Annotated in this window: 100 protein-coding genes, 2 tRNA genes, 1 pseudogene and 1 riboswitch (2 of these 104 only partly in view); of the genes and pseudogenes, 81 read left to right on the top strand and 22 right to left on the bottom strand. The window is 40.9% G+C overall.

Going from position 1 to position 115,343, the window contains the following annotated elements:
- From LPB220_RS10705 to LPB220_RS10695, 3 genes are all read left to right on the top strand, one after another.
- Positions 1 to 463 carry the 3' portion of a response regulator transcription factor gene (locus LPB220_RS10705; protein WP_003009229.1) on the top strand. It extends 296 nt beyond the left edge of the window, so 463 of the gene's 759 nt are visible here — the last part of the coding sequence; the start codon falls outside the window, past its left edge; the stop codon is at positions 461 to 463.
- A 50-nt stretch (positions 464 to 513) separates the two neighbouring features.
- Positions 514 to 585, top strand: a tRNA-Glu gene (locus LPB220_RS10700).
- An 8-nt stretch (positions 586 to 593) separates the two neighbouring features.
- A tRNA-Asn gene (locus tag LPB220_RS10695) sits at positions 594 to 667 on the top strand.
- Positions 668 to 766: 99 nt separating this feature from the next.
- Here the strand turns inward: LPB220_RS10695 and LPB220_RS10690 are convergent.
- Positions 767 to 3,334 carry a YfhO family protein gene (locus tag LPB220_RS10690; RefSeq protein ID WP_150906766.1) on the bottom strand — a complete coding sequence of 856 codons (2,568 nt, stop codon included), beginning with the start codon at positions 3,332 to 3,334 and terminating at the stop codon, positions 767 to 769.
- Between the two features lie 49 nt (positions 3,335 to 3,383).
- Positions 3,384 to 5,009 (bottom strand): ABC-F family ATP-binding cassette domain-containing protein, encoded by a 1,626-nt coding sequence (locus LPB220_RS10685; protein WP_021154160.1) that lies wholly within the window; start codon positions 5,007 to 5,009, stop codon positions 3,384 to 3,386.
- 205 nt (positions 5,010 to 5,214) lie between these two features.
- On the opposite strand from LPB220_RS10685, the gene trpS reads away from it, so the two are divergent.
- Together trpS and guaB are read left to right on the top strand one after the other, a co-directional pair.
- Positions 5,215 to 6,243 carry a tryptophan--tRNA ligase gene (gene trpS, locus LPB220_RS10680; RefSeq protein WP_003002236.1) on the top strand — a complete coding sequence of 343 codons (1,029 nt, stop codon included), beginning with the start codon at positions 5,215 to 5,217 and terminating at the stop codon, positions 6,241 to 6,243.
- 141 nt (positions 6,244 to 6,384) lie between these two features.
- On the top strand, positions 6,385 to 7,866 hold the full coding sequence (gene guaB / locus LPB220_RS10675; RefSeq protein ID WP_150906764.1) for an IMP dehydrogenase: 1,482 nt from the start codon (positions 6,385 to 6,387) through the stop codon (positions 7,864 to 7,866).
- Positions 7,867 to 7,911: 45 nt separating this feature from the next.
- Here the strand turns inward: guaB and recF are convergent, their stop codons facing one another.
- Together recF and yaaA are read right to left on the bottom strand one after the other, a co-directional pair.
- Complete coding sequence (gene recF, locus LPB220_RS10670) at positions 7,912 to 9,006, bottom strand: DNA replication/repair protein RecF (protein ID WP_049471767.1); 1,095 nt, start codon at positions 9,004 to 9,006, stop codon at positions 7,912 to 7,914.
- Positions 9,006 to 9,368, bottom strand: coding sequence for a S4 domain-containing protein YaaA (gene yaaA, locus LPB220_RS10665; protein ID WP_024054765.1), 363 nt, complete (start codon positions 9,366 to 9,368; stop codon positions 9,006 to 9,008). Before yaaA ends, recF begins: the two co-directional genes overlap by 1 nt.
- Before the next feature lie 155 nt (positions 9,369 to 9,523).
- Here yaaA and yfmF point away from each other — a divergent pair, with 155 nt between their 5' ends.
- The 8 genes from yfmF (at position 9,524) to LPB220_RS10625 (ending at position 16,303) form a co-directional block, all read left to right on the top strand.
- Positions 9,524 to 10,771, top strand: coding sequence for an EF-P 5-aminopentanol modification-associated protein YfmF (yfmF, locus tag LPB220_RS10660; protein WP_150906762.1), 1,248 nt, complete (start codon positions 9,524 to 9,526; stop codon positions 10,769 to 10,771).
- 8 nt (positions 10,772 to 10,779) lie between these two features.
- Entirely contained in the window at positions 10,780 to 12,054 is a 1,275-nt protein-coding gene (gene yfmH / locus LPB220_RS10655; RefSeq protein ID WP_150906761.1) for an EF-P 5-aminopentanol modification-associated protein YfmH, read from the top strand.
- A gap of 26 nt (positions 12,055 to 12,080) precedes the next feature.
- The gene (locus tag LPB220_RS10650; RefSeq protein ID WP_003002050.1) at positions 12,081 to 12,488 is read left to right on the top strand and encodes a helix-turn-helix domain-containing protein; all 408 of its coding nucleotides are present in this window, start codon (positions 12,081 to 12,083) and stop codon (positions 12,486 to 12,488) included.
- Between the two features lie 31 nt (positions 12,489 to 12,519).
- The gene (gene pgsA, locus LPB220_RS10645) at positions 12,520 to 13,059 is read left to right on the top strand and encodes a CDP-diacylglycerol--glycerol-3-phosphate 3-phosphatidyltransferase (protein WP_003009208.1); all 540 of its coding nucleotides are present in this window, start codon (positions 12,520 to 12,522) and stop codon (positions 13,057 to 13,059) included.
- Entirely contained in the window at positions 13,060 to 13,884 is an 825-nt protein-coding gene (locus LPB220_RS10640; protein ID WP_150906760.1) for an energy-coupling factor ABC transporter ATP-binding protein, read from the top strand.
- Entirely contained in the window at positions 13,869 to 14,711 is an 843-nt protein-coding gene (locus LPB220_RS10635; RefSeq protein WP_021154152.1) for an energy-coupling factor transporter ATPase, read from the top strand. The genes LPB220_RS10640 and LPB220_RS10635 overlap by 16 nt, the downstream gene beginning before the upstream one ends.
- The gene (locus LPB220_RS10630) at positions 14,704 to 15,501 is read left to right on the top strand and encodes an energy-coupling factor transporter transmembrane component T family protein (protein WP_024054768.1); all 798 of its coding nucleotides are present in this window, start codon (positions 14,704 to 14,706) and stop codon (positions 15,499 to 15,501) included. Before LPB220_RS10635 ends, LPB220_RS10630 begins: the two co-directional genes overlap by 8 nt.
- Positions 15,502 to 15,658: 157 nt before the next feature.
- Complete coding sequence (locus tag LPB220_RS10625; RefSeq protein WP_150906758.1) at positions 15,659 to 16,303, top strand: LysM peptidoglycan-binding domain-containing protein; 645 nt, start codon at positions 15,659 to 15,661, stop codon at positions 16,301 to 16,303.
- Between the two features lie 25 nt (positions 16,304 to 16,328).
- Here LPB220_RS10625 and LPB220_RS10620 read toward each other — a convergent pair whose 3' ends face one another.
- From LPB220_RS10620 to sdaAB, 3 genes are read right to left on the bottom strand one after another with little or no spacing between them, the layout of a single operon-like run.
- The gene (locus LPB220_RS10620) at positions 16,329 to 16,958 is read right to left on the bottom strand and encodes an HAD hydrolase-like protein (protein ID WP_049522615.1); all 630 of its coding nucleotides are present in this window, start codon (positions 16,956 to 16,958) and stop codon (positions 16,329 to 16,331) included.
- Position 16,959: 1 nt separating this feature from the next.
- Positions 16,960 to 17,832: an L-serine ammonia-lyase, iron-sulfur-dependent, subunit alpha gene (gene sdaAA, locus LPB220_RS10615; protein ID WP_003002222.1), complete on the bottom strand. Its 873-nt coding sequence runs from the start codon at positions 17,830 to 17,832 to the stop codon at positions 16,960 to 16,962.
- Positions 17,833 to 17,841: 9 nt separating this feature from the next.
- Entirely contained in the window at positions 17,842 to 18,513 is a 672-nt protein-coding gene (sdaAB, locus tag LPB220_RS10610) for an L-serine ammonia-lyase, iron-sulfur-dependent subunit beta (protein ID WP_023919982.1), read from the bottom strand.
- 228 nt (positions 18,514 to 18,741) lie between these two features.
- On the opposite strand from sdaAB, the gene LPB220_RS10605 reads away from it, so the two are divergent.
- The 12 genes and pseudogenes from LPB220_RS10605 to rpsD all read left to right on the top strand — a co-directional run bounded on the left by LPB220_RS10605 (position 18,742) and on the right by rpsD (position 30,969).
- On the top strand, positions 18,742 to 19,284 hold the full coding sequence (locus tag LPB220_RS10605) for a LysM peptidoglycan-binding domain-containing protein (protein ID WP_023919981.1): 543 nt from the start codon (positions 18,742 to 18,744) through the stop codon (positions 19,282 to 19,284).
- Positions 19,285 to 19,487: 203 nt separating this feature from the next.
- Positions 19,488 to 20,609, top strand: coding sequence for a tRNA 2-thiouridine(34) synthase MnmA (gene mnmA / locus LPB220_RS10600; RefSeq protein ID WP_023919979.1), 1,122 nt, complete (start codon positions 19,488 to 19,490; stop codon positions 20,607 to 20,609).
- A 136-nt stretch (positions 20,610 to 20,745) separates the two neighbouring features.
- Entirely contained in the window at positions 20,746 to 21,201 is a 456-nt protein-coding gene (locus LPB220_RS10595) for an NUDIX hydrolase (protein ID WP_070675875.1), read from the top strand.
- A 10-nt stretch (positions 21,202 to 21,211) separates the two neighbouring features.
- Entirely contained in the window at positions 21,212 to 23,122 is a 1,911-nt protein-coding gene (gene mnmG, locus LPB220_RS10590; RefSeq protein ID WP_118096206.1) for a tRNA uridine-5-carboxymethylaminomethyl(34) synthesis enzyme MnmG, read from the top strand.
- Between the two features lie 196 nt (positions 23,123 to 23,318).
- Positions 23,319 to 25,298, top strand: a pseudogene (locus tag LPB220_RS10585) (DHH family phosphoesterase).
- Positions 25,295 to 25,747 carry a 50S ribosomal protein L9 gene (gene rplI, locus LPB220_RS10580; RefSeq protein WP_003002156.1) on the top strand — a complete coding sequence of 151 codons (453 nt, stop codon included), beginning with the start codon at positions 25,295 to 25,297 and terminating at the stop codon, positions 25,745 to 25,747. Before LPB220_RS10585 ends, rplI begins: the two are co-directional and overlap by 4 nt.
- 25 nt (positions 25,748 to 25,772) lie before the next feature.
- On the top strand, positions 25,773 to 27,131 hold the full coding sequence (gene dnaB, locus LPB220_RS10575) for a replicative DNA helicase (protein ID WP_014714093.1): 1,359 nt from the start codon (positions 25,773 to 25,775) through the stop codon (positions 27,129 to 27,131).
- 1 nt (position 27,132) lies between these two features.
- Positions 27,133 to 27,405 (top strand): Veg family protein, encoded by a 273-nt coding sequence (locus LPB220_RS10570; RefSeq protein WP_003009183.1) that lies wholly within the window; start codon positions 27,133 to 27,135, stop codon positions 27,403 to 27,405.
- 34 nt (positions 27,406 to 27,439) lie between these two features.
- Positions 27,440 to 27,541: riboswitch (TPP riboswitch) on the top strand.
- A gap of 74 nt (positions 27,542 to 27,615) precedes the next feature.
- Positions 27,616 to 28,374, top strand: coding sequence for an ABC transporter permease (locus LPB220_RS10565; RefSeq protein ID WP_003009181.1), 759 nt, complete (start codon positions 27,616 to 27,618; stop codon positions 28,372 to 28,374).
- A 57-nt stretch (positions 28,375 to 28,431) separates the two neighbouring features.
- The gene (locus tag LPB220_RS10560; RefSeq protein WP_049475071.1) at positions 28,432 to 29,427 is read left to right on the top strand and encodes an ABC transporter substrate-binding protein; all 996 of its coding nucleotides are present in this window, start codon (positions 28,432 to 28,434) and stop codon (positions 29,425 to 29,427) included.
- Positions 29,420 to 30,151 carry an ABC transporter ATP-binding protein gene (locus tag LPB220_RS10555; RefSeq protein WP_150906756.1) on the top strand — a complete coding sequence of 244 codons (732 nt, stop codon included), beginning with the start codon at positions 29,420 to 29,422 and terminating at the stop codon, positions 30,149 to 30,151. The genes LPB220_RS10560 and LPB220_RS10555 overlap by 8 nt, the downstream gene beginning before the upstream one ends.
- Before the next feature lie 206 nt (positions 30,152 to 30,357).
- Positions 30,358 to 30,969: a 30S ribosomal protein S4 gene (gene rpsD, locus LPB220_RS10550; RefSeq protein ID WP_003002210.1), complete on the top strand. Its 612-nt coding sequence runs from the start codon at positions 30,358 to 30,360 to the stop codon at positions 30,967 to 30,969.
- 151 nt (positions 30,970 to 31,120) lie between these two features.
- Here the strand turns inward: rpsD and LPB220_RS10545 are convergent, their stop codons facing one another.
- Positions 31,121 to 31,654 carry a TetR/AcrR family transcriptional regulator gene (locus LPB220_RS10545; protein ID WP_150906754.1) on the bottom strand — a complete coding sequence of 178 codons (534 nt, stop codon included), beginning with the start codon at positions 31,652 to 31,654 and terminating at the stop codon, positions 31,121 to 31,123.
- A gap of 134 nt (positions 31,655 to 31,788) precedes the next feature.
- Between LPB220_RS10545 and LPB220_RS10540 the strand changes: the two genes are divergently transcribed.
- Positions 31,789 to 34,584 (top strand): YhgE/Pip domain-containing protein, encoded by a 2,796-nt coding sequence (locus tag LPB220_RS10540; RefSeq protein ID WP_150906752.1) that lies wholly within the window; start codon positions 31,789 to 31,791, stop codon positions 34,582 to 34,584.
- Positions 34,585 to 34,672: 88 nt separating this feature from the next.
- On the opposite strand, the gene LPB220_RS10535 is transcribed toward LPB220_RS10540, so the two are convergent.
- Positions 34,673 to 35,338, bottom strand: coding sequence for a DUF4947 domain-containing protein (locus LPB220_RS10535; RefSeq protein ID WP_182448459.1), 666 nt, complete (start codon positions 35,336 to 35,338; stop codon positions 34,673 to 34,675).
- 89 nt (positions 35,339 to 35,427) lie between these two features.
- The gene (locus tag LPB220_RS10530) at positions 35,428 to 36,675 is read right to left on the bottom strand and encodes a carbohydrate-binding domain-containing protein (protein WP_118396232.1); all 1,248 of its coding nucleotides are present in this window, start codon (positions 36,673 to 36,675) and stop codon (positions 35,428 to 35,430) included.
- Between the two features lie 216 nt (positions 36,676 to 36,891).
- Between LPB220_RS10530 and LPB220_RS10525 the strand changes: the two genes are divergently transcribed.
- The 11 genes from LPB220_RS10525 to LPB220_RS10475 all read left to right on the top strand — a co-directional run bounded on the left by LPB220_RS10525 (position 36,892) and on the right by LPB220_RS10475 (position 47,678).
- Positions 36,892 to 37,671 carry a polyphosphate polymerase domain-containing protein gene (locus tag LPB220_RS10525; RefSeq protein WP_150906750.1) on the top strand — a complete coding sequence of 260 codons (780 nt, stop codon included), beginning with the start codon at positions 36,892 to 36,894 and terminating at the stop codon, positions 37,669 to 37,671.
- On the top strand, positions 37,664 to 38,347 hold the full coding sequence (locus LPB220_RS10520) for a DUF4956 domain-containing protein (RefSeq protein WP_150906748.1): 684 nt from the start codon (positions 37,664 to 37,666) through the stop codon (positions 38,345 to 38,347). Before LPB220_RS10525 ends, LPB220_RS10520 begins: the two co-directional genes overlap by 8 nt.
- Before the next feature lie 92 nt (positions 38,348 to 38,439).
- Positions 38,440 to 39,699 (top strand): S41 family peptidase, encoded by a 1,260-nt coding sequence (locus LPB220_RS10515; RefSeq protein ID WP_150906747.1) that lies wholly within the window; start codon positions 38,440 to 38,442, stop codon positions 39,697 to 39,699.
- 170 nt (positions 39,700 to 39,869) lie between these two features.
- Entirely contained in the window at positions 39,870 to 39,998 is a 129-nt protein-coding gene (locus tag LPB220_RS10510) for a teichoic acid D-Ala incorporation-associated protein DltX (protein WP_006595368.1), read from the top strand.
- Between the two features lie 18 nt (positions 39,999 to 40,016).
- Positions 40,017 to 41,567: a D-alanine--poly(phosphoribitol) ligase subunit DltA gene (gene dltA / locus LPB220_RS10505; protein WP_070464739.1), complete on the top strand. Its 1,551-nt coding sequence runs from the start codon at positions 40,017 to 40,019 to the stop codon at positions 41,565 to 41,567.
- Entirely contained in the window at positions 41,564 to 42,817 is a 1,254-nt protein-coding gene (dltB, locus tag LPB220_RS10500; RefSeq protein ID WP_150906745.1) for a D-alanyl-lipoteichoic acid biosynthesis protein DltB, read from the top strand. Before dltA ends, dltB begins: the two co-directional genes overlap by 4 nt.
- A gap of 15 nt (positions 42,818 to 42,832) precedes the next feature.
- Positions 42,833 to 43,072 (top strand): D-alanine--poly(phosphoribitol) ligase subunit DltC, encoded by a 240-nt coding sequence (gene dltC / locus LPB220_RS10495; protein ID WP_003002265.1) that lies wholly within the window; start codon positions 42,833 to 42,835, stop codon positions 43,070 to 43,072.
- Positions 43,065 to 44,333, top strand: coding sequence for a D-alanyl-lipoteichoic acid biosynthesis protein DltD (dltD, locus tag LPB220_RS10490; RefSeq protein ID WP_003009158.1), 1,269 nt, complete (start codon positions 43,065 to 43,067; stop codon positions 44,331 to 44,333). The genes dltC and dltD overlap by 8 nt, the downstream gene beginning before the upstream one ends.
- A 251-nt stretch (positions 44,334 to 44,584) precedes the next feature.
- A complete protein-coding gene (locus LPB220_RS10485) occupies positions 44,585 to 44,809 on the top strand; it encodes a hypothetical protein (protein ID WP_021154124.1) in 225 nt (74 codons plus the stop codon).
- Positions 44,810 to 44,906: 97 nt separating this feature from the next.
- Positions 44,907 to 46,661, top strand: coding sequence for an aspartate--tRNA ligase (gene aspS, locus LPB220_RS10480; protein ID WP_150906743.1), 1,755 nt, complete (start codon positions 44,907 to 44,909; stop codon positions 46,659 to 46,661).
- Positions 46,662 to 46,736: 75 nt separating this feature from the next.
- Complete coding sequence (locus LPB220_RS10475) at positions 46,737 to 47,678, top strand: YitT family protein (protein WP_150906741.1); 942 nt, start codon at positions 46,737 to 46,739, stop codon at positions 47,676 to 47,678.
- Between the two features lie 29 nt (positions 47,679 to 47,707).
- Here the strand turns inward: LPB220_RS10475 and pulA are convergent, their stop codons facing one another.
- The 6 genes from pulA to LPB220_RS10445 all read right to left on the bottom strand — a co-directional run bounded on the left by pulA (position 47,708) and on the right by LPB220_RS10445 (position 55,267).
- Entirely contained in the window at positions 47,708 to 49,783 is a 2,076-nt protein-coding gene (pulA, locus tag LPB220_RS10470) for a type I pullulanase (protein WP_150906739.1), read from the bottom strand.
- Positions 49,784 to 49,791: 8 nt separating this feature from the next.
- Positions 49,792 to 50,775, bottom strand: a complete 984-nt coding sequence (locus tag LPB220_RS10465; RefSeq protein WP_013904333.1) for a LacI family DNA-binding transcriptional regulator — start codon at positions 50,773 to 50,775, stop codon at positions 49,792 to 49,794.
- Between the two features lie 11 nt (positions 50,776 to 50,786).
- Positions 50,787 to 51,599 carry a DUF1189 family protein gene (locus LPB220_RS10460; protein WP_045760038.1) on the bottom strand — a complete coding sequence of 271 codons (813 nt, stop codon included), beginning with the start codon at positions 51,597 to 51,599 and terminating at the stop codon, positions 50,787 to 50,789.
- Between the two features lie 144 nt (positions 51,600 to 51,743).
- Positions 51,744 to 52,586, bottom strand: coding sequence for a sugar ABC transporter permease (locus LPB220_RS10455; protein ID WP_021154117.1), 843 nt, complete (start codon positions 52,584 to 52,586; stop codon positions 51,744 to 51,746).
- A gap of 1 nt (position 52,587) precedes the next feature.
- On the bottom strand, positions 52,588 to 53,883 hold the full coding sequence (locus LPB220_RS10450) for a sugar ABC transporter permease (RefSeq protein WP_023919930.1): 1,296 nt from the start codon (positions 53,881 to 53,883) through the stop codon (positions 52,588 to 52,590).
- Between the two features lie 127 nt (positions 53,884 to 54,010).
- Entirely contained in the window at positions 54,011 to 55,267 is a 1,257-nt protein-coding gene (locus LPB220_RS10445) for an extracellular solute-binding protein (protein ID WP_023919928.1), read from the bottom strand.
- A gap of 448 nt (positions 55,268 to 55,715) precedes the next feature.
- Here LPB220_RS10445 and malQ point away from each other — a divergent pair, with 448 nt between their 5' ends.
- The 5 genes from malQ (at position 55,716) to nrdI (ending at position 64,328) form a co-directional block, all read left to right on the top strand.
- Complete coding sequence (gene malQ, locus LPB220_RS10440) at positions 55,716 to 57,245, top strand: 4-alpha-glucanotransferase (protein ID WP_049516109.1); 1,530 nt, start codon at positions 55,716 to 55,718, stop codon at positions 57,243 to 57,245.
- A 44-nt stretch (positions 57,246 to 57,289) separates the two neighbouring features.
- Positions 57,290 to 59,548 (top strand): glycogen/starch/alpha-glucan family phosphorylase, encoded by a 2,259-nt coding sequence (glgP, locus tag LPB220_RS10435; RefSeq protein ID WP_023919924.1) that lies wholly within the window; start codon positions 57,290 to 57,292, stop codon positions 59,546 to 59,548.
- A 491-nt stretch (positions 59,549 to 60,039) separates the two neighbouring features.
- Entirely contained in the window at positions 60,040 to 62,868 is a 2,829-nt protein-coding gene (locus LPB220_RS10430) for a GbpC/Spa domain-containing protein (RefSeq protein ID WP_118396254.1), read from the top strand.
- Positions 62,869 to 63,295: 427 nt separating this feature from the next.
- Positions 63,296 to 63,811, top strand: coding sequence for a hypothetical protein (locus LPB220_RS10425; protein ID WP_021154108.1), 516 nt, complete (start codon positions 63,296 to 63,298; stop codon positions 63,809 to 63,811).
- Between the two features lie 61 nt (positions 63,812 to 63,872).
- Positions 63,873 to 64,328 carry a class Ib ribonucleoside-diphosphate reductase assembly flavoprotein NrdI gene (nrdI, locus tag LPB220_RS10420; RefSeq protein WP_049516115.1) on the top strand — a complete coding sequence of 152 codons (456 nt, stop codon included), beginning with the start codon at positions 63,873 to 63,875 and terminating at the stop codon, positions 64,326 to 64,328.
- A gap of 240 nt (positions 64,329 to 64,568) precedes the next feature.
- On the opposite strand, the gene LPB220_RS10410 is transcribed toward nrdI, so the two are convergent.
- Entirely contained in the window at positions 64,569 to 64,814 is a 246-nt protein-coding gene (locus LPB220_RS10410) for a hypothetical protein (protein WP_049515223.1), read from the bottom strand.
- A 152-nt stretch (positions 64,815 to 64,966) separates the two neighbouring features.
- A complete protein-coding gene (gene argS / locus LPB220_RS10405) occupies positions 64,967 to 66,655 on the bottom strand; it encodes an arginine--tRNA ligase (RefSeq protein ID WP_049515225.1) in 1,689 nt (562 codons plus the stop codon).
- Between the two features lie 104 nt (positions 66,656 to 66,759).
- On the opposite strand from argS, the gene argR reads away from it, so the two are divergent.
- Both argR and mutS read left to right on the top strand, forming a co-directional pair.
- Entirely contained in the window at positions 66,760 to 67,200 is a 441-nt protein-coding gene (gene argR / locus LPB220_RS10400) for an arginine repressor (protein ID WP_023919910.1), read from the top strand.
- 109 nt (positions 67,201 to 67,309) lie between these two features.
- Positions 67,310 to 69,859 carry a DNA mismatch repair protein MutS gene (mutS, locus tag LPB220_RS10395; protein WP_070594643.1) on the top strand — a complete coding sequence of 850 codons (2,550 nt, stop codon included), beginning with the start codon at positions 67,310 to 67,312 and terminating at the stop codon, positions 69,857 to 69,859.
- Between the two features lie 304 nt (positions 69,860 to 70,163).
- On the opposite strand, the gene LPB220_RS10390 is transcribed toward mutS, so the two are convergent.
- Both LPB220_RS10390 and LPB220_RS10385 read right to left on the bottom strand, forming a co-directional pair.
- Positions 70,164 to 70,619, bottom strand: coding sequence for a DUF3021 domain-containing protein (locus tag LPB220_RS10390; protein WP_024054970.1), 456 nt, complete (start codon positions 70,617 to 70,619; stop codon positions 70,164 to 70,166).
- Positions 70,613 to 71,053 carry a LytTR family DNA-binding domain-containing protein gene (locus LPB220_RS10385; protein WP_070594642.1) on the bottom strand — a complete coding sequence of 147 codons (441 nt, stop codon included), beginning with the start codon at positions 71,051 to 71,053 and terminating at the stop codon, positions 70,613 to 70,615. Before LPB220_RS10385 ends, LPB220_RS10390 begins: the two co-directional genes overlap by 7 nt.
- A 248-nt stretch (positions 71,054 to 71,301) precedes the next feature.
- Here LPB220_RS10385 and mutL point away from each other — a divergent pair, with 248 nt between their 5' ends.
- Genes mutL through LPB220_RS10370 form a run of 3 tightly spaced genes read left to right on the top strand, consistent with a single transcriptional unit; the run spans position 71,302 to position 74,435 of the window.
- The gene (gene mutL / locus LPB220_RS10380) at positions 71,302 to 73,245 is read left to right on the top strand and encodes a DNA mismatch repair endonuclease MutL (protein ID WP_070594641.1); all 1,944 of its coding nucleotides are present in this window, start codon (positions 71,302 to 71,304) and stop codon (positions 73,243 to 73,245) included.
- Between the two features lie 20 nt (positions 73,246 to 73,265).
- Positions 73,266 to 73,859 (top strand): Holliday junction branch migration protein RuvA, encoded by a 594-nt coding sequence (gene ruvA / locus LPB220_RS10375; protein WP_150906737.1) that lies wholly within the window; start codon positions 73,266 to 73,268, stop codon positions 73,857 to 73,859.
- A gap of 9 nt (positions 73,860 to 73,868) precedes the next feature.
- Positions 73,869 to 74,435, top strand: coding sequence for a DNA-3-methyladenine glycosylase I (locus tag LPB220_RS10370; protein WP_150906735.1), 567 nt, complete (start codon positions 73,869 to 73,871; stop codon positions 74,433 to 74,435).
- Positions 74,436 to 74,487: 52 nt separating this feature from the next.
- Here LPB220_RS10370 and LPB220_RS10365 read toward each other — a convergent pair whose 3' ends face one another.
- Positions 74,488 to 75,525, bottom strand: a complete 1,038-nt coding sequence (locus LPB220_RS10365; protein ID WP_150906733.1) for a S66 peptidase family protein — start codon at positions 75,523 to 75,525, stop codon at positions 74,488 to 74,490.
- 531 nt (positions 75,526 to 76,056) lie between these two features.
- Between LPB220_RS10365 and LPB220_RS10355 the strand changes: the two genes are divergently transcribed.
- The 33 genes from LPB220_RS10355 (at position 76,057) to LPB220_RS10185 (ending at position 113,496) form a co-directional block, all read left to right on the top strand.
- Positions 76,057 to 77,325, top strand: a complete 1,269-nt coding sequence (locus LPB220_RS10355; RefSeq protein WP_150906731.1) for a competence/damage-inducible protein A — start codon at positions 76,057 to 76,059, stop codon at positions 77,323 to 77,325.
- Between the two features lie 120 nt (positions 77,326 to 77,445).
- Entirely contained in the window at positions 77,446 to 78,591 is a 1,146-nt protein-coding gene (gene recA / locus LPB220_RS10350) for a recombinase RecA (RefSeq protein ID WP_003002082.1), read from the top strand.
- 87 nt (positions 78,592 to 78,678) lie between these two features.
- On the top strand, positions 78,679 to 79,077 hold the full coding sequence (gene spx, locus LPB220_RS10345; RefSeq protein WP_150906729.1) for a transcriptional regulator Spx: 399 nt from the start codon (positions 78,679 to 78,681) through the stop codon (positions 79,075 to 79,077).
- A 136-nt stretch (positions 79,078 to 79,213) separates the two neighbouring features.
- Positions 79,214 to 79,810: an SP0191 family lipoprotein gene (locus LPB220_RS10340; protein WP_150906727.1), complete on the top strand. Its 597-nt coding sequence runs from the start codon at positions 79,214 to 79,216 to the stop codon at positions 79,808 to 79,810.
- A 124-nt stretch (positions 79,811 to 79,934) separates the two neighbouring features.
- Positions 79,935 to 80,201, top strand: coding sequence for an IreB family regulatory phosphoprotein (locus LPB220_RS10335; protein WP_003002070.1), 267 nt, complete (start codon positions 79,935 to 79,937; stop codon positions 80,199 to 80,201).
- Complete coding sequence (gene ruvX / locus LPB220_RS10330; RefSeq protein ID WP_023919889.1) at positions 80,201 to 80,620, top strand: Holliday junction resolvase RuvX; 420 nt, start codon at positions 80,201 to 80,203, stop codon at positions 80,618 to 80,620. Before LPB220_RS10335 ends, ruvX begins: the two co-directional genes overlap by 1 nt.
- A gap of 22 nt (positions 80,621 to 80,642) precedes the next feature.
- On the top strand, positions 80,643 to 80,948 hold the full coding sequence (locus tag LPB220_RS10325; protein WP_003001941.1) for a DUF1292 domain-containing protein: 306 nt from the start codon (positions 80,643 to 80,645) through the stop codon (positions 80,946 to 80,948).
- Positions 80,949 to 81,254: 306 nt separating this feature from the next.
- The gene (locus LPB220_RS10315; protein WP_150906725.1) at positions 81,255 to 82,487 is read left to right on the top strand and encodes a bifunctional folylpolyglutamate synthase/dihydrofolate synthase; all 1,233 of its coding nucleotides are present in this window, start codon (positions 81,255 to 81,257) and stop codon (positions 82,485 to 82,487) included.
- A gap of 76 nt (positions 82,488 to 82,563) precedes the next feature.
- Positions 82,564 to 82,974: an SP_0198 family lipoprotein gene (locus LPB220_RS10310; RefSeq protein ID WP_070589807.1), complete on the top strand. Its 411-nt coding sequence runs from the start codon at positions 82,564 to 82,566 to the stop codon at positions 82,972 to 82,974.
- 275 nt (positions 82,975 to 83,249) lie between these two features.
- Complete coding sequence (gene cls / locus LPB220_RS10300) at positions 83,250 to 84,785, top strand: cardiolipin synthase (RefSeq protein ID WP_150906723.1); 1,536 nt, start codon at positions 83,250 to 83,252, stop codon at positions 84,783 to 84,785.
- Between the two features lie 167 nt (positions 84,786 to 84,952).
- On the top strand, positions 84,953 to 86,791 hold the full coding sequence (locus LPB220_RS10295) for an MFS transporter (protein ID WP_191904610.1): 1,839 nt from the start codon (positions 84,953 to 84,955) through the stop codon (positions 86,789 to 86,791).
- Positions 86,792 to 86,913: 122 nt separating this feature from the next.
- The gene (gene nrdD / locus LPB220_RS10290) at positions 86,914 to 89,124 is read left to right on the top strand and encodes an anaerobic ribonucleoside-triphosphate reductase (protein WP_150906860.1); all 2,211 of its coding nucleotides are present in this window, start codon (positions 86,914 to 86,916) and stop codon (positions 89,122 to 89,124) included.
- Between the two features lie 11 nt (positions 89,125 to 89,135).
- Positions 89,136 to 89,276: a hypothetical protein gene (locus LPB220_RS10285; RefSeq protein WP_150906720.1), complete on the top strand. Its 141-nt coding sequence runs from the start codon at positions 89,136 to 89,138 to the stop codon at positions 89,274 to 89,276.
- A 43-nt stretch (positions 89,277 to 89,319) separates the two neighbouring features.
- Positions 89,320 to 89,820: a GNAT family N-acetyltransferase gene (locus LPB220_RS10280; RefSeq protein ID WP_150906718.1), complete on the top strand. Its 501-nt coding sequence runs from the start codon at positions 89,320 to 89,322 to the stop codon at positions 89,818 to 89,820.
- A 9-nt stretch (positions 89,821 to 89,829) separates the two neighbouring features.
- On the top strand, positions 89,830 to 90,348 hold the full coding sequence (locus tag LPB220_RS10275) for a GNAT family N-acetyltransferase (protein WP_049472731.1): 519 nt from the start codon (positions 89,830 to 89,832) through the stop codon (positions 90,346 to 90,348).
- The gene (gene nrdG, locus LPB220_RS10270; RefSeq protein ID WP_150906716.1) at positions 90,345 to 90,944 is read left to right on the top strand and encodes an anaerobic ribonucleoside-triphosphate reductase activating protein; all 600 of its coding nucleotides are present in this window, start codon (positions 90,345 to 90,347) and stop codon (positions 90,942 to 90,944) included. The genes LPB220_RS10275 and nrdG overlap by 4 nt, the downstream gene beginning before the upstream one ends.
- A gap of 187 nt (positions 90,945 to 91,131) precedes the next feature.
- A complete protein-coding gene (locus LPB220_RS10265) occupies positions 91,132 to 92,601 on the top strand; it encodes an LCP family protein (protein WP_150906714.1) in 1,470 nt (489 codons plus the stop codon).
- Complete coding sequence (gene cps4B / locus LPB220_RS10260) at positions 92,598 to 93,329, top strand: capsular polysaccharide biosynthesis protein Cps4B (RefSeq protein WP_150906712.1); 732 nt, start codon at positions 92,598 to 92,600, stop codon at positions 93,327 to 93,329. The genes LPB220_RS10265 and cps4B overlap by 4 nt, the downstream gene beginning before the upstream one ends.
- A gap of 44 nt (positions 93,330 to 93,373) precedes the next feature.
- Entirely contained in the window at positions 93,374 to 94,069 is a 696-nt protein-coding gene (locus tag LPB220_RS10255; protein WP_150906710.1) for a Wzz/FepE/Etk N-terminal domain-containing protein, read from the top strand.
- Positions 94,070 to 94,081: 12 nt separating this feature from the next.
- The gene (locus LPB220_RS10250; protein WP_150906708.1) at positions 94,082 to 94,774 is read left to right on the top strand and encodes a tyrosine-protein kinase; all 693 of its coding nucleotides are present in this window, start codon (positions 94,082 to 94,084) and stop codon (positions 94,772 to 94,774) included.
- 19 nt (positions 94,775 to 94,793) lie between these two features.
- Positions 94,794 to 96,170 (top strand): sugar transferase, encoded by a 1,377-nt coding sequence (locus LPB220_RS10245; RefSeq protein WP_150906706.1) that lies wholly within the window; start codon positions 94,794 to 94,796, stop codon positions 96,168 to 96,170.
- A gap of 38 nt (positions 96,171 to 96,208) precedes the next feature.
- Positions 96,209 to 97,381 (top strand): beta 1-4 rhamnosyltransferase Cps2T, encoded by a 1,173-nt coding sequence (gene cps2T, locus LPB220_RS10240; protein ID WP_150906704.1) that lies wholly within the window; start codon positions 96,209 to 96,211, stop codon positions 97,379 to 97,381.
- 2 nt (positions 97,382 to 97,383) lie between these two features.
- Complete coding sequence (locus LPB220_RS10235; RefSeq protein ID WP_150906702.1) at positions 97,384 to 98,532, top strand: glycosyltransferase family 4 protein; 1,149 nt, start codon at positions 97,384 to 97,386, stop codon at positions 98,530 to 98,532.
- A gap of 1 nt (position 98,533) precedes the next feature.
- Entirely contained in the window at positions 98,534 to 99,175 is a 642-nt protein-coding gene (locus tag LPB220_RS10230; RefSeq protein WP_150906700.1) for a DUF1919 domain-containing protein, read from the top strand.
- A complete protein-coding gene (locus tag LPB220_RS10225) occupies positions 99,172 to 100,143 on the top strand; it encodes a DUF6625 family protein (RefSeq protein ID WP_070587749.1) in 972 nt (323 codons plus the stop codon). The genes LPB220_RS10230 and LPB220_RS10225 overlap by 4 nt, the downstream gene beginning before the upstream one ends.
- Complete coding sequence (locus LPB220_RS10220) at positions 100,136 to 101,206, top strand: glycosyltransferase family 2 protein (RefSeq protein WP_070587753.1); 1,071 nt, start codon at positions 100,136 to 100,138, stop codon at positions 101,204 to 101,206. Before LPB220_RS10225 ends, LPB220_RS10220 begins: the two co-directional genes overlap by 8 nt.
- Positions 101,207 to 101,239: 33 nt before the next feature.
- Positions 101,240 to 102,388, top strand: coding sequence for a polysaccharide polymerase (locus tag LPB220_RS10215; RefSeq protein ID WP_150906698.1), 1,149 nt, complete (start codon positions 101,240 to 101,242; stop codon positions 102,386 to 102,388).
- 2 nt (positions 102,389 to 102,390) lie between these two features.
- Complete coding sequence (locus tag LPB220_RS10210; protein WP_150906696.1) at positions 102,391 to 103,803, top strand: flippase; 1,413 nt, start codon at positions 102,391 to 102,393, stop codon at positions 103,801 to 103,803.
- An 11-nt stretch (positions 103,804 to 103,814) separates the two neighbouring features.
- Positions 103,815 to 104,915, top strand: a complete 1,101-nt coding sequence (gene glf / locus LPB220_RS10205) for a UDP-galactopyranose mutase (RefSeq protein ID WP_150906694.1) — start codon at positions 103,815 to 103,817, stop codon at positions 104,913 to 104,915.
- On the top strand, positions 104,912 to 105,904 hold the full coding sequence (locus LPB220_RS10200; RefSeq protein ID WP_150906692.1) for a stealth family protein: 993 nt from the start codon (positions 104,912 to 104,914) through the stop codon (positions 105,902 to 105,904). The genes glf and LPB220_RS10200 overlap by 4 nt, the downstream gene beginning before the upstream one ends.
- A gap of 10 nt (positions 105,905 to 105,914) precedes the next feature.
- Positions 105,915 to 106,967 (top strand): sugar transferase, encoded by a 1,053-nt coding sequence (locus LPB220_RS10195; protein ID WP_150906690.1) that lies wholly within the window; start codon positions 105,915 to 105,917, stop codon positions 106,965 to 106,967.
- Between the two features lie 145 nt (positions 106,968 to 107,112).
- On the top strand, positions 107,113 to 110,583 hold the full coding sequence (locus tag LPB220_RS10190) for a GBS Bsp-like repeat-containing protein (protein WP_150906688.1): 3,471 nt from the start codon (positions 107,113 to 107,115) through the stop codon (positions 110,581 to 110,583).
- Between the two features lie 144 nt (positions 110,584 to 110,727).
- Positions 110,728 to 113,496, top strand: a complete 2,769-nt coding sequence (locus LPB220_RS10185) for a GBS Bsp-like repeat-containing protein (protein WP_150906686.1) — start codon at positions 110,728 to 110,730, stop codon at positions 113,494 to 113,496.
- A 25-nt stretch (positions 113,497 to 113,521) separates the two neighbouring features.
- Here the strand turns inward: LPB220_RS10185 and LPB220_RS10180 are convergent, their stop codons facing one another.
- Entirely contained in the window at positions 113,522 to 114,385 is an 864-nt protein-coding gene (locus LPB220_RS10180; protein WP_150906684.1) for an RluA family pseudouridine synthase, read from the bottom strand.
- 103 nt (positions 114,386 to 114,488) lie between these two features.
- Between LPB220_RS10180 and pbp2a the strand changes: the two genes are divergently transcribed.
- Positions 114,489 to 115,343: the 5' end (the start) of a penicillin-binding protein PBP2A gene (gene pbp2a / locus LPB220_RS10175; protein WP_150906682.1), read on the top strand. The gene runs 1,380 nt beyond the window's last position; 855 of the gene's 2,235 nt are visible here — the first part of the coding sequence; the start codon lies at positions 114,489 to 114,491; its stop codon lies off the right edge, out of view.

Here is a 115,343-nt window from a genome sequence, read left to right as displayed (position 1 = left end):
TTATAAAGTATCTGCCTTAGATTTTATTGATAAAAATTTGAATGAAGATTTATTTAGATTAAAAATTAAGGAGTGTATTGAGTACCTAACGACTATTCAAATTGGAAATGATGATTTGACAGATTATTTTGAGTATGACTTTAAGGATAAAAAGATAAAAATTCCATTTAAGGATATTCTTTATATTGAAACTGTTGGTTCGGCTTATAAATTAAACTTAGTTGGGAAAAATTTTCAAAAAGAAATTGCGGGAAGTTTATCAGATGTCTTGGAGAAAGATGTGGAGGAGAGATATTTCAGTCCCCATCAATCTTTTATCGTGAATAGAAGTATGATCATTGGAATGGATAAGAAAAAGAAACAGCTACTGTTGAAAGAAGGCTATTCTTGTCCAATCTCAAGAAGCAATATCAAACGTGCCAAAAAATTAATTGAAGAGCAAAATTTAGAATTTAGTGCTTGACAATTAGTTAAATTTTGATATAATGGGATATGTTCTGTTAATGAATATATGGTCCGTTGGTCAAGGGGTTAAGACACCGCCTTTTCACGGCGGTAACACGGGTTCGAATCCCGTACGGACTATATCTCATTCCGCCATAGCTCAGTTGGTAGTAGCGCATGACTGTTAATCATGATGTCGTAGGTTCGAGTCCTACTGGCGGAGCTAGTATAGCACCCATTTGGGTGTTTTTTTGTTTTGAAAAAGGCTAGGATAATGACTATCCTAGCCTTTTATTTATAAGTGAACCGATGGTTAGATTCCTTAACTTTTTCGTCTTTTTATTTGTCTCCATTCGTAGAGGAAAAAGAGAATGATTCCAACGAAAAAGGCAATGAGTCCTTCAATGAAGCCTTGGGGAACAAATGTTAAGGTGACTGTTCCGGATCCTTTTGAAACACGAACTCCCATTAATCCTTTCTGGATGCGATGAATTTTGATAGGTTTTCCATTTTGTTTAGCTGACCAGCCTTTATCATAAGGGAGTGTAAAAATAAGGGTAGTGTCTCTATTTGCGTTATAGGCTGCTACCAATTTGTTTTTCTTTTTGTGAATAGCAACTTCTTGCTGACGAATGCTAGCGATAGCTTGTGTGTATTGGTCAAGATCCAGAGCAAAAAATTCTGGTGTATCAAAAGAGACTGTCGAATTTTCTGGAAAACTCATACGAATAGTAACTGTTTCCTCTGTGTCAAAATGGCCAATCGAAAAGAATGGAAAGGCATTATCAATGGTATAGCGTTGGGTCTGTCCATTGTAGCTGATTTCAATATCTTTTCGATCATCGTTTGAAAATTGTAAATTTGGAACATTGACATATAGTTGGCTATGGGCAGGAACCGTTACTTCATATTGAATACTTGCGTAGGAAAGATGACTATCTTCTTCAATTTTTGCAGTTTGCAACGAAGATGTAGTATTTTGTGAAGTAGGCGAGAGAATATTTAATTTCTTATAAAATTTATATTTTTCATCCGTGATTTGATGGATGAATCGTGTCTGATTATCCAGTGTCAAATTCGTAAAGGAAGTATTTTTATAAGGTTTTGCTGACAGAAAGGCGATTGGTAAGGCATATTCGTTTTCTGAAAGTGAGACTCCATTTTTGATTGCAATCTCTTTAAATCCAAATTTTTGAACAGGTTGTTGGCTTAAATTATAGCGAACACCAAATAGACTATCCATTAAAATAGAATTGTTTTGGTATCGAAGATTGAGGTTGGTTCCTTCAGATTTAAATCCAAGTTTGTCCAATGTCGAGCTAGCATCCGTATTTCGTACAGATGAAAATTGAGAAATTCCATTATAACCATACTTCATGCTATCATTGCCCGTTTGCGGCTGTAGAATCTCAGTCCGATAATTAGAGTCTGTCTTCTCTCTTATTAAGGATTGGATGGCTTTTAAGTCTCGTTCGTAGGATGATCGAGAAGCAAATACCCATTCATTCGCTATTCCTTCCATTTGATAATAACTATTCACCGATAATTCAAAAATGGAGAAAAACAGGATCGAAAGATAGAAAAGTCTAGGCGGTATCTTTTTTAGGATAAATCCTAAACAGACCAAATAGAAAGCAATTAAAAATTCAAAAGTAACAATGAAATTGACTGCATCTAAAAATTTATAGTGACTGCTGTAAAGGACAGTTGCTCCAAATCCTAGAATAAGGAGGAAATTAGCAAGACTAAAACGAATCCAAGTGATCTCCTCTATTCGATTTAGTACTTCTCCTGCCATCAGAATAATCGTCAAAGAAAAGATCCAAGAGTATCGATGAAGAAACATATTTGGCGCGTGCATACCTTGCCAAAGGAGATCTAATAATTGAAAACGAAAACTCAAAATAAGAATGGTCAAGAGTATAAAGTAAGAAAGTTTCACGTGAAACTTGATCGACTTTACAAAGAAAAAGGTAATCGCTAAAAGAAGTGGAAATAATCCCACGTAGATCATTGGAATTGATCCATATTTAGTAGTGTCAAAACTTCCAATGAAATTTTTTGCAAATACGTCAAGATACCAACTTTTTTCTGTAAAGATACTGTCAACCTTTGAAAAACTTTCTCCATGAGTGCGTAAATCTAAGAAGGTTGGATATAACATCACAAGGCTTGTTATAACTGATAAAAGAGATACAATCACAAAATGAAAGAATCGTTTTCCAATTCCTTTGATGTCCCATGACAGTTGTGTCAAGTACCATAAAATAAGAAAAATAGACATCATAAACCCAAAATAATAATTTTGGATAAACAAGCTGGTTAAGCTGATAAAGTAGAGAATCTCTCCCTCATTGTAAATGAGTTTTTTGAATCCATAGAGAATTAATGGTGCTAGGATAAAAACATCTAGCCAAGTTTTGATTTCAATTTGGCTGATAGCAAAGCTCATAAGAGCAAATGAGGTTGAAAGGGTAAGAACCAGGGATCTAGGAATTTTAGAAAACATTCCATGTAAACTAATATAAGTGCTTAACCCAATAGCTCCAAATTTAAGAAGAGTGATGAGGTAAACAGCATCCGGCATGGATTGTGCATTAAAGAAGTAGACAAGAGGAGAAAAGAAACTTCCTAGATAATAGCTACTGAGTGCATAGAAATTAATACCTAATCCACTTTGAAAACTGTAAAATAGGCTATCTGTCCCATGTAAAATATTTCGAAGTGTGGTATCAAAAATGACATACTGATGATAACCATCTCCTAATAAGGGGGATGTATCACTGTTCCAGTAGATTCCTTGTGAGAGGTAAATAAAGAACATCATGATAGCTGGAATCAGGAAAGAAGATACTATAAAAAGGGATGTTTTTAGCTTTGTTTTATTCATATATTTCTACTGAAAGAGCCTGAAATAATGATTTCAGGGCTCTTTATTTTTATGATTGACTCCAAAGTTCTTTCACTTTTGCTTGAACTTCTTCATTTTCAAGAAACTCATCATAGGTTTCATCAATACGATCGATTACGCCGTTTTTTGAAAGAACGATAATATGGTTGGCGAGTGTTTGAATGAATTCGTGGTCATGGCTAGCAAAGATAATCGATTCTTTAAAATTCTTCAATCCATCATTCAAACTTGAGATAGACTCCAAATCCAAGTGATTGGTTGGATCATCAAGTACAAGAACATTTGACTTGAGGAGCATCAATTTAGACAACATGACACGAACTTTTTCTCCCCCTGACAAGACGTTGACAGACTTGTTAACTTCGTCACCCGAAAAGAGCATACGTCCTAAGAAACCACGAAGGAAAGTATTGTCATCTTCTTCTTTACTTGCAAATTGACGAAGCCAATCGAGAATACTTTCACCACCTGCAAAATCACGACTGTTGTCTTTTGGTAGATATGATCGACTAGTTGTAACTCCCCACTTGACAGTTCCTTCATATTCAATATCATCCATCAATGCACGGATCAAAGCGGTTGTTTGAATATCGTTCTGTCCGATAAGGGCGGTTTTGTCACCAGGACGTAAGATAAAGCTGATATTGTCAAGGATGGTTTCTCCATCAATCTTGACAGAAAGATTTTCAACTGTCAAGAGATCGTTACCAATTTCTCGTTCTGCCTTAAAGTTGATGAATGGGTACTTCCGACTAGATGGAACAATTTCTTCAAGTTCAATCTTGTCAAGCATTTTTTTACGCGAAGTTGCTTGTTTTGATTTTGAAGCGTTGGCTGAGAAACGTGCGACAAACTCTTGTAATTGTTTAATTTTTTCTTCAGCTTTTGCATTTCTATCTGCTTGTAATTTTGCTGCAAGTTCAGAAGATTCTTTCCAGAAATCATAGTTCCCGACGTAAAGTTTGATTTTTCCAAAGTCGAGATCCGCCATATGGGTGCAGACTTTATTCAAAAAGTGGCGGTCATGGGATACAACGATAACCGTATTTTCAAAATCAATCAGAAAATCTTCTAACCAGGTAATGGATTGAATATCCAATCCATTGGTCGGCTCGTCCAAAAGAAGGACATCTGGTTTACCAAAAAGGGCTTTAGCTAAGAGAACTTTCACTTTATCCCCATTGGCTAACTCGCTCATAGTTTGATAATGAAGGTCTTCTGAAATATTTAGATTTTGAAGCAATTGAGATGCTTCACTTTCTGCTTCCCATCCACCAAGTTCGGCAAATTCACCTTCAAGTTCAGCTGCACGGACACCATCTTCATCAGAGAAATCTTCTTTCATGTAGATAGCATTTTTTTCTTTCATAATGTTGTAGAGCTTTTCATTTCCCATAATGACAACATCGATGACCCGCTCGTCTTCGTAGTCAAAGTGATTTTGACGCAAAACAGACAAACGTTCATCAGGGCCAAGAGAAATATGACCAGTTGTTGGTTCAATATCTCCAGCTAAAATTTTTAAAAAGGTTGACTTTCCAGCACCGTTGGCACCGATGAGACCGTATGTATTTCCTTCTGTAAAGTTGATATTGACATCGTCAAACAATTTTCGATCACTAAAACGTAGTGAGACGTCTGATACTGTAAGCAATGATTTTCTCCTCTTTCTATAATGTCTTCATTTTACTAGAAAATAGGGGAAAATTCAACTTTTTTACTGTCAATTTGTTTTTACAATGATGTAAACGAAATTGACAGTTTAGTAAAGTGTTAATTCCTTACAAACATAGAGGATAGACTAACATTTTCAACTAGAAAGTGCTATAATGATAGGGATAACGATTAAGGAGAAGAGTATGACAAAACCCATCATTCTGACAGGAGATAGACCGACAGGAAAACTCCATATTGGCCACTATGTTGGTTCTTTAAAAAATCGCGTCTTGTTGCAAAATAAAGATGAGTATAATATGTTTGTTTTCCTAGCAGACCAGCAAGCTTTGACAGACCATGCAAAAGATCCAAAAACGATTGTAGAATCTATTGGTAATGTTGCTTTGGATTATCTGGCAGCTGGACTAGATCCTGAAAAAGTTACGATTTTCATTCAAAGTCAGATTCCTGAATTAGCGGAATTGACCATGTATTACATGAATCTAGTATCTTTGGCGCGACTTGAAAGGAATCCAACTGTAAAAACCGAGATTTCTCAAAAAGGTTTTGGTGAGAGTATTCCAACAGGATTTTTGGTATACCCTATTTCACAAGCAGCCGATATCACAGCATTTAAAGCGAATTTTGTTCCAGTAGGAAATGATCAAAAGCCTATGATTGAGCAAACTCGTGAGATTGTTCGTTCCTTTAATCATGCATACAACACAGATACTTTGGTGGAACCGGAAGGAATTTATCCTGAAAATGAAGCAGCGGGGCGCTTACCTGGTTTAGATGGAAATGCTAAAATGTCTAAATCATTGAATAATGGAATTTACCTAGCTGATGATGCGGATACTTTAAAGAAAAAAGTGATGAGTATGTATACCGATCCGGATCATATTAAAGTAGAGGATCCAGGAAAAATCGAAGGCAATATGGTGTTTCATTACCTGGATGTATTTGGCCGTCCAGAAGATGCAGCTGAAATTGCAGAAATGAAAGAACATTATCAACGTGGTGGACTTGGTGATGTAAAGACCAAACGATATCTTTTAGAAATTTTAGATCGTGAATTAAGACCAATTCGTGAAAGACGCCTTGAATTTGCAAAGGATATGGGTGAAGTCTACTCTATTCTTGAAAAAGGAAGTGAACGTGCTCGAAATGTAGCAGCTCAAACATTGGATGAAGTCAAATCTGCGATGGGAATTACCTATTTTAAAAAATAAAACGACTTCATTAATAGCGAACATTTTATACCGTTCATTGATAGTTACCAATAAATGATTGACAAATTGCCATAGAATGGTATGATATTAACAATAAAAATTCGAGCCTTGCTCAAATAAAAAGAAAAGAGGATCCAGCTAATGTCTAATTGGGACACAAAGTTTTTGAAAAAAGGGTTTACATTCGATGACGTGCTTTTGATTCCAGCAGAAAGTCACGTATTGCCTAATGATGCAGATTTAAGTACACAATTAGCAAGTAATTTACGCTTGAATATCCCAATCATTACTGCTGCTATGGATACGGTGACTGAAAGTCAAATGGCAATTGCTATGGCACGTGCGGGTGGACTTGGTGTGATCCATAAAAACATGTCAATTGAGCAACAGGCAGATGAAGTACGCAAAGTAAAACGTTCTGAAAATGGGGTTATCATTGATCCGTTCTATTTGACTCCGTCTCATACAATTGCAGAAGCAGATGAGTTGATGGGACGATACCGAATCAGTGGTGTTCCTGTTGTTGAAACACTTGAAAATCGTAAATTAGTTGGTATCCTTACAAACCGGGATTTGCGTTTTATTTCTGATTACAATCAACCCATTTCAAATCATATGACGAGTGAAAATTTGGTGACTGCACCGGTTGGAACTGATTTGGAAACAGCTGAACACATTCTACAAGAGCACCGTATTGAAAAATTACCATTGGTAGATGAAAATGGTCGTCTTTCTGGCTTGATTACAATCAAAGATATTGAAAAAGTTATTGAGTTCCCAAATGCGGCTAAGGATGAATTTGGTCGTTTGCTTGTAGCTGGTGCCGTAGGGGTTACTTCAGATACTTTTGAACGTGCAGAAGCTCTTTTTGAAGCTGGTGCAGACGCAATTGTCATCGATACTGCTCATGGACATTCTGCGGGTGTTCTTCGTAAGATTGCAGAAATTCGTGCCCACTTCCCAGATCGTACCTTGATTGCAGGAAATATTGCAACCGCTGAAGGTGCTCGTGCATTATTTGATGCAGGGGTAGACGTAGTTAAGGTCGGAATTGGTCCAGGATCAATCTGTACAACTCGTGTTGTTGCAGGGGTTGGTGTTCCTCAAGTGACTGCTATTTATGACGCAGCCGCTGTAGCTCGTGAATATGGAAAAACGATCATTGCTGATGGTGGTATCAAGTATTCAGGAGATATTGTCAAAGCACTAGCAGCTGGTGGAAACGCGGTTATGCTTGGCTCAATGCTTGCAGGTACAGATGAAGCACCAGGTGAAACAGAAATCTTCCAAGGTCGTAAATTTAAAACATACCGTGGTATGGGATCTATTGCAGCAATGAAGAAAGGTTCTAGCGACCGTTACTTCCAAGGATCTGTCAATGAAGCCAATAAATTGGTCCCTGAAGGAATTGAAGGACGCGTTGCTTATAAAGGTTCTGTAGCAGATATGGTCTTCCAAATGATCGGTGGTATCCGTTCAGGTATGGGTTATGTTGGTGCAGCAACCATTCAAGATTTACATGATCATGCACAATTTGTCGAAATGAGCGGTGCCGGATTGAAAGAAAGCCATCCTCATGATGTGCAAATTACAAACGAGGCTCCTAACTACTCGGCACAATAAATTTACACATTTGTAAACAAAAATAACAGCATCTTGACAGTATTGTCAAGATGCTGTTTTGATATGACCGGCTTGAACAGTGAAAATTTTCAACTCTTCAGGTAGTTCTTTTAAATGATCGAGAGTGGTCGTTGTAATAAATGTTTGAATATTATTAGAGATGGTTTCAAGTAGTTGAAGTTGACGATAATTGTCAAGTTCGCTCATGACATCGTCAAGTAGTAAAATCGGCTTTTCTCTTGTGATTTCTTCCATTAATTCAATTTCTGCTAATTTTAGAGAGAGAACAACACTTCGATGCTGGCCTTGACTACCAAAGGTAGCATTCATATTATTGATAAAAAATGCCAAATCATCCCTGTGAGGCCCAATGCTTGTTGTTTTCCTAAAAATATCCTTCTGACGGTTTTTTTCCAACATAGAGAGAAACTGCTCTTCTATATCATTTCCTTCTTCAGAAAAAACAGTTGACTGATATTGAATTGATAGGTCTTCTTTGTTGTCAGAAAGTCGAGTATGTTTTTCTTTTGCTTTAGCTTCTAATTTTTTAATAAACTCAAGCCGATGATGGATGACGCGACTTCCAAAACTAGCTAGTTGTGAATCTAAGACCTCCAAAAATGTAGCATCAATTTTTTCCGAATTTTTTAGATAACTATTTCTTTGTTTCAGTACATGGTTGTATTGAGATAAGTCAGATAAGTAGAGAGGTTTCATCTGACCTAATTCAATGTCAATAAACTTTCGACGCCCTGCAGGTGATCCTTTGATCAGTTGCAAATCTTCGGGTGCGAAAAGGACAACATTCATATGGCCAATATAGTTCGATAATTTGGCTTGTTTCAAATGATTTACCTTAGTTATCCGACCTTTTGGTGTCAAGGAAATTTCTAATGGAAGGGGACCAGTTTCTCTTTGCAATTGACCAGAAACTTTAAAATCGGTGGATTCAAAATAGATGAGATCTCTATCATTTCGTGTTCGATGACTTCTGGTTAAAGCTAGAAAATAAATTGATTCGAGAATATTGGTCTTTCCTTGAGCATTTTGACCTAGGAAAATATTTAATCCAGGATGAAACTCGACTTCTAGTTCTTGATAATTACGAAAATGTTGAATGGATAACTGTTTTAACCACATTACGAGATACCAGGAAAGCGAATTGCTTTTTCTTTTTTGTTAGTCTTTGTCGGTTGTTTCTTTTGTTGTTGATTGAGTTGCTTGACAAGTTTAGCAACACGTTCCTTTTCTTCCTTCTCTTTAAGATGTTCTTCTATTTCTTCTTGAGAAGGTTCAAGAATGGTGATAGTCATGCTCAGTTCAGGAATGTCAATTTGATCATTGACACGAAGTTTACGGCCTCTCCGTTGTTCTAATTCACCATTAACAAAGACTTCTTTTTCTTGAAGAAAAGCTTTGATTGCACCACCACTCTGTATAATACCGAGTTCTTTTAAGATTGCTTGTAATGTAATAAAGTCATCAAATAATTTGTAATTCATAGTTCACCTCTTTGCGTGTTATTATACCATATTTTTAGTTTTTCTAGGGTAGAGAATGTTGAGTGATTTGAGGAGCTTTTTCACAGTTTGAATTAGGATTTTAGTGTGATTTCGTGTTATAATGAAAGTTACTATTGAGTAGAACGAGGATGAAAATGGAATTAGTAAAGGGCGTGAATCTTCACTTTCTTCAATCAAAAAAATTTAAAACCAATAAAATTAAGGTCCTTTTTTCATCGCCATTAGATGAAAATACCGTGGCTGCGCGTGTTTTAGTAGCCTGTATGATGGAAACTGCAAATCAAAAATATCCAACTTCACAATTATTCCGTGAAAAATTAGCGAGTCTATACGGGGTAGAATTGTCAACCTCAGTCTCTAAGAGGGGACGTGTTCATTATGTTGATTTGAATATTTCCTTTGTGCGCGATGACTTTTTGAGCAAGAAAAATGTTCTTACTGATGAAGTTTTGGACATTATAGAAACTATCTTCTTTTCACCTTTGGTAGTAGAAGATCACTTTGACAGTGATACATTTGACGTTGAAAAGAAAAATACGATTTCCGATTTGGAGTCAGAAATTGAAGAGCCTTATTATTATGCACATGGGCAATTGAATCAACTATTTTTTGAAGACGAAACAATCGGGATGTCAAGATTGGGGAAAGTTGATTTAGCGAGACAAGAGACAGCTCAAAGTTCTCTTGAACAGTTTCATCAGATGCTCCAATTAGATAACATTGACTTCTTTTTCATAGGCGATTTTAATGAGGTCGCTATTGTGGATCGAGTGAACCAGTTTGAATTCAAGCCACGTGATAACAATTTGTCTGTCACCTATCAACAACCTTTTACAAATGTTGTTAGAGAAAAGTTAGAGCAAAAACAAAACCAACAATCTATTTTAGAATTAGGTTATCATTTTTCTACCCAGTATGGAGAATCTCTCCATATCCCCCTAGTTGTATTAAATGGGATGCTGGGAGCTTTCTCGCATTCGAGACTTTTTCAAATAATTCGTGAGAAAGAAGGTCTTGCTTATACCATCTCTAGCCATTTTGATATTTTTACAGGCTTTATGAGAGTTTTTGCAGGCATTGATAAGGAATCTCGTACCAAAGTAATGACCTTGATTATGAGACAGTTGAATGATTTAAAACGAGGCAAGTTTACAGAGTCAGAGTTTCAATTGACAAAAGAAATGTTGGTGAATACGACCTTATTAGCACAGGATCGGCAAAATACCTTGATTGAAAGGGAATATTTGAAAACGATCCTAGGAAAGAAAGTCCTTTCTTTAGAAGAGTGGTTAGAGTCCATCGATAAGGTTAGTAGAGAAGAAATTATTGAAGTGGCAAAAACAATTAATTTACAGTCTGTTTATTTTATGGAAGGAAAGTAGTGTAAAGATTGAAAATTAAAGAAAAATATTATGAATCAGTTGGTGAGCAAGTTTACTTTACACGCTTGTCAAATGGGTTGACTATTCATTTAATTCCCAAAGAAGATTATTATGAAACCTATGGAATAATCACAACTAAGTTTGGCTCAGTGGATACACGAATTCTAGTGAATGGTGATGAAAGGCAATATCCTGCAGGAATTGCTCATTTCCTAGAACACAAAGTATTTGAAGATGAAAATGGTCAAGATTATTTAAAAAAATTCGTTCATTTAGGATCGGAAAGTAATGCCTTCACAAGCTTTACAAAGACAAGTTATCTTTTCTCAACAACTTCAAAGGTCCCTGAAAATATTCAATTGTTATTGGAGATGGTTTCAAAGGTTTCCTTTACAGAAAAATCTGTATCTAAGGAAAGAGAAATCATTCAACAAGAAATTGGAATGTACCAAGATAGTCCAGACTATCGATTATTTTTTGGTGCTTTAGAAAATTTATATCCTGGAACACCGTTAGCAGATGATATTGCTGGAACTAGGGAGTCTATTTCTGACATTACAATAGATAATCTCCGTGAAAACTTTGATCTATTCTATCATCCCTCTCAAATGCACTTATTAGTGATCGGAAACTTTGATGTTGATGAAGTATTGCAAGTAGTAAAGGAATATGATCTAGTTCCTCTTCATCCATCTGTGGAGTTAGAACGTTTTCCTGTAGAAAAAAATGAAGTAAGATTGAATCAATCTTGTAGAATGGAAGTTGCTACTCCTAAGTTGGCAATTGGAATTCGAGGAAATGATATCATTAAGGAAGAGGAAAAATTTCGTTATAAATTGATGTTGAAATTACTGTTTTCGATGATGTTTGGTTGGACTTCGCAACGGTTTCAAAGTTTATATGAAGCTGGGAAGATTGACAACTCATTGACACTTGAAGTCGAGGTTGAGGAATTATTTCATTTCGTTATTTTGACAATGGATACTCAAGAACCGGTGTCCCTATCTCATCAATTTAGGTCAGCAATCAAACAATTTGAGAAGGATCCAGATGTCAATCAGGAACATTTGGATACGATTAAAAGCGAAATGTTTGGTGATTTCTTACAAGGTTTAAATTCGCTTGAGTATAGTGCCACTCAGTTTGAATATTTTTCAGACGGTAGCACTTCTTATGATCTTCCAAAGATTTTACAAGGTATTAGTTTACAAGATATCATCAAATTAGGGCGTCAGTTCATCGACCAGGCTGAGATGGTTGACTATATGATTTTTCAAAAGTAGTAAACAATGTATCAAGAAGGGAAAACATGAAGAAGAGAACGATTGGTCAAGTGTTAAGACTGTCAAGAGTAAATTTACACTTAAGTTTACAGGATGTGTCAAATAAAACAGCCATTGGAATTCCTTATATAGAAGCGTTGGAAAACGATGAGTTTGATCTATTACCGAGTCCCTTTTACGCTCAGATCTATCTTAAAAAGTTAGCATGGGCTTTGGGATTAGATGAGTCCATCCTATTGACAGCTTTTCGTGAAGGAAAAGAATTGTTATTTGATGAAGAAATACTTGTAGATGACGAAGAGCTTCATTCAAGAAAATTAAGACAGAAAGCGAGCTGGTTACCAATCCTGTATTATCTACTAGTGAGTTTTGCCATCCTTGGCTTTGTGATTTATATCGTATATTTTTATGAGTTTACAGCATCTGTAAAATAGATGTAAAGATAGTTTATTTTTTGGAGGAAGTATGAAAAAAGAAAATATTCCTAATGCATTGACATTAATTCGGGTTGTAATGATTCCTATTTTTATTGCTATTTTAAGTTTAAGTCACTCTTACTTAGGACATATTGTAGCGGCAGTTATTTTTGCAATTGCTAGTATTACAGATTATTTAGATGGCTTTCTTGCACGTAAATGGAATGTAGTGAGTAATTTTGGTAAATTTGCCGATCCAATGGCAGATAAATTATTGGTCATGTCAGCCTTTATCATGATGATTGAATTAAAAATGGTTCCTGCTTGGATTGCAGCCGTTATCATTTGTCGTGAGTTAGCTGTTACTGGTTTGCGTCTTCTACTTGTTGAGACAGGTGGTACAGTTCTTGCTGCAGCCATGCCAGGAAAAATTAAAACCTTTAGCCAAATGTTTGCCATTATCTTTTTGCTTTGCCATTGGACACTTCCAGGGCAAGTGTTGCTTTATATTGCATTGATTTTCACAATTTATTCTGGTTACGACTACTTTAAGGGAAGTAGCTATCTCTTTAAAGACACATTTAAATAAATGAAACAGATGATTGAGCTAAAAAATGTATCCTTTCGATACGATAAAACAGTAGAAGAGTATCAAATTGACACGGTTTCGTTTCACGTGAAACAAGGAGAGTGGCTTTCGATTGTTGGACACAATGGTAGTGGGAAATCTACAGTTGTACGCCTGATTGATGGCCTTTTGGAAGCTGAGTCTGGTGAGATTTACGTTGATGGAAAACAACTGACTCGTGAAACCATATGGGATATCCGTAGTAAAATTGGGATTGTATTTCAGAACCCTGACAACCAATTTGTTGGTGCGACAGTAGAAGATGATGTTGCCTTTGGTTTAGAAAATCAAGGAATTCCACGGGAAGAAATGCTTCAACGTGTGGAGAAGGCTATTGAGCAAGTTGGTATGCTGGAGTTTAAAGATCGCGAACCATCTCGTTTGTCAGGTGGTCAAAAGCAACGGGTGGCTATAGCAGGTATTATCGCCTTGAGACCAACTATTATTATCCTTGATGAAGCAACTAGTATGTTAGATCCAGAAGGTAGAGAGGATCTAATGGCGGTAATGAGAGAACTTCAAAAAAAATTTCAATTAACAATTATCTCCATTACCCATGATTTAACCGAAATTGCCTTAAGTGATCGAACACTCGTGTTTCAAAAGGGAAAACTAGAGTCTTCTATGACGCCGCGGGAATTGTTTTCAAGAAATGACCTCAATGAGATTGGATTAGATAAGCCTTTTAGTAAGCAGGTCCAAGAATCTCTCAGCTCGCATTTTCCGCTAAAGCAGGACTATCTAACAGAAAGTGAGTTATTAGACCAACTATGGGAATCTCTTTAAAGAATGTCTATTATACTTATCAAGAGGGAAGTCCTTTTGAAGGGCAGGCGCTTTCTGATATTAGTTTGGAAATAAAAGATGGATCTTATACAGCCATCATCGGGCATACTGGTAGTGGCAAGTCTACTTTGTTGCAATTACTAAATGGTTTACTGCGTCCGACTAAAGGAACGATTCAATTTGAAGATTTTGTTTTAGATAATCATTCTGAGCCAAAAGAAATGAAGTACCTGAGAAAAAAAGTCGGTTTGGTTTTTCAATTTCCAGAAAGTCAGCTGTTTGCAGAAACCGTTCTAGCTGATGTAGCCTTTGGACCACAAAATTTTGGAGTACCTAAGGATAAAGCGGAGGAAATAGCCAAAGAAAAATTAGCGATCGTTGGTTTAGAAGAGTCTATCTATGATAAAAGTCCATTTGAACTATCTGGTGGACAGATGAGACGGGTTGCGATCGCGGGTATTTTAGCTATCGAACCAGAGATTTTAGTATTGGACGAGCCAACAGCAGGGCTAGATCCTGCTGGAAGAAAGGAATTGATGGCGCTGTTTGAGACATTACATAAAAATGGGATGACCCTAGTTCTGGTAACTCATACGATGGATGATGTAGCAAATTTTGCTGATACCGTATTTGCTTTAGAAGCGGGAAAACTTGTCCTAAACGGATCCCCAAGGGAAGTGTTTCAACAGGTTGAGTATTTACAAAAACTTCAATTAGGAGTCCCACAAATTACGAATTTTGCTCTTCAATTGAAACGAAGAGGACTTCCTCTGGACAGACTACCAATCAAAATTGAGGAACTAAAGGAGCTGTTACTTCATGAATAATATGATTTTAGGAAGGTATATTCCTGGAAACTCCATTATCCACCAACTAGATCCTCGTGGGAAGTTGCTCTCAATGTTTTTATTCATATTTCTTCTGTTTTGGGCAAATAATATCCAGACAAATGTTCTTCTCTTTGGTTTTATTTTTGTTTTAATGTATCTAACGAGGATTTCGGTTAGTTTTTATATTAAAGGTTTAAAATCAATGATTTTTATCATTGCTTTTACAACCATTTTTCAATTATTTGCGACCTCTCAAGGAACTATTTTGTATCAATGGTGGTTTTTTAAATTAACCGACCAAGGATTGATGCAAGCCGCCATCATATTTTGTAGATTTATTTTAATCATTTTTTATTCGACGATTTTAACCGTGACGACGACACCATTGAGTTTAGCAGATGCTGTTGAAAAGATCCTCACACCACTAAAAATTATTAAAGTTCCAGCACATGAGATTGGGTTAATGCTATCTATGAGTTTGCGCTTTGTTCCAACTTTAGTGGATGATACGAATCGAATCATGAATGCGCAAAGGGCGCGTGGTGTTGATTTTGGTGAAGGAAATCTATTAAAAAGGATCCGTTCCTTCATTCCGATTCTCATTCCTTTGTTTGCCTCAAGTTTTAAACGCGCAGATGCATTAGCAATTGCGATGGAAGCGAGAGGGTACAAAGGCGGTGAAGGACGAACACGCTATCGGACTCTGCAGTGGGGAGTAAAAGATACCCTGGCATTGCTCGTTATTCTGTGCCTCATGTTGATAGTTTTTTATCTAAAAAATGGATAGAGCTAGTTGTATTGGTTCAAAAATAAGGAAAAAGCGCTATACAAAGCGCTTTTTACATTAAATTCACATATTCTTGTAACATTTGTAATATATTCTACAATAAACTGTAACATTTTGTGTGTATGATAGAATTATGTTCGAAAGGAGAATAGAATTCATGAACAGTAAAAAGTTCCAATGGACAGTCACTTCCCTACTTTCAGCAGCATCACTTTTCATTTCTGGTATTGCTACAGTGAATGCTGAAACTTACGAAGTGAAGTCTGGAGATACTCTATCAAAAATTGCACTAGAAAATAACACTTCAGTAGAAAATATTATTGCATCTAACAATCTGACCAATGAAGATTTGATCTATGCAGGACAAATTATTGAGTTAGGTGAGCGTTCAAAATCTATGATTGATAAAGTTGCTCCACAAGAGCAAGCAAAACCTGCTGAAAGTGCAACTACAGCAACTGCACAAACTGCTCAAAAACAAACAACTTATGCAGCAAATGCTGCAGTGACTTCTGCACAATCAACAAATGGTGGAATTGTTCTATCAAATGGGAATACTGCTGGAGAACAAGGATCTTATGCAGCTGCTCGTATGGCTGAAATGACTGGTGTACCTGCTTCTACTTGGGAAGCAATTATTGCCCGTGAATCAAATGGTCAAGTAAATGCAGCAAATGCTTCTGGTGCCAGTGGTTTGTTCCAAACAATGCCAGATTGGGGTTCAACTGCAACAGTTGATGATCAAATCCAGGCTGCATACAATGCATATAGCTCACAAGGTTTATCAGCTTGGGGTTATTAAAAAAATAGGTTTACAACTTGTAAACCTATTTTTTTAATGTCTCAAGAATGTCAAGTGGAGAGTGACAAATAAAATCTGGTGAGTAAAGAAGTAGCTCTTCAAGATCTCCAAATCCCCAAGTGACGGCCATGGTTTTTATGCCAACTGTTTGACCTCCAATGAGGTCAAATTTTGTGTCTCCAATAATCACTGTCTCCTCTTTTGGAAGGTCATTGCTTGACAAGGCGTATCGAATGACATCGGCTTTGTGGATACGATCTGAATTTGATCCATAAATTCCTTTAAAGTATTTATCGATACCTAAATCTTGACACATCTGTAAAGCAACTGGTTCATGTTTTGAAGTAGTTACATAAAGAGGAATGTTTTCGTCTTGTAATGCTTTCAAAGCTTCTACTATCTGAGGAAACAGAGTTGATTTGTATTGACCTTTTTCATGATAATACTGGCGATAGATCATCACTGCTTGATCTACCAAAGTTTCAGGAAGGGTAGCTTCAAAACTAGAAATCAAAGGTGGTCCCATAAAACTACGGATAGTTTTGAGATCGGGTTGAGGAACCTTCAAAGTATCGAATGTATGTTGAAAGCTCTCTGTAATTCCCTTGGAACTGTCAACTAATGTTCCATCTAAATCAAAAAATAAGGCTTGCATGTTATTCTCCAAATATCTCTTTTTGTAATCTACGTCCGGTTGGTGTTGCTGCCAATCCTCCTTCAGCTGTTTCTCTAAAGGCAGTCGGAAGACTAGATCCAACTTGGTACATGGCGTCAATCACTTCATCAACAGGTATTTTTGATTCAATACCTGCTAAGGCCATATCAGCAGCAATGAAGGCATAGCTAGCTCCCATTGCGTTCCGTTTAACACATGGAACTTCCACGAGTCCTGCTACTGGATCACAAATGAGCCCAAGCATGTTTTTGATGACAAAACAGACTGCTTGACTCGCTTGATAAGGAGTTCCCCCAGCAGCTAGTGTCAATGCTGCTGCACTCATAGCTGAAGCAGAACCAACTTCTGCTTGACAACCACCTTCTGCACCTGAAATAGAAGCATTATTTGCGATCACTAAACCAAAAGCTCCAGCTGTCAGTAGAAAATCTAATTGTTGCTGACGGTTTAACCCTAATTTTTGAGTTGCTGCAGTGAGAACTGCGGGGAGGCAGCCAGCAGATCCTGCAGTGGGTGTTGCGCAGACCAGTCCCATCTTAGCATTGTGTTCGTTGACAGCAATAGCATTCTTCGCTGCGGTTAGGACGGTCAAGTCAGATAACGTTTTTCCTGATTTGATATAGCGATCTAATTTTGCGGCATCCCCACCGGTTAACCCACTACGAGAGTGGTTTTCATTTAACCCTAACTTTACAGAATCAATCATCACTTCTAAATTACGGGTCATTAATCGTAGGACTTCTTCTCGTTCACGACCGGTTAGTTCAAATTCAGTTGCAATCATTAACTCTGCGACGTTTCCTTCGTATTGCGTGCTTGCTTGTTCTACGAGGTCTACAATTGAATAAAACATATGAACTCCTTATTTGAAAAAGTTGACATTATGAAGATGAGGAATTTTACGGATATCATCGATAGCTGCTTCACAACTCCTTGAGTCAACTTCTATAATCATAATCGCTTTTTCTCCAGCTTTTTCCCGCGTCACATTCATTTGTGCAATGTTAATATCATAGCGAGAAAGAGCTTCTGTCACATGGGCGATCATTCCAGGGACGTCCTGGTGAACAATGATAATGGTTGGAGTATTCATATTTAGCGAGATAGCAAAGCCATTTAACTCAGTAACTTGTATGTTCCCACCACCAATTGAGATTCCGGTGACAGAAATCGTTTTATGATCATTTTTAACAGTAATAGTCGTTGTGTTTGGGTGAGGAGCATTGCTTTCTTTTTGAATAGACCAAACAATCCGAATGCCTCGTTCATGTGCAATTTTTAGACTATCTGGGATTCTAGGATCATCTGTGTCCATTCCTAAGATGCCCGCTACTAAGGCTAAATCTGTTCCATGACCACGATAGGTTTTGGCGAAGGAATTAAATAATTGGAACTCAACTTCTTTTGGCTCCTCTCCAAAGATAGAAGAAACAATTTTACCAATTCGAACAGCACCTGCAGTGTGACTACTGGATGGGCCGATCATTACAGGTCCAATAATATCAAAAACTGATTGGAATTTTAAAGAGTTCATGCTCTGCTCCTTTGTGATCACTTTACTTCATTATATCAGATATGGCTGATGATTTCTTATATTTTTCCCGAAATATCTGAGAAATCTTAAAGGGGGCTTAAAGCATTTATATTATCCTGGATTTTTAGTATTTCTAACATCTGACTGAAATATTTGACACATTATTTCAATAAATATGAAATATTTCTTGTGTAGTATAGAGGTATACCAATAAAGGAGTACATAATAATGAATAAAAAACAAATGATGAAACGAATGATTGGACTTAGTTTACTTGCAGGACTTTTCCTTCCAATTGTAGCGAATGCAGATTCTTATACTGTAAAATCAGGTGATACTTTATCAGCTATTGCTAAAGAGAAGAACACAACGGTTGATGCAATTGCTAAGAAAAATAAGATTAGTAACGTGAATCTCATCTCAGTTGGTCAAGTTCTTGAGATTGAAGATGCAAATACAACGCAGAAAACCACGGAGCAAGCTCCTGCTAGTAAAACTGATACTACACAAGCAACAACTACTGTCTCTGCTTCAGATGGCTTGAGTGCGGAGGATGCAGCTGCTAAGGAATGGATTGCCCAAAAAGAGTCAAGTGGTAGTTATACAGCACAAAATGGCCAATATTATGGCCGTTACCAATTGACTATCACTTATTTGAATGGTGATTTATCACCTGCAAACCAAGAAAAAGTGGCCAATCAATATGTTGTCAGCCGTTATGGATCATGGTCAGCAGCTAAAAATTTCTGGTTGGCAAATGGCTGGTATTAAATTCGTATGAAAAGAGTTCTTGAATAGGACTCTTTTTATATTTACAGGCCTGTAAACCCATCGATCCTGATCAACAAAAGAATAGTAAGATGCTTGTTTTCTAATATAAAGCGTGTTAAAATGGTAACTGCTCAAAACGACCTTCAATCGTTGAAGCAAACCACGACCTTCAATCGTGAGAAACGAAAAGATGGGAGAAATCTATGAGTGATAACTCGAAAACACGTGTTGTTGTTGGTATGAGTGGTGGTGTGGATTCATCTGTAACAGCTTTATTATTAAAGCAACAGGGTTACGATGTCATCGGTATCTTCATGAAAAACTGGGACGACACAGACGAAAATGGCGTATGTACAGCTACAGAAGATTACAAAGATGTAGCAGCGGTTGCAGACCAAATTGGCATTCCTTACTATTCTGTCAACTTTGAGAAAGAATACTGGGATCGTGTCTTTGAATATTTCCTTGCCGAATACCGAGCTGGTCGAACACCAAATCCGGATGTCATGTGTAATAAGGAAATCAAATTTAAGGCCTTTTTAGATTATGCTATGACACTCGGTGCAGATTATGTAGCGACAGGGCACTATGCGCGTGTGGCGCGTGATGAAGATGGCATTGTTCATATGTTACGCGGCGTTGACAACGGGAAGGACCAAACTTATTTCTTAAGCCAGCTGTCACAAGAACAACTTCAAAAAACCATGTTCCCATTGGGACATTTGGAAAAGCCAGAGGTTCGTCGTCTAGCTGAAGAAGCTGGATTAGCAACAGCTAAAAAGAAAGACTCAACTGGGATTTGCTTTATCGGAGAAAAGAATTTCAAAGAATTTCTAGGGAACTACCTTCCTGCCCAACCAGGTCGAATGATGACCATCGATGGACGAGATATGGGTGAACATGCTGGTTTGATGTATTACACAATCGGTCAACGGGGTGGACTTGGAATTGGTGGTCAACAAGGTGGAGACAATGCTCCATGGTTTGTAGTTGGGAAAGACCTCAGTCAAAATATTCTTTATGTCGGTCAAGGTTTCTATCATGAAGCATTGATGTCAACAAGTTTACAGGCTAGTCAAGTTCACTTTACACGAGATATGCCAGAAGAGTTTACATTAGAGTGTACAGCTAAGTTCCGCTATCGTCAGCCTGACTCAAAGGTGACTGTACACGTTAAAGGTGACAAGGCAGAAGTGATTTTCGCAGAACCTCAACGAGCCATTACACCAGGACAAGCTGTTGTCTTTTACGACGGTGAAGAGTGTCTAGGCGGTGGCTTGATTGACAATGCTTATCGGGATGGAAAAGTTTGTCAGTATATTTAATTGACAAATTTTCTCAATTTGCTACAATAATAAAAGCAATAGAAATGATGGTCAAAGCTCATGGATGTTGCAGGCTTTTTTGTCCTGCACTTCTCAGAGTTTTGACTATTTTTTTGTGATTTTGAAAGGAAGTAAAATGAGGCGACAGGATTTTCGAACGAAAATAGGTTCTACTGTTTTTGGTGTGAGGGCGACTGCTTTGATTGTAAAAGATAATCGCTTGTTCGTCATAGAAGATGAGGACGGCTGTTATACAATCGGAGGTGCTATTCAAGTCAATGAAACTACAGAAGATGCTGTAGTTCGGGAAGTCAAAGAGGAACTTGGTGTCACATCTACAGCAGGTCCGTTAGCTTTCGTGGTTGAAAATCACTTTGAACAAGCTGGAATCCACTACCATAACATTGAATTTCATTATTTGGTGGACTTACTGGAAGATGCACCTTTGGTCATGCAGGAAGATACAAAGCAATTACCTTGCCGTTGGATTGCTTTAGATGATTTACACACTGTTGACCTGAAACCGGCTTTTTTAAAATCAGCCCTACCAGACTGGGACGGAAAATTACGACACATCCATCTTGAGAAATAGGAGAAATAGAATGAATTATAACTTTATAGAAGAATACGATATCATTGTAATCGGTGCGGGGCATGCGGGAGTAGAAGCCTCTCTAGCTGCTAGCCGTATGGGTTGTAAGGTCTTACTTGCGACTATTAACATTGAAATGCTGGCTTTTATGCCTTGTAATCCCTCTATTGGTGGTTCTGCTAAGGGGATTGTCGTGCGTGAAGTCGATGCCCTCGGTGGAGAAATGGCGAAGAATATCGACAAGACCTACATCCAAATGAAAATGCTCAATACTGGTAAAGGTCCTGCGGTTCGTGCACTTCGGGCTCAAGCAGACAAAGAACTTTACTCAAAAGAAATGCGGAAAACGGTTGAAAACCAAGAAAATTTAACCCTTCGCCAAACCATGATTGATGAGATTTTGGTGGAGAATGGTAAGGTTGTTGGTGTAAGGACTGCGACTCACCAAGAATATGGCGCAAAGGCTGTTATTGTCACTACTGGGACAGCTTTACGCGGAGAAATTATCATTGGAGACCTCAAGTATTCGTCAGGACCTAATCATAGTCTAGCTTCTATCAATTTGGCCGATAATCTCAAACAGCTAGGATTAGAAATTGGACGTTTCAAAACAGGCACGCCACCTCGTGTAAAGGCATCGTCAATTAATTATGACGAAACGGAAATTCAACCTGGAGATGAAGCTCCAAATCATTTTTCTTATACATCGCGTGATGAAGATTATGTAAAGGATCAAGTTCCTTGTTGGTTGACTTATACGAATGGTCATAGTCATGAAATTATCCAGAATAATTTACACCGGGCACCTATGTTTACAGGAGTTGTAAAGGGAGTAGGTCCTCGCTATTGTCCGTCTATTGAGGATAAAATTGTCCGTTTTGCTGACAAAGAACGTCATCAACTATTCTTAGAACCAGAGGGACGAAACACAGAAGAAGTCTATGTTCAAGGGTTGTCAACGAGTTTACCAGAGGATGTTCAGCGGGATCTCGTCCATTCTATTAAGGGACTTGAGAAGGCTGAAATGATGCGTACGGGTTATGCAATTGAGTATGATATGGTCTTGCCTCATCAATTGCGCGCAACTTTGGAAACCAAGAAAATTTCAGGTCTCTTTACAGCTGGCCAAACCAATGGAACGTCTGGCTATGAGGAGGCCGCTGGTCAAGGGATTATTGCAGGGATCAATGCGGCTCTAAAAATCCAAGGAAAACCAGAACTCATTTTGAAACGCAGTGATGGTTATATTGGGGTCATGATCGATGATTTGGTAACAAAGGGAACGATCGAACCGTATCGTTTGTTAACAAGCCGTGCAGAATACCGTTTGATTTTGCGTCATGATAATGCCGATATGCGCTTGACAGAAATGGGACGAGAAATTGGATTGGTAGATGATGAACGTTGGCAACGTTTCGAAACCAAGAAGTATCAGTTTGAAAAAGAGATGAAGCGTTTGGATAGCATTAAGCTAAAGCCTGTAAAGGAAACCAATGAGAAGGTTGCTGCAATGGGCTTTAAACCATTGACAGATGCTGTCACTGCTAAAGAATTCTTAAGACGACCAGAAGTGTCTTACCAAGATGTGGTGGAATTTATCGGTCCTGCAGCTGAAGAACTGGATGATAAAATCATTGAATTGATTGAAACTGAAATTAAATACGAAGGTTATATTTCAAAAGCAATGGACCAAGTCGAAAAAATGAAGCGTATGGAAGAAAAACGAATTCCAGCAAATATTGACTGGGATGATATTGACTCCATTGCAACCGAAGCTCGTCAAAAATTTAAATTAATTAATCCAGAAACGATTGGTCAAGCAAGTCGTATCTCAGGTGTCAATCCAGCAGATATCTCTATTTTAATGGTTTACTTGGAAGGTAAATCTCGGAGTATCTCCAAAAACAAAGCAAACCACTAATCAAATGAGGCTGAGATGATGTTTCAGCCTCAATTTTATAGATTGAAATTTGTTGCTGTTGTTTACACGATTGTAAACTTTTGTTTACAAGGTAGTGAAGTGGAGAAAGAGTTTTTGACTGGTCAATCTTCTCTGTAATATAGAGAGAAACCTCGCTTTTTACCTCTAATTATGGTATAATTCCGAGAAGAGGTTTATGATGAAAAAATTTCGTTTATCGTTCATCCATTATGTGTTAATTGGTTTTATTTCATTTGCAATTTTAGCAATTTTTTTAAGAATCTTTGGCAAAGGCTATGTAACTCTCATTGCAATTTTTTTAGTCTTAGCTGGATTGATTGCTTTATTTGAATACCAGTTACAAATTTCAGAGTTAGATGAATTAGAACAAATACAATATGTTAATCATCAGGCAGAAAGCGGATTAGCATCCCTCCTTGATAAAATGCCTGTTGGAGTTATCAAAATTAATGAAGAGTCAAATGAAGTAGAGTGGTTCAACCCTTATGCTGAATTGATTTTTTCAACAGATGATGGAGACTTTGATGTTGAATCCTTGAAAAAGTTACTCAATACTCTGTTTGAGGATAAAGGTCATTATGTCACTGTAGCCGATAAGAAATATTCTGTTTACTTTGATCAGACGTCTAGTGTTGTTTACTTTTTTGATGTTTCAAGTGAGTATGAAGCAACTGTGGGATTGGTGACAACTCGTCCCGTTATCGGTATTATTTCTGTTGATAACTATGATGATCTAGAAGATGTCATTTCAGACTCTGATATTAGCAATATCAATAGTTTTATTGCCAACTTTGTAGAAGAGTTTACAGCTCGTTACCATATGTTTTACAGACGTGTGGGGATGGATCGTTTCTATTTGTTTACAGACTACACGGTCTTAGAACAGTTGATGGAATCAAAATTTTCAGTCATCGATCAATTCCGTGAAGAAGCCAAAAATCGTGAGCTACCTATTACCTTAAGTATGGGATTCTCGTACGGTGACGGGGAGCATGATGAGATTGGTAAAGTGGCCCTCTTGAACCTAAACCTTGCGGAAGTTCGTGGTGGGGATCAAGCAGTTGTCAAAGAAAATGATGAACAGAAAAACCCTATTTTCTTTGGTGGTGGAACAGCTTCGGCTGTTAAGCGGACTCGGACACGCACACGCGCTATGATGACAGCTATTTCGGATAAGATTAAATCCGTTGATCAAGTCTTCATTGTTGGACATAGAAACTTGGATATGGATGCTTTAGGAGCGTCTGTGGGAATGCAGTTTTTCTCTAGCAATATTTTGGCTTCCTCTTATGTGGTCTATGACCCGCATGCAATGGCTAGTGATATTTCAAGAGCGATTGCGAAACTAGAAGAAGAGCAGGTAACGAAAATCCTTCCCCTAGAGGAAGCCATGCAAATGGTGACGGATCGCTCTTTGTTAATTATGGTGGACCATTCTAAGACAGCCTTGACCCTTTCTAAAGAGTTTTATTAGGAATTTCAACAGATTATTGTCATTGACCATCACCGTCGGGATGATGATTTCCCTGAAAATGTTCTGATCACCTATATTGAAAGTGGAGCAAGTAGTGCGAGCGAATTGGTTAGTGAACTTATTCAGTTCCAGAAGTCGAAGAAAAATCGGTTAACGAAGATTCAAGCTAGTGTCTTGATGGCTGGGATTATGCTGGATACTAAGAACTTCTCAGCACGTGTTACGAGTCGGACCTTTGATGTGGCGAGTTACCTTCGTTCAAGAGGTAGTGATAGTGTAACCATCCAGGAGATCTCTGCGATTCAGTTTGATGAGTACCGCGAAGTGAACGAACTGATCTTGACTGGTGAAAAGATTTTGCCGCATATCATCGTAGCTTGTGCCAATACGACTAAAGCCTATGATTCAGTAACTATTAGTAAAGCAGCTGATAGTATGCTAGCCATGTCTGAGGTGGAAGCAACCTTTGTCATTGCTTGTAATCAAAGTGGGACTGTCTCGATTTCTGCACGAAGTCGAAGCAAAGTCAATGTACAGCGTATCATGGAACAGCTTGGCGGAGGAGGCCATTTCAATTCGGCAGCCTCTCAAATTGAGGGTCAAGATTTGATGAGTATTCGTCAACAACTGATTGAGACTATTGAAAACGAAGTAACTATTGAAAAGGAGAATGTAGAATGAAAGTTATTTTCTTAGCGGATGTAAAAGGTAAAGGTAAAAAAGGCGAAATTAAAGAAGTGCCTACTGGTTATGCACAAAACTTTTTGATCAAGAAAAATCTTGCGAAAGAAGCCAATGCCCAAGCAATCGGTGAACTTCGTGGAAAGCAAAAGTCAGAAGAAAAAGCGCATGCTGAATTGTTAGCGGAAGCGCAAAAGATTAAAGCGAAATTAGAAGAAGAAGCAACTGTTGTTCAATTCACTGAAAAAATTGGGCCAGATGGCCGTACCTTCGGCTCTATTACCAATAAAAAGATTGCAGAAGAGCTTGAGAAACAATTTGGCATTAAAATTGATAAACGTCATATCCAAGTTTCCTCTCCAATTCGTTCAACAGGATTGATTGACGTCCCTGTAAAAATTTATCAAGATGTTACAGGTGTGATTAATATTCGTGTAAACGAAGGATAAACACGATCGATAGAAAGGTTTTTTTATGGCTGAGATAGAGGAATTACGAACACAACCTCAGGATATCCAAGCGGAGCAATCAGTGTTGGGAGCCATCTTTATTGATGAGGGGAAATTGGTCTTTGTTCGTGAATATATCGAGCCTGGCGATTTCTTTAAGTACTCGCACCGTTTGATTTTTAAAGCCATGATCGATCTAGCTGACCGCGGGGATGCGATTGATGCGACGACTGTTCGAAATATTTTAGATAGTCAGGGGGATCTCCAAAATATTGGCGGTCTCTCCTATTTGGTAGAAGTCATTAATTCGGTACCAACTTCAGCTAACGCAGAGTATTACGCGAAGATTGTTGCCGAAAAAGCTGTTTTACGTCGATTGATCTCTCGATTAACGGAAAGTATTAATCAAGCTTATGATGGTGCAAGTCCTTCAGATGAAATCATTGCGGGTGCTGAAAAAGCTCTGATTGATGTTAGTGAAAACGCAAATCGTAGTGGATTTAAAAATATTCGAGACATCTTGAATATAAATTTTGGTAGCTTGGAAGCCCGCTCTCTTCAAACCTCTGATATTACGGGTATTGCGACAGGCTATCGCGATTTGGACCATATGACGACAGGGCTACATGAGGAAGAGTTGATTATTTTAGCGGCTCGTCCTGCAGTAGGGAAAACAGCCTTTGCTCTAAATATTGCTCAAAATATCGGGACAAAGTTGGATAAGACAGTGGCTATTTTCTCATTAGAAATGGGTGCTGAGAGTTTGGTTGACCGGATGTTAGCAGCTGAAGGTTTGATTGAATCCCATTCGATTCGTACAGGTCAATTGACGGATGAAGAGTGGCGGAAATATGCCATTGCTCAAGGAAATTTGGCCAATGCGAGTATTTACATCGATGATACCCCAGGAATTCGGATCACTGAGATTCGTTCGAGAGCAAGAAAATTAGCGCAGGAAACAGGGAATCTCGGTCTTATTCTGATTGACTACCTGCAGCTGATTACAGGGACTGGAAGAGAAAACCGTCAACAGGAAGTTTCAGAAATTTCTCGTCAGTTAAAGATTTTGGCTAAGGAACTAAAAGTTCCCGTTATTGCTTTGAGTCAGCTATCACGTGGTGTGGAACAGCGCCAAGACAAACGTCCTGTTCTTTCTGATATTCGTGAATCTGGATCGATTGAGCAGGATGCGGATATTGTTGCTTTCTTGTACCGTGATGATTATTATGATCGAGCTGGTGAAGAGGAAGAAGATGGAATGCCTAATAATACGGTTGAAGTGATTATCGAGAAAAACCGTTCAGGTGCGCGTGGGACAGTCGAATTAATATTCCAAAAGGAATACAATAAATTCTCAAGTATTTCAAAGAGAGAGGATCAATAAGATGAGTGATGCATTTACAGATGTTGCAAAAATGAAAAAAATTAAAGAAGAGATCAAGGCTCATGAAGGACAAGTGGTTGAAATGACGCTTGAAAATGGACGGAAACGTCAAAAAAATAAATTTGGACGCTTGATTGAGGTCTATCCTTCTTTATTTATTATCGAGTATACGAACGACAACAGCTTACCAGGTGAACCAGCCAATACATACGTGGAGTCTTACACCTATTCAGATATTTTAACAGAGAAGAATTTAATTCGTTATTTGGATTAATTTCTTGCTTTTATCGTCTAAATCAGTTATTATAATAAATACATATGGGAGTCTGTGTACAGTCTGAGAGGAAGTGTAAGCTTCGACCGCACCTGATCTGGGTAATGCCAGCGTAGGAAACAAATGAAATGTATTTTTCGTTATGAGTGACCTTGTGCAATCCGTCTCCTATTTTGGAGGCGTTTTTTATTTATGAGAAAGGAGGTTACGATGTCTCTTGTAAAAAGATATTCAAAACAATTGATAGGATTTGCAGGTTTTAGCAGTCTTCTTGTCTTATGGCAGTTAGCAGGATTTTTAAATATCCTCCCCAAATTTGTATTACCAACGCCACTTGAAATTGGGAATGCCTTTGTACGAGATCGAGCTCTCCTGATTCATCACAGTTTGTCTACCCTTCAAGTGGCCTTGATTGGACTTGTTATAGGGGTTCTTCTTGCTGCTGGCTTTGCGATTCTCATGGATAGTTTTCAATGGGTGAATGATCTGGTCTATCCTTTTATGGTTGTTATTCAAACCATTCCGACGATTGCCTTGGCCCCTATCCTGGTTCTTTGGTTTGGTTATGGTATGCTTCCAAAACTGGTTTTGATCATTATTACGGTTGTATTTCCCATCGTAGTCAGTCTGTTAGATGGTTTTCGGCATTGCGATCAAGATATTCTGAGATTGTTTCAGATTATGCAAGCCAATCGCTTTCAGACTTTAGTCCATTATAAAATTCCTGCAGCGCTTCCTTATTTTTTCGCAGGTTTACGTGTGAGCGTTTCCTATGCTTTTATCAGTACGGTAGTTTCAGAATGGTTAGGAGGTTTTGATGGATTGGGGGTCTATATGATCCAATCGAAGAAGTTATTTCAGTATGATACGATGTTTGCGATCATTGTATTGATTTCTGCTATTAGTTTACTCGGTATGTTTCTCGTTGACCAATTAGAACGAACCATTCTAAAATGGAAAAAGGATTGACAAACTTGTAAATGGTGTAAAAATTAAATTGACAAAAATGTAAAAGAGGTATAGCTAATGAAAAAGTCAATAGGTTTATTTTTCTCAATAATATTGGGATTTGTTTTCTTGAGTGCTTGTCAAAATTCTGTCAAGCAATCGTCAAGTGGTTTGAAAAAGATTGATTTTATTCTAGATTGGACCCCGAATACCAATCACACGGGTCTCTATGTAGCAAAGGAAAAAGGGTACTTTAAAGATGCAGGACTGGATGTAGATATAAAACTTCCTCCGGAAGACAGTAGTTCTGATTTGATTATCAATGGGAAAGCTCCATTTGGTATTTATTTCCAAGATTCTATGGCCAAGAAATTGGATAAAGGTGCGGGTATTACCGCTATTGCAGCTATTGTCGAACACAATACGTCAGGGATTATTTCAAGAAAAGATGCAGCGATCACAAGTCCAAAAGATTTGGTTGGTAAGAAGTATGGTACCTGGAATGATCCGATTGAGTTGGAAATGATCAAATCGATGATGAAAAAAGAAGGGGCTGATTTTAATCAAGTAAAATTGGTTCCAAATAGTGATTCAAATTCCATTACTCCGATTGAAAATAAGGTCTTTGATGCTGCTTGGATTTATCACGGTTGGGATGGAATTTTGGCTGAGCAAAAGGGAATGAAAACCAATTTCTTCTATATGAAAGATTTTGTTCCTGCATTTGACTACTATTCGCCTGTTATTATTGCTAACAATGACTATTTGAAATCTCATAAAGAGGAAGCAAAAAAATTCATTCAAGCGGTGAAAAAAGGCTACCAATATGCTATAGAGCATCCAGAAGAAGCAGCAGATATCTTGATTAAACAGGCCCCTGCTTTGGCTAACCAGCGTGATTTTGTACTAGCTTCTCAAAAATATCTTTCCAGTCAATATGCTTCAGACAAGGATAAATGGGGACAGTTTGACTCCAAACGTTGGAATGCTTTTTATGCTTGGGCAAAAGAGCAAGGATTGGTTTCAAATGACTTAGAAGACAAAGGTTTCACAAATGAATTGGTAGGTGACTGATATTTTAACCGTAAAAGATGTAAGTTTCTCTTTTGGAGATAAAGCAGTTTTAAACAATGTATCACTAGAAGTGCAAAAAGGAGAAATCGTCTCTATTCTAGGTCCAAGTGGGGTAGGGAAATCAACCTTGTTTAATTTAATTGCTGGGATCTTTCCCTTACAAAAGGGCGCTATAGAAGTAGATGATGCCCCGATCTCCTTTGGAAAAGTCAGCTATATGCTACAAAAGGATCTTTTGTTAGAACATAAGACAGTATTGGGAAATATTATTCTTCCCCTTCAATTAAAAAAGATTCCTAAGGAAGAGGCAACATCTACAGCTCTAAAATTGTTAGATGAATTTAAATTGGGAAGTATTGCCAACCTTTATCCCAATGCCCTGAGTGGGGGGATGCGGCAACGGGTGGCGCTATTGAGAACCTATCTTCTGGGTCATACTGTCTTCCTATTAGATGAAGCTTTTAGTGCCTTAGATGAATTGACAAGGCAGGATCTTTATCAATGGTATCTGGAAAGCAAGGAACGTCTTGGTCTCACTACTCTTTTGATCACTCATAGTATCGAAGAAGCTTTGACGTTGAGTGACCGGGTCTATATCTTGAATCATAATCCTGGAGAAATTGTTGCAGATCTTCCTTTAAAATGGGATCCAGCAACGGATAGAGACTGGCAACAATTGCAATATAAAAAACGAATCATAGAATTATTGTCTGAATTTCATTGAAATTGTTTTGAAGGACTTTACAAAGTCTCTATTCCGTGATAAAATAGAATTTGTGCGAAATGACAGCAGGACAAAATGAAGCTCGTCAACAGGAAGTCAGCTAGAAAAGTAACCTTTGCTGTTTGGGCGAAGGCTTTCTGAACGAATCAGGTTTGTCTAAAACGTTATTTCCTACAAAAAATTATTTTTATAGGAGGACATTTTAAATGTCACGTTATACAGGACCATCTTGGAAACAATCTCGCCGTCTTGGCTTGTCACTTACAGGTACAGGTAAAGAATTGGCACGTCGTAACTACGTACCAGGTCAACACGGACCAAACAACCGTTCAAAATTGTCAGAATACGGTTTGCAATTAGCTGAAAAACAAAAACTTCGTTTCTCTTACGGACTTGGTGAAAAACAATTCCGTAACTTGTTCGTACAAGCTACTAAAGTTAAAGAAGGAACTGTCGGTTTCAACTTCATGCTTCTTTTGGAACGTCGTTTGGATAACGTTGTTTACCGTCTTGGACTTGCGACTACTCGTCGTCAAGCTCGTCAATTCGTTAACCACGGTCACATCCTTGTTGACGGAAAACGCGTTGATATCCCTTCATACCGCGTAACTCCAGGTCAAGTGATCTCAGTTCGCGAAAAATCAGCTAAGGTTCCAGCTATCCTTGAAGCTGTTGAAGCTACAGTTGGACGTCCAGCATTCGTATCATTCGATGCTGACAAACTTGAAGGTTCATTGACTCGCCTTCCAGAACGCGATGAAATCAACCCAGAAATCAACGAAGCACTTGTCGTTGAATTCTACAACAAAATGCTTTAATTTTAAGATATACTTTGCAGAAAGCCTACTACAGTGGGCTTTTTATTTTGTCTTAAAGGGTTGATTTCTGGCTTTGCTCCCCTTTTTGTTTTCTTAAAACCTAAACCTGCTAATAAAAAAACTCCTGATCTAGATCGATCAGGAGAGACTGTTACCGTAACATTTTCAATAAAAATTCAGCCATTTGTTGAGGACTTTCTTTTTTTCCGCGCGAAACCCACATCTGACAGACTCCGAAGAAGGCATTGGTCAGATAGACAGAACTGTAGACTCTTTCAATATCTGTTAATGATTTATGACTATAGCGCTCTTGCAAACTATCAACCAGAAGAATCTGTAATTTATGTCGTAAGAAGGTTTGGATCTCTTTGGTTCCATTCTCTGTCAGAAGAACTGCAAAGAGGGGCTCCTTGGTTAGGAATTCGAACACTTCTGTAATCGCTTGGCGCTTGTCGTCTTGGTGTTTGTCAAAGATATATTCAAGCTTGTGAAAGAGTGCTTGTTGGTAGCGCTCGATCATATCGTACTTGTCTCGATAGTGGGTATAAAAGCTAGAGCGACTAATGCCGGATTCTTGTGCTAACTCAACCGTTGTGATTTGGTCGAATGATTCCTTTTCTAGTAGTCGAACCATCGCCTCCTCGATATTTCGTTTTGTTTTTAATCGTTTATTGCTCTCAGTCATCTGTTAATCCTTTTTGCACAAAATTATACACAGTGTCTAAAAATAAAGATTTGCTACTTGTGAAAATTTCTAGAAACTGTATAATCTATTATATCAGAAATTTAGACAATGTGTATAAAAAGGAGACAAAAAATATGATGAAAGAATGGAAGGCTATTCTTAAAAAGCCAACATTTATCATTGTCATGATTGGAGTTGCTTTGATTCCAGCTCTTTATAATATTATTTTTCTATCTTCCATGTGGGATCCATATGGCCAAGTTTCGGATCTTCCTGTAGCGGTTGTCAATAAGGATCAATCTGCTACATATAATGGACAAAAGATGGAAATAGGAAAAGACATGGTGTCCAATTTGAAGGACAATGACTCACTTGATTTTCATTTTGTAGATGAGAAAGCTGCGAAAGATGGTCTTAAAAATGGCGATTATTATATGATTGTAACCCTGCCTGAGGATCTTTCAAAGAAAGCTAGCTCCATCTTAACCAATCATCCGGAACAGATGACCATTGATTACCAAACATCCAGTGGTCATAGTTTTATCGCAGGGAAAATGAGCGACACTGCGATGACAAAGATGAAGCAGTCAGTGGCCGAAAAAGTGACCAATACGTATACAACAGCTTTATTTTCCAAAATGGGATCGCTTAAATCTGGTATGGGGACAGCGGCAGATGGAAGTGCTAAATTAGCAGATGGTGCAAGTAAATTGGAAGATGGTGGTCAAACACTGTCTACTAATTTGAATACATTGGCTCGTTCAAGCTTAGCATTTTCAGATGGTGCGACTACTCTTCGTACGGGTCTAGCAGCCTATACAGATGGTGTTGGTCAATTAGGAAATGGTCTCAATCAAATGGCTGGTCAACTTCCAAACTTGGTATCTGGCGTCAATCAATTAAATAATGGGTTTGGTACTTTTAATACAGGCTTGATGGCTTACGCTACCGGAGTGGATCGATTAGGAAATGGTCTCAATCAAATGGCGAGTCAAACCCCTCAGTTAGCTTCAGGAGTTGGTCAATTAACCAGTGGTATGGGGACCCTCAATGATGGTCTTGGGAATTATACCAATGGCGTGCGTCAATTGAATTCAGGCCTATCTAACTTTTCAAATGGTTTAGCAACCTATACAAATGGAGTCGCTACTTTATCAGAAGGAGCGGGTCAATTAAGTAGTCAATCTGCTACCCTTCGAAATGGGGTTTCACAATTAGAATCAGGTATTCAAACATTATCAAGCCAGCTACAAGCTTCTACAAGTCAATCTGCTCAGATTGATCAATTGGCAGCTGGTTTAAACCAATTAAATGCAGCGATTCAAAATGCTTCAGTAGATACCAGTCAACTTTCGTCTGGATTGACGAGTATTGCGAATTCAGCTCAATCAATCCTTGCTTCAGCCCAAGCGGATCGTGCAAATGCCCTTGCAAGTGTACAAGGGACAGCAGCTTATCAAGCAATGACAGCTGATCAACAAGCGGAAATCAGTGCGGCGATCTCATCTAGCCCAAGCTCGAGTGAAACAGCAGCTCAAGGGATCTTGACAACGATCCAAACGATCCAAAGTAGTTTGAATACAGGAAATAGCTTGACACAGCTGCAAACTGCAGCCAATCAAGTTTTACCAACAGCTTCTTCTACCTTGACAGACTTGTCAAGTGGCTTGTCTAAGATCCAATCCGCAGTTAGTGGACAATTGTTGCCGGCTAGCCAAACCATCAGTCAAGGGATTGGCGCTTATACAGCTGGTGTTGATAAAATCGCTAGTGGGGCAAGCCAACTTCAGACCAATAGTAGCACTTTAACGGATGGTGCTAGTCAGTTAGCAGCAGGGGTTGGCCAACTAGATAGTAAATCATCAGAATTACTTGCAGGAAGCAATCAATTAGCTTCTGGTCTAGGTGAGTTAAATGGGAAGATGCCTGCCTTGACATCAGGCATGAATCAACTGGCTTCAGGAGCGACCCAATTAACAGGTAAGTCGGGTGAATTGGTTGCCGGTGCTGGAAAATTAGCTGACGGTGTAGGACAATTGAACAGCAAAACTCCAGAATTGGCAGGTGGTGTCAACAAACTTGTCACTGGTGTCAATCAGTTGACAGAAAAATCAAGTCAATTGGTGAATGGGGCTGATAAACTAGCTGACGGAGCAAATCAAATCTCAGAAGGATCCAGCAAATTAGCAACGGGTGGCCAAACATTGACAAACGGTTTAGGTGAATTAGCAACAGGAAGCCAAACCTTGAGTCAAGGATTAAACGATGCTAAGGGACAATTGAATGCTGCTACAACTGAAAAAGAAAACGCAAAAACCTTAGCCAATCCTGTTACGACTTCTAAAACAGATCAAGATAATGTCCCGGTGAATGGTGTCGGAATGGCTCCTTATATGATCTCTGTAGCACTCTTTGTTTGTGCCTTGTCAACCAATATGATCTTTGCAAAATTGCCATCCGGTCGTCATCCTGAAAGTCGTTGGGCATGGTTTAAATCTCGCTTTGAGGTCAATGGAACCATTGCGGTGGTTGCAGGAATCTTGGTCTATGGTGCTGTTCACTTGATTGGTTTATCTGCCAATCATGAGATGGCTACCCTCTTCCTTTGTGTGATCGGTAGTCTAGCCTTCATGTCTATCGTGACCGCTTTAACAACATGGCAAAGAAAGGTCGGTGCTTTCCTCTCGTTGATCCTCTTGCTCTTGCAATTGGCTTCTAGTGCAGGAACTTATCCTCTTGCTTTGACAAATGGATTTTTCCAAGCCATTCATCCATTCTTGCCAATGAGCTATACCGTCTCTGGTCTTCGTCAAACGATTTCGATGACAGGAGAAATTGGAAATCAAGTGGTCTTTCTTTTGATGACCATTGCTCTATTTGCGGGACTAGGGATGTGGTTTTACAATCCAAAAAAATATGAAGAGGACTAATCGTCAAGAACTCTCAACTCATTTGGAGTTGAGAGTTTTTTGTTTCATGTGAAACAAAAATTCTCGCTTGTTTAAGCGAGAATATTCATTATTTAAAGAAGACAACATCAGGATTTGGCGTAATATAGAGGAGTTGGTCGTTTTCAAAGACCAGTTGGATGGTGTTGTTTTTATAGGTGTAAATGGTGTAATCTACTCCGAATTTAGAAGCTTGTTTCAGATCAACAGCTCCCAATAAAAAGGCATGAGCTTGTTCTTCTGTAATTTTCCCCTTACGGTAGAGATTTTTAATATTTTCTAGCTCAATATTTTGAAAAGATTCGCTAATATAAGCAGGGTCTGTTATTTGTTTTTCTGGATTTCCAAGGATTTTTTGGACAAGAGCAGTGGTATACCCTTCATAATCCGGCGTTTGTACAAAAATATTGTCGTCATTTCTAGAGTAGGCTACTTTTAAGTTCCCTGTTGCATAAATTTTATCCTTGGGTGCTTCTTGGGCATTTCTAGGGAGCCCTTCGGTTGTGATGATGTCAGAAGTGGTCTCCGTAGTAGTTGAGGGAGAGCTAGAGGAATTACCTGTGCTAGTTGAGCTAGTTGAACGACTCGAGCTACTTTTTTTAGTGGTTTTCTTTTTTGAGCTGGTAGTAGTAGGCACTTGTTTAAAATTGATCTTAAGGTCCGGCACACAGGCTGATAGAAAAAGAAGAGACAGCAAGAGTGTGAAGAAAAGAGGTAGTGTCTGTTTTTTCATCATATTCCTTTCAACAAGTTGATTGATTTTCTATTCTATCATAAAAAGAGGAACAAAAAAAGGTCAGGAAGAAATCCTGCCTTTATTTGTTGTTATGGATGTCCGCCTCCAGGTCCACCACCTTGAGGTCCGCCACCGCCGGGAGCCCCACCGCCTCCAGGCATGGAATTGACAATTTCTGTTTGTTTTTCACCATTGATATAGATATCTCCACCGGTGTAGGTAGCAGTACCATCAAAGTCAAAGCCGGATTGCCCTGTTAAATTGATGGTTCCTCCAGTCACAGTGACATTACCGTTTGAGTCGATTGGATCGGTATCCCCTTGGCCAACTTCAACGTTGAGAGTTCCACCATTCATGGTGAAGAAAATTTCATCTTGGTTGGCATTAGCATTAGCCGCATTGACCCCGTCATCGGTTGCATAGATGGTGATATCTCCACCGTTAATGGTGATCGATTTTCCTTCGAGACCTTCGACAGACTCGGTTACCTGATAGGTTCCGCTATCGATGATCAGATCACCAGAAGCATGGATGCCATCGTCTCCTGCTGTGATGGTCATTTTGTTATCTGAAAGGTACATGGTTCCGACCGAAGTATCTTCATCATTATCCACCTTGACCGCATCTTCATCTGCGTCAATGGTCATGGTCGTGCCAGTGATATTGAGTTCGTCATTGACATTGAGGGCATCTCCTACAGCTGTGATTTTATAGGTTCCACCCGTGATGTGGAGAGTGTCATTGGCCTTTATCCCGTTGTTCTTCTTGGCATCGATGTTGAGCGTACCCGAACCATTGATGGTGAGGTCGCCTTTAGAGAAGATGACCGCATCGGCATCTTCATCACTGTTTGAACTTGAATCAGACAAGGTATTGGTCGTGCCATTTGCTAGAGTCAGGTAGACATGCCCCGCTTTCGTAGCAGAAATTGGTGCGTTGGTGTTGGACATAGTAACACCTTTTAAGACGATATGAACATCATCTGAGTCACCTGCTTCGACTTTGATTTGAACCCCATCAGATTCACCAGAGATGACATAAGTTCCGGCCTTCGAGATGGTCACAGTTGATCCAGAAACGGCTACGCCATCCCCTGAAACAGTTGCAGACGAGCCAGATAGTTTGACAATAGATGCTTTACTTTCATCATATGAGGTGTCTGAATCTTTTTCGGTAAAATAGTCAGATTGCTTGGTTTTAGTCGTTTTCTTTGAGACACTAGAAGCAGTTGTTGTTGCGTTTGTTGTAGCTGATTGAGATGATGCTTGGCTACACGCTGTTAGTAGGGTGAGGGTTGCGGCCCCCGTTAATAAAAATTTCCATTTGTTTGATTTCATGAGCTTTTCCTCTCGTTCAATTGATATGCTCCTAGTCTAAAGTTGCTAGCTGAAAGTTTCCTAAAGTTTTTCTGAAAGGAACCTTAACTTTAGTTTTCTTTAAGTTTGGCTTAATGACCAGTTAAGAAAGTCCCATTAAACTAGAAAGCACGTAAGTCGTATTCATACTGACTGAAGGTTAGAAATAATAGATCCCCCCCTTAAAGGAGAAGAAACATGAAAAAAACAATTGAGACAAGTTTCAAACGAATCGAAACAAAATATATCGTCGCAAAAGATGACGTGAAGGACTTGATCAAAGACTTAAAAGGATATGTCGTAGAAGATGATTACCCAACCTCAACCATTTCAAATATTTATTTTGATACGGAAAATTTTGAGGTTATTCAAGATGCTCTTGCCAAACAACACCGCCGTGAAAAAATTCGGATGCGGACTTATTTAGAAACACCTCAAGCAGACAGTCCAGTGTTTCTAGAGGTGAAGTCAAAAGATGAAGAAGGAATTGGCCATAAATTCCGTCTAGTCGCCACTTCACAAGCCATTATCAACTTGATGACAGATGGGAAAGTAGATCATCAGATACAAGATCCAGACTTAGTGCAAGAGATTCAGAGATTGCGCAAACGTTATGGTCATCGATTGGAACCACGGATGTTCATTTACTATGATCGCTTGTCTCTCAAAGAAAAGAAATCCATTCAGGGTTATCCTTATCAGAAGATTCGCGTGACAATCGATCAAAACTTAGTCTTTCGAGATCAGGCTGTTAGCCTTTTTGATGGGAAGAAAGGAGAACCTCTACTAGAGGATGACTTCGTGATCATGGAAATTAAGGCTCCTGGCCAAGAACCTAAATGGCTAAAGGATATTTTAGAGAAGTATGGTTTGGTCAAGCAGAAATTTTCAAAATATAGCTGTGCTTATCATAAATCACAAGGCTTGGATTATGCCCCAAGACCAGTTCAAGAAACGGTAGGTGCTGCCTATGTCTAATCTATTTGATTCTATTTTTAATAATGCTACAGCAACGGTGGATCCCTTGCGCTTGCTGCTGGCCCTTTTGGTCAGCCTCTTTCTAGGGATGGCCCTATCTTGGACCTATAAATACCGGACACTTTACACTCGAGAGTTTGTCATTAGTTTGACCTTGCTTCCTTCTATGATGACCTTAGTGATCTTTTTGGTCAATGGAAGTTTGGGAACCTCGATTGCAGTGGCAGGGACCTTTAGTTTGATCCGTTTCCGGTCAGCTACGAGTGGTTCTAGAGAGTTGATTGCGATTTTTCTTGCCATGATTATAGGACTAGCGGCAGGTTCGGGCTATCTTTTATTGGCCATTTTATCAACCCTTTCTTTACTAGGAGTGTGGCTGGTATTAGAGAACAAACAGAGTAAGGCAGACCATCAACGGCGCCGTCATTTGACCATAACTGTCTCAAAACAAGATTCTGTTGCAGAACAAATCAGCCAGTTGTTGGACCAAAGTTGTTCAGAAATTGACTTTATTTCTGTCACAACGGCCCAAGCTGGAGAACAACTGACCTTGAACTATGAGGTAAATATGGAATCGAACATCGATGATTTTGCCCTTGCCAATCTATTGATTAGCAAGATTGAAAATTGTGATGTCGCTCTGACAAAGAAAGCGAAGAAAAGAAAGAATCTATAACGGCTATCCTACTTTAGGATAGTTTTTTAGGGTTTTAAGAACTTTTTAAGAAAAAGTGGTATACTGTTTCTAAAAAATGGAAGGAATCCTTTATGAAAAAGACTGCTATTTTTGAAGATGTCATCTCGGTTATGAGCCATGATTCATCTACCATCAAGGATCGAAAAGGATGCGACCCCGATCGCTTTCGAGAAAAAATGACAGATGATATGACAGATGATGCCTTTCTCTATCAAGTTAAGGCTTACCTAGCTAGTTTTGGGGTGATCGGGCATGTTTCCTTTCGAGATAAAAAGGCCAGTCAAAAAGGGTTCCTTTTGAGAATAAATGGACAGAAACTGTATGTTGAGGAAGCTAATGAAGATACGGGTCTTCAAGTAGGAGATCAGATCCTAGCTCTGGATGGAAGAGACTTGGATCAGATAGCTTCTCTTCATAAAGCCTATTTTATCAGCAAGACCCCAGAAAGACATTATAGAGAATGGGCAGATTTGGTCTCTCAGTCAACGAGTGTCACCCTGCTTCGAGAAGGGATAGAAAAGACCATTAAAGTAGTACCCAGTCGAGAACCGATCCAGGATCATATCTTTTGGAAACGATTAGACGATGAGATTCTTTATCTTCGTCTGGATAACTTTATGGATGAGAGAGCTATTAGTCGGGTATATCAAGAGTGTTTACCTATGATGACGGAAGTCAAGTTTCTTCTCATTGATGTGAGACATAACAGTGGAGGGACAGATTCTTTATATTTCCCTCTATTACATCTAGGTTTAGAGAAGGATCAGGGCTATGAAGGCATTGATTGGGATGATGATGGCATGGAAATTCTCTACACGGAGCGTAATGTTGATCTGCGCTTGAAAGACTTTGAGGACTGGATGCAACAGGAAGAAATTAGTCCTGAAACAGTCAAGCTGCTTGAAGATATGAAAGAGGATTTGCTTCGCCATCGGGGGAAAGGCTATGTACCGTATCAGCAAGAAAGCGAGGAATTCTTCCCAGAGGTTAGAGGAGGCCACTATCCCGAACGGATCTTTGTCTTATCAGACATCTACTGCGCTTCTTCTGGAGATAATTTTGTCCAGATGATGAAGCAATTTAAGAAGGTAACGGTGGTAGGTAGACCAACTCTCGGAATTTTAGACTATTCCAATTGTTGTACCGTTGATTATGGTGATTATCGATTGATGTTTCCTACTTCTCGCTGTCTAAGCCTGGATCAAGGCAAAGGAATGACGGATCAAGGTGTTGAACCGGATATAGAGATTCCTTGGAGTCCTGACCATTTTGAAAGAGATGTGGATCTGGACAAGTGTCTGGAGTTAATTCATCGGGGGAATGTAAAATAAAACAGGATTTCAATCAGAAAAACTGATTAAAGAAAAATGCTTTCGTTAAACGGCTTGAATGATCTGAAATGATAACGTTTTCTACCACATTCTCACTATGTTTAAAATTGCTTACTTGGTATAAAAAATGGTAAAATAGTGAGTAACAATCAAAATGAAGAGTGAAACTTATGAAACATAAAACACTTTATAAATTTATCGGGCAGACGATCTTGTATTTCGCCATTTTCCTAGCCCTACTTTATTTCTTTAGTTACCTTGGTCAAGGTCAGGGTGGCTTTATCTATAACGAATTTTAGAAAAGGAGACTCCTAGCCGTGTCAAACCAACCAATTACTGATATGATCGAGACAATTGAACGTTATGCGCAACTACAACCAGACTATCCGGTTTACAATGTCCTTGGTGAGGAACATACCTATGGCCAATTGAAGGCTGATTCAGATAGCTTGGCTGCCTACATTGACCAAATGGGACTTCCTGAAAAGTCACCTGTAGTGGTCTTTGGTGGACAAGAGTATGAAATGTTAGCAACCTTTGTAGCCTTGACAAAATCTGGCCATGCCTATATCCCAATTGATAGCCACTCTGCCTTGGAGCGCGTGTCTGCCATTGTTGAAGTAGCAGAGCCAAGCTTGATTATTGCCATCAATGAATTTCCATTGGAAAACCCAGCTGCTCCAATCATGTCCTTGGAGCAAGTGCGTGAAGCTTATGCGGCTCAGCATGCCTATGACTTGAAACATCCGGTCAAAGGGGATGATAACTACTACATCATCTTTACCTCAGGGACAACTGGGAAACCAAAAGGGGTGCAAATTTCGCACGATAACTTGCTCAGCTTTACCAACTGGATGATTACGGACAAGGAATTTGCAACGCCAGAGCGTCCGCAAATGTTGGCGCAACCGCCCTATTCCTTTGACTTGTCTGTCATGTACTGGGCACCGACCTTGGCTCTTGGAGGAACGCTTTTTGCTCTTCCATCAGCTATCACTCAAGACTTCAAACAACTCTTTGCGACCATCTTTTCTCTTCCGATTGCTATCTGGACTTCAACACCATCTTTCGCAGATATGGCCATGTTGTCTGAGGATTTCAATGCTGAAAAGATGCCAGGTATCACCCATTTCTATTTTGATGGGGAAGAGTTGACCGTTAAAACGGCTCAGAAATTGCGCGAGCGTTTCCCAAATGCGCGCATCATCAATGCCTACGGCCCAACTGAGGCAACTGTAGCTCTTTCAGCTGTAGCCGTAACAGATGAGATGTTAGCTACTTTGAAACGTCTGCCAATTGGTTACACCAAAGAAGATTCTCCAACCTTCATCATTGATGAGGCAGGAAACAAATTGCCAAATGGTGAGCAAGGGGAGATCATCGTATCTGGCCCAGCCGTTTCAAAAGGTTATATGAATAATCCAGAGAAAACAGCAGAAGCTTTCTTCGAATTTGAAGGTCTTCCAGCCTACCATACAGGAGATGTCGGAACCATGACGGATGAAGGCCTCCTTCTCTACGGTGGACGGATGGACTTCCAAATCAAGTTTAACGGTTATCGTATCGAGCTAGAGGATGTCTCTCAAAACTTGAATAAATCGAAGTATATTGACTCAGCAGTCGCAGTACCGCGTTATAATAAAGATCACAAGGTCCAAAATCTCTTGGCCTATGTCATCTTAAAAGAGGGTGTCAAAGAACAATTTGAGCGCGAAATTGATATCACGAAAGCCATTAAGGAAGATTTAGAAAACATCATGATGTCTTATATGATGCCTTCAAAATTCCTCTATCGTGACAGCCTGCCATTAACACCAAACGGGAAAATCGACATCAAAGGGTTGATTAGCGAGGTTAATAACCGATGATCGAGTTTTTGAAACAGCTCCCTCATTTAGAACACTATGGAACACCGATCTATTTTATCTACCTCATTCTAGCTTTTTTGCCGATCTTTGTGGGCCTCTTTTTCAAAAAGAGATTTCCGGTATATGAAGGACTTGTGAGTCTGATCTTTATCATTTTGATGCTGACAGGTTCGAATCTCAAGCAAATTTATGCCCTGCTCTTTTACGTAGTCTGGCAAATCTTGATTGTGTATTCCTACAAAATCTATCGTCAGAAAGCGGACAACAAGTGGATTTTCTATCTTCATTCCTTCTTGTCTGTCTTGCCCCTGATCTTTGTTAAGGTAGAGCCAGCAATCAAGAATGGGCACCAATCCTTGTTTGGTTTTTTAGGGATTTCGTATTTAACCTTCCGAGCTGTCGGAATGATCATCGAAATGCGAGATGGTGTCTTGAAAGAATTCACACTTTGGGAATTCTTACGCTTTATGCTCTTTATGCCGACCTTCTCAAGTGGGCCGATTGATCGTTTCAAGCGTTTTAATGAGGATTATAAAACCATTCCTGAGCGTGAAGAATTATTGGATATGTTGGAGCAAGCTGTTAAGTATATCATGTATGGCTTCCTTTATAAATTTATCCTAGCTCATATTTTTGGCCACTTATTGTTAGGCCATGTGCAGACCTATGCCTTGTCTCAAGGTGGATTCTTCAATATCGGAACGCTGGGAGTCATGTATGTTTATGGCTTTGACCTCTTCTTTGACTTCGCGGGTTATTCGATGTTTGCTTTAGCAGCTTCTAATCTGATGGGGATTAAAAGTCCCATCAACTTTGATCGTCCTTTTAAATCACGTGACTTAAAGGAATTCTGGAATCGTTGGCATATGAGTTTATCTTTCTGGTTCCGTGATTTTGTCTTTATGCGTCTCGTGATGGTATTGATGCGTAATAAATTATTCAAGAGCCGAATTACCACTTCAAATGTTGCCTATATTATCAATATGTTGGTTATGGGCTTCTGGCACGGGGTGACCTGGTACTACATCGCTTATGGGCTCTTCCATGGGCTTGGACTGGTCATCAATGATGCTTGGATTCGCAAGAAAAAGACCATCAATAAAGAAAGAAAAGCAAAAGGATTGGATCCTATACCGGACAATCGTTGGACCAAAGCTTTAGGGATCTTTATCACCTTTAACACAGTGATGCTGTCCTTCCTGATTTTCTCAGGATTCTTGGATCAACAATGGTTTCCAAAATTGAAATAAAAGGAGAATAGAAAAATGGATGTAAAATCACAAGTAATTGAAATTATTGACGAATTGTTTATGGAAGATGTCTCAGACATGATGGATGAGGATCTCTTTGATGCGGGTGTCCTTGATAGTATGGGAACAGTCGAATTGATTGTGGAATTGGAAAATCGCTTTGGCATCCGTGTTCCTGTATCTGAATTTGGACGCGATGATTGGAATACTGCTAACAAGATCGTAGAAGGTGTAACGGAGCTTCAGAATGCTTAAGCGTTTGTGGCTGATTTTAGGGCCCGTATTTTGCGCGCTCCTCATGGTAGCAGCTTTATTATTCTTTTATCCAATCAATCATAAGCACAACTATACCGAAGAGAAAAAAGCTGCGGTTAGTTTGAATGCAGAAGGATTCAAGAGTCGTACAAAGAAACAAGAAGCACTTTCTGATCCACAGCATCGCTTTGTTCCTTATTTCGGCTCCAGTGAGTGGTTGCGTTTTGATGTGGTGCATCCAGCAGTTTTGGCTGAAAAATATGACCGCAATTACAGACCCTACTTTTTAGGAGAACGTGGTGCGGCTTCTTTGAACCAGTATTTTGGGATGCAACAGATTTTGCCAGAACTCAAGGACAATACAGCTGTTTATGTGGTTTCTCCGCAATGGTTCACCAAGAAGGGCTATGATTCCTCTGCCTTTCAACAATTCTTTAATAGCGATCAGTTGAATAGCTTTATTGCCAATCACCAACAGGATGCTGCATCCCAGTATGCTGCAAAGCGTCTGTTACAACAGTATCCAAATGTCGCCTTTCAAAGTGTTGTAACGAACATTTCTCAAGGAAAGAAAATTTCCAGATTTGATCAGTCTTTGAACCAGCTTGTTTCCCACCTTGTCCAACGCGAAGATGCTTTATTTAGTAATCTTGCAACGCGTACAAACGGGAATTACGATAAGAAGGTCAAAAAACGTCTACAAGATTTACCAGATCAATTCTCATATGAGAAATTGGAAGAAATTGCAACGGCTGAAGCAAAAGTCAAAACCAATAACAACGACCTTGGAATCAGCAATCATTTTTACAATACTCGTTTAAAAATGAAGTTGAAGAAACTTAAAGGTTTCCAAAAAAACGAATCCTATGTTCAATCTCCTGAGTACAATGACTTGCAATTGGTTCTAGACCAGTTTGCTAAATCTCGGACCAATGTCATCTTTGTCATTCCTCCAGTTAATGCCAAATGGATGAAATACACAGGCTTGAGCCAAGAAAAATATGAACAGGCTGTTCAAAAGATTCGTTACCAATTGGAAAGTCAAGGATTCACCAATATTGCAGACTTTTCTAAAGATGGTGATCAGCCCTACTTTATGGAAGATACGATTCATATGGGATGGAATGGTTGGCTAGCCTTTGATAAAGCGGTCAATCCCTTTGTCACAAAGGCTGAAAAAGCACCAACTTACCATCTAAATGATCGCTTCTTCAGTAAAGACTGGGCTCAATATAAAGGGACACCAGACGAATTTAAATAATGCTTGATCAAAGGGGGCAGGATCAAATCCTGGCTCCTTGATTTGTGAGGAAAGTGACGAGAAAGTCACAAACGAGCAAGAGAGTTATCCACAGGCTGTGGGAAACTTCCTTGTAAATGGATGAAAACAAGTCCTGGTGCTGATGACACTTCCTCTTTTGAGGGAGCAAAAGGTGAAAGTTATCCACATTTTTGTGGATAAGTGATAAAAAACAGTGGATAAGTCAGCTGGTTTGTGAAAAGGAGAATAGTGTGAAAAAAATTTGGTTTTACGCAATCGTTCAGGGAATTGTGATCTTTTTTATTGTGGGTGGCATGACCTATGTACTTAGGGGAGATTTCTTTTTCCGCTACCTATCCCCTATTTTTGGACTAGCAGCAGCTGTCTTGCGATTTGGGACGGCGACTTTAATGAAGGTGCTAGCACCCACTCTCTACGATGATCCCAAAAAGAAAGAAGAGAGCCACGATAACTAAAGAAGTTGGTGACTGAAAAAGTTGAACTAAAGGCCACTTTCTGCTGGTCTTTATGGTAAAATAGAAGGAAGAATATTAGTTTGGAGATTAATTAGAAATGAAACGTTCAATGTATGCTGGACGTGTTCGTGAAGAACACATTGGAACTCGTATTACCTTGAAAGGATGGGTTAGCCGTCGTCGTGACTTGGGTGGTTTGATCTTTATCGATCTACGCGACCGCGAAGGAATCATGCAATTGGTGATCAATCCAGAAACAGTTAGTGCAGAAGTGATGGCTACAGCCGAAAGCATCCGTAGTGAATATATTGTAGAAGTGACAGGTCTTGTAGAAGCTCGTGAACAAGCTAATCCAAACTTGCCTACAGGAGCAGTAGAACTCAAGGTAGAAACTATTACGGTTCTCAATACCGCAAAAACAACACCATTTGAAATCAAGGACGGTATTGAAGCCAATGATGATACTCGTCTTCGTTACCGCTACTTAGACCTTCGTCGTCCTGAGATGTTGGAAAACCTCAAACTTCGTGCAAAAGTAACCCATTCAATCCGCAATTACTTGGATGAATTAGAATTTATTGATGTGGAAACACCATTTCTTTCTAAGTCAACTCCAGAAGGAGCGCGTGACTATTTGGTTCCTTCCCGTGTCAATAAGGGGCATTTCTATGCCCTTCCACAAAGTCCTCAGATTACAAAACAATTGTTGATGAATGCTGGATTTGATCGCTATTATCAAATCGTGAAGTGTTTCCGTGATGAGGATTTACGGGGAGACCGTCAACCTGAGTTTACACAAGTCGACTTGGAAACTTCTTTCTTGAGTGATCAAGAAATCCAGGATATCACAGAAGGCTTGATTGCACGTGTCATGAAAGAAACCAAGGGAATTGAAGTAACACTCCCATTCCCACGGATGAATTATGATGACGCTATGGCCTTGTATGGTTCAGATAAACCAGATACACGTTTTGACATGTTGCTCCAAGACTTGACAGAGCTTGTCAAGGCTGTAGACTTCAAAGTCTTCTCAGAAGCTCCAGCAGTTAAGGCGATTGTTGTCAAAGGTGCAGCAGATCATTACTCTCGTAAAGACATCGATAAATTAACAGAAGTTGCGAAACAATACGGTGCAAAAGGTCTTGCTTGGGTGAAATATGCTGAAGGTGCTTTGAATGGTCCTGTTGCGAAGTTCTTGACAGACTTGACAAGTGACTTGACAGCTGCTTTACAGTTAGAAGACAAGGATCTAGTTCTCTTTGTAGCAGATACTCTTGAAGTAGCCAATGCAACGCTTGGTGCTTTGCGTGTTCGTCTTGCGAAAGAGCTTGACTTGATTGACAACAATCAATACAACTTCCTTTGGGTAGTGGATTGGCCAATGTTTGAATGGTCTGAAGAAGAAGGCCGTTATATGTCTGCTCACCATCCATTTACACTTCCACAAGCTGAAACAGAGCATGAATTGGAAGGTGATCTTTCAAAAGTTCGAGCAATTGCCTATGATATCGTCTTAAATGGCTATGAATTAGGTGGAGGAAGCCTACGGATTAATCATAAAGATTTACAAGAACGGATGTTTAAGGCACTTGGATTTACAAAAGAAGCTGCCAATGAACAATTTGGTTTCTTGTTGGAAGCAATGGATTATGGTTTCCCACCACATGGAGGATTGGCGATTGGGTTGGACCGCTTCGTGATGCTTCTTGCAGGTGAAGATAATATTCGGGAAGTCATTGCCTTTCCTAAGAATAACAAGGCGACAGATCCAATGACACAAGCTCCTTCTGTCGTTTCTGAAAAGCAATTGGATGAGTTAAATCTTCAAGTAGAAGTAGCAGAGCAAGAATAGGACAAGAGAGAAAAGGGAGAGTCTAGGAATCAGTTGCTCTAAGATTTTCCTTTTCTTCTAATCGATGGATTGAAAATGAAAAAAATTCGCTTTCATAAGCTATTTCGCTATCATGTGCGGCGACTAGCTTATAACATTAAATTATTGCGCGTGCTGAAGAGCATCTCCCGTGAGAAATACGATGAAAAAGTGTCAGCTTCCTTGCTGTATGGTTTTCTATCAGCGATTGCCGTCAACTTCTTCTTTCAACCAGGACATGTATACTCCAGCGGTGCAACAGGTCTAGCTCAGATTTTATCTGTTCTGAGCCAACGCTTTATTGGCTTTACGATTCCAGTTTCCTTGACCTTTTATGCCATCAATATCCCTTTGATGATTGTGGCTTGGTATCAAATTGGCCATAAATTTACCATCTTTACCTTTATTACGGTTTCGATGAGTTCCCTCTTTATTCAGTTCGTGCCAGTGATTACGTTGACCAACGATCCGATCATGAATGCCCTATTTGGTGGGGTTGTCATGGGAACAGGGATTGGTTTTGCTCTTCGGAACAACATTTCCAGTGGAGGAACGGATATTGTCAGTTTGACGATTCGAAAACGGACAGGAAAGAATGTCGGCAGTATCTCCTTTTTGGTCAATGGGACCATTATGTTGATCGCTGGTCTGACCTTTGGTTGGAAGTATGCTCTTTACTCTATGATTACCATCTTCGTATCGAGTCGAGTAACGGATGCTGTCTTTACCAAGCAAAAACGGATGCAGGCAATGATCGTAACGAGCCAGCCAGATGCCATTATTGAAAAGATCCATAAAAAATTGCATAGTGGAGCAACCATTATCCACAATGCAGAAGGAACCTATAACCATCAGGAAAAAGCGGTTCTGCTGACAGTTATTACGCGTGCAGAGTTTAATGAATTCAAATATATTATGAAAAAAGCTGATCCTCAGGCTTTTATCACCATTTCAGAAAACGTTCATATCATTGGACGCTTTGTGGAAACAGAAGAATAAAAATAAAGGTCACCACATTGTGGTGACCTTTATTTTGTTGATTCAGTTTCATGGAGAAGGAGCCAACTATGGGCAGGAATAGAAAGTTCCTTTCCTTTAGGAATAGGGGTTTTTAGGTTGGCATGAGGATAGGCAAATAACAGCTGACTATCACTCAGATGTTGATAGGTCTGTTCTTGATCACCGATATTGACAAGAATCGTTATTTTTTCACGATCTTTCTCAATCGTGTAGATTAAATGATGATCAGACAACCATTTGACATCACAGTAGTCGCGAATCTCTTGCCCTTTTTTCAAACGAAGGAGTGGCTGTGATTTCCGATAAGCAATCAATTCTTCAAGAAAAGCAAGTTCTTCTTGGCATTTTGGAAGGGATGTCCAGTCCAATTGGTTGAGACTATCTGGCAAGTTATAGGTGTTGTCTTCGAGCCCTTTTGTGCGATAAAATTCTTGACCAGCATGGATAAACGGCACTCCTTGAGCTAGTAACACTAAATGAAGAGCTAATCGTGAGAGAGATTTTCGATCTTCTAGACGAATCTCTTCCTTTTCAAGTTGGAAATAATCAAAAACAGTTGCATTGTCGTGGCATTCGACGTACTGAATGGCTTGTTGAGGTTGGGTGAAATGAGCAGGCCCTAGCTTCCCGACATTCGCCGTTAGAATATTCGCAAAATCATTTGCGGGATGTTGACTCTCACGACGGTGACCGGCTACAAGTGTTCTCTTGATCGTATCCCGGAAGTTATCACTGAAAAAGCCAAAGGCTGGTAATCGTTTCGCGTTATACTGGTGAGCGAGCTGATCTTCAGAGAGGCCGGTATCCATCTTCCACCCTTCCCCATAGAGATAGATGTTAGGATAGATTTCACGGAGTTCTTCTGCAATCTCTGTCATGGTTTGAATGTCTAGGATTCCCATCAAGTCAAAGCGGAAACCATCAAAGCCGTAGAGGGAAACCCATTGTTTGAGGGATTGCTTGATATAGTGTCTCACCATGGAACGCTCACTTGCCACGTCATTTCCACAGAAGGTTCCATTGGTCCGCTCTCCCTCTGCATTATAACGGTAGAAATAACCAGGAACGATCTGTTCAAAAGCATACTCATCTGCCTGGTAGACGTGATTGTAGACTACATCCATGATGACACTCAGATTAGCCTGGTGATAGGTGTCAATGGTGTCTTGGAGCTCTAGGATTCGCGCATAAGGATCGTTAGGGTCACTCGCATAGCTTCCTTCTGGAACATTGTATTGGACAGGATCATAACCCCAGTTGTAGGCTTTCCATTGATCCTCTTCGTCTACACTACCGAAATCGTAGACAGGAAGTAACTGTACATGGGTAATGCCCAGTTTTTGAAGGTAATCAAATCCAAGGATTTGACCATTGAGTTGAGGCGATTCTGTCAACCCTTTAAACTTACCAGGGTGTTTAAAGCCGGCCTCTTTTTGGACAGAGAAGTCCCGAACGCTCATCTCATAGATGAGCGCTTCTGTCGGGTCGAGTTGACGAGCAGCACGTGTGATAGGACGTGTGATCTTCTTGCGGTCGACGACGAGGCTATCTCCAGAGTTTGCTAAAGAGGATAGAGCATAGGGATCGTGGATCCGACGTTCTAGGCCATTGACACGGAACTCATAGTGGTAGGCAGCTCCTTCCCAATCCCCTTTGAGTACGAGTTCCCAGACCCCATTTTCTGTACGATGCATTGGATAGACCTGATCTTCGATATGGAGGGTCACATCTTGCGAAATGGGTGCCCAGAATTTAAATTGCGTCTGACGTAGTGTGTAGAAACTTCCTAGATCCTCTCCAGTATAGGTGAAGGTTTGATCAAAAATGGGTTTTCGAACAATTTGACGATAGTGGAGAATAGAAGAATTTCCAGCAGCATCGTAGATGGTGTACTCTTCTCCGAGTTCAAGTGGAATAGGGCTTAAGAAATAGTCTCCTGTGTCAGTCGCTGCACTTGACGTTTTGACAGGGATTAAGGCAAGATGACCTTGGTTCGTTTTCAAATAAAAAGGAAGGATATGCTCCTCTCCCTTTTGGATACGAATGAGGTCTTGGTCATCTAAATAAGCAGTAAATGTAGACATAAAGACTCCTAGAGTTTCGTAATGGTATGGTCAATCAATTGACGGTAGCAGACGGTTTTTCCTTCTTTGTGATCCTTGATAATTTGTAGAATTGTCCGAACAGACTCACGTCCGAGTTCCACTGCATTGATGTCAATATAGGCTTCAATATCGAGTCGTGGCTTAATCGAATCAAAGGAAATAATCGGGATTGTCAGCTGGTGTTCTAATAGGTATTGGCGCACCCCTTCAGCAACGAGAATATCGGTTGTCATGATGGCATCTAACTCTGCTAGGGGAAGGCTCTCCATCATTTGATAAGAATTGTCTTCCAACATAAAACCAAATGAGAAATGAACCAGTTTTTCATCGAGAGGAATCCCTGCTTTTTGGAGGGCTTCTTTATAACCTTCGTAGCGGTCTTGAGATACGAACAGTTCTTTGTTTCCCCCGATAAAAGCAATTTTTCGGTAGTTTTGTTGAATGAAATAATCCGTCGCATCAAATGCAGCCTTGATATTATCATTATCCACTAGCGATACAAAAGGTGAAGCTGCCTTTCCGAGAATGAGGAAGGGGAACTTGTCTTTGATCGCAAATTCAACGAGGGGATCATTCGGGTTGGAATAAAGGAAAATCAAACCATCTACACGATTTCCGTAGATGAGTTGTTTGAGGTTGTCGAGCCGCCGTTCTTCATTTTGCCCCGTACAGATTTGGATGGCATAATCATTGTCTGACGCGATCTGGGTAATCCCTCTTAAAACAGTTGGGAAGAAAGGATTCTGGTAGAAGACGTCACTGTCGATTGGTAGGACCAAAGCAATGACTTGACTAGATTGGCTGACAAGGCTGCGAGCATTAAGATTGGGATGGTAGTCCAATTCGACCATGGCCTCACGGACACGTTTTTTTGTTTCATCACTAATCGTGGATTTGTTTTGGATGACGCGCGTGACAGTTGAAGGCGCGACGCCAGCGAGTTTCGCCACATCTTTGATGGTAACACGCATGAGAAAACCTCCTAGCGGTGATAGTCTGGATCACGGAAGTGGGTCTTATAAAATACCATAGCAAGATAGAGTACAAATAAGACATTTTGGATCATGATTGTCGTAGTAAATACTTGATGGAATAGTAAACTGATGAAGACACTCAGTAAAATAGGGAGTCCCAAGCAATTCAGAATACAATTGAAACATTCCTTGAAAGTTTGTAGTGAAAAGAGTCGAGATTTTCGTGTCAAGTAGAGGAAGAAAGATGCCCCTAGGATGAGAATCAAATAATTGACTGTCGATAAGAAGCCAGAGAAAATCACGAGAAAGAGACTGACAGGGAGTCGATTGTCGCGAAACCAATCGCTAGAGATAGCTTGAGTGAAGCTTTTTTTATCCCGAAGGCTCTCTTGATTAATAGCCTGGTATGAGACTGTAGCGAGTTCTTTATTCTCTTTTGAGATAATCAATTGTTTGCGATCAAAATGGAGTGTTAACTCCTTGCCTTCACTAGCCTTTGCCTCTTGGCCTAAGATAACCTGTCCTTTTGAAGTCTTGTGTACAGGGTTAGTCCCTGTATAGGTGAGCTCTTGGTCTTTGATCACGACGTGTTCTTGGATATCTTTCATAACGTCTGTTGATAAAGGATCAAACACATCGCTGACAAAGGTTGTCAAAGGATAGGTTTTGAGTTGAGCATTTTGCAGAGCCACAGGTAATAGTGTGATAGAGATTAGAAAGAAAGAAGTAAAAATCATTTGGAACCAGCTCAGTTTTTTGCGGTTTGCAAAAGAAGAGCGGAAATTGAAGATACTTGCGAAATAATTAAAAGGATAGGGCATAAGATGACCTTTCTAAACATAAGAGTATCAGAAATGCAAAGAGAAATCTCTTTGCATTGATTTTATTCTTAACGAAGGGTAGTAAAGCATCCACCATACTACCCTTAACTTAAAAATAAAATGTGCTTGAAATAAGATTCTATTTTATCCTTTATCTCCACCAGCTGTCAAGCCTGAAACAAAGTTCTTTTGTAGGAAGAAGAATAAGATACAGATTGGAACCGCGATCAAAATAGCACCGGCTGCAAAGAAGGCGATTTTTTGATTTTTTTGGTCACTGATAAAGGTTTGAAGACCAACGGCTACCGTATAGTTCACTTCGTCACGAAGCAAGAATTTAGACAAGATATAGTCTCCGAAAGGCCCCATGAAAGCCCAAAGTGCTTGAACGGCAATCATTGGACGAACAAGAGGAAGGACGATTTGCCAGAAGCGACGGAAGTGTCCAGCTCCATCCAATTTCGCAGATTCATCGAGGGAAATTGGAACAGTATCAAAGTATCCCTTCATCAACCAGGCATTCATTGGAATACCACCACCAACATAAAGGAAGATCAAGAACCAAGGTTGGTTCAAGGCATTCAGCATCAAAGCCATAACGAAGAAGGCTGTGAGGGCTGCCATGGTTGGGACCATTTGAATAATCAAGAAGAAGACCAAACTTTGTTTACGCGCCAAGAAATTGTAACGGCTGTATGCATAACCTGCGAAGGTAACGATACTTGTTTGTACAATCATGGTGATAATGGCGATAACCAAGGTGTTCATATACCAAGTGCCATAATGGGTTTCAGAGAAAAGTTTTGAGAAGTTATCAAAACTAAGATTGCCACTAAAATCAAGTGTAAAGGCACTGACATTCCCTGATTTGAAGGCTGATAGAACCGTAATCAACAATGGATAAATGATAACGATTGAAAGAACCACCATGTACAGGTAAGTCAAGAAATGATTGAGGCGGCGTTTAAATTGAACTGAATTTTTCATTTTATACATCCTCCATATCAAATGCATGTAGTTTCTTGAAGGCAACCATAGAGATTGAGATCACAATCACAGAGATAATCAAGGTTACCGCTGCAGCCATTGAATATTGAGGAGAAGAATTGGTTGTCAACTTGTAGATCCATGAGATCAAGATATCTGTAGATCCGGCGTTTCCTCCGACAGAACCAGGTCCCCCATCGTTAAACAAGTAAATGATGGAGAAGTTATTAAAGTTGAAGGTATATTGACTGATCAAAGTTGGAGCTGCAACAGCCATAATCATTGGGAAAGTGATGCTGCGGAATTTTTGCCAACCGTTGGCACCATCAATATAAGCAGCTTCGTAAAGATCGTTTGGAATCGATTGAAGAATCCCTAAAGTCAAGACGTAGATGTAAGGGAAGCCGAGCCAACCTTGCATCATAATCAAAGCAATTTTTGTCCAGGTAGGATCTGTTTTCCAAGGAATCAAAACGCCATCTAAGAATGGGAAGATCTTCGCAAACAATGGGATAACTTGTGCATTGATAGCACCGACACTATCGTTAAACATATTTGAGAAAGTTAGGATAGTGATGAAGGCTGGAACAGCCCAAGGAAGCAAGAAGATAACCCCAAAGATTCGTTTTCCTTTTACGAATGGTTGGTTTGCAACAATAGCGGTCAAGATACCGAGTACGATTTGAAGAGTAGAAGCTGCGAGGGCCCAAATCAAGGTCCAGCCAAGAACCGATGTAAAGGCTGAGCGGAAGGTACTCAAGGTCCACATATTAGTGAAGTTTTGGAACCCGATCCAATCAAGCAAGGTTGTTGGAGCGGTATGTTTGAAGTCGTAGTTGGTAAAGGCGATCATCAAAGTTACTAAAACTGGGAAGATAATCGCAAATGTCATAGCAATGTATGAAGGAATAATCAATAAATATGGGAAGCCATTTTCATAGATGGCTTGAACCATTTCTTTCAAGGTTTTTGGAACGGCAATCCCGTTGTTGATGCGTTTAGCAACTGTTCCAGCATCCTTAATATTTAAGGCATAAAATAGGAAGTAAACAACAGTGATGATCAAGTGGAAGGCGCCACGAATCAAGATAAAGAGAGAATTATCTTGTCCACGGACGGTTCCAAGTGTAACCAATTTCGCTAATTCTCCAGCTCCAATTCCTAGGAAATAGGCGAGAAAGAGAATGGTTACGGCAAGAAAAATATAGCCTTTGGTTTTTTGTTTGTTATAAATTTGCCCAAGACCCGGGATCAAAGAGAGCCACATAGCCTTTTTAGGGTTTTGTTCTGTAGTCATTCAAATCTCCTTATAATGTCCTTGCTAGAGAGCAAGAAGACAAGTCAGACAGTAAGTTGTGCTTGAAAATTGAACATAAGAGGTTGGGACTTTGTCTCCAACCTCTTACTCACACCTAAAAACTGTCTTATTTGCTACCGAATTTTTGTTCGATGGTTTCTTTAATCAATTTCACTGCATCGTCAGCAGATGCTTTTGCAGATTTTTTACCACTTACAGCATCGAAAAGCATAGTAGCAGCTGGATCCCAAACAGCACTCATTTCTGAGATATTTGGCATTGGTTGAGCATTCTTGAATTGATCAACAACGGCAGTTGTCAATTCATCGTTTTTGCTAACCGCATATTTACGAGCTTCTGTGTTGGCAGGAACTTCATTGGTCTTGTCAAACAAAGCTTTTTGTTGGTCAGTACTTGTCAAGAAGTCAATGAATTTTTGAGCGCCATCAAGGTTTTTCGCACCTGCAGGGATAACCCAAGCTTTACCACCACCAAAGGCAGAGTATTGTTTTCCGTTTGGAAGAGTTGGAATCGTTGCGACACCGTAGTTTACTTTAGCTTCTTTCAATGAAGCAGCTTTCCAAGGACCATCGATGATAGCAGCTGTTTTACCTTCTTGGAATTGTGTTTGGATGAAGTTAGCAGCAGCTTTTGTATCTTGCAAACCTTTTGGCCATTTAGCATACCAAGTTTTTGCATATTCGATACCATCGATAGAACCTTGGTTGTTCAATCCAATATCTTTAGGATCTGTACCGTCTTTACCAAACACATAACCGCCGTTACCTGAAAGTAAACCGTAAGTGTAGTAGAAGTTTGTCCAGTCAGCTAAGAAGGCAGTTGTTTTACCAGGTTCGCTAGCGAAGTCGTACTTGCTATCTTTTGCAAGATTTTCAAGATCACCAAATGTTTTTGGAGCTTCGCTTACAAGATCTTTGTTATAGTAGAGAACCAATGTTTCGATGACAGCAGGTGCACCGTAAACTTTACCACCGTTTGTTACAAGAGCTTCAGTTGTTTTATCTGTATGGCTATCTTTGTTTAATGTCACTTCAGCCAATTGACCATCGCTACCAAGACCACCTACACGGTCGTATGGTGCCATCATAACGTCTGGAGCTTTTTTAGATTGGTTATCAAGAGAAAGGTTATCCAATCCACCAAGAGCATCACCAGTCTTGATGTTAATTTTTACGCCATTTTCTTTTTCAAAAGCTTTTGCAGCTTCTTCAACATAAGATTTGTAGCCTTTGTCTACATAGACGTTGATTTCTTTACTTGCCTCAGAAGAACCTGATGAGTTATTGCTACAAGCAGCAAGTAAGAAGCCGGCAAAACCAACTGTACCAAGTACAGCAGCACTACGTAAAATTGTACGTTTCATGATTTATTCCTCCTAAAGAATAAAAAAAGATAATAATTAGAAACCGTTTTAGACAAACGTTTTCCTAAAACGACTTAAGTATATCACAAGGCGAAAACGTTTGCAAGTGATTTTGAGAAAATTTTTTAAAAATATTTTAATTCCGAACTTTCTTCTATAAAATGCATCAAATTTGTTGACATTAGGCAAAGGAAAGAATACACTAGGGGGGTGAGGACATTCTGAAAAAAGTTAAAAAGTTTTTAAGAAACCCCTTGCAGAAAATAGGGAAAAAGTTTATAATGACATGGTACGCAAACGTTTTCGCAAAAATTGCGTAAACTGAGTTGCGCCTGTTCGATTTTTAACAAAGAGTAGAGCCGCTTGAGAGCTGGATACGACTCTGCAACGATACCCATACCGTGCACCGAATCGCAGGCTTCAAAGAAATAAAAAAAGGTGGTAACCCATGAAAAAACGTCAAAGTGGTGTTTTGATGCACATTTCTTCCCTTCCTGGACAATACGGGATCGGATCATTCGGTCAATCAGCATATGATTTTGTTGATTTCCTCGTTCGGACCAAGCAACGTTACTGGCAAATCTTGCCGCTTGGTACAACTAGTTATGGAGATTCTCCATACCAATCTTTCTCAGCTTTTGCTGGGAACACTCATTTTATTGATTTCGATCTTTTGATTGAACGAGGTTTGTTGACAGAAGCAGATCTTAAAGGAGTGGACTTTGGTCAAGATCCTACTCAAGTGGATTATGCAAAGGTTTTCGAACAACGTCGTCCCTTGCTTGAAAAAGCAGTTGCGAACTTCTTGAAATCAGGTGATCAAAAAGAATTCCAAGCCTTTTGCGAAGCCAATGCTTCTTGGTTGGAACTATTTGCAGAATACATGGCTATCAAAGAACACTTTGATTTAAAAGCCTGGACAGAATGGCCAGATGCAGCTATTCGTGCACGTGAACCAAAAGCTTTGGCTCAATACCGTGAAGAATTGGCGGATCAATTGACTTACCATCGTGTGACTCAATTCTTCTTTTTCCAACAATGGTTGGCCTTGAAAGCTTATGCCAATGACCATCACATTGAAATCGTCGGAGACATGCCAATCTATGTAGCGGAAGATTCAAGTGACATGTGGGCGAACCCTCATCTCTTCAAAACAGATAAAAACGGGAAAGCGACTTGCATCGCAGGATGCCCGCCAGATGAATTCTCAGCAACTGGTCAACTTTGGGGGAACCCAATCTATGACTGGGAAGCAATGGACAAAGATGGCTACCAATGGTGGATTGAACGCTTGCGTGAAAGCTTCAAGATCTACGACATCGTGCGGATCGACCACTTCCGTGGTTTTGAGTCTTACTGGGAAATCCCTGCTGGATCAGATACAGCAGCACCAGGTAAATGGGTTAAAGGTCCTGGCTACAAACTCTTTGCAGCTGTGAAGGAAGAGCTCGGTGATTTGAACATCATCGCTGAGGACCTTGGCTTTATGACAGATGAAGTCATCGAACTTCGTGAAAGCACTGGCTTCCCAGGAATGAAGATTCTTCAATTTGCCTTCAATCCGGACGATGAAAGTATCGATAGCCCTCACTTGGCACCAAACAATTCTGTGATGTATACAGGAACACATGATAACAACACAGTTCTTGGATGGTACCGCAATGAAATCGACGATCCAACTCGTGAGTACCTTGCTCGTTATACTAACCGGAAAGAGTACGAATCTGTACCGCATGCGATGCTTCGTACCGTCTTTGCTTCCGTCAGCTTCATGGCGATTGCTACGATGCAAGACTTGCTTGAGTTAGATGGCTCAGCTCGGATGAACTTCCCATCTACTCTCGGTGGTAACTGGTCATGGCGAATGACAGCGGATCAATTGACTCCAGCTGTCGAGCAAGAATTGCTTGATTTCACTACGATCTATCGTCGTGAAAACAAAGACTTGAAAAAAGAAGTTAAGAAAGCAAAAAAATAATCTTTCCCCCTATTAAAATTGTTGAAACAAAGGAGACTCCCAACATGGAATCATTACAAAAATATGTGATTGATCATCATCAAAAAACAATTGCTGAATGTTCAAATGAAGAATTGTACATTGCCTTGCTAAATTACACCAAGCAAGCAAGCGCTCAAAAGAAAATCAATACTGGTAAGAAAAAAGTTTACTACATCTCAGCTGAGTTCTTGATCGGTAAACTCTTGTCTAACAACTTGATCAACTTGGGTCTTTACGACGATGTTAAAAAAGAATTGTCAGATGCTGGTAAAGACTTGATCGAAGTCGAAGAAGTGGAATTGGAACCATCACTTGGTAACGGTGGTTTGGGACGTTTGGCAGCCTGCTTTATCGACTCTATCTCAAGCCTTGGTTTGACAGGGGATGGGGTTGGTTTGAACTACCACTTTGGTTTGTTCCAACAAGTCCTTAAAAACAACCAACAAGAAACGATTCCAAACGCATGGTTGACTGACCAAAGCTGGCTCGTTCGTTCAAGCCGTAGCTACCAAGTGCCATTTGCACACTTCACATTGACTTCTACCCTTTATGATATCGATGTCCCTGGTTACAAGATTGATACCAAGAACCGTTTGCGTTTGTTCGACTTGGATTCAGTTGATTCATCTATTATTGAAGATGGTATTAACTTTGACAAGACAGATATCGCTCGCAACTTGACCCTCTTCTTGTACCCAGATGATAGTAACCGTCAAGGGGAATTGCTCCGTATCTTCCAACAATACTTCATGGTATCAAACGGTGCACAATTGATCATCGACGAAGCCATCGAAAAAGGAAGCAACTTGCATGACCTTGCTGACTATGCTGTTGTCCAAATCAACGATACTCACCCATCAATGGTCATCCCTGAATTGATCCGTCTTTTGACAGAACGTGGTATTGGAATGGATGAAGCCATCTCTATCGTTCGTAGCATGACGGCTTACACTAACCACACAATCCTTGCAGAAGCCCTTGAAAAATGGCCACTTGAATTCTTGCAAGAAGTGGTTCCTCACTTGGTTCCAATCATTGAAGAATTGGACCGCCGTGTTCGCGCTGAATACAAAGATCCAGCTGTTCAAATCATCGATGAGAATGATCGCGTACACATGGCGCACATGGATATCCACTATGGATTTAGCGTAAACGGGGTAGCAGCACTTCACACAGAAATCTTGAAGAATTCTGAGTTGAAAGCCTTCTACGACATTTACCCTGAAAAATTCAACAACAAAACAAACGGTATCACATTCCGTCGTTGGCTCATGCATGCCAACCCAACCTTGTCACACTACTTGGATGATATCCTCGGACGTGACTGGCACCATGACGCATCTAAATTGGAAGACCTTCTTTCTTATGAAGATAAAGATGCAGTCAAAGCAAAATTGGAAAACATCAAGTCTCACAACAAACGTAAATTGGCTCGTTTCTTGAAAGACCATCAAGGTGTGGAAATCAATCCTAACTCTATCTTTGATACCCAAATCAAACGTCTCCACGAATACAAACGTCAACAAATGAACGCTTTGTATGTGATCCACAAATACTTGGACATCAAAGCTGGAAATATCCCTGCTCGCCCAATCACTGTTCTCTTTGGTGGTAAAGCAGCTCCTGCCTACACCATTGCACAAGATATCATCCACTTGATCCTTTGCTTGTCTGAAGTGATTGCAAACGATCCAGCAGTAGCTCCACACTTGCAAGTGGTGATGGTTGAAAACTACAACGTAACTGCTGCAAGCTACTTGATCCCAGCTAGCGATATTTCTGAGCAAATCTCTCTTGCTTCGAAAGAAGCTTCAGGTACTGGTAACATGAAATTCATGTTGAATGGTGCATTGACACTTGGTACGATGGATGGAGCCAACGTGGAAATCGCTGAATTGGTTGGACGTGACAACATCTACATCTTCGGTGAAGATTCAGAAACTGTAATCGATCTATATGAGAAATCAGCATACAAATCAGCGGACTTCTATGAACGTGAAGCTATCAAACCATTGGTAGACTTCATTATCAGCGATGCCGTTCTTGCAGTTGGTAACAAGGAACGCTTGACTCGTCTTCACAAGGAATTGATCAACAAAGACTGGTTCATGACTCTTCTTGACTTGGAAGACTACATTGTCACCAAAGAACGTATGTTGGCTGACTACGAAGACCGTGATGCATGGTTGGATCAAGTCATCGTTAACATTGCTAAAGCAGGATTCTTCTCATCTGACCGTACGATCGCTCAGTACAATGAAGATATCTGGCACTTAAACTAATCATTAGTTGTTAGACCAAGGTTCTTAGGACCTTGGTCTTTTTCATTTCTTGTTATTTGGGAAGAAAAAGGAAGGAATTTAAAGAATGGACACTTCTGTAAACAGTGTTGTTTTTTTGAATTTTTCCGATCCGGCAGGGAAAAAATTACATAATTTTTTATTTTAACCTTCAAATCTAATCTATTGGTATAAAAAAATACTTCCCCTAAAAAAGCCTTCCGGTGAAATTTATAAAAAGAGAAACCGGGATGAAAATCCTTGAAAATAAAGGATTTTTCACAGGTTCTTACATATATTTTCAACTAAAAGATGAGGAAGGTCCGTAAGGTTTGGCGTTTCAAGTTGTTATATCTTTAAAGTAAAATAAAAAATTAAATAGACAAATATTTAAAAATGGTTGATTGTGATACAATAGAGTTAACTGGCAGTAGCATATTTTTGCCTCTACAGTGAGATTTTTTTAAACATAAACAAAAAGGAGAGTTTTGAAAATGAAAAGCTATCGTGAACATGTTTCGAAGCAGGAAAAATTTTCAATTCGTAAGTTATCAGTCGGTGTTGTTTCATTGGCCATCGCTGGATTGGCTACTGTTAATACCTACGGAGCAGAAGTGAAAGCAGATGAAGCAACAGCGCCTGCAACTGAAGCGACTACTACGGATACAGCAACAAGCGATGCAGCTGTTTCAACAAGTTCTAAGTTGACATCTACAACTGTGACAGAAGGAAATAAAACAGTTACGACGACTTATGTAGAATCACCAGAACTTGAAAAAGCAAAAGCTGATGCGGCTACAGAAGGTGTGACCGTTACAGAAGAAGCTGAAAAAGTCCAACCATCTATCGCAGCAGCAGAAGCAGATAATAAAGCTCAAACAGCTGAAATCAACACAGTAGTTGATAACTACAAAAAGGCAAAAGCGGAGTATGAAGCAAAATCTCAAGAAATCACATTGATTGAAAAGAGAAATGCAGAAGCAGAAGCGGCTTACAAGAAACAAGTAGAAGACTACAAAACCCAACAAGCAGCTTATGATAAAGCTTTAGAAGAGTACAATGCTAAAAAGGCAGCCTACGATGCTAAAGTAGCAGAAAAAGCAGCAGCAGATAAGGCCAATGCAGAAGCAAAAGCTAAGTATGAAGCAGAAATGGCTGTTTACAATACAGCGAAAGCGCAATACGATAAAGATTTACAAGAATACCAAACTAAGAAAGCGCAATACGATAAAGATAAAGCAGCTTATGATCAATTGGTAGCGAAGAAGGCAGAAGAAGATGCTGCTAAGGCTCAATACGAAGCTGATCTTGCAAAATACAATGTAGAAAAAGTACAGTACGAAAATGATTATATTGCTTATCAAAAGAAATTAGCTGAATACGAAGTTGCCAAAAAACAATATACGGACGCGAAACAAGCATACGACAAATATATGACAGACAATGCGTATGCTGACCTTAAAAATGTTTCAACTGTTCAAGATTTGACCTTCCAACGTGAAGGTGGTGCAACTCACACCATTGACGGCATCAGCACTTATCTTACTCGTGATGCTCAAGCTCGTTTAAATACAAGCAATGTCCATCAATATGATTCTAATAAATTGGAAGCTTCAGATATTGTAGCAACTAGTCCTTGGGCCAATAATGAAACTGAGTACATTCAAGTGAAAGAAGGCGATAAATTTGTCGTTACTTATGATAACTTGAATCAGTCCAGCATGCGTGAAAATACGGATATGCATCCAATCAAACGTGTGATTTACCGTTATGAGATTTTAAGTCTTCCATCAAATGATGGCAAAGGGATTGCAGCAGTCAACGCAGATCCAACGGTAACCATGACAGTGGGTGCTTCAACAGACCAAGACAAACCTGTTAAGGTTGCTGTCGATGTTGAATTCTATGATGGTGATGGCAATAAATTTGATTTGACTCAACGCAATGCCATTGTCGCTTTGAACTCGCTCAACCACTGGACAGGTGCTTCCTATGTCGATAGTGGAGACAAACCTCGTGCCCTTACAGTAGAAGCCAAAGATAAAGATGGCAACACTGTTCGTGGAACTTGGGATCCATATGCAGATGGTTCATCCATGAGCATTGAAAACAATGAAGTGAAGGTTAAAACAGGAAAAGCAGACTTTGGTACTGCAACTGTTTCCATTTCAGCAGACAACCCTCTCAAAATTGTGACTCAGAAATATGGTTATGTTAAAGATGACACAGGTAAATGGGTTCCTGGTACGACACCTGAGAAGGAAGAAGTAACGGATGCGTTAACTGTAAATGCTTCGGGTTCAGGAAGTGTTCATTCTATTGGTACAGAAGAATTTACCTTTGAAGGTAAGGATGATGTTATCGGATCATACAAAGTAGATGCAACTACAGGTCAAATTACGTTCACACCTAAGAAGAAATTTGAAAACGTGGAACACCAAGAGTCTGTAAATGTTGGAAATAATAAATTTATTCCAATTCCAAACTCAAGTGTTTCTTATGATGCTGCTACTAAAGAAGTGACTTCCTTTAAAGATAACCAATATATTGAACATGGATCTGTCTTTAACGGTGAATCTTCAACAACTCTTGAAGGTTGGGATAATCCATCTTCTCCATACCTCTATTATGGTGGAGCAGGCTTGAAGATGTCAGATGGACACTTAGTCTTTACGGCTAATGGTGCCAATGCGGCTGGTCAACCAACGGTTTATTGGTTTGCCATCAACTCAAATGTAGGTCTTCCTAAAGAGCCAGGAGAAGAACCGAAAGAGCCAACAAAACCAACAGAACCAAAGGCTCCAACTCCACCAACGATTACAGTGGAAAATCTACCTGCAGAGCCAACGAAACCAGAAGAACCTAAATCACCAACTCCGCCAACAGCACCTAACTACACTGTGATTACGGTCGATGTGGAGGAACCAAAATCACCAACTCCACCAACAGAGCCAACCCCACCGACTCCTGAAGTTGTTCCAAATACGAATCCGGTGAAACCGGAAGCTGAAGTGAAATGGCATAAGAATAAAGTGGTAACGGAAACAGATATTCCAACCCCACCAACGCCAGTTCCTCCAACTCCACCAACACCATATAACCCACCAACACCAATTGTTCCACCTACACCAATCGTTCCACCAACTCCAGAGGTTCCAACCGAACCAACTCCTGAAGTTCCGGAACAGCCTGTACAACCTGCGCAACCACAAACACCTGCGCTTCCAAATACAGGTACAGAAAGCTCAACTGCAGCTGTTCTTGCAGGTGCGATGGCTGGATTGCTTGGATTGGGTCTTGCACGCAAGAAAAAAGAAGATTAATTCTTCGTTCTTTCGTCCATTCATCTAAATAAAGAAAGTCAGAAGGCAAGTCCTTCTGGCTTTTTTGATGGGAGTGATGACCAAATAGTTGAGAAATAGAACAGAATAGTTTTTGGATAAGGAGAGGAAATGGCTTTTATAGACCAAATCGTGTCGAAATGAAGCAGAATAGAAATGGATGACACAAGAAGAAGAGAATGAGGTATACTGGTGGTGTTCGAATGAAAGTTTATAGGACTCCGTTATATCTCTAATCATTCCAATGATACAGTTGTGATGTCTTTTTCATCTTTTGCACACATTATTTTCCAAATGAATTTCATTTGAACGTATCAGTGATCAGGCAAGTGCTTCCACTGTTTTGAGGCGCTTGCCTTTCTATCTGTATCGCGATATAATAGGGTGTAAGAAATGAAAAGGAGTTTGTATGAAAAAGAAACCTATCTATCTTTACATCCTGTTATTTTTCTCTACGGTTGGAACCCTGACTTCAGCTGTCTCAACCTTTGGAGCTTCAAAGAGTTTTGAGCTGACAGATGATTTTGCGAAACAACTTGGTTTAACAACGGCTCAAGACAAGGCGGACTATGTGACATATTATGAGAAATCAGCCCAACTCAATCAGTCTCCACTAACCTTTTTATTTGTTTCCCTGATTCTGATTGCCTTACTGGCAACTTTCTATTTCCTCTTTATGAAGCAGGATCTGTTAACAGCCCATTATACTTACATGGGGCAGATTTTATTAAGTCAAGCCTTCTCTTGCTATAATTATTTTGCAGGGCGTCCGCTATTGGCTAGTTTTTCAAACCCGTCCCTTCGTCAACGATATCTAGCATCTTCGTCCATTGCTTTGTTGCTCTTGACTGCTTTATCTCTTCTCTTCCTTGGAATTGTTTTGTATAAAACCTTGCGTTTGAGAAAAGCTCAAGCTAGGGCATAATAGATAAGTTTGAATGGAGCTCTCTTAGAGGATAAGAGAGCTTCTTGATTGGAGAAAAAAGATGAAAGTATCCTTTGTTTATATTAGTCTGAGTGGGAATACAGAGAGTTTTGTCCGCCGCTTAAGTGACTATTTGCTGGAAGCCCATCCCGGACTTGAAATCGAGAAAGTGCATGTGAAAGACATGGTCAAAGAGGGCCAGTCCTTCTTTGAAATGACCAATCCTTTTATCACTTTTTTGCCTACCTATTTGGAGGGTGGAAATGGTGTTGACAATGGCGATGTGGAAATTTTGACGACAGATGTTGCGGATTTTATTGCTTATGGAGACAATGCCAGCAAGTGCTTAGGAGTGGTTGGATCAGGCAATCGGAATTTTAACAATCAATATTGTTTAACCGCTAAGCAATACAGCCAACGCTTTGGTTTCCCCATGTTAGCCGATTTTGAAATGCGGGGGATGTTGGGAGATATTAAAAAAGTAGCCGCCATTGTAGAAGATTTGTATCATCTTTAAAATAAAGAGAGTGGGACAGAAATCGGTAATTCGTTAGAATTCGATTTCGTCGTCCCACCTCCGCACAGTTGAGTAGGGCTGTAAAAGCTGATGAAATCAGCGTAGTAGAGGCCACTCAACCACTGCGTCTTGCTCGACAATCCAAAAATAATTGAGAGGCTAGGACTTTTGTCCCAGCCTCTTATTTGTTGCGACTGAATAGAAGAGGAGTCACATTTTATATGACTCCTCTTCTATGGCTTATTTTAATTTTTCTGTGATTTCTTTAGCAAGTAGGAGCCCCAATCGATAGTCTTTGTTGATGGCATGGATGACATCGTTGATATTGTCGGTCTCTTGGATTTTTTCCTTGATGCTATCTTTGAAAGCTTGATCTTTCAAGAGTTGCTCTTGTAAGAGCCGTTGTAGTTTTTCTCTCTCGTACTTGTTAAATAAAAAGAGGACCACTAAACTGATGAAAATTAAGATGTAAACGGTTTGATTCATAGATTTCTCCTGTATATAAAGGATCTGAAAATGTAGAGAATGAAAGGCATTGGACATGAGAAAAGGAGTGAGAAAGAACTAAATTGAATCGCATTTAGTTTCTCCTCTCACTCCCATAAGAGATGTTCTACGTATCCATCATAGATAAGAAATTACATTTTCTCAGGTGCATCGACACCAAGTAAGCGAAGGGCTTCTTTTAAGACTACTGCTGTTGAGTAGCTAAGAGCAAGACGGCTTTCGCGTTCTGGACTTTCATCCAAGATACGAGTGTGCGCATAGTATTTGTTGAAGGCTTGAGCCAAGTTGATAGCATATTTTGCGATCAAGGATGGATCATAGTTTTCAGCAGCACGTTTCACCACACGAGAGAAGTCTTGGAGAAGCTTGATGATTTCCCAGCTTTCAGGATCGCTCAAGCTGTATGTCGCATCTGTAGATGGTGTGAAGTTGGCTTTGCGAAGGATGGATTGGATACGAGCGTAAGCGTATTGAACGTAAGGTCCAGTTTCTCCTTCAAAGGATACCATGGCTTCGAGGTCGAAGTCATACCCATTGCGGCGGTCTGTCTTCAAGTCGTAGAATTTAACCGCACCAACACCGACTGCATGTGCCACTTCTTCCTTGTTTTCCAATTCAGGGTTCTTTTCTTCGATCTGCGCTTTGGCACGAGAGATGGCTTCTTGAAGAGTTGGTTCGAGAAGGATGATATTTCCTTTACGAGTTGACAATTTTTGGCGGTTTTTTGTCACCAAACCAAAGTCAACGTGAACCATATCGTCGCTCCAGTCAAATCCCATTTTCTTCAAAACAGCTTTCAACTGACGGAAGTGGTTAGATTGTTCTTGACCTACAGCATAGATGTTTTTCACAAAGTTGTAAGTCCGTGCACGGTAGATAGCGGTTGCGATATCACGCGTGATGTAAAGAGTGGCACCGTCTGATTTCTTAATCATAGCTGGTGGAAGGTTGACATCATCGAGCTCAACGATGCTAGCACCCTTAGACTCTTTCAACAAGCCTTTTTCTTCAAGAATTTGGACAGCTTCATCCATCTTGTCATTGTAGAAAGCTTCTCCGTTTAAGCTGTCAAATTCAACACCGAGGAGTTTGTAGATACGGTTGAATTCTACCAAGCTTTCGTCACGGAACCATTGCCACAACTCAGTCGCTTCTGGATCTCCATCTTCCAATTTCTTGAACCAGAGACGTCCTTCATCATCAAGCTCAGGATCGTTTTCGATTTCAGCGTTGATCCGAACGTAAAGTTTTAGCAATTCATCGATTGGGTTGGCTTCGACAGCTTCCTTGCTACCCCATTTTTTGTAAGCCACCATCAAGAGACCGAACTGTTTACCCCAGTCACCCAAGTGGTTGATTTTAATCGTGTTGTAGCCCATTTTGCGGAAGATGTTTGAAAGAGCATCCCCGATAACGGTTGAGCGCAAGTGACCAACTGAGAATGGTTTTGCGATATTTGGACTTGAAAGGTCGATGGTAATGTTTTGGCCATGACCTTCGTCTTGTTGACCATAGTCTGCACCTGCTTCGATGACGGATTTGATTACTTGATCAGAGATCTTAGATTTGTCTAAGAAGAAGTTCACGTAAGGTCCAGTTGCAACGACTTTTTCGAAGGCGCTTTGGTCGATCTTTTCAGCAATATCTGCAGCGATTGCTTGAGGAGCCTTGCGTTCCACTTTTGCAAGTGAGAAGGCTGGAAAAGCAATGTCACCAAGATCAGATGATTTTGGTTGTTCAAGCAAGTTTAAAATAGCATCTTGGTCAAGAGAGTCAATCACTTTGGCCAATTCACTAGCAATGAGTTCTTTATTGTTCATATTAGCTCCTTAGTCCTTTTAACTATTATTTTAACACAATTCTGAGCGAATTTTCAATTTTTTTGGTATAATTTAAAGTATATTTATTCAAAAGTGGAGGTCCAATGAAAAAGACAGAACGTCACCTTTTGATTCAACAAATGATTCGAAATGAAAAATTGTCGACTCAAAAAGAGATTCAGGATCGATTAGAAGCAAAAGGAATTGCTGTAACGCAAACAACTCTGTCACGAGATTTGCGCGATCTGGGTCTAGTCAAGGTGAAACGAAAAGACCAGTTGTATTATATTTTGCCAAATGAGCCTGAGGTGGCAGAGATTTATATTATGTTGTCCAGCCACGCCAAGTCTGTCTCACGAGCAGAATTCACTTTGGTTTTGCGGACAGAGCTAGGAGAAGCAGCTCTCTTGGCCAATGGTGTAGATGAAATGTCAGATGAGCGTATTTTGGGAACAGTAGCAGGGGCCAATACCCTCTTGATTGTTTGTCGAGACCAAGAGGCAGCCATTGAAATTCAAAATGAAATTTTAGGGATGATGCAGTAATCAAGCCCTGTTAAGATGTCAAAAGGAGGAAGATAGTGAGCTATCTACTCCTGTTTTCATCTATGGAGCTTGTGTCAGAAAATGATGCAACAGTAAGGAATAAAGAAGTATGGCAGTAGAGAAAATATCCCCTGGAATGCAGCAGTATCTAGATATCAAAAAAGACTATCCGGATGCCTTTTTGCTGTTTCGAATGGGAGATTTTTACGAATTATTTTATGAAGATGCAGTGAATGCAGCTCAAATTTTAGAGATTTCCTTAACCTCACGGAATAAAAATGCAGAGAATCCGATCCCCATGGCGGGTGTTCCCTACCACTCGGCTCAGCAGTATATTGATGTTCTCATTGAACAGGGATTTAAGGTCGCGATTGCAGAACAAATGGAAGACCCTAAAGAAGCCAAGGGGGTCGTTAAGCGTGAAGTCGTACAGGTGATTACGCCGGGTACAGTGGTGGATTCGACCAAGCCAGATAGTGAGAACAACTTCCTGGTTGCTTTGGATCGTTCAGGAAATGAGTATGGGCTAGCCTATATGGATCTGGTGACAGGGGAGTTTCAGGTGACGACCCTCAATGACTTTAGCATGGTTTGTGGAGAAATCCGCAATTTACGTGCGCGTGAGGTGGTCCTGGGTTATGAGTTGCCAGAACAGGAAGAGCGTGTGTTTGTTAGCCAGATGAATCTCTTGCTGTCACATGTAGAGACGGCGCTCGACGATGTTCAACTCTTAGGGGATCAGTTGAGTGAGCTAGAAAAGAAAACGGCTGGAAAACTTCTCCAGTATGTCTACCAGACACAAATGCGGGAATTGAGCCACCTCAAAAAAGCCCATCATTATGAGATTTGCGATTTCTTGCAGATGGACTTTGCGACCAAGGCTAGTCTTGATTTGACAGAGAATGCGCGGACTGGGAAGAAACATGGTAGCTTGTATTGGTATTTGGATGAAACCAAGACGGCCATGGGCGGTCGTTTGTTGCGGTCCTGGATTCAGAAACCCTTAGTCGATTTGAAACGGATTCGAGAGCGCCAGGACATCATTCAGGTCTTTATGGATCATTTCTTTGAACGGAGCGATTTGACCGACAGTCTCAAAGGGGTCTATGACATTGAACGCTTAGCGAGTCGTGTTTCCTTTGGCAAGATCAATCCTAAGGATCTCTTGCAGCTAGGAGATACTCTGGGGCATGTGCCGACGATCAAGTCGATTCTACTGGGGATTGGTGATCCAGTCTTAGATGTCTTAATTGCACGCTTGGATGAACTTCCTGAATTGCACCGCTTGATTACCTCAGCTATTGCTCCGGAAGCGTCTGCTGTTATTACGGAGGGAAATATCATCCGAACTGGGTTTGACGAGCAATTGGATCAGTATCGTGTCGTTCTTCGGGATGGTACTGGTTGGATTGCTGAGATTGAGGCCAAAGAACGCGAAGCCAGTGGCATTACAGGTCTAAAAATCGATTACAACAAGAAGGATGGCTATTATTTCCATGTCACCAATTCTCAATTGAGTCACGTTCCTGCTCACTTTTTCCGCAAGGCGACCTTGAAAAATTCAGAACGCTTTGGTACGGAGGAATTGGCACGCATCGAAGGAGATATGCTAGAGGCGCGTGAGAAGTCTGCTAATCTGGAATATACGATTTTTATGCGGATTCGGGAAGAAGTTGGCAAGTATATCCAACGTCTGCAACAGTTAGCTCAGGCGATTGCGACGGTTGATGTTTTACAAAGTTTAGCCAGTGTCGCTGAGTCGCAACAGTTGAATCGTCCCTTCTTTCATGAAGAACGACGAATCGCGATCGACAAAGGTCGTCATCCGGTTGTTGAGAAAGTGATGGGAGCCCAGTCCTATATTCCTAATAGCATCTTTATGGATGAAGAACGGGATATTCAGCTGATTACGGGGCCAAATATGAGCGGGAAGTCTACCTATATGCGCCAATTGGCGATCATTGTGATTCTTGCCCAAATTGGCTCTTATGTTCCAGCGCAAAGGGCTGAATTGCCAATCTTTGATGCGATTTATACCCGGATCGGAGCTGCTGATGACCTGGTATCGGGTCAGTCTACCTTTATGGTGGAAATGATGGAGGCCAATCATGCCATTCGCAAGGCAACGCCTCAGTCCTTGATTTTATTTGATGAGTTGGGACGGGGAACGGCGACCTATGATGGGATGGCCCTCGCCCAGTCCATCATCGAATACATTCACGATCGAACCGGTGCCAAAACCTTGTTTGCAACCCACTACCATGAGTTGACGGCACTCTCAGAGACCTTGTCCCGTTTGGAAAATGTTCATGTTGCGACCTTGGAGCGAGATGGTCAGGTTACCTTCTTGCACAAGATTGAACCCGGACCAGCTGATAAATCTTATGGGATTCACGTGGCCAAGATCGCTGGTTTGCCAGAAGAATTATTGAAGCGGGCGGATGCGATTTTGACCAAGCTCGAAGGACAAGCCCAGCAAGTACCGCTTGCGGATGCAACTCCTAAAAAGGAAGTGTCTTCGCAGGTTGCTGAACAAATGTCCCTCTTTGAGGAAGAAACAGAAAATACAGTGATCACAGAATTGAAGAATCTGGATCTCTACAATATGACTCCCATGGAAGTCATGATGGCAGTCGCCGAATTGAAAAAGAAATTATAAAAGAAGATCCTCGTGACAGCGAGGATCTTTTATTGAAGACAAAGTCATCTTAGAAACTTTCCTTAAGTGAGTACGGACGTCAGCGAACTTCTTCGAAGTTCCAAGACTAATTATTGAGCCTAAGGTCTCAATAATTCCGAGTGCCTGAAACAATTGTGTTTCAGGCACTTTTCTCACAGCGGAAAGTTTCAGTAGATGATTGAACAACTATAACGAGTATATTTTTTATAGAATTTATTAGATTTGTATAAAGGAACAGTTTATCTCTACTTTCAGATCCTCGTAGCACTGAGGATCTTTTTGCTTAGTGGTTAGCAATGCTTTGATTGATTTCTTGAACTTGTTTTTTATAAAAATGATGGGAGACCAACCAGATGATCACGTAAACGAGGGTGAATTCGACAACGAGTGAGAGGTAAAATCCGAGTCGTGCTGGAAACCAGCCGGCTAAGGTAGCTAGAGGAATAAAGCCAAGCAACATGAGTAGGTAATGGCTCAGAGTAGCCCGTAAGAGGCTCCAGTCTTTTTGAAAGAGGAGACTTCCGAAGCTAAAGAGGACCCCAATCGCACCCCAAACGAGGGCACAATAGAGCATGACCAGTGAGCCGTGAACATGATGCAAGAACATCCAGCGACCGACTGCAGAGTTGGGACTTAAGGGAAGGTACAACTCAGGTGAGAAGAGGTAGGAAAAGAAAATGGATAGGATGAGCCCGATGAGAATGCCTTTCAGGGCGTCAGAAAAAGATTGTTTTAGCATGATAATTTCTCCTTAATGGCTTTCAAGTAACGACGGGAGGAGTAGGTCAGACTCCCGTTTTTAAGATAGATTTGCACCGATCCTCCACTGGTAAAGTGCAGGTGATCGATTTCTTTTGTGTTGATAATTTCAGATTGGGAAATTTTGAGAAAGCAGGTCGGCAAGTCTTCAGATAGCTGATAGAGTGGTCCAGTCAGAATAAATTGATCTGTCATGGTCTCGCCAATTACTTGCCGATTTTCAATGTAAAAACGTTGGAATAGTTGGCTTTCGATCAGGTAAGCTTCCCCATCCTTTTTGGCACGTAAGCGCCCTTTTTGATCCAATTCTTCCACAAAGTCACGGATTTTCTCTACACGCGCAGATAGTGCAGGTGCTGTGATCATCACCGTTTCTTCTTGGAAGTGGGAATCAATGTGTACTTCAACTTTCATAAGATATTTTCTCCCTCCTTTGGGTAAAGTCGGTTGGCCTGCTAGCCCGGCTCCTTCTTTACACTACTATTAAACACTTTTTCCAAAGGGAAGACAAGGGGATTTGTCTATGTGGTCGTTTTCTTTGCCTATGCGGTTTTTAAGGAAGAAGATGGGGACAGCCTCTATTTTTTAAGAAAGGGAGTCTTGTAGATCTGTGGTATAATAGAGCTACATGTATCGGTGAAAAAATAGGTAAAGGAGCAGACATGTCACAGATTATTGAATTGCCAGAAGTCCTAGCCAATCAGATTGCGGCAGGTGAAGTGATTGAACGACCTGCTAGCGTGGTCAAGGAGTTGGTTGAAAACTCGATCGATGCTGGGGCTAGCCAGATCGTTGTTGAAATCGAAGAAGCAGGATTGAAGTCGATTCGGATTACAGACAATGGGGAAGGAATTGCGCATGATGAGGTCGCTTTGGCCCTCCGTCGACATGCGACCAGTAAGATCAAGAGTCAAGTGGATCTTTTTCGTATTCGAACACTTGGTTTTCGTGGTGAGGCCATGCCTTCCATTGCTTCTGTCAGTATTCTAACCCTTCTGACGGCGCAAGAAGGAGCTGCCCACGGGACCAAATTGGTTGCAAAGGGTGGCGAAATTGAGGAAGTAGAGCTAGCGACAAGCCCTGTCGGGACCAAGATCACAGTGGAAGATCTCTTTTTTAATACACCTGCTCGTCTCAAGTATTTAAAGAGCCAGCAGGCAGAGCTATCCCATATCGTGGATATTCTAAACCGCTTGAGCTTGGCCCATCCTGAGATTGCCTTTACCTTGATCAATGATGGAAAAGAAATGACCAAAACAGCGGGGACGGGCAATCTCCGGCAAGCGATTGCGGGTGTCTATGGCCTGGCGTCTGCCAAGAAGATGGTGGCTATTGAAAATCGCGACCTAGATTTTGAAGTGACGGGCTTTGTGTCTTTGCCTGAATTGACTCGTGCAAATCGCAATTACATCAGTCTCTTTATCAACGGCCGTTACATCAAGAATTTCTTGCTCAATCGAGCTATTTTAGACGGCTACGGCAGTAAACTCATGGTGGGCCGCTTCCCGCTCGCGATCATTAATATCCAGATCGACCCTTACTTAGCGGATGTCAATGTTCACCCCACTAAGCAAGAGGTTCGCATCTCCAAAGAACGAGAACTAATGGCCTTGATCTCCCAGGCTATTGCGAACGCTTTGAAAGAGCAGAACCTGATTCCGGATGCTCTAGAAAATCTAGCCAAGTCGACTATTCGTCGAACAGAAAAGGCAGTACAGACGACCCTGCCTTTAAAAGAAAACCGCCTCTATTATGACCGAGAAAGTCGAGATTTCAAACTTCGACCAGAAGTGGCAGATCCTCAACGGCCTCTAGCAGATGAGCTAACTGCTGATTCTACAAGCCAAGAAAACACCGTAGAAAAACCAACAAGCGCGATCAAGTTTGCGGAAAGAAAGACTGTGGTTTATGATGAACTGGATCACCCAGAGTTGGATCTGGCTAGTCTAGACAAGGCCTATGATAAGTTGGATGGGGAAGAACATTCGACCTTCCCAGAATTGGAATATTTTGGTCAGATGCATGGAACCTATCTCTTTGCCCAAGGAAATGGGGGCCTATATATCATTGACCAGCACGCGGCCCAAGAGCGGGTCAAATACGAAGAATACCGGGAGAGCATCGGGGACGTAGACGGCAGTCAGCAACAACTGCTGGTGCCTTATATCTTTGAGTTCCCTACAGACGATCTGATCCGCCTGCAACAGCGCAAGCACCTCTTAGAAGAAGTGGGCGTCTACTTAGAAGAATACGGAGCTAACCAGTTGATCTTACGGGAGCATCCGATCTGGATGAAGGAAGAAGAGATCGAGTCGGGCATCTATGAAATGTGTGATATGCTCCTTTTGACCAAGGAAGTGTCCATCAAGAAATACCGGGCTGAGTTGGCCATCATGATGTCCTGCAAACGCTCCATCAAGGCCAACCACACGCTGGATGATTACTCCGCACGCGATCTGATCTACCAACTGTCCCAATGTGACAACCCTTATAACTGCCCTCATGGCCGTCCGGTTTTGGTTAACTTTACCAAGTCAGATATGGAAAAGATGTTCCGACGCATTCAGGAAAATCACACCAGTTTACGGGAATTGGGCAAATATTAATCAAACAATAAAGGAAGATTATGTACGAATACATTAAAGGAATTTTAACAAAAATCACCGCCAAATACATCGTGGTGGAGACAGCTGGGATCGGCTATCTCTTGCATGTGGCCAATCCCTATGCCTACTCTGGTAAAATGAATCAAGAGGTGCACGTCTATCTGCACCAAGTGGTTCGGGAAGACGCTCACCTTCTCTATGGCTTTGCGACCGAAGAAGAGAAACAGCTCTTTTTAAACTTGATCTCAGTCTCTGGGATTGGACCTGTCTCAGCTCTGGCTATCATTGCTGCAGATGACAATGCAGGCCTTGTCCAAGCCATCGAAAGCAAGAACATCACTTACTTGACCAAGTTTCCGAAGATCGGCAAGAAAACAGCCCAACAGATGGTTTTGGACCTAGAAGGTAAGATCAATCTTGATCTAGAAGATGCACCGGCTCAGTCCAAAGCCAAAGTTGTAGAAGAAAACCAAGCCCTTGAAGAAGCCATGGAAGCCATGTTGGCATTGGGCTACAAGGCAACGGAACTCAAGAAAATCAAGAAATTCATTGAAGGAACTTCTGATACTGCTGAGAACTATATCAAGTCTGCCCTTAAGATGTTGGTGAAATAGGAGAAGAAGATGCCAAAACGTTGTGGCTGGGTCAAAATGACCAATCCGTTATATGTAGCCTACCATGATGAGGAATGGGGACGGCCCCTCCATGATGACCAGGCCCTTTTTGAGTTACTCTGTATGGAGACCTATCAGGCTGGTCTATCTTGGGAGACGGTGCTCAATAAACGGCAGGCTTTCAGAGAGTCTTTTCATGGTTACCACCTTCAACGCGTTGCAGAGATGACCGACTCTGAACTGGAAGCTTTATTAGACAATCCAGCCATCATCCGAAATCGTGCCAAGATCTTTGCGACACGGGCCAATGCTCAAGCCTTTTTACAAGTTCAGGAAGAATTTGAATCGTTTGATGCTTATCTTTGGTCTTTTGTCGATGGGATAACCATCGTCAATGATGTTCCAGATTACCGACAGGCTCCAGCTAAGACAGCTCTTTCTGAGAAGCTAGCCAAGGACCTCAAAAAGCGGGGCTTCAAGTTTACAGGTCCCGTTGCGGTCTTGTCTTTTTTACAGGCAGCAGGGTTGGTTGATGACCACGAGAATGATTGTGAGTGGAAAAGCGGAAATAAGTGACGTTAGATGACTAGAACATCAGAGAATATAGAAAAAAGCTGAGAAATCCATCTCAGCTTTCTTTGTTATAATCAAAGTGGATGACTTGCTCCGTTGCATCTACATAGGCGTGGACTCCGAAGGGGACAATTGCTCTTGGAGTTGCGTGTCCAACATTCAGATTATAGACGATCGGAATATTGCTATCAATGATATCCAATAGTGCCTCTTTATAGTCGTCATAGAAGGTTTCATCCATAGGTTTTCCGACCAAGAGTCCACTGATGACCGCGAATATACCAGTTTCCTTTAAAGTCCGCAACATCTTTTTGAAGTCGTCAGGTTCAGGCTTTTCTTGGCTTGTTTCTAGCAAGAGGATCTTTCCTTCCCAGTCTGACAAGTCGGGGAAAAGTTTGTATTTTTGGCAGAGGTCTGTGCTATCTGCGTGTAGAGAGTTGTCAAAAATATCATAGAGAGACTCAAGACAACCACCGAGGATTTCTCCCTCAAACTGAGCATTGCCTTGTAACAAGTCAAAACCTGTATTTTCATGACTAACACGAGGTGTTCCCAGAGCCTTGGGACTAAAATCAGTCCGTTCCTCGTACCAAACGTTACTAGGGCGGATTTCTGAGATTCTACCAGTCTCAATTAATTCTTTAAAGTAGTGGCAGCTATATGGCAACATTTCTTTGTCTAACTCACAAATGTCTGCAAAAAAGGATTGCCCATAAAAAGTCTTGATTCCTAGTTTATGCAACATGAGATGGTTCATGGTCGTATCCGAGAAGCCAAGAAAAATCTTTTGTTTGATAACCTTTTGTAGTTGGTCATATTCAAAAAGATAAGGTAGCAAGCGATAGGTATCGTTTCCACCGATGGCGCATAGGACCATGTCGATACTATCATCAGAAAATGCCTGAATCAAATCCTCTGCACGAGCTTCAGGATGTTCTTTGATAAAGTCTAAGCCTTTTAGTGAATGAGGTAAAAAGATAGGATTGAGTCCCAGGTCTTTGAGTCGTTGGACCCCCAAGTCCACTTCGTGCTTGACAAAGTCCTCTCCGATAATCCCACTAGATAAACTTATAATACCAATAGTAGAAACCATATCTCATCCTCCTAGAAATAAATTGATGCTATTGTATCATAAAAGATGAGGGGAAACAACAAGAATTAGAGTCAGAAGAAGGCTTTTAGATCAAGAAAGTAGTAAAAAAGAGAGTGGGACAGAAATCGGTAATTCGTTAGAATTCGATTTCGTCGTCCCACCTCCGCATAGTTGAGTAGGGCTGTAAAAGCTGATGAAATCAGCGTAGTAGAGCCCACTCAACCACTGCGTCTTGCTCGACAATCCAAAAACAATTGAGAGGCTAGGACTTTTGTTCCAGCCTCTTCAGAATATAGATAAGCTCTATCAACAATAGAAAATAGCCCTTTAGAAGTTGATTGCCACATAGTTAAAACTCTTAGGAATGTTGATGTAATAGTGTTTCTAAGAATTTTTTACTTTATACTCTAAAAGAAAAAGATTGAAGAAAGTTGTCCAAAATGGACTTTATCTTCAATCTGTTTTTTAAATAATTTAGGAAATTGTGTTAAAATGGAATGAAAATTACGAATAGTATAAGTGGGAGGCACCATGAAGGCGGAAATTATTGCAGTTGGAACAGAAATTCTAACAGGACAAATTGTGAACACCAATGCTCAATTCTTGTCTGAAAAATTGGCTAGTTTAGGGATTGATGTCTATTATCATGTGGCGGTAGGAGACAATGAAGGCCGTCTCTTCTCGACCATTGAGACAGCTTCAAAACGCAGTGATTTGGTGATTTTATGCGGTGGACTTGGGCCAACAGAGGATGATTTGACCAAGCAAACCCTTGCTAAGTTTTTAGGGAAAGAACTGGTTTTTGATCCGACAGCGCTTGCTAAACTCGACACCTTCTTTGCCAGTCGCCCTGATTATGTCCGGACGCCCAATAATGAGCGACAAGCACAAATGATCGCCGGATCAATCCCCCTTCAAAACCGTACAGGTCTCGCGGTTGGAGGTTTGATTGAAGTCGATGATGTGACCTATGTCGTTCTACCTGGTCCGCCAAGTGAGTTAAAACCCATGGTCAATGAACAATTGGTGCCTCATTTGACAACAGGGGAACAGCTCTTTTCAAGAGTCTTGCGCTTCTTTGGGATTGGGGAAAGCCAGCTGGTTACGATCCTAGCAGATATCATTGAAGAGCAGAGTGATCCGACGGTTGCCCCTTATGCCAAGACGGGAGAAGTAACCTTGCGTCTATCTACAAAGGCGAAGGATCAAGCTTCAGCGGATGCTAAGCTCGATGTCTTAGAAAAGGAAATCTTATCACGTCACACGCTGGACCATCAACCCTTGCATGAACTGTTTTACGGTTATGGGGATGACAATTCGATGGCCAAGGTTGCCTTTGATCTCTTGAAAGGGACTGGTAAGACCATTACAGTTGCAGAAAGCCTGACGGCTGGCCTCTTTCAAGCGACTTTGGCAGATTTTTCAGGGGCGTCCAGCATCTTCGCGGGTGGTTTTGTCACCTATAGTCTGGAAGAAAAAAGCAAGATGTTGTCTATTCCAGCTCAAGAGTTGGAGCAACATGGAGTTGTGTCTCATTTTACAGCACAAGCCATGGCTTCACAGGCCCGTAAGTTAACAGGATCCGATTATGGTGTTAGCCTAACCGGAGTTGCGGGGCCAGATAGTCTAGAAGGGCATCCAGCAGGGACCGTCTTTATCGGACTTGCGACTCCACATGGAGTGGATAGTGTCCAAGTCAATATCGCTGGACGTAGCCGGGCGGATGTCCGCGAAATTGCAGTCCTTCATGCCTTTAATTTGGTGCGCTTGGCTGTATTAAATGGTGAAAATTTGGTATAATGAAGCTTGTGCCAAATGAAGAATAATTCTAAAAATGGATAGGAAATGTGCCTTTCAAATGACGGAAAACGTCGGTGAGTTGCATGCATTTCCTGTATAGTAAAAACATAGGAGAAAAGAATGGCGAAAAAACAGAAAAAATTAGATGATATCTCTAAGAAATTTGGAGATGAGCGTGAAAAAGCGCTCAATGATGCCCTGAAATTGATCGAAAAAGACTTTGGTAAGGGATCGATCATGCGTTTGGGGGAACGTGCAGAGCAAAAAGTACAAGTCATGAGCTCTGGTTCCTTGGCGCTTGATATTGCCTTGGGTGCTGGTGGTTATCCAAAAGGTCGGATCATCGAAATCTATGGTCCAGAATCATCTGGTAAAACAACCGTTGCCCTCCATGCAGTAGCGCAAGCACAGAAAGAAGGAGGCATTGCTGCCTTTATCGATGCGGAGCATGCCTTGGATCCATCTTATGCAGCAGCTCTCGGAGTCAATATCGACGAACTTCTCTTGTCTCAACCAGACTCAGGGGAACAAGGACTTGAAATTGCTGGTAAATTGATCGACTCTGGTGCGGTTGATTTGGTGGTTGTCGACTCTGTTGCGGCCTTGGTACCTCGTGCGGAAATCGATGGAGATATCGGGGATAGCCACGTTGGTTTGCAAGCGCGGATGATGAGCCAAGCGATGCGTAAACTCGGAGCTTCGATCAATAAGACAAAGACCATTGCCATCTTTATCAACCAATTGCGTGAAAAAGTTGGGGTCATGTTTGGGAACCCTGAAACCACACCTGGTGGTCGTGCCCTTAAATTCTACGCTTCTGTCCGTCTAGATGTTCGTGGAAATACTCAAATCAAGGGGACTGGGGACCAAAAAGATACCAACGTTGGTAAGGAAACCAAGATCAAGGTTGTGAAGAACAAGGTAGCTCCACCGTTCAAAGAAGCCATGGTCGAAATCATGTACGGGGAAGGAATTTCACGTACAGGTGAATTGGTGAAGATTGCAACAGATTTGGATATCATCCAAAAAGCGGGTGCGTGGTACTCATATAATGGCGAAAAAATTGGTCAAGGATCTGAAAATGCTAAGAAATTCTTGGCTGACCACCCAGAAATTTTTGACGAAATCGACCACAAGGTTCGGGTTCATTTTGGTTTGATCGAAGAAGACGAAGCAGTGAAAACCCTTGATAAAACTGAAGAAGCAGCTCCTGTCGTAGAAGAAGTAACTCTAGATTTAGATGACGCGATTGAAATTGAAGATTAATTTTTTTCAAAATAGGTCGCTAGACTGATGGTTTTTGTGTTATAATTTAATACGATAGTATTATCGTGTAGCGAAAGGAGTGCATGCATGATTAAAATTTATACAGTGTCAAGTTGCACCAGCTGTAAAAAAGCAAAGACTTGGCTCAACGCTCACCAGCTAACTTATAAAGAACAAAACCTCGGTAAGGAAGGGATCACCAAAGAAGAATTATTGGATATCCTTACAAAGACTGAAAATGGAGTGGCAAGTATTGTCTCTTCAAAAAATCGATACGCTAAAAATCTAGGAGTGGATATCGAAGACTTGAGTGTCAATGAAGTCATTGACATCATTATGGAAACCCCACGTATTCTAAAAAGTCCAATCTTGGTAGATGATAAACGCCTCCAAGTGGGCTACAAAGAGGATGATATTCGTGCCTTCTTGCCACGATCAGTTCGAAATGTAGAAAATACAGAAGCACGGATGCGTGCAGCCCTTTAAAGAGATTGAAAATCAGGAACAATTTGTTTCTGATTTTTTCTTTTTTAAAAATCGAAATGAAAAGCAGTTTACTACGCCATTTTACGAAATCTATGATACAATATTTTAGAAAACAATAACTAGTAAGGAATGGAAAATGAAAAGAAAAATCTTCTTATTGGGTGCGCTTGTCTTGTGTTTGACGGGATGCGGTCAAAAAAAGCAAGTGAAAACGCCAACCTCAAGTGAGCAAAAAGCAATTAAAGCGAAAGCAGAACAGCTGCAAAAGGATAATAAGAGTATCTTGCAAAAGGCTGAAGAAAATCAAGTGGTCACAAGGACCTTTGTTTTTCCAAAAGATGACAAGGGGACACAACAGACGCAAATCGTCACCTATGTGGGGAATACCTTTAAAAAGTTGGAGACCATCAATGTGACGGCAACCGATGAGGAGTTGAAAAAAGGGATCCAACAGGTTGGAATAGAGGAAGCGCAAAAGCAATTGAGAGAATCCTTTAACAAGGACGATGCCTTTAAGGAAGCTTTGACAGTGCCAGGTTTCACAGCTGATTTGACCTTGGAAAATGAGAATGAATACAAGGTAACGATCACCTATGACTTTGAAGCGATGGATGTGAAGAAAGCCGAAGGCATGACTTACTTCAAAAACAATCACTTACCGGAGTTGTTGAAGCTGACACCGAGTCAATTTGCGGACAATCTCATCAATGCTGGAGCGAGTGAGCAAAAATAAAAAAACAGTTTAGCTAAAATAGCTCAAAAATGCTTGAAAAAGCCGTAAAATCAAGGGCTTGGCCGTTGTGGAAAACTCTTAATTATGGTATAATAGTAATATTCTAAGGAAAGAGGGTGTTCTTGTGGGATTTACAGATGAAACAGTACGTTTTAATCTTGATGATTCAAATCGTAAGGAAATTAGCGAGACCTTGAAAGATGTTTACTTGTCACTGGATGAAAAAGGCTACAATCCAATTAATCAAATCGTAGGATACGTACTCAGTGGTGATCCTGCCTATGTACCTCGTTATAATAATGCACGGAACCAAATTCGTAAATATGAACGAGATGAGATCGTGGAAGAATTGGTACGTTATTATTTGAAAGGGCAAGGAATAGACCTCTAATGAGAATTATGGGATTGGATGTTGGCTCAAAGACCGTTGGGGTTGCTGTGAGTGATCCTCTCGGTTTTACAGCTCAGGGTCTTGAAATCATCCAAATCGATGAAGACAAAAAAGAATTCGGTTTGGAGCGCTTGGCCGAATTAGTGGCTCAATACAAGGTAGACCGTTTTGTTGTGGGCTTGCCGAAAAACATGAACAACACAAGCGGACCGCGTGTGGAAGCCAGTCAGGCTTATGGCGCAATGATTGCTGAAAAGTTTGGGTTGCCAGTCGACTACCAAGACGAACGGTTGACGACAGTTGCTGCAGAGCGGATGTTGATTGAGCAAGCAGATATTAGCCGTAGCAAACGTAAAAAAGTTATTGATAAGTTAGCAGCGCAGCTTATTTTACAAAATTATTTAGATCGCAATTTTTAGAAAGAAAACGAGGAAGAATAGTATGGCACATGATCATAACCACGACCATGAAGAACGTGAATTAATTACATTGGTGGATGAACAAGGAAATGAAACCTTGTTTGAAATTCTTTTGACCATTGATGGCAAAGAAGAATTTGGAAAGAACTATGTCCTTTTGATCCCTGCAAATGCAGAAGAAGATGAAAACGGCGAAGTTGAAATCCAAGCTTATTCATTTACAGAAAACGAAGACGGAACAGAAGGCGACCTTCAACCAATCCCAGAAGACTCAGATGCAGAATGGGATATGATCGAAGAAGTCTTCAACAGCTTTATGGAGGAGTAAAAACATCCAGTGCATGTTTTTACCCCAACTCCAAGAAATTAGAAAGAGTTGGTAAGTCCGGGGGACGTTTTTAGCCCAACTCCTAGAAACTAGAAAGAGTTGGTAAGTCCGGGGGACATTTTTACCCTTGCGCTAGAAATGAAGACCGCAAGTAAGTCCAGTGGACGTTTTTAGCCCTGCTTCAAGAAACAAGAAAAAGCAGGAAGTCCGATGGACCTGCTGTAAAATGAGAAAGAAATAACTACAAAAGAAAGGAGCGCAAACGTCAGAAGAGGTTTTGTCGCTTTTTTCTTTTAGGAGGAAGATGTGAATAAGATTGAGCAATGGATGAATAGTCGGATCGGTCTGAATTTTCGATCGGGACTGGATCGTATGGAGCAGGCAGTGAGCCTTTTAGGAAGACCGGATAAGGCTTATCCGATCCTTCATGTGACAGGAACCAATGGGAAGGGATCCACAATCGCCTTTCTGCGTCAATTGTTGATGGCTCATGGGAAGAAGGTTGGGACCTTTACTTCTCCTCATATGATCAGTATCCATGATCGGATTTGTATTGGGGATCAGCCGATTTCAGATGAAGATTTTACTCGGATTGGCCAAGAAGTCCAACAAATGGAGCAGACCTTACTTCAAACCCAGGATCAACTCTCTTATTTTGAGATTATCTGCCTCATGGCCCTCTTGTATTTTAAGGAACAAGCTGTGGACGTGGTCTTATTGGAAGTTGGTATCGGTGGGCTTCTAGATACCACTAATGTAGTGACGGGAGATATCGCAGTGATCACTTCGGTTGGCCTGGATCACCAGGAAACACTGGGAGGGACGATTGCGGAAATCGCCCAGCAAAAGGCAGGAATCTTTAAGAAGGGCAAGAAAGCTGTGGTGGGTCCCTTATCGGATGATGCTATAGCTGTTTGTCAAGAAAAAGCGGAGCAATTGGCTGTGGATCTCCACGCCTTCCAGAAAGATTTTGGCATAGAGCAGGATCGTTTTTGGAATGAAAGTGTGGATATTGTCTTGCCATCTCTGGGCTTGAAGGGTGATTACCAACGGGAAAATGCTGCAGTAGCTCTGGAGGCCTTTCTCCTCTATATGGAAGGCCTAGATGAAGAAGTGGATATGGAGCAGGTCAAGCACGCCTTGCAAGAGACGCGGTGGCCGGGCCGTCTAGAGTTGTTTGGCGACCAGGTGTATCTGGATGGCGCCCATAATCCTCATGCTATGTTGCGCTTGATCGAGTTTGCCAATAGCTTAGCAGGAAAGCGCGTGAAGATTTTATTTGGGGCCCTCAAGCGAAAAGATTATAGCGGGATGCTCCAAACGCTTCAAGCGGGATTGCCGGAAGCTGAATTGATTTTGACGACCTTTCATTACGGTGAAGTGGTGGCACAAGGCGACCGACAAGACCTGCCCTATGTAGCGGACTACAAGGCCTATATCAAAGAATTTATGGATCAGAGTTCCCCAGATGAAGTCTTATTTGTCACAGGATCCTTGTATTTTATTGCGGAAGTAAGGGCATTTTTATTAGAGGGGTAAACAATTGACCTAAAGACTTTCTTGGCGTATACTGGTGGTAGATAGTATACGGTTATGGCGAAAGGAGCCGATCTTAATGAAAAAAATCATGTCTATACTGACCTTGGCAGTAGCCCTTTTCCTGACTGCTTGTAGCCAGCAAGAACAAGCGACACAGACTTCGAGCAAACAGACGTCTGCTTCATCACAGACTGTGACTTCTGCGAGTAAAGAACAGAAAGAAGGGGTGTCCATAGATGGAAGCTATCGAGGACAGGACGAGGAAAATACGATCCTCTTAGTTGTGACGGGTCAAAAAGGCACGTTTACGGTGCAAGATGCTGATGGAGAAGAAGAGGCCAAAGAGGTTAGTATTGATCCGGTCAATCAATCCATGCGTATCGGAGATGAGCCTTATCGCTATCGGATCGAAGGGGATCAGTTGTCGCTAGAAGATCTGGAGCAAGCAGAGGATGATCAAGGGATTATTGTCCTGACCAAGCAATAAGGGACGAGACAAGAGAGAGTGGGACAGAAATCGGTAATTCGTTAGAATTCGATTTCGTCGTCCCACCTCCGCACAGTTGAGTAGGGCTGTAAAAGCTGATGAAATCAGCGTAGTAGAGCCCACTCAACCACTGCGTCTTGCTCGACAATCCAAAAATAATTGAGAGGCTGGGACAAAAGTCCTAGCCTGTTTTTGTTTGTCAAGAAGGGGGTTGGTTGGTCGTTGCATCGGGTAAAAAGAATTGGTATACTAGTAGAAAGAAAAAGGAGGATGTTGTGACCTTTCGAAAATTACGTCTATTAATGTCCAAATATGGATTTAGTATTTTGTTTATGGGCTTCGAACTTTGGGCATCCTTTGCGGCCTTCTTCTGGCTTAATAGATGGTTCCCTCATTGGCTATCTGTTGCGGTCATTGGGCTCTTATATGTGTCGACAATCTTGGCTATTGTTAATCGAAATACCCCGCCTGAAAATAAGGTGACCTGGCTCTTGATTGCCGTCATTCCTGTCTTTGGATCACTCTTGTATCTCATGTTTGGAGAGCGGCGTTTGTCCAAAAAGGAAATGATCCAGCTGAAAAATATGGAGTCCATGAAGTTTCGAGAGGACAATAGTCATCAGTTGCGTAAGGAGCTCAAGCAAGAAAGCAAGGCGGTTTATGGCTTGGTCAAGTCGATTTTATCCATGGACCACAATGCGGATCTCTACAATGGGACGGCATCGACCTTTTACCCTCAAGGGGAGGCTATGTATGAGCAACTACTAGAGGATCTGCGAGCAGCGAAAAAATTTATCTTCATCGAGTTTTACATCATTGACGAGGGCTTGATGTGGAACAGCATCCTAGAGATTTTAGAGCAGAAAGTGAAAGAGGGGGTTGAAGTCAAACTCCTTTATGACGATATCGGCTGTATGGCAACCTTGGCTGGGAACTATACCAAACGATTGCGAAAGATGGGAATTGATGCCCATAAATTTAACAAGGTGATCCCCCGTTTGACAGTAGCTTATAACAACCGAGACCACCGTAAGATCTTGGTCATTGATGGCCAGATCGGCTATACGGGTGGTGTCAATTTGGCAGACGAGTACATCAACCACATTGAGCGGTTTGGTCACTGGAAGGACAGTGCCATCCGTTTGGATGGACGAGCTGTTAAGGCCTTAACGCGACTCTTCCTCATGAACTGGTACATCAACCGTGGGGAAATCGAGGATTTTGACCGCTACCATATTGAAAACAAGGCAGTCGAAGGAGAAGGGCTCTATATTCCCTATGGGAGTGGACCAAAGCCAATTTACAAGTCGCAGGTCGGAAAGACGGTTTATCAAAATATGATCAACCAAGCGACGGATTACGTCTATATCACGACTCCTTACTTGATCATCGATTATGATTTGACAGAAGATATCCGCAATGCGGCCCTTCGTGGGGTGGATGTTCGCATCGTGACCCCGCATATTCCGGATAAAAAATTGATCCAAATTGTTACGCGTGGGGCTTACTTGGATCTGATGGATGCTGGTGTGAAAATCTATGAGTACACGCCTGGTTTTGTCCACAGTAAGCAAGTTCTGGCAGATGACGAAATGGCGGTTGTAGGGTCGATTAACTTTGACTACCGTAGTCTGGTCCATCACTATGAAAATGCGGTCTGGATGTATCGGACGCCTGCTCTGAAAGAGATCCGGGCGGATTTTGACCACATCTTTGAAGTATCTCAAGAGATCACTGAAGATACCTTCCACTTTACCTGGCACCAGCGCTTAATCAAGGAAATTATGCAATTGTTCGCACCGATGTTGTAATAGGTGTGAGAATACAGAAGAAAGAGTCAGAAGCTGAGAGATCTGACTCTTTTTCCATAGGACTATGTGGCAAGAGGCTGACAGGGTCGGCAGAATTTGGTATACTAGAGAAGATAATGGGCTTTTTTCTAAAAGGAAAGAGCAAAGATCTAGAAAAAGGAAAAAGAATGAGCGAAAAAGAGCAAGAAATGACTTCGAAAAAGTTAGGGCTTCACGTGGGAGATAGCTTTCAGGATACACGTGAAATTCGCGAAGTGCTAGATAAGTCAGTCTTTCGTGAAGAAGAGCCGACTCATAGCCAGCAGGCAGAAGTCTTGGAGGAGCCGGTTGCAATGGAGGCATCAGAGGAAATTCGTGATGCCAAGCCAGAAGCAGTAGCAGAACCTACACAAGAATCGGAACAGGAAGCGGAGCAACCGCTCAGTCGGATGAGTCGTCGTTCGCGTAAGGCGGGAGTCGAAGCGACAAAAGCGGAAGCATCTAAGGTAGAAGAGAATACGGAAGAGCTAGAAGCAGATGTGACAGTTGAGCCGATCCGTCGTCAATCCAAGCGTCCAGTGCCCCTAGCGATTCCTTTTGTGTTGAGTCTTTTGATTAGTTTGCTGCATGTTGGGGTGCCATTTTTAACCCGTTTTGCAACCAATCAACAATCTCAAAACTTGTATGCTGGCTGGGCAATGACCAAGGGTCAAGTACCGTTTGGTGATTTTTACGGAACCAATGGTCTCCTCTATTATGCAATCAACTGGTTGGGGAGTTTAGCTGGTGGACATTGGATCTTGATGATCCTCCAAGCGATTGCCCTCTTCTTTGCGGGGACCTATCTCTATCGGGTTGTGCGCTTGCTGGTGTCTGATAAAGATACAGCGAAGAATGTCCAGTTACTCTTTTATTTCTTGGTGTTAGGCCTTGGTTTTGGAGGAACTTATGTGACTCTCTTTAGTCTTCCAATCCTATTTGCCAGCATGAATTTCATTTTGGCTTATTTGATTGGGGATCGTAAGGATGAAGGCTTTATCCTTTATGGTGCGATTGCAGCTGTGGCTTTCTTGATTGATCCGATGACCAGTGCCTTGTTTTATTTGTTGGCCTTCCTTGGATTAACAGCCTTTAACATCAAGCAGAAGAGATGGGCGCGTGGCTTTTATCAACTGCTAGCAGCTCTCCTTGGTTTTTCACTCGTCTTTTATCCAATTGGCTATATCACCGTTTTGAATCAGACTTTTGGCTATGCCATTAATCAAGTGACCTATGTCTTTAATGCCTTGAATTTTAGCAATGGACAGACCTTCAGTAATGCCATTTATTATGGACTGTTGGCGCTGGCCTTTGGCTTAGTCTCTGCCTTTTTGATGTCCTTTACCAAGCAAAATAGCAGCGCTCGCCGGATCTTCCGCTTTATGGGATGGGCAGGTAGCCTGGTAGTCCTCATCGTGTCGATTGGTCTTCCTGAACAAGGCGCTTACCAATTGTTGCCAATGTTGCCATTTGTTCTTCCTTTGTTTGCGATCTGGTTCTCACGAGATGGGGAAGAAAACGATGGGATCGAACGTCGTGGTCGGAAGAAGAAAAACAAGGAAGTTTGGGCCGCTTACTTTACGAGCCAAGTTTTCTTACCGCTAGTAGCCCTTGTCTATCTGTTGGCGAATCCGGTGGTTCAAGATGTTGTGCTTCAGTCTGGCCAATCCAGTGAACGGAGTGCTATTGCCAGCTACATTAAAAATCACACCAAGTCGAAAGATACCATTTATGCTTGGGATACGACAGCTATTCTCTATCAAGAAAGCGATCGTTTGGCAGCTTCTGCCTTATTAACCCCGACTTCTTATCTGGGGATTAATGAGAACCGGACAAATGTAACCCAACAAATCGATCGGTCTGAACCCAAGTATATTGTGGTCAACAATCAGGTAGAATTGACCTCCAAAATGAAGAACTTGCTCAAAGAAAATTATCGTCTCGTTGAGAAGAAATACCGTCATTTCAAACTCTATCAACGCTCTTAATAAAATCAATATCTTGTGCTTTAGAAAGTTTTTTATAAAATTTTCCACAAGATATTGATTTTTATTTTTGGAGTGGTATAATACAACTTGTATGTAAATAAATGAAGAGAGGCATGTTTGGTATGATCACCTTGAGAGAAGAAAAACTGAGAATGGCCCCGGATATTTTTGTTGAAAAACGAGATGGCCGTCGTGTTCCATTCGATGTTGAAAAAATTTATAAAGCCTTGTTGAAGGCGACAGAAGAAGTGACTTCTCTCACTCCCGTGATGGAAGCCAAACTAGAAGCCATTGTCGATCGTGTGATCGCAGAGATTTTGGAACGTTTTCCAAATGGCGTGAAGATCTATGAGATTCAAAATGTCGTCGAGCATGAATTGCTTCAAGCTAATGAGTATGCCATCGCAGAGAGCTACATTACTTATCGGACTCAACGCGATTTTGAGCGCTCAAAAGCAACCGACATCAATTTTACGATTGGCAAACTCCTTAATAAGGATCAAGCCGTCGTCAATGAAAACGCCAATAAGGACAGTGATGTCTTTAACACGCAACGGGACTTGACGGCAGGGATCGTTGGTAAGTCTATTGGTCTTAAAATGTTGCCCAAACACGTAGCCAATGCCCACCAAAAAGGGGACATCCACTACCATGATTTGGACTATAGCCCTTATACACCGATGACCAACTGCTGTTTGATTGATTTTGAAGGCATGCTCAGAAATGGCTTTAAGATCGGGAATGCAGAAGTGGAAAGTCCTAAGTCTATCCAAACTGCAACGGCACAAATCTCGCAGATTATTGCTAATGTGGCCTCTAGTCAGTATGGGGGCTGCTCAGCAGACCGGATCGATGAAGTCTTGGCCCCTTATGCAGCAAAGAACTACCAAAAACACTTAGCGGATGCCAAAGAGTGGGTACTTCCTGAAAAGCAAGAGGACTATGCTTGGAGTAAGACTCAAAAAGATATCTATGATGCCATGCAATCGCTAGAATATGAGATCAATACCCTCTTTACTTCAAACGGGCAAACTCCTTTCACTTCGCTTGGCTTTGGTCTTGGAACCAATCGCTTCGAACGGGAAATCCAAAAGGCGATTCTGGAAATTCGGATTAAGGGTCTTGGATCGGAACATCGGACAGCCATTTTTCCAAAATTGATCTTTACCCTCAAGCGGGGACTCAACCTAGAGCCGGGAACACCCAACTATGATATCAAGCAATTGGCCTTGGAATGTGCTACGAAACGCATGTATCCAGATGTCCTCTCTTATGACAAGATTGTCGAATTGACAGGCTCCTTCAAGGTGCCCATGGGATGTCGCTCTTTCCTTCAAGGGTGGAAGGACGAGAATGGTGTGGAAGTCAATTCTGGCCGGATGAATCTGGGAGTTGTGACGGTTAATCTGCCCCGGATTGCCTTGGAATCTGGCGGAGACAAGGAAAAGTTCTGGCAAATCTTTAATGAACGGATGAACATTGCGGAAGATGCTTTGGTTTACCGGGTGGAGCGCACCAAAGAAGCGACCCCAGCCAATGCGCCGATTCTCTACCAATATGGCGCTTTCGGGAAACGCTTGGGTAAATATGATCAGGTAGATCAGCTCTTCCGCAACCGTAGAGCGACCGTTTCTCTTGGCTATATCGGATTGTATGAAGTTGCAACCGTCTTTTATGGTCCAAATTGGGAACACAATCCAGAAGCCAAACAATTCACGATTGCTATCATCAAGGATATGAAAGCGCGCGTGGAAGAATGGTCTGACCAGTATGATTACCACTTCTCCATCTATTCGACACCGTCAGAAAGCTTGACAGACCGCTTCTGTCGCCTGGATACGGAGAAATTTGGTAAGGTTCCGGATATCACAGACAAGGAATACTACACCAATAGTTTCCACTACGATGTTCGTAAGAACCCCACCCCATTTGAGAAGTTGGATTTTGAAAAAGTTTATCCTGAAGCAGGGGCGTCTGGTGGCTTTATCCACTATTGCGAATACCCTGTGCTCCAACAAAATCCCAAAGCCCTTGAAGCGGTTTGGGATTATGCCTATGACCGGGTCGGTTATCTCGGAACCAATACGCCGATTGACCGTTGTTACAAGTGTGATTTTGAAGGAGATTTCACGCCGACTGAGCGCGGATTTGCTTGTCCAAACTGTGGCAATAGCGATCCGAAAACGGTCGATGTGGTCAAACGGACCTGTGGCTATCTTGGAAACCCACAAGCTCGCCCCATGGTCAATGGCCGTCATAAGGAAATCGCTGCGCGTGTCAAACACATGAACGGGTCTACCATCAAGTATGGTGGACATGAAGTGACAGACTAGAAAAGGACATTATGGGAAAATACCAATTAGATGATAAGGGCAAAGCCCAGGTTCAACGATTCCACGAAAAACATTCGACAGGTGGAGTCAATAAAAAAGACCGGGTAGCCAGCCTAAGAGAGCAATTTTTAAAGAAAACTAAGAAAAAATAAAAGTGAGAGTTCGCTCTCGCTTTTCTCTTATGGGGAGGTAAAGATGGAATTACGCAGACCGACTTTGGCAGATAAAGAAACAGTTTTAGAGATGATGGCAGAGTTTGAAGAGACCCAATCGGCTCATGACGGTGGCTTTTGGGATGCTGAGAAGTTTGATTATGAGGAGTGGTTGGAAACTAACCATAATAAAGAAATGGGAATAGGATTGCCGGAAAATCGTGTTCCTTCTATTCAATTTGTATCATTTGATGATGTAGGTCGTGCTCTAGGATTTTTGAATCTACGATTGAGACTGAATGAGGGATTGCTGAATCATGCTGGCCATATTGGCTACTCCATCCGTCCCTCTGAAAGAGGTAAGGGCTATGCTAAAGAGGCCCTCCGCCAAGGTTTACAAGTTGCTAAGGAAAAGAATATCAAACGAGCTCTGGTAACTTGTAGCACAGAAAATCCTGCCAGCAGAGCTGTTATCTTAGCTAATGGCGGTCAATTTGAGGATGTTCGAAATGGAACGGAGCGGTATTGGATTGATTTAGATTGAGGAAAGTTTATGAAGTTACAACGACCAACTTTAGAAGATAAAGACGCGATTTTAGAGATGATTGCTGAGTTCGATGCTGCAAAATCCTATATGCACGGTGGCATGGGCTCCACTTGGAAGCGAGCAAAGGATTTTGCGGATTGGTTGCGAATTGTAGAGCAGCAGGAGGATACTGAGAATCTGCCAGAAGGCTGGGTTCCTGCCATTCAATTTTTATCCTTTGATGAGACTGGCTACCCTCTGGGCTTTTTAGCCCTGCGCTTGTCCTTGAATGACAAATTATTTGTAGAGGGTGGTCACATTGGCTATTCCATCCGGCCCAGTCAACGCAGAAAGGGCTTGGCTAAGTTGCAGCTAGAGCTAGGACTAGCAGAGGCTCGAAAACAAGGACTAGAACGAGTGCTGATTACCTGTGATGAAGACAACGAAGCTAGCCGTCGCACGATTCTATCTGCTGGCGGTGTTTACGAAAATACAATCGACAGAAGTCAGCGCTACTGGATAGAGTTAGATGGGGAGGTGTCATGAACAATCCCAAACCTCAAGAATGGAAAAGTGAGGAGCTGAGTAAGGGGCGAATCATTGACTATAAGGCCTTTAACTTTGTGGATGGCGAAGGCGTTCGCAACTCCCTCTATGTCAGTGGCTGTATGTTTCACTGTGAAGGCTGCTATAATGCAGCAACTTGGTCTTTCAACGCTGGCATTCCCTATACCAAAGAGTTAGAAGAACAGATCATGGCCGATTTGGCCCAACCCTATGTTCAGGGCTTGACCCTGCTTGGGGGCGAACCTTTTCTCAACACTGGTATCCTGCTGCCCTTGGTCAAGCGCGTGAAAAGAGAATTGCCGGAAAAAGACATCTGGTCATGGACGGGCTACACTTGGGAAGAAATGATGTTAGAAACGCCTGATAAACTGGAACTCTTGTCGCTGATTGATATCCTGGTCGATGGACGGTATGATAAAAGCAAACGCAACCTCATGTTGCAGTTTCGTGGTTCTTCCAACCAGCGGATTATTGATGTTCAAAAATCCCTCAAAGAAGGAAAGGTTGTCATCTGGGACAAGCTCAATGATGGCAAGGAAAGTTTTGAGCAGGTCAAACGGGATGATCTTTTGTAGGATCTTCAAAAACCGGGTCTTTCACCCGGTTTTTTTGGATTCTATGCATAAGTATACAAGGGACTTTGCTTATTTTAGAAAGCGCTTACTTTTCGAATGTCCATAATGGACAAAAAAGTGATAATTAATGCATTTTTTGCTAAAAATATGTTACAATAAATATGATTAGGACTAATTGGAGGTATTTATGTCACAAAGGAGACGGAGTCGTCGTTCAGAGCATAAGTGGGGGCAATTGCGAATCGTTAATTCCGTATTGCTTATTTTTTTGCTTATGACCGCGAGTTGGGCGACCTATACCATGTTGGCCAATAACATCTTGGCTTTTCGCTATGTTAATGTTCTCGTGATGGTACTACTAGCTGTTCTCTTGCTCTTGTCAGCTTGGTTTGTGATCAAAAATCAGGCCAAAAAGACAACTTTGGTTCTGCTTCTTGTCGGCTTATTGGCGAGTTCAGGAGTTTTGTTTGCTAGTCAACAGCTGCTAAATCTGACGAGTAATGTCAATGGCCATTCTAACTATACAGAGTTTGAGATGGCTGTCTATGTCAAGAAAGACAGTGGCATCAAAGACATCAAAGACATCAAGGAAGTGGTGGCACCAAAGGGCAACAATAACGAGGCTAATCTCACGGCCCTCTTGGACAATATCAAAAAGACCAAGGGTCAGGAAATTTCTGTAGTGGATGCACCGACTTATCTAGATGCCTATAAGAGCCTGCAAGAAGGGAATGCTTCTGCCATGGTGCTCAACAGTACCTTTGAAGATACGATCGCTGCTGAAGATGCCGACTATGCGAAGAAGTTGAAGAAAATCTATTCCTACAAGATTCGAAAAGAAGTGGCAGCGACGAGCAAGGTGTCTGCCAATGCGGATGTCTTTAACATCTATGTCAGCGGGATCGATACCTATGGCCCAGTAACTTCGGTTTCTCGATCAGATGTCAATATCATCATGACCGTCAATCGGAAGACCAAGCAAGTTCTGTTGACAACGACGCCGCGGGATGCCTATGTACCGATTGCAGATGGTGGGAACAACCAAAATGATAAGTTGACCCATGCGGGGATCTACGGTGTGGATGCTTCCATTCATACTCTTGAGAATCTCTATGATATCAAGCTCAACTACTATGTTCGTCTCAATTTCACATCCTTCCTCAAGTTGATTGACCTTCTAGGGGGGATCGATGTGGAAAATGACCAAGAATTCACGAGTCTGCACGGCAAGTTCCATTTCCCAGTAGGAAAGGTCCATTTGAATTCAGAGCAAGCGCTTGGTTTTGTCCGAGAACGCTACTCTCTTCAAGGTGGTGACAATGACCGTGGGAAAAACCAAGAAAAAGTCATTGCGGCCATTATCAAAAAGTTGACCTCTACTAAGGTCTTAAGCAACTACAATGAGATTATCGGAAACCTCCAAGATTCTGTCCAAACCAATATGCAGTTGCCAACCATGATGAACTTGATCAATACCCAGCTAGAAACGGGTGGTTCTTATGAGGTGACTTCTCAAGAGATTACTGGTCAAGGACGAAATGACTTGCCGTCTTATGCTATGCCTGGTTACAACCTCTATGTCATGGAGTTGGATCAAGCCAGCTTGACCAAGGCTAAGGAAACCATTCAAAAAGTAATGGAAGGAAAAGAAAAATGATTGATATCCACTCGCACATCGTCTTTGATGTGGATGATGGACCAAAGACAAGAGAAGATACGCGTGCCTTATTGGAAGAAAGCTATCGCCAAGGGGTCCGGACCATTATCTCGACTTCTCATCGTCGCAAGGGGATGTTTGAAACTCCTGAAGAAAAGATTTCTGAAAATTTTCAAGAAGTGAAAAAGATTGCAGCAGAGGTCGCGCCAGATTTGACGATTCATTACGGGGCAGAGATCTACTTTACCAATGATGTCTTAAAAAAACTGGAAGAAAAGATCATTCCAAGTTTAGCTGAGACGCGCTTTGCGCTGATTGAATTCAGCATGGGAACGCCTTACAAGGAGATTCATACCGCCTTGGACCGTTTGCTCCATCTGGGCATCACCCCAGTGGTGGCTCATATTGAGCGCTACAAGTGCTTGGAAAAAAATGAGGAGCGTGTGCAAGAGATGATCGACATGGGCTGCTACATGCAGATCAATAGTTCGAGTGTTCTCAAGCCTCGCCTCTTTGGGGATGAGCAAAAACAACTGAAAAAACGGGCTCGGTATTTCTTAGAAAAAGACTTGGTGCACTTTGTGGCCAGCGATATGCACAATGTGGATAAACGACCGCCTTATATGGCAGAAGCCTATCGCTTGATCAAGGAAGAATACGGAGAACAGCGAGCTCAAAGGCTCTTTGTCGACAATCAACAGCTCTTGTTAGCAGATGAATTAATCTAACAAGCAATCAGGTGGAGAGATCCACATGAAGGAGTAATTAGGAAATGAACAATCAAGAAAATCAAGCAGTGGAAATTGATGTTTTCGCTATGCTGAAGACCCTATGGAAACGCAAGTTTTCGATCGTTTTGGTCGCTCTTGTCTTTGCCATTGCAGCATTTGGCTATAGTGCCTTTTTAGCCAAGAAAGAATACCAAAGTACCAGCCGTATCTATGTGGTCAGTCGCCAAAACCAAGACAACAATGCCTTGACAAACTCGGATTTGCAGGCGGGTTCTTACTTGGTTAAGGACTACCGTGAGATCATCCTTTCTCAAAATGTCTTGAGTCAAGCTATCGAAGAATTGAAACTCGATCTGACACCAGCTGAGTTGTCGAAAAAGATCAGTGTATCCGTTCCAACAGATACTCGTATCCTTTCGATCACGGCTAAGGATGGAGATCCAAAAGAAGCGGCCCGCATTGCCAACGGCCTTCGCAATGTAGCGGCTGAAAAGATCATCTCTGTAACCAAGGTGTCAGATGTTACGACTTTGGATGAAGCAGAAGTGCCTCAATCACCTTCTTCACCAAATATTCGACGCAATGTCCTTCTTGGCTTTATTGCTGGAGCCGGCTTGATGGTGGTTCTCATGGTCGTAGTAGAAGTCTTGGACGATCGTGTCAAGAGACCAGAAGATATCGAAGAATTGATGGGCTTAACCTTACTTGGTATTGTGCCAGATATTAAGAAACTGTAGACTGGGGATCGCATGAATACGTTAGAAATTTCAAAAAATAAATTACAAGAAATTCGGAAGGCAGAAGAGTACTTCAATGCCCTTGCGACGAATATCCAATTGAGTGGGGTGGACTTGAAAGTCATCGCCATCTCATCTGTTCAAGAAAATGAAGGAAAATCAACCACTTCAACCAACTTGGCTGTTGCCTTTGCGCGTGCGGGTTACAAGACTCTTTTGGTCGACTGTGATATTCGGAACTCTGTCATGACAGGGATTTTCCGTAGCCGTACTAAGATCCAAGGTTTGACCGACTTCTTATCTGGTCGTAGCCAATTGGATCAAATCTTGTATGCGACTGATTTTCCAAACTTGGATATTATCGAGTCTGGTCAGGTAGCACCAAACCCAACAGGTCTCTTGCAAAGCAAGAACTTCACCGTGATGATGGATGCCCTGCGTGAGCATTTTGACTATATCATTGTCGATACTCCTCCAATTGGGGTCGTGATCGATGCGGCGATTATCGCCCAACGCTGTGATGGAACTGTCTTGATCACAGAATCTGGTGCCAACGGACGCAAGGCTGTCCAAAAGGCTAAGGACCAATTAGAACAAACAGGCACACCTTTCTTGGGAGTAGTGCTCAATAAATTTAACATTAAAGCTGCTGAGTATGGTTCATATGGTGGATATGGATCTTACGGAGAGTACGGGAAAAAGTAAAGAATAGGATTGAGGGAAAATGGGAGAAGAAAGAATCGAACTGGAAAAACTAAATATTGTTCTCTTTCAAAGTTTAGCTGTCCTATTTTCAGCTTACATTGTGAGCCTTTTTAAGGATGCAGAATACACGTCACAGACGATCGCGATTCTCTATCTCTTGCATTTTGTAGCCTTCTACATTAGCAATATTGCCTATCGCTTTTATAGCAGGGGTTACCTGGATGAGCTCTTTCAGGTCTTGAAATACAATGTATTTTTTGCTGTTGGGATCACCTTTACCTCTTTTATGCTCGATGGGGTCTTTTCCATCTCTCGTCGGGGGATGATCTACTTCTTTCTTTTGAATACGTTTTCTGTCTATATTATGGATTTCTTGCTCAAGAGGTACCGGAAGTCTGTTTCACCACGACGGAAAAGTTCGAGAAAGATCTTTTTGATCACTGCGACTAGTCGGATGGAAAAGGTGTTTGATATTCTGCATTCGCCCAACCTCTATCATGGAGAACTAATTGGTGTTACCATTATGGACGATACGGATTTTGCTCATCCGGGGGTAAGGGTGGTGCAACCGGATCAAATGATGAACTTTGTGACCAAAGAAGTGGTGGATGAAGTGTTTATCAATCTGCCAAGTGAGGATTACAATATTAGTGATTTCGTCTCGGAGTTTGAGAGTATGGGGATCGATGTATCTGTCAATCTCAATGCCTTTAACTTCGCTTCCTTGGGTAATAAACGGGTTCGAGAAGTCGGGGGACTAAGTGTCGTCACTTTCTCAACCAATTTCTACAAACCGAGCCACGTATTTGCCAAACGTCTCTTGGATATTGCGGGAGCCCTCTTTGGTCTCTTGATTTGTGGACTAGTGAGTATCGTTTTGGTCCCTCTAATCCGTAAAGATGGCGGCCCTGCCTTCTTTGTACAGAAGCGGGTCGGAAAGAATGGTCGGTATTTCAACTTCTATAAATTCCGCTCCATGCGCGTGGATGCCGAAGAGATTAAAAAAGATCTGATGGCGCAAAACACCATGACTGGTGGGATGTTTAAGATGGAAAACGATCCACGGGTAACACCAATCGGACGCTTTATCCGTAAGACCAGTCTGGATGAATTGCCACAATTTTACAATGTTCTGATCGGTGATATGAGTCTGGTCGGGACTCGTCCTCCAACGGTTGACGAATACCAAGACTATACGCCAGCTCAAAAACGCCGCCTCAGCTTCAAACCTGGTATTACCGGACTTTGGCAAGTGAGCGGACGCAGTGAGATTACAGACTTTGATGAAGTAGTCAAACTGGACGTTGCGTACATGGATGGTTGGACGATCTGGAGAGACATTCAGATCTTGCTCAAGACCGTGAAGGTTGTACTTAGAAAAGAAGGAGCGAAGTAGGAGACTGCCTACTTCGTCCTTTCCATGTTAGGAGAAAAATGAAACAGTCAGTTTATATCGTTGGTTCTAAGGGAATTCCAGCGAAATATGGTGGTTTTGAAACCTTTGTCGAAAAGCTGACAGAGTGCCAACAAGACCGAGAGATTCAATACTATGTAGCTTGTATGCGGGAGAATTCTGCAAAATCAGGGATTACTGCAGATACTTTTGAGCATAATGGAGCTATCTGTTATAACATTGATGTTCCCAATATCGGTCCTGCGCGTGCCATTGCTTATGACATTGCGGCCCTCAATAAGGCTATTGAAATGGCTAAAGAAAATAAGGATCAAGCTCCGATCTTCTATGTCTTGGCTTGCCGGATTGGTCCTTTTATCTCAAAAATTAAAAAGAAAATCAAGGCGATCGGTGGGACCCTCATGGTCAATCCAGATGGTCATGAATGGCTTCGCGCGAAATGGAGTCTCCCAGTCCGTAAGTACTGGAAGTTTTCTGAGCAACTCATGGTTAAACACGCTGATCTTTTGATCTGTGATAGCAAGAATATCGAAGCTTATATTCAGAAGGACTATGCTAAGTATCAGCCACAGACGATCTATATTGCTTATGGAACCGATACAAGCAAGTCTATCCTGAGTAAAGAAGACGATAAAGTAGGGACTTGGTTTGCGGATAAGCAAGTCTCCGAAGGAGATTACTATCTTGTCGTGGGACGTTTTGTACCTGAAAATAACTATGAGGCCATGATTCGTGGCTTTATGCAGTCCAATTCCAAAAAAGATTTTGTCCTGATTACTAATGTAGAGCAAAACAAGTTCTATGAACAGTTACGCAAGGATACAGGATTTGATCAAGATCCTCGAGTGAAGTTTGTGGGGACTGTCTATGATCAAGAATTACTTAAATACATTCGTGAGAATGCTTTTGCTTATTTCCATGGTCATGAGGTAGGCGGGACCAATCCATCCCTTCTTGAGGCGCTAGAGTCTACTAAACTCAACCTCTTGTTAGATGTTGGTTTCAACCGAGAAGTCGGTGAAGAGGGGGCTCTTTATTGGAAGAAAGATCAATTGGCACATGTCATTGATCAGGCTGAACAATTGGACGCTCAAGCCATCGCAGACCTCAATGAGAAATCAAGTCGACGGATCGCAGAAGCCTTCACTTGGGAAAAGATTGTCACAGACTACGAGAAAGTATTTAAAGGTTAGAAATGCAGAAAATATTATATCTCCATGCTGGTGCCGAAATGTATGGTGCTGATAAGGTTTTGTTGGAGCTTATTAAGGGTTTGGATAAAGATGCTTTTGAGGCACACGTTATCTTACCCAATGATGGTGTCTTAGTTGGTGCATTGGAAGAGGTCGGTGCTAAGGTTAAAGTCATTGATTACCCAATCTTGCGCCGGAAATATTTTAATCCAAAAGGAATCCTTGAGTACTTTGGCTCTTATAACCGTTACTCCAAACAAATTGCTCAATACGCTAAGGAGAATGGCATTACCCTCATTCACAACAACACCACAGCGGTTCTTGAAGGAATTTACCTCAAACGGAAGTTGAAACTTCCTCTGATTTGGCATGTGCATGAAATCATCGTTAAACCTAAAGCGATTTCTGATTTCATCAACTTTTTGATGGGACGTTATGCTGATACGATTGTGACAGTTTCAAATGCTGTGGCCAACCACGTGAAGCAGTCTCGCTTTGTAAAAAATGACCAAGTTCAGGTCATCTATAATGGTGTTGACAATGCTGTTTATCAGGTGATGGATGCTAGTGCGGTCCGTGATCAGTTTGGTATCGCCCAGGATGCTTTGATTATCGGAATGGTTGGTCGAGTGAATGCTTGGAAAGGGCAAGGCGACTTCTTAGAAGCTGTGACGCCAATCTTACAGGCTAATCCAAAAGCAGTAGCCTTTTTAGCAGGGAGTGCTTTTGAAGGTGAAGAATGGCGCGTGGATGAGTTGGAAAAGGCTATATCAGACTCACCAGTAGCTGGACAAATCAAACGAATCGATTATTATAGCAAGACAACCGAACTCTATAATATGTTTGATATCTTTGTCTTGCCAAGTACCAATCCAGATCCATTACCAACAGTCGTACTAGAAGCTATGGCTTGTGGTAAACCTATAGTCGGTTACCGTCATGGCGGTGTCTGTGAGATGGTCAAGGAAGGCGAGAACGGCCTTCTTGCCACGCCAAATGAACCAACAGAATTGTCTAAAGATATCCAAGAATTAGCAGAGAATACTGAGAAGAGAGAACAATTTGGCAAGGCCTCTGTCAAACGCCAAAAAGAACTCTTCTCATTACAAAGTTATATTCGGAATTTCTCGGAGTTGTATAAGAAATATTAAGATGAATACTGAAACAATTAAGAACAAATTAAAACCGATCGTTTATCCAATTATTAACTTTATTCCTAGACGAAGACTCAAGAATAAGAATTTCACGATTATTTGTGATAATTGTTGGGCGGGAAAGGTTTATCAGGAGTTAGGTTTACCTTACCAAACTCCTTTTGTAGGGATGTTTGTCTTTTCGCCTGATTATATCAAGATGCTCAAGAATTTAAAATATTATTTGAGCGGAAATATCCCTTTGAAATTTGTTCAGGAATCAAAATATATCAAAGACTTTGATAATGCCTATCCTCTAGCACTTCTTGATGATATTGAACTTCATTTCTTGCATTATGCAGATGAAAAAGAAGCTTCTCAGAAATGGCAACGCCGTTTGGAAAGAATTCATTGGAATAATTTGTATTTCAAGTTCAATGACAATGATGCTTGTACTTATGAATTGATGAAAGAGTTTGAGGAACTCCCATACAAAGGAAAAGTAATTTTCTCTTCAAAGAATTATAGCGACTTGCCTTCATTAGTTCATTTTAAATCAGCTGAAAAGCAAGGACACGTTGGCATTGATCTGAAAACGTACCACCGCTATTTTGATGCTGTCACTTGGCTGAATAAGGGTGGAGAGGATCTAACTAAATGAAAAGAATAAGACTTATTATTCCATATTTCGGAAGACTTCCAAAATTTTTCCCATATTTTTTGTTGACCGCTAAACGTAATCAAAAAATTGATTTCTTAATTTATACGGATCAAAAGATTGACCAATTTGAAATTTTAAATGCAAAAAATATAGAATTTGTAACTCTTTCTTTTGATGAGTTAAGAGAGAGAGTTCAGTCTAAGTTTGATTTTAAAATCTCTCTTAAAACACCTTATAAATTATGTGACTATAAAGTTGCTTATGGGCTTATCTTTGAAGAAGAGTTAAAGGGTTATGATTACTGGGGTTTTTGTGACACAGATGTCTTACTAGGTGATATTTATCAATTTTTTGAAGAGCATAGCTTTTTTGAGAATGACTATGCTAGATATGGTCTTTTAGGTCATCTGCAAATTTTTAAGAATTCAAGTGAAGTTAATCGTGTTTTTATGTCTGGTCAAGGTTTAAACTATCGATTAGATTATCACAATGTCTATACGAGTGAACAAAATTTTATTTTTGATGAGGCAGAAGGTATCCAAAAGCTTTTTGAAAAATGTCAGTTCAAACAACTGCAAGATAAGTTATTTGATGATATTGATATTAGTCATTTCTCATTTCGGGAATATGGCGAAAATGAACCGAAACGCTATTATTTTTGGTCAGAGGAAAATGGTTTGGAATCGATAAATTTAATCGATGGTGATATAGTGGTTAAACGTCCTCTGTATGCACATTTCCAAAAGAGGATGATTAAATGTCCTGAGTTTAAATTAGTCGATTCATTTTATGTTATACCAAATCAATTAGTTATTGGAGAGAAAATTTCTAAGCAAGAGCTAGTAGAGGTGACAAGAAATAAATTCTATTGGGAATATATTAAATCAACAATGTTAAAGAAATTAAAAAAAGAAAAATGGACACTAGAATTTATTCGTCATAAATTAAGGATGAAGAGTAATGAATAATATAGATTTGAGTATTATTGTTCCAGTATTTAATGTTGAAGGTTATTTAAAAAGAGCCCTAGATTCCATACTTAAGCAATCGTCATCAATCAATTATGAAATTGTGTTAATTGATGACGGTTCAAGTGATAATAGTGGTGCGATTTGCGATGAGTACCAAAATAATTTTTCTAATGTTTGTGTTAGGCATATTGAAAATAACGGAGTATCAGAAGCCAGGAACCTAGGTATTTCTTTATCAAGGGGTAATTATTTATTTTTTATGGATCCAGACGACTTTGTATCTGAGGATTTCTTTGAAAAAATTTTTCCTAACCTCAATGATAAATGGGATGTTCTTTGTTTTGGCTACAATGAAATTAAAGAAAATAAGGACACTATTTTGTCTTGTCGCCCTCATTTGTATACGCATTGTGGTCTTCTTGGAAAGAATGAATTTAGAAATGAATTTATAGAGTTATTCAAAACTGATATGATGTATAATGTTTGGTCAAGAATCTATAACAAGTCATTTATTTTAAAACACGATATTAAGTTTCCTAGTAAACCAATAGGAGAGGATACTTCATTCAATTTTCAAGTTTATCGATATTTAGATAACATCCTTTTTATTGAATCGACTCTTTATAATTATATTGCTGGTAGAAGCGGTTCAGCATTGACCAGTTTTCATCCTAGAAGAATCGAAATACAATTAGATGAACTTCAAGCATTGCAAAAATTACTTGAGAAGTTCCAAATAGAAGATGCCACATTAATTCAAGAAATTAAGACAAAAATCATTGTAAGTGCAGCCTTTCAAATTTCTAATTTAAATGCGAGAAGGAGAGAAAAGATAGAATTACTGCAATCTATAATTACTAATAAAGCTTTTGATAATATTTTTTCAGGAAATAGGAATCAAATGATAGGGTCTTATAAGACCTTATTAAGACAGCGAGATATTTCTTCTTTTCTTAGAAGATTGAGTATTGATCTTCTCGCCAAAAAAAAATTTCGGACAGTCATCTTTATTGAAAAAATGAAAATGAATCCAATTTTACGTAAAATTGCTTTTAAATAGGTGTAGCTATTTTATTAAGAGTAAAAAGGTATTATGTTAAAAATTAAGTTTGAGAACCTTTTGGTTATTCTAGTATTGACTCTCATTGTTGGGTACGATACTCTTATGACAACAATGTTAAACAGAATAATCCCAAACCTTCCGGTTATTTTATTAATCAGTTTTTCATTATTATTATGTTTTAGATTTTTGTATATAAAAAAATTCACGTTCTTTTATATCTTAACCGCTATTTTATTACTACTAACAAGTTCTATCGTATTCATGCATACGGGTGGGACTAATTTCCTACTTTATTCATTGTTGATTTTGTTATTATATGATGCAGATATTGATGTTATCTTAAAAACATACGTTATTGTGTCAGGAACGATAGTGTTCGGAGTTTTCTTACTTTCAATTCTGGGAGTTATTCCTAATTTACAATTTGCTCAGGTCCGTTCGTCTGGCTTTGTGATTAGAAATTCCTTTGGTTTCATTTATCCAACTGACTTTGCGTCTCACTGTTTTTATTTATTTATTGCTTGGGGATATGTACTACGGAAACGGTTCATTATACTACGAACCTTGGTAGGCATTAGTTTAGCATTTTTTATCATCAAATTTTGTGATGCTAGGTTAAATGCCCTTTCTGTACTTGTAGCAACTGTCATTTTTATTGTCATGTATGTTACTAAAGAAAGAAAATTTAAAATTTATGGGATCCTACCTTATTTTGCAGCTATATTTTCTTTCTTAATGTTTTACTTATCGTATTTCTTTACCTGGTCTTCTTCATTATTTGTGAATTTGAACAACTTATTCAGTATGAGGTTATTTTTAGGGAAGAATGCAATAGAGACCTATGGCTTACATTTGTTTGGAGCAACCGGGGTTAAGTTTATAGGATATGGTGGCACAACAGAATCGGTATACAGTTATAACTATGTAGATTCCTCTTATATTCAAATGTTATTTTACTACGGAGTTGTTCCTGTCGTATTACTGGTATTGATATATGTACTTGCATCGAAGAGACTTTATAAACAAGGAATGTTTTTATTTCTAGCTCTATTATCACTTATTACAATAAACTGTATGATTGAAGCATTTTGGGTAAGACCAGGATATAATATTTTTATATTCACACTTTTTGCCAACCTTTTACCAGTTCAAAATAAAATGATAGATAGAGTTGAATGAACATGAAAGTTTTAAAAAATTACGCCTATAATCTTTCCTACCAGCTGCTGGTGATTATTCTACCGATTATCACCACCCCTTATGTGACACGGGTTTTTAGTTCAGATGACTTAGGGACTTACGGCTATTTCAACTCCATTGTCACCTACTTTATCCTTTTAGCGACCCTAGGAGTAGCCAATTATGGAACCAAGGAGATCTCAGGACACCGCAAGGACATCCAAAAGAATTTCTGGGGGATTTATACTCTCCAGTTAGGCGCGACCTTTGTCTCCATTTTACTCTATGTCTTGCTTTGCTTGGCGCTTCCTTCCATGCAAAATCCTGTTGCCTATATCTTGGGCCTTAGCTTAGTATCAAAAGGGCTCGATATTTCCTGGCTCTTTCAGGGCTTAGAGGACTTTCGCAAGATTACGATTCGGAATATCACGGTCAAACTGGTTGGAGTCATCTCCATCTTCTTGTTTGTTAAGTCTGCTAATGATCTTTATCTATATGTGTTTTTACTAACGATTTTTGAGCTGTTAGGTCAGCTCAGTATGTGGCTACCTGCCCGTGAATTTATTGGGAAAGCACATTTTGATATGGCTTATGCACGGGTGCATTTAAAACCGGTTATTTTGCTCTTTTTACCGCAGATTGCCATTTCCCTCTATGTCACCCTTGACCGGACCATGCTGGGGGCTCTCGCCTCTACAAAGGATGTAGGGATTTACGACCAGGCCTTAAAACTGGTCAATATTTTGTTGACCTTGGTGACCTCACTGGGGAGTGTCATGTTGCCTCGGGTATCGAGCCTCTTATCCTCAGGGGATCACAAGGCTGTCAATAAGATGCACCAAATGTCCTTTTTGATTTATAATTTGGTCATTTTCCCAATTATTGCCGGCATGCTGATTGTCAATGATGACTTTGTTCAGTTCTTCCTGGGGAAGGATTTCCAGGATGCGCGTTATGCCATTGCCATCATGATTTTCAGAATGTTCTTTATCGGCTGGACCAATATCATGGGGATTCAAATCCTCATCCCGCATGATAAAAACAAAGAATTTATGATTTCGACCACTGTTCCTGCTATTGTCAGTGTCGGGTTGAATTTGCTCTTCTTGCCTCATTTTGGTTTTATCGGTGCAGCCATTGTTTCGGTTTTAACAGAATCCTTGGTCTGGGGAATTCAATTGTACTATACCCGTCATTACCTCAAGGAAGTCCCGATTATTGGGGCTATGGCAAAAATTGTATGTGCATCTGCTATAATGTATGGTTTGTTGCTAAGTGTAAAACCATTCTTGCATTTTTCACCTACTTTAAATGTTCTTGTGTATGCAGTGCTTGGTGGGATCATTTACCTGCTTGCTATTCTAGTTCTGAAAGTGATAGATGTGAAAGAATTAAAACAAATATTTAAGAAATAATGGAGTTAATTATGTACGATTATCTGATCGTTGGTGCTGGTTTATCGGGAGCAATTTTTGCTCATGAGGCAACCAAGCGTGGCAAAAAAGTAAAAGTCATTGATAAACGGGACCACATTGGTGGGAATATCTATTGTGAAGAAGTTGAAGACATCAATGTTCACAAATATGGTGCCCACATTTTCCATACGTCTAACAAAAAAGTGTGGGACTATGTCAACCAGTTCGCTGAATTCAACAACTATATCAACTCACCAGTAGCTAACTATAAGGGGAGCCTCTACAATCTTCCCTTCAACATGAATACCTTCTACGCTATGTGGGGCACTAAGACTCCTCAAGAAGTCAAGGACAAGATTTCCGAGCAAACGGCTGACATGAAGGATGTTGAACCGAAGAACTTGGAAGAACAAGCCATCAAGTTGATTGGTCCAGATATCTACGAAAAATTGATCAAGGGCTATACAGAAAAACAATGGGGACGCTCTGCAACAGACCTTCCACCATTTATCATCAAGCGTCTTCCAGTTCGTTTGACCTTTGATAATAATTACTTTAATGACCGTTACCAAGGGATTCCAATCGGTGGATACAACGTCATCATTGAAAACATGCTAGGCGATGTAGAAGTAGAGCTTGGAGTTGACTTCTTTGCCAATCGTGAAGAGCTAGAAAGCTCAGCTGAAAAAGTTGTCTTTACAGGGATGATTGACCAGTATTTTGACTACAAACATGGGGAGTTGGAGTACCGTAGTCTTCGTTTTGAACACGAAGTCTTGGATGAGGAAAACCATCAAGGGAATGCGGTCGTCAACTATACCGAGCGTGAGATTCCATACACTCGGATCATCGAGCACAAGCACTTCGAGTATGGAACTCAACTGAAGACAGTTATCACCCGAGAGTACCCAGCTGACTGGAAACGGGGAGATGAACCCTACTACCCAATCAATGATGAAAAGAACAACGCTATGTTTGCCAAGTACCAAGAAGAAGCAGCTAAAAATGACAAGGTCATCTTCTGTGGACGCCTGGCAGACTATAAATACTACGACATGCACGTGGTTATTGAGCGTGCTCTAGAAGTCGTTGAGAAAGAATTTATTAAATGACACAAGAAAAAATTGATATCGTGGTTCTTTGGGTCGACGGAAGTGATACTGAGTTTATCCGCGAGAAACAAGCCGTGACAGGTCAAATGTCAAAAATAGACCAAGAAATCGACGGAGAGCAACGTTATCGTGATTACGGTATTTTTAATTACTGGTTTCGAATGATTGAAAAGCATGCTCCTTGGGTGAATAATGTTTATCTAATTACCAACGGACAAAAGCCTGACTGGTTAAATTTGGAGCATCCAAAACTTAAGTTGATCACTCATGGGGAATTTATGCCTGAAGCTTACCTTCCTTCATATAATTCAGCAGCAATTGAGCTAAATCTTCATCGTATTGAGGGCTTATCAGAACATTTTATCTACTTCAATGATGATATGTTCATGATAAAGGATACTCAACCTTCCGATTTTTATAAAAATGGGCAACCCAAGCTTTTAGCAGTTTACGATGCTTTGGTTCCTTGGTCACCATTTACAAATACTTATCACAATAATGTTGAATTAATTTATCGCCATTTTCCTAATAAGAAGGCTATGAAATCTTCACCTTGGAAATTCTTTAATTTCCGTTATGGTTCCTTGGTTTTGAAAAACTTGCTACTCTTACCATGGGGACCGACGGGCTATGTGAATCAGCATTTGCCTGTACCGATGAAGAAGAGTACTTTGTCACATTTGTGGGACATCGAAGGTGAAACTTTGGATAGAACATCCAGAAATAAGATTAGAGATTATGGGGTAGATGTCAATCAATACGTTTGTTCTAACTGGCAAATTGAAAGTAATCAGTTTTATCCTATGTCTAAAAATTTCGGAGAAACAATTGGTTTAAATCAAGTGGATAAGCTGGAATCTATCTTTAAAGATAGACGTAAAAAACTGCTTTGTGTCAATGATGATGGGGACTTTAGGGAAGAAAACATCATTCATTTCAAGCAAATTTTAAATGAATATTATCCTAAAAAATCAGCGTATGAAAAATGAGAAGTAAAAGATGAAATACTATTTAAAAGAAGAATTTTTACACGACAATAATGCTAAAAATGCGGGCAATAAAGCACGTAATGACGTTGAAGCAATTTTAAATAAATTAGGTTATTCTCCTTTGAAAGTTTTGGTGGATGACTGGTATCAAATGAATGTTCTTAGGGCACAGATTCATAAATATAGAGCTCTCTTTAGAGCTTTCAAAGACCTAAAGAAAAATGATGAGATCATAATTCAATTTCCTTTGTTACATCATTCTTTATTTCTTAACCATTTACTAAAAAAACTTAAAAACAGGGGTACGGATGTCTATTTTTTAGTTCATGATTTGGAAACACTGCGTTTTGTGAATGATAAAACCTTACCATTTAGAATGAAGTTACGGATGAAACTAACTGAAAGTGATACGTTCCGTAGTGTTACAGGAATTATTGCTCACAACCCGGTTATGAAATCTGTTTTAGTGGATAAGGGGGTTGTAGAAGATAAGATTGTCAGCCTTGGTATTTTTGACTATTTGATTCCAGATTTTCAAGAAAAGAGTGGCCAAACAAAAGACCAGCCGATAATTGTGGCAGGTAATTTGGCCAAGGAAAAGGCTGGTTATCTTTATACTCTTCCAGAAGCACCGTCTTATAACCTTTATGGTGTTGGTTTTGATGAGAGTAGAGCGCTTGCAAATGAAACCTACTTTGGTTCCTTCCTACCGGATGAACTTCCTGCAGCCCTTGAGGGCGGTTTTGGTCTGGTCTGGGATGGAGATAGCGTTGAGACGTGTAGTGGCTTTTTTGGAGAATACCTCCGTTACAACAACTCTCACAAGGCGTCACTTTATCTAGCATCGGGCTTCCCGCTTGTCGTTTGGAAACAGTCAGCCTTGTCTCACTTTGTGCTTGAGAAGGGCTGCGGGATTGTAGTAGAGTCTCTCCATGATTTGAAGGAGACAATCGACAATCTTTCAGATGCTGATTACCAAGACTTGGTGGACAATGCCAAGCGTGTTGGTCAGGAAATCCGAGAGGGTCACTATCTAAAGACGGCCTTAAAACATTTGGCATAAGATCAAAAGAAGTCAGACGGACTTCTTTTTTTAGTTTTTCAAAAAAATATCACTAATTTTAAAAATTTGCCTCATAAAACTTTTCATCGCTGAAACCGTGTGGTAAAATGATTAACGTATAAAATTTGTATAAAGGGAAGTTTATATGAAAAAGAAAGATCTTATTTTTTATGCCGGAGCGGCAGTCTTGATGGCTGTATCTGCTCAGGGAGTCAGTGCAGATGAGCTGGTTTCAAAAGAAGTCGCTACTACTGAAGGCAACCAAGTCCAAGCTGAAACAGCGCCAGAAGTAGCAACTACTGAAAAGTCAGTCGTACCAGTCGCAAACAACTACGCAGCACCAGCAAATGTGACCAAACCAGCTGTAGTACCTGTAAGCAAGACCACTGCTTCAGAAAGTGTGACCCCATCTGTAGAGAAGACTACGGAAGCATCGACTATTGAGAAAGATGAAACTCCTCTTCCGTCTGATACAGGAAGGACGACCTTCTTTAACACAGGTGCTCACGCTCCTGCTGGTCGCTCGACGGATGTGGCGTTTCAGCCAAAATCATTCGTTGATGTGAGTAGCCACAACGGAGATATTAGTATTGGTGACTACCGTACCCTAGCTAATAAGGGTGTGGGCGGTGTCGTTGTCAAATTGACAGAAGATACTTGGTACAAGAACCCGAATGCGGAGAACCAAATTCGCAATGCGCAAGCAGCTGGTCTGCAAGTATCGACCTACCACTTCTCTCGCTACACTTCTGAGGAAGCAGCGCGTGCAGAAGCACGGTTCTATATCGCAGCGGCGCAACGCTTGAATCTTCCAAAGAACACCCTCATGGTCAATGACTTTGAGGATGCTAAGATGCAGCCAAACATCAACCGCACCACCCAAGCTTGGGCAGATGAAATGCGTAAAAACGGCTACACCAATTTGATGTTCTACACCAGTGCTAGCTGGTTGGATGAAAACAATCTTCGCAAGAAAGGTCCAGTCAACACCGCTCAATTTGGCCTTCAAAATTTCTGGGTTGCCCAATACCCTTCTCCAAAACTATCTGTAAATGATGCGAAGAGCTTGCGTTACAATGGAAAAGCGGGAGCATGGCAGTTCACTTCTCAAGCGGAATTGCTTCCAGGAAAACACCTCTTTGACCACAGTGTGGACTATACAGGTCGCTTCACAGCGAACGCAAAACCTGCAGCAGACCCGACAGAAGGCAGTTTAAGTGGGAAGATTGACATTGTCAATAACGATACTATGACGGGCCGCTTTGACGTTGTCATCTCAAATGTCAAGGCGCCAAATGGAGTTCGAACCGTTTCTGTACCAATCTGGTCAGAAACAGGTGGTCAAGATGACCTTGTTTGGTACACAGCCAATCGTCAAGCAAATGGGACCTATACCGTCAATGTAAAATCAGCGGACCATAAAAACTCAACCGGTCTTTACAATGTCCACCTTTACTATGTTCAAAACAATGGGCAATTGACAGGTGTTGGCGGAACTTCGACTCAAGTATTCATTGGTAAGACACCTGATCAGTTAAAACCTAAAGCAAGTTTTACTATTGAAAACAATAATGCTAAATCAGGGACTTTCGACGCTGTGATTACTAATATCACAGCACCACTAGGTGTTAAGGAAGTTTTAGTCCCATCATGGAGTTTAGAAAATGGACAAGATGATCTTATCTGGCACAAGGCAACTAAGCAAACTGATGGTAGCTATCGCGTAACGATTAAGGCAAGTGAGCATAAGGGCGATAAAGGAAACTATCGTGCCGATGCTTACATCGTCGACAACTCTAACAATCGTCATTATATTTCTGAAAAAGTAGTTTCGGTTGATTACGTTCGATCAAGTGGAGTTCTGACGATTGAAAACAATAACCCAGTAGCAGGTACCTTTGATGCGGTTGTTAGTAATATTGTTGCACCGACTGGTCTAAAAGAAGTTCTAGTTCCATCATGGAGTTTAGTTGGTGGCCAAGATGACCTCATTTGGCACAAGGCAACGCGTCAAGCAGATGGTTCTTATCGTGTGACTATCAAAGCAACGGATCATAAGGATTCAACTGGTAATTACCGAGCTGATGCCTACATTGTAGATGATTCCAACAATCGTCATTATATTTCTGAAAAAGTAGTTGACGTTCGTCAATCACGCCCAACTGCTTCATTAACGATCGAAAACAATAATGTTTCAACTGGTATTTTTGATGCGGTTATTCGTAATGTAGTGGCACCGACTGGTGTAAAGGAAATCTTAGTTCCATCATGGAGTCTTGAAAATGGACAGGATGATCTTGTCTGGCACAAGGCAAATCGTCAATCTGATGGTAGTTATCGAGTGACTATTAAAGCGAGTGATCATAAAAACTCACTAGGGAACTATCGTGCAGACCTTTATATTGTTGATAATGATAACAACCGTCATTTTGTTACTGAAACAGTTGTAACCGTTAAGCATGATAAACCAACGGGAATCATTTCGGTTGTCAATAACAACAAAGACACAGGTACCTTTGACGTCATTATCAAGGATGTCTACAGTCCTAAAGGTGTACGAACTGTTCAAGTCCCAACTTGGTCGGAAAAGGACGGACAGGATGATCTCCGCTGGTACGAAGCAACTCGCCAAGCGAACGGAGACTACAAGGTATCGGTCAAGGCTAGCGATCACAAGAACTCTACTGGCAAATACCATGTTCACCTTTATTACATCCAAAATGATGGTTCTCGTGTAGGTGTTGGTACGGCAACCACAGACGTGGAATTTCGAAATCTAACGACCAAGACTCAAGCATCTATCAAGAATGTCAATGCAACGAATGGTACTTATACGGTAGCGGTGGATCAAGCACCTCAAGGTCGTCAGATTAAGAACATCCGTGTCGCCGCTTGGTCTAAAGCTCATCAAGAAAATCTTTACTGGTATTCCGCAACACCGACAGGTATGCACACAGAGATCACAGTCTCTGCCAATAATCACGGTAATGAAGCAGGCAACTATACGACTCACGTCTATGTGGACTACAAAGATGGAGGAGTTGAAGGTTTTAACCTGGGTCAAACAGCCTTGTCTCCACGGAATCAAAAAGTGAATCCACAAACAGCCTATTATTCTCAACGAGACCCTCGTTGGGCTGGGAAGTGGTATGGTGTGAGCAATGTCGATCAGTCAGGTTGTGTGCCAACCTCTCTTGCTATGACCTTCACAGATATCCTTGGCAGAACGATTTTGCCAACAACAGTGGCTGATTATCTTTACAACAATACTGATTCATTTAACAAAGGTGAAGCAGGAACGGATGCAGAAGGGATTGTATCTGCTACTCGTAACTGGGGCTTGAAGAGTCAATTGGTTAACGGAGCTGGAGGCATTGCAGAAGCCCTCATGGCTGGCAAGCATGTACTTGCTGCGGTAGGCAATAGCCAATTTACTAGCGATCCTTATACCCATGAGTTGGTCTTGCATGGCTATGATAATGGTAGAACCTATGTACGCGATCCATATAATAGCGGCAACAACGGTTGGTACTCCATCAATTATCTTCACTCTATTAAGAGTAAGGATCCGATGGATAACAAGCTTGGAGCACCTTTCTTCTCAATTTTTGCATAAGCTAATCAGAAGGCCAAATTGGCCTTCTGTTTTCTTTAAAAACAGGATAAAATCTTCTAATGATATTGTTTCTTGATCCAGCGGTTTGTGCTATAATACTACTATGTGGGTAGAATCCGTATAAAAAAATGTAAGGGAAGATAAATGAAAAAGAAAGATCTTATTTTTTATGCTGGGACAGCGGTTTTATTAGCCTTTTCGACACAACAGGTCCAGGCAGATGAGCAAGTTGTATCTGATCAAACCTCAGAAAATACTTCAGCTGTCGTTTTGAAAACAACAACGGTAGCAGAGGTTCAGAATAGTGCAACCGATGGGGTGAAAACAGATCAAGTAGTTCAGACAGAAAAACCTATTGCAACAGAAGCAGCACCTGTCACACCGACTGTTGGCAATAACCAGTCTTTGGACAAGGATACTAGCGACAAGGTTGTATCAGAGAATCCAGTACCTACTGTGGTAGCTAGTCGCGCTCCGTACGGCGCACGTGCACGAGTGGTAGAAGAAAATAATAGTTTGCCAGTTGAAGAAGTGAAGGAGCCGAGTGGGACTTTCTCAATTGAAAATAATAATCCAGTATCTGGCACCTTTGATGCCGTCGTTCGTGACATTGTTGCTCCAACCGGTTTAAAAGAAGTTTTAGTTCCATCATGGAGTTTGGAGAATGGTCAAGATGACCTTATCTGGCATAAGGCGACTAAGCAAACTGATGGTAGCTATCGTGTCACCATTAAGGCGACCGAACATAAAGGAAACAAAGGAAACTACCGAGCAGATGCTTATATTGTTGATAACTCGAATAATCGTCACTACATTGCTGAAAAAGTAGTAGCTGTTGATTACACAAGACCAAGTGGCGTCCTTACGATTGAAAACAACGATACTACAGCAGGGACATTTGATGCAGTTGTTCGTGACATTGTCGCTCCAAATGGCATTAAAGAAATTTTGGTTCCATCATGGAGTCTTGAAAATGGTCAGGACGACCTCATCTGGCATAAGGCTACTCGTCAAGCCGATGGTTCTTATCGGGTGACGATTAAGGCAACAGATCATAAGAACTCTACAGGGAAATATCGTGCTGATGCTTATCTTGTAGATGAATCAAACAATCGATTCTATTTGACTGAAAAAGTAGTAGAAGTTCGTCAACTCAAACCAAGTGGGACGCTATCGATTGAGCACAATCAAGATTCCACTACCTTTGATGCGGTTATTCGGAATGTAGTCGCTCCAACTGGCTTGAAAGAAGTTTTAGTCCCTACTTGGTCTAACAAAAATGGTCAGGACGATTTGATTTGGCACAAGGCAGTGCGTCAAAGTGATGGCAGCTACCGTGCAACCATTAAAGCATCTGATCATAAGAATGACACAGGTGAATTTAATGTTCATATTTACTACGTAGATCAAAATAATCAAAAAGCCTACATCACAAAAACAACGACAGAAGTACGTGAAGTTAAACCAAGTGGCACTGTAACAATTGAGAACAACAATACTGTAACAGGTACATTTGACGCAGTCATTCGTAATGTTGTTGCAGCAAAAGGTTTGAAAGAAGTTCTTATCCCAACATGGTCAGATTCAAACGGGCCTGATGATCTAGTCTGGCATAAAGCAGTGCGTCAAAGTGATGGCAGCTACCGTGCGACCATCAAAGCCTCAGATCATAAAAATGAGGATGGTAAGTACAATGTCCATGTTTATTATGTAGATCAAAATAATCAACGAAATTACATCACAGAAACAACGACAGAGGTGCGTCAAGCCCGCCGTTCTGGTACAATCTTAATCCAAAACAACAACAAGGATACAGGTACCTTTGATATCATCATTAAGGATGTCTACAATCCTAAAGGTGTGCGAACTGTGCAAGTTCCAACTTGGTCGGATAAGGACGGACAAGATGATATCCGCTGGTATGAAGCGACTCGTCAAGCGAACGGAGACTACAAGGTTTCTGTCAAGGCTAGCGATCACAAGAACTCTACTGGCAAATACCATGTTCACCTTTATTACATCCAAAATGATGGTTCTCGTGTAGGGGTTGGTACGGCAACCACAGACGTAGAATTTCGAAATCTGACGACCAAGACCCAAACAGGGATCAAGAATGTTAATTCTGGTGCGGGAACCTTTACGGTAACGGTGGACCAAGCACCTCAGGGTCGTCGGATCAAGAACATCCGTGTTGCAGCCTGGTCTCAAGCACATCAGGAAAACCTCTTCTGGTATTCTACAGCACCTTCTGGTACGCATACAGAAGTGCAAGTCTCTGCAGCGAATCACCAGTACCAGAAAGGAAACTACACCACTCACGTCTATGTGGACTATGTGGATGGCGGCGTTGAAGGCTTTAACCTGGGGCAAACAGCTCTTTCACCTCGTGCGACAGTTGATCAAACGGCTTTTACTCCTCGTGTTACGAATGGACAACGGGACCGTGTCTTACGGGCTGCAGCCAATTTAGTTGGTGTTCGTGGGGGAACCGCAGCCCATCATCAATTGGTCAACGATTACAACAGTGTTAAACCACTTCCGGTTGGTTATACCGTGAAGACGACCGATGATTGGTGTGATATCTTTGTCACAACGGTCTTCCAGCGTGAGGGCTTGAGTGGTTTGATTGGTCGTGAATGTGGAGTCGAACGTCACATTCAGATCTTCAAACGTTTGGGTATTTGGAATGAAGATGGGACCACTACACCAAAAGCAGGAGACATCATCACCTTTAACTGGGATCAAAATAGCCAGCAAAATAATGGATTTGCGGATCACATCGGAATTGTTGAGAGCGTCTCAAATGGGATTATTCATACCATTGAAGGAAACTCCAACAACCAAGTCCGTCGCAATACCTATCGGATCGGTCATGGCAATATCCGTGGATTTGCAACTCCTCGCTATCAATAAAAAAAGAAGCCTGTGGCTTCTTTTTTTAGTCTCTCAACCCTTCTTCAAAACTCTTGGAAGGGGCCTCGACTTGGATGGTTTCAAGCGTTAATGGATTGGTGAAGGTCAAGCGATGGGCATGGAGCATGAGTCGCTCTCCGCGTTCAGGGTTATAGAGAGGATCCCCGACAATCGGGTGCCCATGATGGGAGAGATGAACCCGGATCTGATGGGTACGACCGGTCTTGAGTTGGCATTTGACCAGGCTGTTTCGCCCGATTTTTTTCAGTTGCGTCACCTGGGTTTCTGCATACTGTCCCTTGCGTGGATCGACCAGGCGCTTGCGTCGATCGTGGCGATCGCGCCCGATTTTATCCTTGTAGACGATGGTCTTTTGCGCTAAACTTCCTTGGATCAAGGCCCAGTACTCGCGTTGGATGTTTTTATCTTCTAAAATGCGGTTGAGTATAGGCAGAATAAAAGGATTCTTGGCAAATAAAATAGCTCCGCTGGTTTCCTTATCTAACCGGTGCACGACGTAGCAGGTAGATCCAACATAGCTGGAAACATGGTTGAGAAGAGCAATTTCTGTCGGCTCATTGGCATGGGTTTTCATACCTTCAGGCTTATTGACGATGATGACATGCTCATCCTGATAGAGTTCTTCGACCAGACTCGGGTCTCCGGCTGGGAGCTCTTTTTCAGGGTAATCGTCCGCGTCAAAGATCAGCTGGATCTGGTCTCCTTTTTGAACGGGGCTCTGCCAGTTGATGGTCTCGCCATTGACCAAGACGTGCTTCTTGGTTCGTAAAAAATGCCGGATCTTACGGGGAATGAGGAAGTAGTCCTCAAGCAACTCTTTCACAGTCATCTGGGGAAAGGATTGTGGAATGGTAAATTGATAGTTCATGACCTTATTGTAGCAAAATCTAAGCTTAAAGAAAACTAAATGGGAGAAGGGGATGAGCTATCTTTTCTTGCTAGGACAAGGATAAGGTGTTACAATAACAGGTATGAATAGAATAAAAGAATTATTTGAAAACCTGATCACTTTTTTTAGAAAGGATCATCCGCCCAAAGCGGTGGCAGAAGAAGTGCCAGACACGGAACTACCGGAAGAGACAGTAGAGCCGACCTATAGTCGCTCAGGCAAGCACAGAAGCAAGCCTCTCTCTCAGCATCCCTTCCGTCGTTTCTGGCGCCGATTCCATTTGACCAAGATTCTCCTGATCATTGGGCTAGGCTTTAGCCTCTTGACAGGGGGTTATCTCTTCTACCTCGCAAAGACGACCAACGTCAAGGATTTGCAGAATGCACTGAAGGCGACTACCATTATCTATGATAAGAATGGGGACCAGGCGGGAAGTTTGACCGGGCAAAAAGGAACCTATGTCGAACTCGATGCCATTAGTGAGAATCTGCAAAATGCCGTGGTCGCAACAGAGGACCGGAGCTTTTACAAGAATAGCGGGATCAACTATGGTCGCTTCTTCTTAGCGATTTTGACCCTGGGTCGCTCAGGTGGTGGGTCAACCATCACCCAGCAGTTAGCCAAGAATGCTTACCTGTCTCAGGACCAGACGGTGGAGCGTAAGGCCAAGGAATTTTTCCTAGCGCTTGAAATCAATAAGAAATACAGTAAAAAAGAAATCCTCACCATGTACCTCAACAATGCCTATTTTGGAAATGGGGTTTGGGGAATTGAGGATGCTTCCAAGAAGTATTTTGGGGTTTCAGCCAGTCAATTAAGCCTAGATCAGTCAGCGGTTCTCGCAGGCATGCTCAAGGGACCGGAGATCTATAACCCGCTCTATTCAGTAGAGAATGCGACCAACCGTCGCAATACGGTCCTTCAAAATATGGTAGCG

The sequence above is a fragment of the Streptococcus sp. LPB0220 genome, from assembly GCF_008727815.1.
In the GTDB taxonomy this organism is placed as follows: domain Bacteria; phylum Bacillota; class Bacilli; order Lactobacillales; family Streptococcaceae; genus Streptococcus.
Note: the sequence above shows the minus strand (reverse complement) of the source record. Positions and strands in the feature narration are given on the sequence as shown.

Coding starts and splice junctions, on each gene's coding strand:
- LPB220_RS10445 (WP_023919928.1), bottom strand. CDS start 55,267: ATGAAACGTACAATTTTACGTAGTGCTGCTGTACTTGGTACAGTTGGT.
- LPB220_RS10510 (WP_006595368.1), top strand. CDS start 39,870: ATGAAACATAAAACACTTTATAAATTTATCGGGCAGACGATCTTGTAT.
- LPB220_RS10200 (WP_150906692.1), top strand. CDS start 104,912: ATGACACAAGAAAAAATTGATATCGTGGTTCTTTGGGTCGACGGAAGT.
- LPB220_RS10185 (WP_150906686.1), top strand. CDS start 110,728: ATGAAAAAGAAAGATCTTATTTTTTATGCTGGGACAGCGGTTTTATTA.
- LPB220_RS10565 (WP_003009181.1), top strand. CDS start 27,616: ATGTCTCTTGTAAAAAGATATTCAAAACAATTGATAGGATTTGCAGGT.
- LPB220_RS10215 (WP_150906698.1), top strand. CDS start 101,240: ATGTTAAAAATTAAGTTTGAGAACCTTTTGGTTATTCTAGTATTGACT.
- LPB220_RS10650 (WP_003002050.1), top strand. CDS start 12,081: ATGAAGAAGAGAACGATTGGTCAAGTGTTAAGACTGTCAAGAGTAAAT.
- LPB220_RS10410 (WP_049515223.1), bottom strand. CDS start 64,814: ATGAATCAAACCGTTTACATCTTAATTTTCATCAGTTTAGTGGTCCTC.
- LPB220_RS10620 (WP_049522615.1), bottom strand. CDS start 16,958: ATGCAAGCCTTATTTTTTGATTTAGATGGAACATTAGTTGACAGTTCC.
- ruvX (WP_023919889.1), top strand. CDS start 80,201: ATGAGAATTATGGGATTGGATGTTGGCTCAAAGACCGTTGGGGTTGCT.
- LPB220_RS10625 (WP_150906758.1), top strand. CDS start 15,659: ATGAACAGTAAAAAGTTCCAATGGACAGTCACTTCCCTACTTTCAGCA.
- LPB220_RS10515 (WP_150906747.1), top strand. CDS start 38,440: ATGAAAAAGACTGCTATTTTTGAAGATGTCATCTCGGTTATGAGCCAT.
- mutL (WP_070594641.1), top strand. CDS start 71,302: ATGTCACAGATTATTGAATTGCCAGAAGTCCTAGCCAATCAGATTGCG.
- pgsA (WP_003009208.1), top strand. CDS start 12,520: ATGAAAAAAGAAAATATTCCTAATGCATTGACATTAATTCGGGTTGTA.
- LPB220_RS10250 (WP_150906708.1), top strand. CDS start 94,082: ATGAATACGTTAGAAATTTCAAAAAATAAATTACAAGAAATTCGGAAG.
- dnaB (WP_014714093.1), top strand. CDS start 25,773: ATGGCTGAGATAGAGGAATTACGAACACAACCTCAGGATATCCAAGCG.
- LPB220_RS10340 (WP_150906727.1), top strand. CDS start 79,214: ATGAAAAGAAAAATCTTCTTATTGGGTGCGCTTGTCTTGTGTTTGACG.
- recF (WP_049471767.1), bottom strand. CDS start 9,006: ATGTGGTTAAAACAGTTATCCATTCAACATTTTCGTAATTATCAAGAA.
- LPB220_RS10325 (WP_003001941.1), top strand. CDS start 80,643: ATGGCACATGATCATAACCACGACCATGAAGAACGTGAATTAATTACA.
- LPB220_RS10235 (WP_150906702.1), top strand. CDS start 97,384: ATGCAGAAAATATTATATCTCCATGCTGGTGCCGAAATGTATGGTGCT.
- LPB220_RS10635 (WP_021154152.1), top strand. CDS start 13,869: ATGGGAATCTCTTTAAAGAATGTCTATTATACTTATCAAGAGGGAAGT.
- LPB220_RS10640 (WP_150906760.1), top strand. CDS start 13,060: ATGAAACAGATGATTGAGCTAAAAAATGTATCCTTTCGATACGATAAA.
- LPB220_RS10605 (WP_023919981.1), top strand. CDS start 18,742: ATGAATAAAAAACAAATGATGAAACGAATGATTGGACTTAGTTTACTT.
- LPB220_RS10455 (WP_021154117.1), bottom strand. CDS start 52,586: ATGAAAAATTCAGTTCAATTTAAACGCCGCCTCAATCATTTCTTGACT.
- LPB220_RS10430 (WP_118396254.1), top strand. CDS start 60,040: ATGAAAAGCTATCGTGAACATGTTTCGAAGCAGGAAAAATTTTCAATT.
- nrdI (WP_049516115.1), top strand. CDS start 63,873: ATGAAAGTATCCTTTGTTTATATTAGTCTGAGTGGGAATACAGAGAGT.
- malQ (WP_049516109.1), top strand. CDS start 55,716: ATGAAAAAACGTCAAAGTGGTGTTTTGATGCACATTTCTTCCCTTCCT.
- LPB220_RS10540 (WP_150906752.1), top strand. CDS start 31,789: ATGATGAAAGAATGGAAGGCTATTCTTAAAAAGCCAACATTTATCATT.
- aspS (WP_150906743.1), top strand. CDS start 44,907: ATGAAACGTTCAATGTATGCTGGACGTGTTCGTGAAGAACACATTGGA.
- mutS (WP_070594643.1), top strand. CDS start 67,310: ATGGCAGTAGAGAAAATATCCCCTGGAATGCAGCAGTATCTAGATATC.
- rplI (WP_003002156.1), top strand. CDS start 25,295: ATGAAAGTTATTTTCTTAGCGGATGTAAAAGGTAAAGGTAAAAAAGGC.
- LPB220_RS10255 (WP_150906710.1), top strand. CDS start 93,374: ATGAACAATCAAGAAAATCAAGCAGTGGAAATTGATGTTTTCGCTATG.
- glf (WP_150906694.1), top strand. CDS start 103,815: ATGTACGATTATCTGATCGTTGGTGCTGGTTTATCGGGAGCAATTTTT.
- dltC (WP_003002265.1), top strand. CDS start 42,833: ATGGATGTAAAATCACAAGTAATTGAAATTATTGACGAATTGTTTATG.
- argR (WP_023919910.1), top strand. CDS start 66,760: ATGAAAAAGACAGAACGTCACCTTTTGATTCAACAAATGATTCGAAAT.
- LPB220_RS10530 (WP_118396232.1), bottom strand. CDS start 36,675: ATGAAATCAAACAAATGGAAATTTTTATTAACGGGGGCCGCAACCCTC.
- LPB220_RS10230 (WP_150906700.1), top strand. CDS start 98,534: ATGAATACTGAAACAATTAAGAACAAATTAAAACCGATCGTTTATCCA.
- sdaAA (WP_003002222.1), bottom strand. CDS start 17,832: ATGTTTTATTCAATTGTAGACCTCGTAGAACAAGCAAGCACGCAATAC.
- LPB220_RS10390 (WP_024054970.1), bottom strand. CDS start 70,619: ATGCTAAAACAATCTTTTTCTGACGCCCTGAAAGGCATTCTCATCGGG.
- cps2T (WP_150906704.1), top strand. CDS start 96,209: ATGAAACAGTCAGTTTATATCGTTGGTTCTAAGGGAATTCCAGCGAAA.
- spx (WP_150906729.1), top strand. CDS start 78,679: ATGATTAAAATTTATACAGTGTCAAGTTGCACCAGCTGTAAAAAAGCA.
- LPB220_RS10190 (WP_150906688.1), top strand. CDS start 107,113: ATGAAAAAGAAAGATCTTATTTTTTATGCCGGAGCGGCAGTCTTGATG.
- LPB220_RS10310 (WP_070589807.1), top strand. CDS start 82,564: ATGAAAAAAATCATGTCTATACTGACCTTGGCAGTAGCCCTTTTCCTG.
- LPB220_RS10465 (WP_013904333.1), bottom strand. CDS start 50,775: ATGCGTGTTACCATCAAAGATGTGGCGAAACTCGCTGGCGTCGCGCCT.
- LPB220_RS10210 (WP_150906696.1), top strand. CDS start 102,391: ATGAAAGTTTTAAAAAATTACGCCTATAATCTTTCCTACCAGCTGCTG.
- LPB220_RS10365 (WP_150906733.1), bottom strand. CDS start 75,525: ATGGTTTCTACTATTGGTATTATAAGTTTATCTAGTGGGATTATCGGA.
- ruvA (WP_150906737.1), top strand. CDS start 73,266: ATGTACGAATACATTAAAGGAATTTTAACAAAAATCACCGCCAAATAC.
- LPB220_RS10450 (WP_023919930.1), bottom strand. CDS start 53,883: ATGACTACAGAACAAAACCCTAAAAAGGCTATGTGGCTCTCTTTGATC.
- argS (WP_049515225.1), bottom strand. CDS start 66,655: ATGAACAATAAAGAACTCATTGCTAGTGAATTGGCCAAAGTGATTGAC.
- LPB220_RS10195 (WP_150906690.1), top strand. CDS start 105,915: ATGAAATACTATTTAAAAGAAGAATTTTTACACGACAATAATGCTAAA.
- dltD (WP_003009158.1), top strand. CDS start 43,065: ATGCTTAAGCGTTTGTGGCTGATTTTAGGGCCCGTATTTTGCGCGCTC.
- LPB220_RS10275 (WP_049472731.1), top strand. CDS start 89,830: ATGAAGTTACAACGACCAACTTTAGAAGATAAAGACGCGATTTTAGAG.
- mnmA (WP_023919979.1), top strand. CDS start 19,488: ATGAGTGATAACTCGAAAACACGTGTTGTTGTTGGTATGAGTGGTGGT.
- yaaA (WP_024054765.1), bottom strand. CDS start 9,368: ATGAATTACAAATTATTTGATGACTTTATTACATTACAAGCAATCTTA.
- LPB220_RS10525 (WP_150906750.1), top strand. CDS start 36,892: ATGAAAAAAACAATTGAGACAAGTTTCAAACGAATCGAAACAAAATAT.
- LPB220_RS10295 (WP_191904610.1), top strand. CDS start 84,953: ATGAGCGAAAAAGAGCAAGAAATGACTTCGAAAAAGTTAGGGCTTCAC.
- LPB220_RS10690 (WP_150906766.1), bottom strand. CDS start 3,334: ATGAATAAAACAAAGCTAAAAACATCCCTTTTTATAGTATCTTCTTTC.
- LPB220_RS10355 (WP_150906731.1), top strand. CDS start 76,057: ATGAAGGCGGAAATTATTGCAGTTGGAACAGAAATTCTAACAGGACAA.
- trpS (WP_003002236.1), top strand. CDS start 5,215: ATGACAAAACCCATCATTCTGACAGGAGATAGACCGACAGGAAAACTC.
- LPB220_RS10545 (WP_150906754.1), bottom strand. CDS start 31,654: ATGACTGAGAGCAATAAACGATTAAAAACAAAACGAAATATCGAGGAG.
- LPB220_RS10520 (WP_150906748.1), top strand. CDS start 37,664: ATGTCTAATCTATTTGATTCTATTTTTAATAATGCTACAGCAACGGTG.
- yfmF (WP_150906762.1), top strand. CDS start 9,524: ATGGAATTAGTAAAGGGCGTGAATCTTCACTTTCTTCAATCAAAAAAA.
- LPB220_RS10560 (WP_049475071.1), top strand. CDS start 28,432: ATGAAAAAGTCAATAGGTTTATTTTTCTCAATAATATTGGGATTTGTT.
- glgP (WP_023919924.1), top strand. CDS start 57,290: ATGGAATCATTACAAAAATATGTGATTGATCATCATCAAAAAACAATT.
- LPB220_RS10180 (WP_150906684.1), bottom strand. CDS start 114,385: ATGAACTATCAATTTACCATTCCACAATCCTTTCCCCAGATGACTGTG.
- sdaAB (WP_023919982.1), bottom strand. CDS start 18,513: ATGAACTCTTTAAAATTCCAATCAGTTTTTGATATTATTGGACCTGTA.
- LPB220_RS10630 (WP_024054768.1), top strand. CDS start 14,704: ATGAATAATATGATTTTAGGAAGGTATATTCCTGGAAACTCCATTATC.
- LPB220_RS10475 (WP_150906741.1), top strand. CDS start 46,737: ATGAAAAAAATTCGCTTTCATAAGCTATTTCGCTATCATGTGCGGCGA.
- nrdD (WP_150906860.1), top strand. CDS start 86,914: ATGATCACCTTGAGAGAAGAAAAACTGAGAATGGCCCCGGATATTTTT.
- LPB220_RS10370 (WP_150906735.1), top strand. CDS start 73,869: ATGCCAAAACGTTGTGGCTGGGTCAAAATGACCAATCCGTTATATGTA.
- LPB220_RS10460 (WP_045760038.1), bottom strand. CDS start 51,599: ATGCCCTATCCTTTTAATTATTTCGCAAGTATCTTCAATTTCCGCTCT.
- pulA (WP_150906739.1), bottom strand. CDS start 49,783: ATGTCTACATTTACTGCTTATTTAGATGACCAAGACCTCATTCGTATC.
- LPB220_RS10570 (WP_003009183.1), top strand. CDS start 27,133: ATGAGTGATGCATTTACAGATGTTGCAAAAATGAAAAAAATTAAAGAA.
- dltB (WP_150906745.1), top strand. CDS start 41,564: ATGATCGAGTTTTTGAAACAGCTCCCTCATTTAGAACACTATGGAACA.
- LPB220_RS10535 (WP_182448459.1), bottom strand. CDS start 35,338: ATGATGAAAAAACAGACACTACCTCTTTTCTTCACACTCTTGCTGTCT.
- LPB220_RS10385 (WP_070594642.1), bottom strand. CDS start 71,053: ATGAAAGTTGAAGTACACATTGATTCCCACTTCCAAGAAGAAACGGTG.
- cps4B (WP_150906712.1), top strand. CDS start 92,598: ATGATTGATATCCACTCGCACATCGTCTTTGATGTGGATGATGGACCA.
- recA (WP_003002082.1), top strand. CDS start 77,446: ATGGCGAAAAAACAGAAAAAATTAGATGATATCTCTAAGAAATTTGGA.
- mnmG (WP_118096206.1), top strand. CDS start 21,212: ATGAATTATAACTTTATAGAAGAATACGATATCATTGTAATCGGTGCG.
- nrdG (WP_150906716.1), top strand. CDS start 90,345: ATGAACAATCCCAAACCTCAAGAATGGAAAAGTGAGGAGCTGAGTAAG.
- LPB220_RS10225 (WP_070587749.1), top strand. CDS start 99,172: ATGAAAAGAATAAGACTTATTATTCCATATTTCGGAAGACTTCCAAAA.
- LPB220_RS10220 (WP_070587753.1), top strand. CDS start 100,136: ATGAATAATATAGATTTGAGTATTATTGTTCCAGTATTTAATGTTGAA.
- LPB220_RS10245 (WP_150906706.1), top strand. CDS start 94,794: ATGGGAGAAGAAAGAATCGAACTGGAAAAACTAAATATTGTTCTCTTT.
- LPB220_RS10285 (WP_150906720.1), top strand. CDS start 89,136: ATGGGAAAATACCAATTAGATGATAAGGGCAAAGCCCAGGTTCAACGA.
- LPB220_RS10280 (WP_150906718.1), top strand. CDS start 89,320: ATGGAATTACGCAGACCGACTTTGGCAGATAAAGAAACAGTTTTAGAG.
- LPB220_RS10425 (WP_021154108.1), top strand. CDS start 63,296: ATGAAAAAGAAACCTATCTATCTTTACATCCTGTTATTTTTCTCTACG.
- LPB220_RS10595 (WP_070675875.1), top strand. CDS start 20,746: ATGAGGCGACAGGATTTTCGAACGAAAATAGGTTCTACTGTTTTTGGT.
- rpsD (WP_003002210.1), top strand. CDS start 30,358: ATGTCACGTTATACAGGACCATCTTGGAAACAATCTCGCCGTCTTGGC.
- LPB220_RS10265 (WP_150906714.1), top strand. CDS start 91,132: ATGTCACAAAGGAGACGGAGTCGTCGTTCAGAGCATAAGTGGGGGCAA.
- guaB (WP_150906764.1), top strand. CDS start 6,385: ATGTCTAATTGGGACACAAAGTTTTTGAAAAAAGGGTTTACATTCGAT.